Source organism: Segatella oris (genome assembly GCF_900637655.1).
In the GTDB taxonomy this organism is placed as follows: Bacteria; Bacteroidota; Bacteroidia; order Bacteroidales; family Bacteroidaceae; genus Prevotella; species Prevotella oris.
Genome location: NZ_LR134384.1, coordinates 980,418 through 1,095,760 on the forward strand (window position 1 = coordinate 980,418; position 115,343 = coordinate 1,095,760).

Below are 115,343 nucleotides of genomic sequence, written 5' to 3' on the forward strand. Positions count from 1 at the left end.
AGATGGCTGCCGAACATGACATCACAAAATACCTCAAACCGGGTGAAAACCTCATAGCATTCCAGACGTTCAGATGGTGTGACGGGTCTTACAGTGAAGACCAAGATTTCTGGAGATTAAGCGGAGTTGCTCGCGAATGCTACCTTTATTCACGCGACAACAACATCCATATTGATGACATTCGCATCACTCCTGACCTCACCAATAACTATACAGACGGCGATGCCATGATAGCAGTCACGGCGAAAGGTAACCCTATTATCGACTTCGAATTGCTGAATGCTAACGGCGTTGCAATAGTGAAAACCGAGTCAAACTTCAAGAAACGGCAAAGTGGAAACGTGCATTTCGTCATCCGTAACGTGAAGAAATGGACTGCAGAGACACCTTACTTATATACCCTTGTGGCTACGGTGAAAGACCAGAAGCGCCAGGTAAAGGAGGTCATCACACAGAAAGTAGGCTTCCGCAAGATTGAAATCAAGAATTCACAACTGTTGGTCAACGGCCAGCCTATCCTCATCAAAGGAGCTGACCGCCATGAGATGGACCCCGACGGAGGCTATGTTGTGAGCACAGAACGCATGATACAAGACATCAAAATCATGAAACGTCTGAACATCAATGCCGTCAGAACATGCCATTATCCCGATGATCCGCGCTGGTATGACCTATGTGATAAGTATGGACTCTACCTTGTTTCAGAGTCCAATCAGGAGAGTCATGGCTTCGGTTATGATGAGAATTCATTGATGCTTCAGCAGCAGTTTGCTGCTCCGGTGATGCAACGCAACCAGCATAATGTAGCTTCTCACTTCAATCATCCAAGCATTATCGTGTGGAGTTTGGGCAATGAAAGCAAATATTGTGACCATTTCGACAAAGCTTATGATTGGGTTAAGCAACAGGATCCGTCGCGTCCTGTGCAGTATGAACGCGCTGCATGGAGAGGTGGAAGGGCTTCGGATATCTTCTGTCCGATGTATTATCCCGTGAAATACTGCGAGAAATACTGCCTTGATTCCACGAAGACATTGCCACTCATTCAATGCGAATACAATCACACGATGGGTAATTCCGGGGGCAATCTTGCCGAATATTGGCAGCTCGTCCGTAAGTATCCTAAGTTCCAAGGAGGCTTCGATTGGGACTTCGTTGACCAGGGATTGCACAAGAAACCGAATTATAAAGCCAATCGGACATTGGCTGATTATGAGGCAAAAGCAGCCTCGTTGGAACCTGGAACAGGTAACCAAGAGGAATATTGCTATGGTGGTGACTATAACAACTACGACCCGTCAGACAACAACTTCAACTGTAACGGCATCATAGGTCCCGACCGTCAGCTCAATCCTCATGCCTATGAACTGGCTTATCAGTATCAAGATATATGGACAGAGCCTGTGGACTTGGAGGCTGGGAAACTACGTGTGAAGAACGAATACTTCTTCCGTGACCTCAGCAACTACCGCTTGAAGTGGACTGCCTTGGATGAATACGGCTATGAACTTGCATCAGGAAATATCGACAATCTGAATGTTCAGCCACAGCAGACGGCTGAAATTCAGTTGCCATTAGATGAAAAGTCCAGCCGATTCATGTACTTAAATGTGGATTATCTGCTGAAAGAAGCCGAGCCACTCATGGCTAAAGGACAGTCGGTTGCACATCAGCAATTCAAGTCAGATGCCCCTGTTGCACATGCCATGTACGAGCCATCACCCGTGAAAGTGAAGTTCATCGACAAGAAGAATGAACCGGTTATCCGTGTTGCAGGCAACAACTTCACCCTTGGTTTCGACCGAACAACAGGCTGGTTAACCCAATATGAAGTTGGCGGAACCGACATGTTGGGCAATGGAGGCACGTTGAAAGCCAACTTCTGGCGTGCTTTAACAGACAACGATATGGGTGCCGATTTCCAGCATAAGCTTGGTGTTTGGCGCAATCCTGAAATGAAATTGATTTCGTTAACCACCCAAACGGTAGCTAATGGAACCATAAAAGCGCATCCAACTGTCATTGCATGCTATGACATGCCAGCAGTGAAAGCGCAGTTAAAGCTTACCTATACCGTCTTCGAAAAAGGCAAGTTGAATGTCAAGATGCAGATGACGACCGACAAGGATGCCAAAGTCAGCGACATGCTTCGCTTCGGAATGGTGATGCAGATGCCGTATGACATGGATCAAAGTCGCTTCTTCGGACGTGGTCCAATAGAGAACTATAGCGACCGAAAAGCTTCAGAACGCATCGGCATCTATAAGCAAACGGCCGACCAACAGTTCTTCCCTTACATCCGTCCACAGGAGACCGGTACGAAACAAGACATCAAGTGGTGGCTGCAGACCAATGCTTCGGGCACGGGAATTGTAATTCATGGCCTGTCGGGTGACCTCTCCATGTCGGCCCTCCACTATGCCATTGCCGGACTTGACGACGGACTTGACAAGGAACAACGACACAGTTACCAGGTGAAGAAGTCGCCTTTCACCAACCTTTGTATCGACAAAGAGCAGGCCGGAGTGGGCGGAACAGACAGCTGGGGTTCATGGCCTTTGGAGCCTTATCGCCTGCACTATGGCGACCGGAGCTTTGAGTTCTCTATTTCTCCTTGCATGAAATAACGCGTTTTATCCACCTTTTAACTCATAAAATCCACCTCCACGGAGGTGGATTTTCTTATTTTTGCACTCACAACACCACTGAAAGTATAACAAAAACCTAATATGAATACAAAGAAAATCCTATCGACTTTGCTGTTGACTGCACTGACTTCTGTCAGCATCAACGCACAACATCAGTTCACAATCAGCACAAAACCCGGTACAACCATACAGCCGACGATGTATGGTATCTTCTTCGAAGACATCAATTTCGGTGCCGATGGTGGCCTTTATGCCGAGATGGTAGAGAACCGTTCGTTTGAGTTTCCCGACCGATTAATGGGTTGGAACACCTTCGGTGATGTCACCGTGAGCGATGTCAAGCCTGCTTTTGACCGCAATCCCCACTACGTAACATTGGCCAATGCGGGGCATCGTGAGAAACGGACGGGCCTTGAAAACCGCGGTTTCTTCGGCATGGGACTGAAGAAAGGCATGCATTATGACTTTACGGTCTATGCCCGTTTGCACACCTTGCAAGGCAAAGAAGCCAAGTTCCGCATAGAACTTGTCGACGAAGAAGACCGTCCTATCAGCAAGGCTACGGTCACTGTGACGAGCAACAAATGGCAGAAACACACGGCAACGCTCACTTCTGACAAGACCATTGAAAAGGGATTGCTCCGCATTTTCCTTGAAGGCAGCGAGAGTGTTGACATCGACCATGTGAGTCTTTTCCCTGCAGACAGCTGGCAAGGTATGCGTGCTGACCTCGTAAAAGACCTTGCCGACCTGCATCCGGGCATATTCCGTTTCCCCGGCGGTTGTATCGTTGAAGGCACCGATCTGGCTACACGTTATCAGTGGAAGAACACAGTTGGCCCTGCAGAAAACCGTCCGTTGAACGAGAACAGATGGAATTATACGTTCCCACATCGCATGTACCCGAATTATTATCAGACATTGGGTTTAGGCTTCTATGAGTTCTTCCTGCTCTCCGAAAAGATTGGAGCCGAACCGCTTCCTGTGCTGAGTTGCGGATTAGCCTGCCAATATCAGAACGACGACAACGACAAGAATGCGCACGTCTGCACCGCCGACCTGCAGCCTTATATCGATGATGCACTCGACCTCATTGAGTTTGCCAACGGTCCCGTTACGAGCAAATGGGGACGCCTGCGCGCCGATATGGGCCACCCGGCACCGTTCAATCTCAAGCAGATTGGTATTGGAAACGAACAGTGGGGCCCGCTTTATCCCGAACGATTAGCATTGTTTGTGAAGCAAATCCGCGCCAAATATCCTCATATCAAGATATGCGGCTCGTCTGGTCCTTCAGCAAGTGGCAAGGAGTTTGATTATGGTTGGGAGCAGATGCGCAGGCTCGGTGTAGACCTTGTTGACGAACATTATTACATGACTCCCGACTGGTTCCTGAAGAATGCAGGTCGTTATGACAACTATAACCGCACGGGACCGAAGGTGTTTGCAGGCGAATATGCGGCTCATGTGCATGGACTTGACAAGCAACCGACTGTAGCTATGAACAATTTTGAAGCTGCTTTGTCTGAAGCGGCATTCATGACAGGACTTGAACGCAATGCCGACGTGGTTTATCAAGCCACCTATGCGCCCCTCTTCGCACATGTTGAAGGCTGGCAATGGCGTCCCGATCTCATCTGGTTCAACAATCTTGAGAGCGTGCGTTCAGTCAACTGGTATGTCCAAATGCTTTATGCCACGAACCGAGGCACCCATGTTTTGAGTCTCACCGAAGGCGGAAAGCCTGTCGAAGGCCATGAAAATCTCTACGCAAGTGCCGTGTACGACAAGACCGCCAAGGCCTACATCGTGAAGATTGTCAATGCCGGAGACAAGGAACAGCATATCAATCTCACCTTCACGGGCCTCAAAAATCTTGGCAAGGGCAAGCTTATCACACTGCACAGCAACGACCCTCGCGCAACGAACTCGTTGGAAAACAAGACCCATGTGGTGCCCCAGACTTCTGATGTCGAAGCTCATGGCAACATGCTTTCAGTAAAAGTGCCCGCCAAGACCTTTGCAGTATATCGGTTCTGAAAACTTATCCCCTCCTCTTCTCAAGGAAGAGGAGGGCGTTTCGGCTGTCAATTTTCTTCCTTGTTTTTAACACTTTTCTCCACGGGCAAATAGAAACGAAAACCTGTTTTTCATGCAAATGTGAAGTCATTCCATGGCTTCGATGTACTCGTTTCTGTCTCCAAGCTTTGCAATCTCAGTCACTTTACCATGCAAGATGACTGAGATTGTCTCGCTTTTCAAGTCAAAACACGTTGTAATCTGATGCAGATTACAACGCTTTCCAGCATGATTTCAGTCCGTTTTTCAACTTGATTTCTGTAATCATCTGATTGTCAACACATTGCAAACTGTCCGAAAACGGCGCGTATTTGGAAAGAAAAAGACATTCGTTCTGAATTTGCAAAGCATTCAAAAGCAATTGTAAAGAATAATGACGAATATTAACCTATTATTCGCTTCCCATGATTATTCTTCACAGGAGCAGCCGACAAGCAAAACAAACAGAGCGTAACGGAAAAGTATTTACATGGGGATTACACCACCTATCGCAAGGCATAAGAAAATAAAAGCCATTTGGCGACTCGCCACTTTCTGTTTCGAACACGCACGAAACCACAGACCTTACTGACAGCAATATATGAAAAGGGGTGGCCAATCAACATTGGTCACCCCTTTTTCATATCATATTCTATCTTCAAAACTCATCATTAGGATTGACAGTTTCCCCCTTCCAAAAATAAAGAAAAGCTTTTCTTGCGGCGCAGTTCTTTTGACTTTGCACCCTTAAAGCGTGCCGATGCGCCCACATTGTCAATCCCGACTTTGAGCCATGAGGGTTTGAAGCGTGAATTAGCGAAGCTTCTTATAGCCATATTTTGCTACGCCACCAAGCTCTTCCTCAATGCGGATGAGTTGGTTGTACTTCGCCATACGGTCGGTACGGCTCATAGAACCGGTCTTAATCTGGCCTGAGTTTGTAGCTACAGCAATGTCGGCAATCGTTGTATCTTCTGTTTCTCCGGAGCGGTGAGAGGTAACCGTTGTGTAGCCATGACGGTGTGCCATTTCGATAGCTTCAAGGGTTTCGGTGAGCGAACCAATCTGGTTCACCTTGATAAGGATAGCATTTCCTGCACCCATCTTGATGCCCTTTTCGAGGAACTTCACGTTGGTTACGAACAAATCATCGCCTACCAACTGGCAACGATCACCGATTTTAGCGGTCAGTTTCACCCAGTTTTCCCAGTCGTTCTCGTCGAGTCCGTCCTCAATAGAGTCGATAGGATATTTTGTGATGAGTTCTTCGAGATAAGCAATCTGCTCATCTGCGGTGAGCTTCTTACCGTTGGGATCCTTCGGCATGCCGTTCTTCAGCTGGCGATAGTCGTAGAACCACTGTCCGTTCTCCTGCACAGCAAACTCTGAAGCAGCGCAGTCCATGGCAATCTTCACGTCTTTTCCCGGCTCGTAACCAGCGTCCTTGATAGCCTGGATGATAGAGTCGAGGGCGTCTTCAATACCGTCAAACTTAGGTGCAAAGCCTCCTTCGTCACCTACAGCGGTAGAAAGTCCGCGCTTCTTCAAGTTCTTTGCCAGTGCATGGAACACCTCGGCACCCATTCGGATAGCCTCTTTTTCAGAGGGAGCACCTACAGGACGGATCATAAACTCCTGGAAAGCAATCGGTGCATCGCTGTGTGCACCACCGTTGATGATATTCATCATAGGTACCGGGAGCACATAAGTATTAGCGCCACCGATATAGCGATACAATGGTATGTTGAGTGCTTTTGCAGCGGTTTGAGCAACAGCAAGGCTCACACCGAGAATGGCGTTGGCACCGAGTTTGCTCTTGGTTGGTGTGCCGTCAAGCGCTAACATCTTGTAATCAAGGGCGCGCTGATTGAATACACAATCGCCTTTCAAGGCCGGAGCTATCACGTTATTGACGTTCTCCACAGCTTTAAGTACGCCCTTACCACCGAAGCGTTGCTTGTCGCCGTCACGCAATTCGAGGGCTTCATTCTCACCCGTTGATGCACCGGAAGGTACACTTGCGCGGCCCATTACGCCGTTTTCGAGGGTTACTTCTACTTCAACTGTTGGATTACCTCTTGAGTCGAGGATTTCTCTTGCATGGATTTTTTCAATCTTCATAGTTCTTTTTGTTATAGAGTTCCTTATGTTTTCGTGAGGCAAAGATAAAGAAAACCTATCTTTTTTGCAATACCTAAAAATGGTGGTTTACAGGTTTTTTCTGTCCTGTTTAAGCCAAAATAACACATCAGAAAGTTCAAATTCCAATGCACAATGTTCAATATCATCATGCCATTTCCCTCATGGAACGTATCAGTCTGTCGTACATCTCATGCAGATTATAATGCGGTTTCCAACCCAAAGCCTCTAATTTGGCAGAAGAAAGCAACAGCTTTGTTGTCGGCGAATAGCCCACACCTTCCTGCAATTTGACCTCCGTATGAATGGAAGAGCCAAAGTCTCGGCACACCATTTCGGCCATGTCGCGGATTGAAATATAGGTTTCACGGTTGGAAACATTATAGACTTCGCCGTCCTTTCCTTTCAACAGGATATAGAGAATGCCCGTAATGGCATCAAGGGTATAGCAATAACAGCGGCAAAGGTCGCCCTTGGTATGGAGCGTAATGTCGTTATTCTGAATGACACAGCGGGCAAACTGTGCAAACACTCGCGTATCGTCAAAGGCTACTCCTGCGCCAAACACCTGTGCAAGTCGAGCTATTCTGACAGGACACTGATACTCCATAGCATAGCTGTGGCATAGGGTTTCGGCGAGTCTTTTAGCCATGGGATAACTGCTGCGCACCGACATGGGGTCGATATATCCCTGCACTTCTTCCGTAATGGGTACGGCATCATCGGTTATTGTGCCATAGATTTCAAGTGAAGAAGCAAAGACAAGCGACTTCAACGGCTGCTTCATGGCATACGACAACACGGCTTTCGTGCCTTGATATATCGTGTCGATAGTCTCTACCGGCCTGTCAACGAAATACTTGGATGCCGTGGGGCTGGCAAAATGAATGACATAGTCGATGGTCCCAGGGGGCATGAACTCTCTGCTGTCGGCATTCGAAAAATCGTAGAGATAATAACGAAGTCGGTCGTTTTCCGGCCCTAACACACGCTCGGCCTTAGCCTCATCACGAATGACTGCCACGACTTTTGCACCGATACCCAACAGACATTTCACAGCAATACTGCCCAAAAGCCCAGTCGACCCCGTTACACAAACCGTCGTTCCCGCTAAAGATGACTTGAGACTGAACTGCTCTTTGAACGCTCTGATGTCGTTATCTAAAACTGTATTCATGCCTTGTGATCTATAAACCGAATATCTGTTGGTCTTCATGTACTTTCACCATGGCCCGCAAAACGAAGAAATCGGTAGGCGTAGTAATCTTGATATTCTCCACCGGTCCAATGATTGTGCCCATAATCATGCCTTGACTGTTCATCATCGTGCACGAGTCTATATAGTCGTGACGCCCCTCTTTGATAGCCTTCCTGTGGGCCGCGAGGATATCATTCAACTTGAATGACTGCGGTGCGCGCGCTATCAGCGAAGCCGAACGCGTTGGAATTTCAAGACTTCCGTCGGCTTGTTTGACGATGAAAGTCTCTGTGGCAGGCACGCAAGTGATGCAAGAGCCACACTCGGCCACCTTATTTATATTGTCGGTTATCGTTTCTTCGGTAATCAACGGACGCACACCATCGTGGATTAACACCGTGGCATTATCCCCCTTTGCATAGGCTTCGGCTGCACAAAGTCCGTTGTAAATGGAGTCTTGTCCTGTTGCTCCTCCTGGTACAATGCTTACAACCTTGTTGATTTCAAACTTCTTCAGCTGTTTCTTCAGATAGGGAATCCAGCTTTCAATGCAGGCCACGACAATGCCATCTATCATCGGATGATTGTCGAACAGCTCCAAAGTATAGATGATAATGGGCTTCCCGTTGAGGTCAAGAAACTGCTTCGGCTTCGACTTTGTGTGCATACGCAGTCCTGAACCACCGGCAAAAATAACGGCAATATTCATGATTTCGTCTTTTTCAATAGGCTTTTTACATCGCTCAAAGCAATGCGTTTATCGAGATTAAAGAACACTTTCTGATGATGAGATGCCCGCTTTTCTACAGGAGGGAGCATCATATAATCGCCGAAGAAATGGCGAAGATAGGCGTCATAATCATGGGGAAGGTTCACCATGAGACCCTCAAAGGGAAATGATTGCGGTGTTTCAAGCCATGCTTTCGGATAGATTTCCTGCTTATGATACACCCCACTGTAAGTGACAACGCTTGAAGATTGCGCGTAATCATTGGCATAAGCAATGGTATCCATCTGCTTCAAGAGCCACTTCCGAAGCCATGGACGGCAGAAAAAAGCCACGGTCTTCACCGCAAAACGGCCCCATTCACTTCGTTTTTTCAGCAGCGAGACATACTCACCGAAGCTGTTATGCGTGGAAATAGCTTCCAATTTGTTCATCAAACGCTTGAAACGACACTTCTTCTGATAGCAGATTTCAATGTCGTCACAAGCCCCGTCCAATGGGAAAATATCTATATAAAGTCCGAAAATGCAGGGGATATGCTCGTTTTCGAGCAGCGTTGTGCGTGCATTGCACATCTTGGAGAAATACATCGGATAGTCCTTGGTGTTATAAGGGGTCATCACCTCGTAGCCTTCGGGCATCGAATGGGCTGCCAAAGCAAGGAAGCGGTCGTAGTCGGGACGTGGCATGAAGACGTCAATATCATCGTCCCAAGGTATCATTCCCTGATGACGCACGGCACCGATTGCCGTTCCTCCTGCACAGAAATAGCGCAGTCCATACTGCTCGCAAATACGGATGAAAGCCGCAAACACATCAATAATCACGGCATTCCATTTCGGTTGTAGTTCTTTTGTCACCTCTTGCATGGTTGCAAACTTACATATTTTTTTTGATTTTAGACTGCTTCAATGCCTAAAATAATAAGGTAAGACCTAAAAAGAAAACTGCACATGTCTGGCAGGACATATGAGAATGCTGTGATTTTCGGCATTCGTGGATGAACAAAACGAATGGAATGATAAGGTAAGAAAATGAAAGCGAGAATGCCGAAGCCAAAGAATGGCTTCGCATTCACGCTGAAAAAGGGTTTTTATTTCTTTCAAATAACTATTTATTCAATTTCCAAGTGACGCCGTCTTTGGTGTCTTTCACCTCGAAACCTGCAGCTGCAAGGGCATCACGTATCTTGTCACTGGTAGTCCAGTCCTTGTCAGCTTTGGCTTTGGCACGCAGGTCAAGCACCATGTCGACTACTTTTCCATAGGCTTCTTCGCGTGCAACATTGTTGTCGCCCTTTTCGTTTTTCAGTCCGAGGAGGTCGAAAGCAAAGAGTTTCATGGCATCACCAAGCTCTTTCAGGCAATCAGCACAGATCTCCGCTTTATGGTCGAGAAGTGTATTGATGAGATGACAAGCCTCGAAAAGATAGCTGATAACAAGCGGAGTCTGCAGGTCGTCGTTCATTGCTTCATAGCAACGTTGGCGGAAAGTCTTTACGAATTTGTCGGTTTCAGCATCACAGTGGCTGCTCACCGGAACGCGTTCAAGGTCGTCAAAAGCATTCATCAGTCGTTCATACCCTTTCTGGGCAGCTTCCAAAGCCTCATTGGAGAAGTCGACAGTACCGCGATAATGCGCCGAAAGGATGAAGAAACGAATTGTCATCGGCGTATAGGCATGCGTGAGACTCTCATGATTTCCCGTGAAGAACTGCTCCAAAGTAATGAAGTTTCCAAGGCTCTTTCCCATCTTCTGACCATTGATCGTAATCATGTTGTTATGCATCCAATAGTGCACCATCTGGTCACCTTGACTGGCAACAGCCTGGGCAATCTCACATTCATGGTGTGGAAATATAAGATCCATGCCACCACCATGAATATCGAAATGACTGCCGAGATATTTCCTTCCCATAGCCGTACACTCGCAATGCCAACCTGGGAAGCCTACACTCCATGGACTGGGCCAACGCATGATGTGTTCGGGCTGCGCCTTTTTCCATAGGGCAAAATCCACTTGGTTCTTCTTTTCGCCCACACCTTGAAGCTCACGGCTGTTATTAATCATATCCGTGAGGTTGCGACCCGACAGAATTCCATACTTATGTTCCTTGTCGTATTTCTCTACATCAAAGTAGATGCTGCCATTACTCTCATAGGCATAACCGTTCTTAAGGATTTCCTTGACAAGTTCTTCCTGCTCGATGATGTGACCAGTCGCATGCGGTTCAATCGAAGGAGGCAGCACATTGAGGGCATCCATGGCTGCATGATAGCGGTTGGTGTAGTACTGTGCTATCTCCATAGGCTCCAACTGTTCGAGTCGTGCTTTCTTTTCTATCTTGTCATCGCCCTCATCTGCATCGTGCTCCAAATGGCCCACATCAGTGATATTGCGCACATAGCGCACCTTATAGCCAAGATGTTTCAGGTAGCGGAAAAGGATGTCGAAGGTGATTGCAGGGCGTGCGTGCCCCAAATGTGGGTCGCCATAAACGGTCGGGCCACATACATACATGCCCACGTTAGGGGCATGCAGCGGTTTGAACAACTCTTTCTGACGTGTAAGTGTATTGTAAATGATGAGATTCTGCTCCATATTCTGAACGGTTTATAAATATGAATGCAAAGTTAATGGAAAAAAGATGAATGGCAAAAGAAACGCTTTGTTTTCTTCGGAGAAGCTTCCTTGTGCTGGAACTCCGTTCTTCTTTGTCTATGGGCTTATAGGCTTTACGATGAATTTTGCTTTGGGAGGATGCGAATTTTAGATGTAAAGTGTTGCAGTTTTACAGGCTATAAAATCCTTTTCTTATCTCAATTATTTTGTATTCCACCCTTTTTATTGTAATTTTGCAACAGAATTCGAATTATAATATTATTACCGGTATGAATATTGAAAACGCAATATGCAGTTCCGTTATCAGCGTGGTGAAGGGACTCTATGGTCAGGATGTGCCTGAAAAGATGGTGCAACTGCAAAAGACACGTAGCAACTTTGAAGGCAACCTGACGTTGGTGGTCTTCCCATTCTTGAAGATTTCGAAGAAAAATCCAGAGCAGACCGCACAAGAAATCGGTGAGGCTTTGGTGAAAGAATGCAGTGCAGTGGCAGCTTTCAACGTAGTGAAAGGGTTCTTGAACCTCACTGTTGCCAAGGAAGCATGGATTGGATTGCTCAACGATATCAATGCCGACGAGAAGTTTGGTGAGAAGAAAGTAACCGACAACTCACCGTTAGTGATGATTGAATACAGTTCTCCAAACACCAACAAACCACTGCATCTTGGTCATGTGCGCAATAATCTTCTGGGCTGGTCATTGGCTCAAATCATGGAGGCTAATGGCAACAAAGTGGTTAAAACCAATATTGTGAACGACAGAGGTATTCATATCTGCAAGTCGATGTTGGCCTGGTTGAAATGGGGAAACGGTGTGACTCCCGAACAAGCGGGGAAGAAAGGCGATCATCTGATTGGTGATTTCTATGTGGCTTTTGACAAACATTACAGGGCCGAATGTGAGACTTTGAAGGCTCAGTACATACAGGAAGGCATGGATGAAGAGGCTGCCGGCGAAAAGGCTAAAGCCGAAGCACCCCTCATGAAAGAGGCACACGAGATGTTGGTAAAATGGGAACAGGGCGACAAGGAAGTGCGTTCGCTTTGGGAAAAGATGAACAATTGGGTCTATGCAGGCTTTGATGAAACCTATAAAGCATTAGGCGTAGGCTTCGACAAGATTTATTATGAATCGAATACATACCTCGAGGGCAAGAAGAAGGTAGAGGAAGGGCTCGCCAAAGGGCTTTTCTTTCGCAAGGATGACAACAGTGTATGGGCAGATCTTACTAACGAAGGACTGGATCAGAAGCTGTTGCTCCGAAGCGACGGCACTTCGGTTTACATGACACAGGATATCGGAACTGCCGATATGCGCTTTAAGGATTATCCTATAGACAAGATGATTTATGTCGTTGGAAACGAGCAGAACTATCACTTCCAAGTGCTTTCAATCTTGCTTGACCGCCTTGGTTTCAAGTGGGGTAAAGAGCTTGTGCACTTCTCTTATGGTATGGTTGAACTGCCCAATGGCAAGATGAAGAGTCGCGAGGGTACCGTTGTAGACGCTGACGACCTTATTGCTGCAATGATTGATGATGCCCGCAAGACAAGCGATGAACTCGGCAAGTTCAAGGACATGACCGAGGAAGAGAAACAGAATGTGGCTCGCATTGTTGGTTTGGGTGCACTGAAATATTTCATTCTGAAAGTAGATGCCCGCAAGAACATACTTTTCAACCCGGAAGAGAGTATCGACTTCAATGGCAACACGGGGCCGTTTATTCAATACACCTATGCACGTATCCGCTCTATTCTGCGCAAGGCAGAGGCTGAAAACATTGCTGTTCCAACTACATTGAGCACCGATGCTCCGCTCAACGAGAAGGAAATTCAATTGATTCAGAAGCTCAACGAGTTTGGCGCTGCCGTTGAACAGGCCGGCAAGGACTATAGTCCGAGCGGTATTGCCAACTATTGTTACGAGTTGACCAAAGACTTCAACCAGTTCTATCACGATTATAGCATTCTCAATGCCGACACTGAAACCGAGAAGATTACGCGCTTGATGCTGGCCAAGAACGTTGCAAAGGTCATCAAGAACGGCATGGAACTGCTGGGGATTGAAGTACCGGAGCGAATGTAAAAGGCTTTTCCTTTTATGACTAAACACTATATCTATCAAACTACCGACACAGCAATGTATGACAAGCTGAAGCAATATGCCAAGGAAAACAAAATGTTCCTGACAGATGCAGAGCGTGCCCTATGGACTATATTGAAGTCAAAATCGTTAGGATGTAAGTTCCGTCAGCAGCATATTATCGGTGACTATATTGCGGATTTCGTGTCACTTCACTATCATTTAATCATTGAAATAGACGGCAAATACCATTTCAAAGGCGACCAACCGATAAATGACCAACTCCGAACCAACGACTTAAATCGTATGGGCTACCAAGTGTTGAGGGTCACAAACGATGAAGTTTTGCATTCCCCTTATCAGGTTGTCAACAAAATAAAACGAGCAATCATGAATAAAGAAAGCAAACCCCGGCCCCTCAAAAAAGAGGAGAGTACCTCCTTAACGGGCCAAAACAACCCCGAAAAGAATGCTGCGAGTTTGGTCTCCCCTCCTTTCGGAGGGGCCGGGGGAGGCTCCTTTCCCGAAGTGGAACGCAACGCTTGGGCTGTTGATGCAGCCTGTTCTGGAAATCCAGGGCCAATGGAATACCAGGCCATTGACTTGCAGACAGGGGCGAGGGTGTTTCATTTCGGCCCCATGCATGGCACAAACAATATTGGAGAATTCCTTGCTATCGTCCACGCCTTGGCTTTACTCGACAAACAGGGCGATAAAGAAAAAGTGATCTATTCGGACAGCTATAATGCCATTCTGTGGGTGCACAACAAGAAATGCAAAACAAAATTAGAACATACACCACAGACTGAAGCACTCTATCAGATTGTTGCCCGCGCCGAAAACTGGCTACGCACACACAATATCCAAACCCGCATCATCAAATGGGAAACCAAAAAATGGGGAGAGATACCTGCCGACTTCGGTAGGAAATAATGTCTGGTTAGCAAATATACTCCTACATTAGCAACGACAGTACAAGATGTAAAACACCGTTTTGTCATGAATTGACAGTTTGACAATCAAAGCTAAACCAGAACATTTTCTTATACATTATTTTATTTAAGCGTGGGTCTATATGCAAGGCTCACGCCTTTTGAATATACACGATTGCAGAATCTTTGTTTTAAATATACTTGCTTCTATTTTTCACTATTAACTTACATTAAGTTTTTATCAAGCAAGCTATTTGGAGACTTGCTTTTATTAAGTGAGTTTAAATCATACTATTTCATAAAAAACAATTAAAAGAAAATGAAAACAAAAACTATTTTCAAGTCAATGATGATGGCAGTATGCTGCCTTGGTATTGTAACATTAGCATCTTGCAAAGATGATAAGGATGACAACAAGGGGTTGAAGTTTAGTGTTGCTAAAGTGGAGGTTGCTCAAGGTGCTTCTGCCAAAGTCACCATTGGTAACGGAACACAGCCATACACGGCAAAGTCTACAAATGAGAAGCTTGCTACTGTCAAGGTTGATAAAAACATGATGACTGTTACGGGTGTGGCAGTAGGAAAAGCTTCCATTGTCGTTACGGATAAGAACAAAAAGACCGGCACGCTCTCTGTTAATGTGTTTGCTCCTGTGTCGTTTGATAAGCAGACGATAACTGTTCCTGCAGGTAAAGAGGGAGTGGTTGCCATCAAATCAGGCAAAGCTCCGTTTACAGTCAATGTGAAAGACAAGAACATTGCTACTGCCATGGAAAAGGATGGCAAGATTACTGTCAAAGGTGTTAAAGCCGGAACCACAACGATAACAGTTATGGATAAGGACAAAGCATCGGGCACATTCACTGTTACCGTGAAATAAACCGGAATTCTCATGACTCAGGAATAGGGAGGCTTCTCTTGCAGAACAGCTCCCTATCCTTTCATTCATCATTCATATTTATCATCAATATTCACACTGTCGTAATATCATCAAAAATAGGAGGAACTAAGATGAAACGTTTATTTTTCTATGCTTTCAGTTTTATCGTTGCGCTGAGCTCACTGTATTTGTATTCCTGTGATAATGATGATACGGATTATTCTGTTCGTTATCCGAATGCACTTGTTACCATCAAGACCAACAGTTCCACCGGACAAGTCTATTTCCAGTTAGATGATTCTACCACTATTCTTCCTGTCAATATCGATAAGTCGCTCTATGGTAAGAAGGAATTGCGAGCACTCACAAACTTCAAAGTCCAAGAGGGACAGAGCGGACATTATTCAAAAAGCGCGTATGTGAATTGGGTCGACACCATACTTACAAAGAACATAGCGCAAAGTTTTGGAGACAAGAACAACGAAAAATATGGTAATGATGCCATCGAAATCGTCAAGGACTGGACAACGGTTGTGGAAGACGGCTATCTCACACTGAGGTTCCGCACCTATTTCGGCAATCGCACAAAGCACGCTATCAATCTTGTCAAAGGTGATAAACCCTACGAAGTGGTGCTTCACCATAATGCATTCGGCGATACGAGAGGTTTCGTGAGCGACGGACTTGTGGCTTTCAGCCTTAAAGATCTGCCCGATACGCAGGGAAAAACCGTTGATTTAACTTTGAAGTGGCAATCATTCTCGGGCATGAAGAGTGTGAAATTCAAATACACCACCCGTAAATAGTACTAACACAGGTGTCCTTGTCATATCATTAATGAACCTATTCGGGCATAATAAAGAACAACATATTATAGACCTTTTCATGAAGGGCGATGCATTCGCCATGGATGAACTCTATGCCGAATATGCTGATTATCTAACCAAAGTCTGTTCACAATATATTGAAAATCAAGAGAACCTACGTGATGTACTCCAGGAAGCTTTCATAAGAATCTTTACCCGTATCCATACATTTGAGTATCGGGGAAAGGGCTCTTTGAAAGCTTGGCTGACAAAAGTGGTTATCAATGAGTCCCTCTATTTTATCAGAGAGAATGACAGAAGCCTCTTCGTTGATAAAAAAGATATGCTGAGTTTGTCTGACATTGAGGCTGAAGAGCCGGACATTAACAGCCTGTCTATCCATCAAATCACTGACACAATACAGAAGCTACCGCCCGGATACAGAACTGTTTTTAACTTATATGTAATAGAAGGGAAAAGTCATAAGGAGATAGCAAAGCTCCTGAATATCAAACCAGACTCCTCGGCTTCACAATTTCACAAAGCAAAAAACATGCTTGCCAAAATGCTTAAAGAACAAAACATATATAGGGGATACAACAATGAAAGAAAAATGGCTTAATGATTTGCAGGCACGTATTCAGAAGGAATACCATGTAAGTGCTCCGGAAGGTCTCCTTGACGACATCAAGTCAGAGATGCTGCGTCGTGGCATCACCCCGAAGCATTCCCGCCAGCAGAAATCAAGAATTGTCCCATTATGGCTCTACAGTTCGATTTCTATTACAGCCATGGTTGTCATCGGACTATACTTATTTAACGCTTCCACCAACTCTTCTCTCTTATCTGATCAAGCTGTAACAATGCTTGACCATAAGGCAAACACCACTCTAAATCTTACAATTAAAAAAACGCATAGTCAGGACTACACTCCTTCAAACACCTTAAAATCCGGATATTCTATCTCAAAAAACGCTAAACAAGAATTTAACCATAAGCATAAAATCAATGCAGAAGTTCATCTTGACAATAGCTCTTTAATAGCCAACAACACTGCTTATCATACAGACCAAGAAACTGTTAAGAACAATAACCCTTCTGCAAATCATCAAGAAACCGTTGAAAGTTCAGTTAAAGAGAATGCAAACAAATCTCAACAACCCGTAAACCAACGCCCCATAGAAAACCATATAACAGCTTATAATCCACATACAAAGCACAACACTTCATCTTCACGGCTGATTGTCGGGACATCTTACAGTGGCACAATAGGAACTTCTAACACATCTCAGACCCCTTTGCTGGCAGCAGCAAATCCCTATGGTGAATATGCTTCGGAATTCTCCGGAGCCAATATCCAACGCCATATGGACGACACGGAGAAAGCAAAAGTCCGCGCAAAGCACCGACCTGCAGTTAAGTTCGGCATCTCTGTAAGATATAACTTGAATGAGCATTGGAGCCTACAGTCGGGGATTACTTACAGCAAACTCTCATCTACTTTTAAGCATAAGATAGCAGATGAGCACTTCGATGTAGAGCAGAACCTGCACTATGTAGGCCTGCCTGTCAACGTAAGCTATAGCCTCATCCGGACCAAACGGCTCAATGTCTATATGACAGCAGGCGGAGAGGTGGAGAAACTCGTCAAAGGAAACGCTGTACAAAAGAAGAAAAACAGTGCCAAGACTGCCCAAAACAACACCTCTGTCACAGAGCATCAGCCTGTATTCTCCATGAATGCAGCTGTGGGTGGCGAATACTTACTGAGCAATAAGATAAGTGCTTATGTCGAACCAGGAGTGAGTTACTATTTCAAGAACGGCAGTAATGTCGAAAATGTCTATAAGGACAAACCCACAAACTTCAACTTAAACATAGGTCTCAGAGTTGCTTTGAACAATAACTTTTAGTCTCGAACAGAAAGCTTAAACCTGTAATAGCCCCAAAATCACCTTAGTTCGGGATGATCAATTAGGGCCTGTTCAAAGCTAAGATTTATCCCCAATCAGTGTAATCCATATCTGTCTGCATGGTAACTTCACATAGATTACAGCGTAACTTGACTCACTTTACATCATAACTTGACGCTAATTACACTGTAACTTGAGTCACTTTACATCATAAAATGATTCAACTAAGCATGCGATTTATACTATATCGTGTGATAAATCCCTCTCCTATCGTTTCATCATAATGACCATGTAGTAAGGTAACAGTAGCGATATGAAAGGACAATTCGGTATGAGTTGTCCTCTTGAAAGTCTTGTTTTTGTAATATATGTTGTCGTTTTCCATATTTGCAACTCGGTACGAGTTGTGTTTCTGAAAGCCCCACGTTGGCAAACGAAGTGAGCCTACGTGAGGATAAAATGGACGCATGAAATGAACCCGGAACGGGTTCAGCTTTTTCGTATCCGCCATGTAATTGGAAGAAGCAAAACCCGTACCGGGTTTGAAAACCACATGTTATTATTCACCCGAGGTAGGCTCGTTCCTCGCCAACCACGGGCTTTCAAAAGCATAACTGCTACGCAGTTACTACATGAAAGATGCCTCATCGCACGACATAACATTTATTGTCATCCATAGGAACGAAAGTCGGGATAGCCCAGCATGGCACTTATCGCACAACACAGCATTCGTTATCATCGTATAATAATAGATAATCCGTAGAACAATATATACCCAATTATCTGACAATCTCTATTTAATCGTGGGGCAACTTTATGCAAACTGCGATGCAACTTGACGCTAATTACACTGCAACTTGAGTCACTTTACACGCTAAAATGACTCAAGTTGCGTGGTGATTCAAGTCAAGTTACAACGCCATGTAATGAAACCTTATTTATTATCTCCAAAATATGGGAGTAAAATTCAACTTCTTTATTCCCTGCTTCTCTTGCCTGTCGACAACATTCTTATAGGTCCAAAGATAAAGCAATGAGGCATTTCGGCTCGCGAAATCTGTGGCTTCAACCATTGTTTCAACGTGTCTACAGTGAGAATGCCCCCTGTTTTCAATTCTATCTGAGCATGAAGCACCAAGCCAAAACGTTCATCTGGAACAGCAAAGACCAACGCGTCTGCAATCAACGGATGAGACCTTAAACACTTTTCCACATGTTCCGGATAGACGTTTTCCCCTCCGCAAACTACCATTTTGTCGGTTCTTCCACGATGAAAAAACAATCCATTCGCAGCTTTCCACACGCGGTCACCCGTACATTGCCAGCGATTTTGCCGTCCGGTCATAGCCCATCGGCTTCTCACCCACAACGTTCCCACGCCTTCATCGTCGGCATCTCTAATCTCACATTGTAACCCACGGATAGGTCTGCCGATAGAAACTTCATCGCCATAGACCAGTTCTTGTGGTGTGGCAAGCATGAAAAAGCCTGCTTCCGATGTGCCATAAAGGTTATAAAGCACATCTCCCAAGCAAGCAGAAGTCCTCTCTACCAATGGTTTTTCCAAACGATCTCCTCCGCTAATCACGCATTTCAATGATGTCATCCGGCGTTCAGCACCTTCTGTCTGCCACAATCTTGCGAGCATAGCCGGCACTATCGGCATCACTTCCACACGTTCTTCCAAGACGACATGCAACACTTCTTGAACATCGAAATGGCGCAACAGACAAATCTTTTTGCCCATTATCAATGAGATTATCAGCGTTGCCAAACCGAAACCATGATAGAAAGGAAGCCCTATCAACACGCTCTGATACTGTGCAATATGCAGGTCGCGAAGCAATGAAAAGAATGGCGGGAGAAACAGAACGATACCTGTTTGCCGTGCTGCCTCTTTGTAATTACCACTTGAACCACCTGTCATCACGCTGATATTTCCCCCTTTTTTTATTTTTGGTAAGGTCTTCTTTTCATCTGTTCCCTTCTTCCCAACACAGGCATATAGGCTCTCACAGGAGATCATTGGGCACGACTTCGGAAACGATTTCTTTTGCTTCATAGCCTCATCAAAGATAAACAGCGAAAACGGGCGAGTCATTATCCGAGCCAATTGGTCGTTGGAGAGGTCGGTATTCAACAGCCTAACATGTACGCCTAAACGCGAAAGTGCAGGCAAGAGTAAGGCCGAAACAAGATGATTACGGCACAACAGCGCCACATGTTGTCCCCGTTCTAAATGATAATCATGATAGAGTAAAGTGGCTAATGCCTGTGACTGCTGAAAGAATTCACCATAATTCAAGCGTTTTCCCTCGCTCACCACAGCACATTCTGAAGCATGATAATATGCCGCGAAACGCAAAACAGCCATCAACGTGATGCCTTCGTGCCAGAAACATGCTATCAGGCGCATGATACCGCGTGGCGTTATGAGATGCAGATGCCAAAGCGAACGAAACAGAGATACTTTCATCGGAGGAGTTTCTGATAACAAAAGCGAACGATTGGTGCAAACAACGAGGCCATGGGAGCCGTAAACCAAGCCCACCAGGGCTTATAGGAAAACCTGCGGCTCATGGCCAACCGCAACAGAACTCCTGCGGCATCATGGGCCGAATAAGCTGGCAGGGAACGATAATCGGGATTGACTTCCGACATTGCCGTATGCACTAAAGGAAGATAGGCCACATGAACTCCAACTCCAAGTGCTTTCCATTCGCTCTCTGCAGTACGGCACCATACATTGGCTGCCGACTTAGATGCGTGATAAGCCGACCAGCCCGGAGCGGGCGGATAAAGGCAACTGACCGACGAGGTATAAACCAACTGCCCGCCAACTTGCTGCATGGCAGGCAATAAGGCTAAAGTCAAGGCAACCATTGCACGGTAGTTAAGCGCCATCGTACGGTCGAAATCATGCAGTCTGTCGGTAGCATCCACGATTTTCCTACAAATAGATTTACCCGCATTACAAAAGAGATAATCCACTGTCGGCAGCCTCTTTCGCAGGTCATGACATAACAAGTCAAGTGCCGTTTTGTCGCGCAAATCCACTGCACGGCATTCTGCCTGACAGCCCATAGCCCGTGCTTCACAACACAAGGTCTGAAGTTCTGTTTCACTCCGCGCTATGAGATAAAAATTTGCCCCAGCCTGCATGAGTCTTCTTGCCAGTGCAAATCCGATGCCACGTGATGCTCCTGTGATTACCACCCAACGCCCCTTGAAGCATTCCTCCAATCGTTTTTCACGGAGACGAGGCACAGGATAGAGCCATCGGGCACATAGATTAAGTATGCTTGTATTCATCTTTCATTCCTGTTTTCCACTTGCAAACATAGCCTTTATTCTTTTTTCTTGCAAGTTTTCCAATAGAAAAAAATTATACTAACAAAATAAATCAATATCTTCTCTATCTTATTTGCACTGCATCTACCAATCCTTTGAGAAACCATTTAAAATATAATTATTTGCTCTCTAATATCCCTATTCACTTGCACCTTAAATTCAAAAGCTTCTGAAAACCATAAACCATTATTCTTTAATCTAAAGAAACAAGGAAAGCATAGAGTAAAAGTACATATCTTATTTTGTTTATTTTCTTCCTCATTTTTAACACATTTCGAGCTCACCAAATAGAAATAAAAATGCGCTTTCTACGCTTGTGCGAAGCCATTTTATGGCTTCGGTGCCCTTGCTTCTATCATATTGCATTGTAATCTGACGCTAATCACGTTGCTATCTGCATCAGATGGCATCGTAAAATGAAGCAAGTTATGGGGTAATTTGATGCAAATGGCATGGCTTTTCAGCGTGATTTCACTTCACAACTTGCCTTTGTTTTCGTAACGTTTTGATTGTCAATACATTGTAAACTCGCAGAATACGGTATGTATTTTGAACGAGGGCAACGCGCTTTTTGAATTCTTAAAGCATTCAAGAGCAATTGTAAAGTTTCTTGAAGAGATTTAACCTATTTCTTGCCAACGATGAAAATGGATAGTAAGGCAAGCGCAACTATAGTTTAATTCATAATGCACAATGCATAATTCATAATTGGAATGTGGAATGGGGAATGTTGAGTGAGGAGTTATGTTTTATTAGAATGACGAATGAGGAATGTTGAGTGTGGAGTTATGTTTTATTGGAATGACGAATGAGAAATGTTGAGTGTGGAGTTGTGTTTTATTGGAATGTGGAATGAGGAATGTTAAGTGAGTAGTTATATTCTAATGAATAATGGTTTAATTCATAATTATTTTTACTGCAACAGCAATCATTTTAAGGAGTAAGTACACTGCAATAACGACTCCCCTCCCTTGGGGAGGGGTTGGGGGTAGGTCTTTATTAACCGACTTATCCCTTGGGGAAAGGTCGGCGGTAGGTAACAAAAAGGGGCAATTCCCTCACGGAAACCACCCCCTTACAACATTATGTACGAGAAAAAATTAATTATTTTCAGGACGCAGTTTGCGTACAGTTACGCCTGCTCTCCATATTTCTTTATTGCGCATCTCTTCGAGTTCGGCATTCAGTTTCTCCCGATAATCGGACTGAGAGTTGCGATCTATTGAGATTTGGGCTTCGTTTCCAGTCTTCACACTGAGGTATAACCACTCCATAACTGGCTTGATAGCCTCTCTGAAACGAGGCGCCCAATCGAGTGCTCCGCGTTGAGCTGTGGTTGAACAATTGGCATACATCCAGTCCATTCCCTTCTCTCCGAAGAGTGGCATGAGGCTTTGCGTCATCTCTTCTACCGTTTCATTGAAGGCTTCTGAAGGTGAATGTCCATGCTCACGGAGCACTTCATACTGTGCTTCGAACAGTCCTTCCATGGCTCCCATGAGTGAACCGCGCTCACCTGTAAGGTCAGAAGTGGCCTCACGTTGAAACGTTGTCTTGAACAGATAGCCTGCACCGATGCCGATACCAATGGCGAGTGCTTTCTCTTCTGCATGCCCCGAAGCGTCCTGATGAACGGCATACGAGCAGTTGATGCCACGGCCTTCGCGGAACAATGTACGCAGGGATGTGCCCGAACCCTTAGGGGCAACCATGACAACATCAATGTCTTGAGGCGGTACTACGCCCGTGCGATCTTGCCAGTTGATAGCAAATCCGTGTGAATAATAAAGCGTCTTCCCTTTTGTCAGATAGCCCTTGATCTTCGGCCAAACGGCAATTTGCCCGGCATCTGAAAGTAACATGCAGATGAAAGTGCCTTTCTGAATGGCTTCTTCGATAGAAAACAGTGTCTTTCCAGGCTCCCATCCGTCGGCTTTCGCCTTTTCGTAAGTCTTTCCTTCGCGCTGACCTACGATGACATTAAAGCCATTGTCGCGCAGATTGCAAGCCTGTCCAGGCCCTTGAATGCCATAACCAATGACGGCAATTGTTTCGTTTTTCAATACTTCACGAGCTTTCTCAACGGAAAATTCCTTGTTAGTGACAACGGTTTCTATAACGCCACCGAAATTCATTTCTGCCATAATATCTTTTTATATGCGTCCCATGAGTGGGAAACGCGGTTTATATGAATATGTTTTATGCCTGCAAAGGTAACATATTAGAACGAAATTGCAAAATATAATTTCATTCTTTAATGAATTTAACTTTGCTTCTTACAACTTCTGTTTCTTCGGCAGTTGCATTGCTTCTCTTGGTTATCCGCACGCAGAACTCACCTTCGCCGGTCTCTTCCTGATAGAGATTCAGCGTGTCTCCGCAATGGCTTTCAGCCACATAAGCTATCTCGAAACGTTTCAAGAAGTGGTGTCTGTACCATTCAAGTGGCCACAGATTGAGCACGTGTTCAATATATTTCACGCTGTTGATGTGCCCATTCATGTCGACATCGCTATAGTGGGTGGCTATGGACTGCACAAGACTTGCGGTCTCGGTCATCTTCACTCTTGAGCTCTTTTCGATAGGACAGGGCGTCTCGGTATCAACATATTGGGTGATAAGTCCATTGCGAATATTGAGTATATCAACGGGTTGTCGGGTGTCGGTATCTATCATTGCCCAGATGCTTCTGCCGTATCCTATGGTCTTACTGCCTTTGGAAATGCGGAAATTTCGACTGGTGAAATAGCGCATGACGGCATCAACCCAAGTGTCAACTGTAAAGCGATCGTAGGCCTCGGGCATTTCGTTCATCTCTATGGCCAAGCGAGAGAGCACCCAGGTTCTGTGGATTGGGTTCAGAAAAGTCATGCCGTAACCGCGGTCATTGGAGTGAAAATCGGCGGCATTCAGCAGATGATTGCCTAAATGTCCCATGAAAAGATGGTGCGAGAAGTCGCAATGGAAAGGCTCGGCCAATAGTTCATAACTGCCGATTTTACTCAGTTTCTCCATGATTTAATTCTTCTTGACGATTTAAAAACACTGAAACAGGCTCATCGAAACTGCGGGTTACGGCAATACGTCCACTGCGTGTGTATTGCAGAATGCAGCCAAAGGCATCGAGTTGATTGTAGAGACTGATGATATCTTCTGTCAAACCGTTCAGCAAAACCGTAGTGTAAGTGGGGTTAACCTCCAACATCCGTGCGTCATGTTTACGGATAGTACGCGACACCTCGGGGTTCTTCATGAGCACAGGTGTGGCAATTTTATAGATAGCTACCTCGTGAATGAACAGTTGTTCATCAGTGTAGAAGTCGGCTTTCACGACATCTATCTTCTTTTCTATGGCCTTCGTAATCTTTATAATCTGCTCTTCGTCGCTCCAGGCCGTTATCGTATATTTGTGAATATTGGGCAGATTGCTGGCCGAAGCATTGATACTTTCAACGTTTACTTGCCTCCGTGTGAACACCGCGGATATCTGACTGAGCATTCCTGTGACGTTTTCCGAATAGACAAGCAGTGTATATAGTTTCTTTTCCTGTTGCATCTTGTTTTGCTTTATGAGGATTAATAGTGCAGTTCGAGCAGCATTTCGTTGACACTCTTGCCCGGTAATGTCATGGGAACAATGTCTTCATCGGGCTTAATCGCACATTCAAGTAGGTAAGGCCCTGGCGTAGAAAGCATCTTTTCTACCTTCATTTTGAGATCTTTCCTGTCGGTAACGACATCATAGGGAATGCCATATCCGCGTGCTATGTCAGCATAATTAGGGTTCAGCATGTCTGTAAATGAATGGCGATGTCCGAACATCAAGTCCTGCCATTGACGCACATTGCCTAAGAAAGTGTTATTCAAAAGAATCATTTTCACGGGAACTTGATGCTCCATAATCGTGCCGAACTCCTGTATACTCATTTGAATGCCACCGTCACCCATAAAGCAACACACCGTGCGGTGGGGCACTCCGAAGCATGCTCCGACAGCCGCAGGAAGACCAAAACCCATGGTTCCGAAGCCACCGCTCGTCACAATGGAGCGCTTCTGCTTAAAAGTGAAGTAGCGACTTGATATCATTTGGTTCTGTCCTACATCGTTTACGAGCACTGCTTCGCCTCGAGTTGCCTCGGAAACCACATGCGTAACCTCGCCCATGAGCAGTGGACCATCGGTTGGATGAATGTCTTTCTCGATGACACGCAGGCGTTCTTGCTCGGCATAATCCTTGAAAGAGGCTATCCATTCCTTGTGTTCTGCGGGCTGTAACAGCTTCGTAATGGCTGGAAGACTCTGCTTACAATCGCCTAAAACGGCCACATCGGTCTTGATGTTCTTGTCGAATTCCGATGCATCTATATCCAAATGAATCACTTTTGCCTGTTTAGCGTAGGTCTCGGGAGTGCCGGTTACGCGGTCACTGAAACGCATTCCAATGGCAATAAGCACGTCACATTCCTGCGTTTTCATATTCGTTGCATAGCTTCCATGCATACCCAACATACCCATATTCAAGGGATGATGTGAGGCAAGAGCCGACAAACCGAGCAGCGTTCTGCCTGCAGGAATATCGGCTTTCTCAAGGAATGCCAGCAGTTCCTCATGCGCATTGCCGAGTTCTACGCCTTGACCTACGAGCGCAAATGGGCGCTTTGCCCCATTAATAAGCTGTGCAGCGGCTTCAATTGCCTGTGTATCAAGCGTGGGGTAAGGGTCATAAGAGCGGACATTCGTGGTCTTTGCGGGCTTCCACTCGCAGGTATCTATCTGCGTGTTCTTGGGAAGATCGAGCACAACAGGGCCCGGACGACCCGACTTCGCAATATAGAAAGCACGGCTTACTGCCCATGCAATGTCTTCCGGTCTGCGTATCTGATAGGCCCATTTACAAATAGGTTGGGCCACACCTACTAAGTCTACTTCCTGAAAAGCATCAGAACCGAGGGCACCAATACCCACTTGTCCTGCAATGACTACAATCGGGGTAGAGTCCATCATGGCATCGGCCACACCGGTTAATGTATTGGTCGCGCCCGGTCCGCTCGTCACTAAGCAGACTCCAACGCGTCCACTCACACGCGCAAATCCCTCAGCTGCGTGTGCAGCTGCTTGCTCATGACGCACTAAGATGTGGTTAAATGTCTTGTTTTCTCCTCTCGTATAGCCGTAGAGTGCATCAAACACCGGCATAATTGCACCGCCGGGATAGCCGAAGATGGTTTTAACGCCCTCGTCACGCAGTGCACGCATCAGTGCTTCTGAACCCGTAATAACTTCTTTAGTCATGCTGTTGTCTATATATAATAAGGTGGATGATGTGGTTTACTCTATCAGACGAACGCCTCCCTTGTCAGCCGAAGTGACGCTTTGTGCATAGGCTCGCAACGCTTTGCTCACCACTCTGTGGCGTTTCAACGGCTGTTGCGGGCGCGCATCAAGTTCTTCATCCGTGAGTTTTACATTGATACTGCGGTTTGGAATGTCTATTTCGATGATGTCACCATCCTTAATCTTTCCGATATTTCCACCTGCTGCAGCTTCCGGAGAGATATGTCCGATGCTCAATCCCGACGTGCCTCCCGAGAAGCGTCCGTCAGTAATCAAGGCGCATTCCTTGCCCATATGCATGCTCTTGATATAAGAAGTAGGATATAACATCTCCTGCATTCCGGGGCCACCTTTAGGCCCTTCATGCGTGATGACTACGCAATCGCCTTTCTTCACCTTGCCACTGAGAATGCCATTGCAGGCATCTTCCTGACTGTCGAACACCACCGCAGGCCCTGAAAAAGTCCACAATGCAGGGTCAACTCCGGCAGTTTTCACCACACATCCATGCTTGGCGATGTTCCCGAAGAGCACACCGAGCCCGCCATCCTTGGTATATGCGTGGTCAAGGTCGCGGATACAACCTGCCGTTCTGTCGGTATCAAGACTTTCCCAACGCGCATCCTGACTTCCCATTTCGGTGGAAAAGCGACGTCCCGGAGCACTGTGATAGATGCGGTCTGCCTCTGCATCTATCGTGTTCTGCGTGATATCATATTTCTTCATGGCCTCATCGAGCGTCATTCCATCTACGCGAAGCACACTGCCTTGAATGAGTTTGCCTTTGCGAAGCTCGTTCATGATGCCGAGAATACCGCCTGCCCGATTGCATTCCTGCACGCTGTAACGCTGCGTGTTGGGGGCAAGCATGCAGAGACAGGGCACATGTCGGCTCAGTTTGTCAATGTCGTTCATGCTGAACTCCACTTCTCCTTCCTGGGCTATAGCCAACAGATGCAGCACCGTATTCGTGCTTCCGCCCATGGCAATGTCTAAAGTCATGGCATTGAGAAAGGCATCACGCGTGGCAATGCTACGTGGCAAAACACGCTCATCGCCCGCTTCATAGTAGGCCAAAGCATTCTTCACAATCAGCTTTGCAGCATCTTTGAAGAGCTGAATGCGGTTCTTATGCGTGGCAAGAACGGTTCCATTGCCCGGCAAAGCCAATCCAATGGCCTCGGTAAGCGAGTTCATTGAGTTGGCAGTAAACATGCCCGAGCAGCTGCCGCAACCCGGACAAGCACAGTTTTCAAGTGCAGTCATCTCCTCATCTGTAACAGATGGGTCGGCACCTTTAATCATTGCAGTCACCAAGTCGGCATTCTCACCGCGCCATCTGCCTGCTTCCATGGGGCCACCCGAACAGAAAACCGTTGGAATATTCAGTCGCATAGCCGCCATAAGCATGCCCGGCGTCACCTTGTCGCAGTTGGAAATACAGATCATTGCATCCGCCTTGTGTGCATTGACCATGTATTCCACGGAGTCGGCAATAATGTCCCGCGAAGGCAGTGAATAGAGCATACCGTCGTGTCCCATGGCAATTCCGTCGTCAACAGCAATCGTATTGAACTCCGCTGCATAGCAACCAAGTCGTTCTATCTCGTGTTTTACAATCTGACCAATGTCATGTAAGTGCGTATGTCCAGGCACAAACTGCGTGAAACTGTTTACAATGGCGATGATAGGCTTGCCCATTTGCTCGTGTTTCATACCGGCTGCCACCCAAAGGGCCCTGGCACCGGCCATTCTCCTGCCTTCAGTACAGACGGCACTCCTTAACTTATGCTTCATCGTTTTCTTCTCTTTATTCCTTTTGCTCGCTTTACATGAAACGCTTTTCGAAAGGTTCCACGACTTCATACCATGCAAAAAACGGGCAAACAGAGGCCTCAAAAGCAACCAAGATTTGCCGAATGCATGTATATTTTGTGCAAAGATAGTGAGAAAAAGCGTAATACACAATGAATTGTTTCATAAACTTTTCATAATCGAAAGCATCTGTAAGGAAAACCGTTAAAATAATATCAGATTATCACATGACTTACTTCATGGTTTACAGAATTCTTTCTTTTCTGTGGTTTTGTGTTGACACAGCTCATAAGAACATACACGACACCCTGTATATTTCATCTTTCTAATGGACTGTTATTGTCAACTTTCTTTCCCGTTTTTAACATTTCAAAGCTCAACCAAATAGAAATAAAAACGCGTTTTTTGCGTGAGTGTGAAGCCTTTTTATGGCTTTGATGTCTCCATTTTAATCATTTTACATTGTCATCTGACGCTAATCACGTTGCTATTTGCATCAAGTTGCAGTGTAAAATGAAGCAAGTTGCGAGCTGATTTGATGCAAATCGCATGGTTTTTCAGCGTGATTTCGCCTCGCATTTTGCCTTGACTTTCGTAACTTCATGAATGCCAACACATTGTGAACTGCTCCAAAACAGCACGTATTTGAAGTGAGGATGACCCGCGTTTTGAACACATAGAATTTATAAAGAAGATTGTCTGTATTTTTCAAAAATAATGAATTATGCTTCATGATTTGCAAGTAGATGAAGAAAACAGCATGCAAATTGTTAATGATATCTTGGGGAAAGCCGAAGGAAATCGCAGGTGTGGAGTGCTGTAAAGTCTCCGAAAGCCTGATGATACAGCAGATGTATCAAGTCTGGTACCATACAGAAGCACCGCCTTCCGCACCTTTTGCAAAGACAATTCCATTCTAAAAACTTTGAAATCTCAATAAAAGATTGTATCTTCGCAACAAATTATACGAAGGATGCCGACATGTTTCCTGTTGCAATTCTGTGAATATCAGGAGCTGAAACAGGGCTGAAAACATCATTTCGTGCTGTAAATCAATAAGCAAATCTACGGATTTCACAAAACAATATAAATCAAGAAAAAGATGAAAAAGCTATTTCTCGCATTCGCTTTCATGGCAATGACGCTCACTGCCAGCGCACAGACACCATTAAAATATGGTTATTTCAGTTTTTCAGAAGCATTGAAAGCTATGCCCGCATACGCCATTGCAGAGCGCGACATGGCCTCGCTGCGTGCAAAATATGAAGAAGAAGGTAAGCGCGTTGAAGACGAGTTCAATAAGAAATACGAGCAGTTTCTCGATGGACAGCGTGACTTTGCGCCCTCTATTCTGCAAAAACGGCAGGCCGAACTGCAAGAGATGATGGAGAAGAACGTAGCTTTCAAGAATGAATCGAAACGCTTGCTTGCCCAGGCAGATGCCGAAAGTAAGGCTGCTTTGAAAGTGCGCCTGCGTGCAATTGTAGCCCGTATCGGTGCAGACCGTGGCTATGCTTTCATCCTCAACACAGACAATGATGCCGTTCCCTACGTGAATAATGCCGTCGGTGAAGACATCAATGCGCTGGTGAAAGACGCCGTAAAGAAATAAAAGATGCCTATGTTCCCAGAGAAACCAGGCCCTATCGGTGTGTTCGATTCGGGCTATGGAGGCCTCACTATCCTTCATGGTATCCGTCAACTGCTGCCACAATACGATTATATCTACCTTGGCGACAATGCCCGTGCACCTTATGGTACGCGCTCGTTCGATGTGGTCTATCAGTTCACGCGGCAGGCCGTGATGAAGCTTTTCGAATTAGGTTGTCACCTTGTTATCCTTGGTTGCAACACTGCTTCGGCCAAAGCATTGCGCAGTATTCAGCGGAACGACCTGCCCAACCTTGATCCATCGCGCCGCGTGCTGGGTGTAATCCGCCCCACGGCAGAGATTATCGGCACACTGACAAAGAACAACCACGTGGGGCTTCTGGCTACCGAGGGAACCGTGAAAAGCCATAGTTATGACCTTGAAATCAAGAAGTTATGGCCCGAAATCAAGGTCACGGGCGTGGCTTGTCCGTTCTGGGTACCCTTGGTTGAATACAATGAAGCCGACAGTCCGGGCGCCGATTACTTCGTGAAGAAACGTATTGATGAACTCATGTTGCACGACCCTGATATTGATACCATAATCCTTGGCTGCACACACTACCCTATTCTGATGCCGAAAATCGTGAAATATGTGCGTCCGGGTGTGCGTATCGTCCCGCAAGGTGAATACGTAGCAGGAAGTCTGCAGGACTATCTCCGCCGGCATACTGACATGGAACATCAACTCACTCAAGGCGGTTCATGCCGATACCTGACGACCGAGAACCCCGAACGCTTTAAGGAATCGGCTCAGATTTTCCTGCATGAAAAGGTGGAAGTGGAGCATGTGGAGTTGTGAGAAAGCCTCACCCCCGGCCCCTCTCCAAAGAGAGGGGAGCACTCATGGAGTACGCTTAAGAAATTAAAGAAGAGTAAAAACGGTATCACTAATGTGGCAAGGAGCTGCGACATATAATTTCTTTTTCATAAAAATGGAGTAAAATATGATATGCATGACGTGGCAAGAGGTTATAACACATAAATTCCATTTCATAGAAATAGAGTAAAATGCAATATACATAGTCTTTTAAGAAGACTCTGTCTACTACTCCCCTCTCCTTGGAGAGGGGTTGGGGGTGAGGCTTCTCTTCACCGGATACCACACTGCTACCCAGCCCACAACAATCACTGTGAGGAAAATCAGCGCCACATCATCATAATGAACGCTGACAGGGTAGGCGTTAATAACAAAGCTTCCACTGCTACTGCCGAGCGATACAAGCCCATATTGCTGTTGCAACCAACAGAGCAGCAACCCTAATCCAATACCAATAATTGCCCCGAAAGCCGAAATCAAACGGCCTTCGAATAAGAAAATCTGTGAAATCTGACGGTCATTGGCACCGAGATTACGCAGTGTAACCACGTCTTCTTTCTTGTCGATAATCAACATCGAGAGTGAACCGATGATATTGAAGCACGCCACAATAAGAATGAATGTAAGGAAGATATAGGCGATATATTTCTCAATCTGCATGATCTTGAAGGTGTCGGCCTGCTGCTCAAAACGGTCCATCACCTTATATTTTGTACCTCCAATCTCCTGCATTTCCTTCTTCACGGCATCAAGGTCGCTGCCATCTTTGAGTCTGAACCCAAGCGAGGAAAGACGTCCTTGCTGCCCGAAGAGATTGCGGGCAAAGGCTATCGGTGCAATGATATAGTTCTTGTCATACTTGCTTTGATTGACCGAGAACACCACACCAGGCGATAACAGCGAGTCAACAACAAAGGCTTCGCTTGGATTAGTGGCGTCAAACTGCCCTTCTTTCTGTGGAGCATAGATGCGAAGATAGTCTCCAAAGCGTGCACCTGTGCCCAAAGCAGCAGCCAATCTGATGCCCATGATGCCGTATTGCAGGTTGCCTGCGTGCAGACTATACGTGCCGTCGCCAAACAAGATGTCTTTAATGTGGGTCAACTGATCGAAGTTATCGTCGACACCTTTAACGATAACCATCGCCTGATGGTCTTGATAGATAGCCAAAGCCTGGTCTTCCACACTCTCTGTTGCCACATCAACCTCGGGCAAAGCCTTCATCTTCGCTAATAAAGGGTCGTCACTCGGGGCGGTTTTACCCTGCGTAGGCACCACTTCGAGCTGTGGATCGAAGTTTGTGAAGAACGTAGCAACGAGGTCGTGAAAGCCATTGAAGACGCTAAGCACTATCACGAGTGCCATTGTAGCCACGGCAACTCCAATCACCGAGATAACAGATATCACGTTGATAGCATTCGTACTCTTCTTCGAAAAGAGATAGCGTCTGGCAACATATAAAGGGAAATTCATAAAAGAAAAACTCGCTTAACCGCCTCTTATACCCTTAGTTTACTTTCTCAGCAATTCATCTATCCTCTCAATATAATCCAAACTGTCGTCTATGAAGAAGCGAAGTTCAGGAATGATGCGCAGTTGATTGTGGACACGGCGCCCCAGTTCATAGCGTATCGTCTTCATGTTGGCCGTGACATTCCTGACGATTTCTTCGCCCTTCTCACTTGGAAAGACACTTAGGTAAGCCGTACAGATGCTCAAATCGGGACTGATTTTCACACGCGTAACACTCACCATAACGCCATGCATCATACGAGTTTGCTCCTGAAAGATTATTGCCAATTCTTTCTGAAGGAGTCTTGATATACGATTTTGTCTTGTTTCTTGCATAATATCATGTATTTTTTCCTGTTATATGGAAATTGTTGACAGGCCGCTACGACAGTTTGATTTCATACTGACAAAGGCCGTTATATCTTCTGCAAAGATAATTATTTTTCTGTTCACTCCATGTTTATCCCTCAAGTTTTTGCATGTAACGCATGAAATAGAAACTATAAGAACAAAGATTAAAGAGGATTTTAAGGTGAGGAAAAACAATCATGTTGCATTGCTTTTTTGTAAACTTTCATACACATAAAAACAGCCTTTGAAAAATCACCAAATAGAAAATCAAAAGCAAGAAAATGGAGTAAAAAAGAGGATTTCATTGACAATGCGAGCCCATATTCAGCAGATTGCACTGCAATTTGCGTCATTTCACATGCTCAGATGCATCATAATACCGTGCGACATGACGCAAAATAGGCCGTAAAATGCGTCAAAATACAGCGTTTTTCTATGTTGGAATTACAGACGATTACATTCAAATTGTCTTATCTCTTTGATTATCAGAGATATCCTTAAAGGGCTCAAAACTCGGCTATTTGCGTCCTGCTGTTTTTTATTTTCCAGCAAGGCCACTCTTGAAAGGGTATTTGTAATAAAAATAGATGCTTTTAGTCAGTGAGAAACCATAATATTTACATCCTTTGATTCCTACGCCTTTGCGTGCCATTTTCATGGGAAAAACAAAGGCTCGAGCATTGTGTGTTCTCTGTAGAAAAGGATAATAAACAGCTTCTCGAAATAAAACTGAACAGAAAAACACAATGCTGAAGGGTGGATTGCAATATATGATGCAGTTCGATTTGAACCTTATTCTATACCTTTTCCCCAGAAATCATCTTCGGGAAAAATTGTATAGAGGCTGCAAGGATTTGTGGGTAGCCTTACAGTTTCTCTCCATAGCACAAGTCGCCAGCGTCACCAAATCCGGGAACGATGTATTTGTGTTCGTTCATTCCAGGGTCTACGGCTGCACACCAAATCGTGGTCTTATCCTCGGGGAAGGTTTTCTTGATATGGTCAATGCCTTCAGGAGAGGCGATGACACAGCATACATGGATTTGCTTCGGCGTGCCTTTGGTGAGGAAAGCCTTATAGCCTAATTCCATACTTCCACCCGTGGCAAGCATCGGATCGGCAATGATGAGCGTCTTTCCATCGATATTCGGTGTGGCAAGGTATTCGACATGAATGCCAACCTCATGGTGCTCGGCATCCTTATATTCGCGATAAGCGCTCACGAAAGCATTGCCGGCATGGTCGAAAATGTTGAGGAAACCATTGTGAAATGGCAGGCCGGCACGGAAAATTGTGGCAAGAACAATCTTGTCGGTAGGCACGTTAATGCGTGAAACACCTAATGGAGTTGTGACATCCTTGGCTTCATAACTGAGCGTCTTCGATATTTCGAAAGCCTCGAATTCGCCAATACGCATAATGTTGTTTCTGAAGAGAAGACGGTTTTTCTGATAGTCAACATCTCTCATTTCGGCCAGATACTGATTGATGATGCTGTTTTGCTCGGAGAAATTTACAATTTTCATAGATCGTATTAAATGATTTGTGCAAAGTTATGTAATTCTCTCCGCTTTTGCAAAGTGAGTTTTGCAAATGTGTTTTCAGGGCTGCTTTTTTTTATATCTTTAACCTAAAAAGGATACAAAAGCGCTTATTTTTCGAGATTGAATGTTGGCATATATTCTTTTTTTCTTTAACTTTGCGGTGATAAAATTCAAAGATAAAATCATTCACAAACTTAATTTCATAACTTAAATACATTTTAGAAATGGCAAAGTTTGACAAGTCTGTACTTGAAAAGTACGGTATCACAGGTACTACAGAAGTACTTTACAATCCTTCTTATGAAGTGTTGTTCAACGAAGAGACCAAAGAAGGTCTCGAAGGTTTTGAGGTAGGTCAGGAAACAGAGCTTGGCGCAATCAACGTTAAGACAGGTATCTACACAGGTCGTTCTCCTAAGGACAAGTTCATCGTTGATGATGAGACTTCTCACGATACAGTATGGTGGGACTCTGAAGAATACCACAACGACAACCATCGTGCAACTAAAGAAGCATGGGCTGCTGTTAAGGAAATCGCAAAGAAAGAACTTTCTAACAAGCGCTTGTTCGTGGTTGATGGTTTCTGCGGTACACACAAAGACACCCGCATGAAAATCCGTTTCATCGTTGAGGTTGCATGGCAGGCTCACTTCGTTACGAACATGTTTATCCGTCCGAAGAATGAGGCTGACTTCGATCAGGAGCCTGACTTCATCGTTTACAATGCTTCCAAGGCAAAGGTTGAGAACTACAAGGAACTCGGTCTGCACTCTGAGACAGCTGTTGTCTTCAATGTAACTTCAAAGGAACAGGTAATCATCAACACCTGGTATGGCGGCGAAATGAAGAAGGGTATGTTCTCTATGATGAACTACTTCTTGCCATTGAAGGGCATGGCTTCTATGCACTGCTCTGCCAACACCGACATGAACGGTGAGAACACCGCAATCTTCTTCGGTCTCTCCGGTACCGGTAAGACTACGCTTTCAACTGATCCTAAGCGTAAACTCATCGGTGACGACGAGCACGGATGGGATGACAAGGGTGTCTTCAACTTTGAAGGTGGCTGCTATGCAAAGGTTATCAACCTCGACAAGGAGTCAGAACCAGACATCTATGGTGCTATCACCCGCGACGCTCTTCTTGAGAACGTAACCGTTGACAAGAATGGCAAGATAGACTTCTGTGATAAGAGCATCACCGAGAACACTCGTGTTTCTTATCCTATCTACCACATCAAGAACATTCAGCGTCCTGAGTCTCAAGGCCCAGCTGCTAAGCAGGTTATCTTCCTTTCAGCTGATGCTTTCGGCGTATTGCCTCCAGTATCCATCTTGAACGCAGAGCAGACGAAGTACTACTTCCTCTCTGGTTTCACAGCAAAGTTGGCTGGTACAGAGCGTGGTATCACAGAACCTACACCGACATTCTCTGCTTGTTTCGGTCAGGCTTTCCTCGAACTGCATCCAACAAAGTATGCTGAGGAACTGGTGAAGAAGATGGAGAAGAGTGGTGCTAAGGCTTACTTGGTTAATACCGGCTGGAATGGTACGGGCAAACGTATCTCTATCCGCGACACACGTGGTATCATTGATGCCATCTTGAACCACTCAATTGACAACGCTCCTACAAAGACTATTCCTTATTTCAACTTTGTAGTTCCAACGAAGTTGGAGGGTGTAGCAACTGAGATCCTTGATCCTCGCGACACTTACAAGAATGCTTCTGAGTGGGAAGAGAAAGCTAAGGATTTGGCTGCCCGCTTCATCAAGAACTTCAAGAAGTATGAGAGCAATGAGGCTGGTAAGGCACTCGTTGCTGCAGGTCCACAGCTGTAAGATTAAAGTTGAAAGCCTCTTTTGCTCTTCCATAAAAGAAGAAGCAAGAAAGCTGACTATATTTGACCTTGCAATGGTTCATCCATTGCAAGGTCTTTTTCGTATCAAGGGGGATCTCTTTCCTACCTAACCCAATAGAAGGTGATTGGAAATCATTGAATAAAAAAAGTGCCAGACAAGGTTATTGTCTGGCACTATGTATTTTTAGAAAGTAGAGGTTGTGTCCCTACTCCTATTTCATGATGAAGATGAAAGGGAGAATGGGACTGACCTATAAGGATGAAACTTTAGAATACGAACTGCAAACGAGCCTGGACTTCGTGGAAGTTCTTGTCGTGAGGCAGGAAGTCTTTGGTGAGATGATGATAGGTATAGTCGACCATCACCTGTGCAAACTTGTTGAAACTATAGTTCAAGCCAAGGGTATAAGAACGCACTGCGCCACCGCCAACACTGGTAGATTTGTAAGGCCAGTCGGCCATATAGCCGTCCGGATAGTACTGGTTGCGGCCTGCAGAGTAGTATTCTCCCTTCACGATATCGTTCAGACCTGTATAGTTGAAACGGCCGACAATCTCGAGTGAGCGGCCACTCAATCCCCGAAGTACACCCTCGTTCTTGTCGTAGCTGTAAGGATTGCCGAAGACCATATAGCCTGCTTCGATATATCCTCCATGGAAGTTGTTGGCGCGGAGAGGATTGGCTGCAATCCAAGCATCAAGTGTTCCCCAGGTGTCGATGTTGTTGTTGCTCGCATCAAAGAGTGTCTTTGAGTCGCGTTTCTTCGTAACGTGCTTGTACATATACTCACCACGGACGAACATCTTCTGGTTGTGATAGAGTGCTTCCACACCTGCATCAAGTACATTCTCAGCCCAAGGCAGTTCGCAAGAGACAAACTGTTCGTCTTCATCAACAAAAGTTTCCATGGTCTGTCCGAGTTTCAAAGTCTTCTTCAGCACATTGTTTTCAGTGACACCGCCACCCACATGCTGATAGCGAATGTTACCACCTACGGCTAAAGTCTGGTTCTCATCGATGACAGGACGATAGAGATAGCGTCCTGCAAGCACGAGTCCATTGTAGCCTGCGTCAATCTTGTTATATTGGTTTTCGGTAAATACACCCTGATAAGCAAAGAAGTGATCATTGGTATATTTATAGGTGATACCAAGCTCACGGCCTTCACCGAGTGCATTGGCTGCACCGGCACGCGAGATGAAATGATAGCTGCCGAGTGACGTGTTGCGTGCCATTGAACCTGCGGGGTCGTTATAATAGCCACCTTTTATGGCGTGACGCCCACCGTTATTATCGTCCTTTGCATACTGCAGGAAGATGTTTTTCTGGCTGAACTTACCGCCCCCGAAGCCGAAGTCAGCATAGAAATACCAGTTTTGATAGGTCAACGAGGTGCGGATACGTGCGTCGGTGATGGCTGCTCCGCTCTGCATTGGGGTGAAGTCTGTATGATAATAGGCAGCATCGGCCATGAAGCGAGCTCCTACTGTGAAATGAAGGTCTTCGGTCTTATTGTCGATAGTAACGGTCGGTTTAGAGTCGAAGTCCTGTGCGTTTGCTGACAATGCAGTGAAAGCCAGCAAAGGCATCAATATATATTTCTTCATATTCGTTTCTTACTTTGATTGTTTGATGGTATTGTTGTTCCTGTTTAATAGCCTAAAGCATCGAGTACAGCATCGGCATTCGGAACCTTTGAAGGTGCCTGCGAGTTGTCGTAAAGCTGTCCGGGGTGGAAAGGATTGGTGAGTTTCGCATTGCAACGGAAGCCGTTTTCAATCATATAATGGAGTGAAATCTCAGAGCGATTGGTGAAATACCCGTCCATATAGACCGGATGTGTGTCGGGTTCCTTGAATGTTGTATAAGCAGTGGGCTGCACAGTTACATTGAGCAGATCGTCAAATTCTGTTGGGTTCTTTCCCCAGAAGTTTACGTAATAGCCCATGTTGCGCTTCATCTGTGCATCCGAATCAAACGAATAAGGATGGTTGAGCATGCCCGCCTTGCGAATCATATAGGCTTGCCAGGGCTTATTCATTTCGGGATAGTTGTTTGGTGCGCCCGAAATTGCCGGCCCGATGATATGTGCACCATTGTCTTCGGCATACTTGATGAAGTCTGCATAGCCAGTAGGAGTGTCGTAAGCAATATCAGTTGCATAAGGAGGCTTACTTATCCAGAGCAGGAAACACATAGGCACTTTTCCCTTGAACACACCGTAAGCGCGATGCAAGGCATCGAAAGAGAAGGTCTGAAGCACAACCTTTCCATTGGTGTTGCCCACGTTAACCTTACCGCCTACATAGAATTGATTGCCGGCACTCTCAGGTTTAGTGATAATGTTCCAGCCCCACTCATCAAGAATGTTATAAACGCGAATCTCGATATCTTTAGGGTTAAGCCACGACTCCTTGAATTCAGGATAGATGCCAGGACGGTTGCCGTTGTCGGCCGGGTCATTGACATAAGCCGTAGAACCATTCTTGTCACCGAAGCTATATTCAACGAAGTCCATGTATTTGGCAGCCTTACTGCCCACTACACTCGGCTCATCACATTTCACAGCAGCCTTGGCCGCTTTGTATATTTCGCCCAAGGTCATGTTCTGATATTCCGCTTTGACCTTGTACGTAAGTACGCGACGACCATTGGCATCACGTTTGAGTTTCTTACCCATGGCATAGTTAATCTGATCCTGCAAAGCAGAAACATACAGACCATCTGAATACTGGATAGAAGGAACTCCGTTGGCATCGTATACCACTTTGCCGTTATGCTTTGCCGCAAATGAAGCACGTTCCTGTTCAGGTGTAGCGTCATTGAACCACTTACCGGCATCAAGCATCAGCAATTCTGCATAATAATAAGATAAGGTGTAGTTCGAACGGAAGTCCTTCTTGTCGCGCTGATACTGCTCTTCAATATCCTGCTCCGTGAAATGCTGAGTGCCGTCGGCATTGCGGAAGCTGCGATAGAAGTCCTTACGGATAGTCGGAACCTCATCAGAGAACACGTCTTCGATGTTTGTAGTGCGCTTCAAATTCTCATCATGGTTGGCAAGTACCACTCCGTCCTTTGTGGCCTGTAGGTCACTTTCCAAATAGTCTGCGCCCATGTTTCGTGCCCATCGCCACGCAGCTTCGGTCTCTTCTGGAGCCCAATAGGTGGAACCACGGTGTGCCATACAAGCATAAAGAGGCACATAGTCACGAACTTTAGCCATCTCCGGAGAAATCTGCTGCACTGCAATACGCTTTGCATCTGTGTTCTCATTGGTGAACTCCTGCTCATCAGAACAAGAGGACAGGACTGATACGGCTGCTACTCCCAAGAGTCCTAATCTGTAAAGAGTCTTCATCTTTCTTTTGGTTTTAGTTGTTTATTGTTTATGATAATGTCAAATTTACTTGTCTTCTTTCTGTGTTTTCTTTGCTAAATACTGTTCCTCACGATAGGTCAAGCCCATGAAAAGGATAGAGAACAGACAGGCAACTATCAGAAGAATGAATGTCCAATTCCACCCGGCAGCCTCTGCCACATAGCCAATAACGATGTTGGCCAGCAGTGCCGTACCGAGCACATAGCCCATGAAACCCGTCAATCCGGCTGCTGTGCCGGCTGCATTCTTGGGTGCAAGGTCGAGCGCTTGTACGCCAATAAGCATCACGGGGCCGTAAATCAGGAAGCCGATGGCAATCAGACAGCCGATAACTACATTCACATTGTCAATGTTCTGCCAATAGACTACGATTGCAATTGCCACGAGAATCATGAAAAGAATCGTGGGTAAAGCACGGCGACCATGGAACACTTTATCTGAAAGCCAACCGCAAATGATGGTTCCGGGAATAGCTGCCATCTCATAGGCAAAGTAGGCCCAACCTGCACTTTTGATGTCGATGCCGCGCTCGGTAAGGATAGTCGGTGCCCAATCTAAACAGCCATAGCGCACCATATAGACGAAAGCGTTGGCAAAAGCTATGTACCAAAGAAACTTATTGCTCAATACAATCTTGAAGATTTCCTTCGTAGAGAGCACTTCTTCAGCTTTTTCAGAGTAGTTCTTTGAAGCCGAACCACTCCATTTCTCAATGGAAGGCAGACCGCAAGACTGTGGTGTATCGCGTATCATGCTATAGGCTAACAAGGCTATCAGAATAGCCACAGCAGCCGGGAATGCATAAGTTCCGATAAGGAAATAACGCTCTTGGTCAGCACCATAGAAGCAGGAACCGAACCAAAGTGCACCATAAACGGCCATCGGCCCTACCAATGCACCGCCCACATTATGGGCACAGTTCCAGAACGACATCCAAGTGCCGCGCTCTTTAATCGAGAACCAGTGAGTCATCACGCGTCCGCAAGGGGGCCAGCCCATACCATTGAACCAACCGACAAGGAAGTTAAGCACAGCCATCAGCAGGATAGCAAGCGACTTGTGATCGGCACCTATCCATTGAATTGGTACAATCATAAAGAGCATTGAAACTGCTGCCATGATCAAACCCAATGGCAGGAACGTGCGTGCATTACTGCGATCGGAGATGCTCGCCATAATAAATTTCGAGAAACCATAGGCGATAGCATTCATCGAAAGCACGATACCAAGCTCTCCTTTGTCAAATCCAAAGTTGGCAAGCATTGGGATTGCCATTGAAAAGTTCTTGCGAACAACGTAGAATCCGGCATATCCAATGAATATACCTAAAAAGACTTGCCAACGCAGCTTCTTGTATCTGGCGTCAGCTTCCGGGCCTGTCTGCTCTGCTTTATAGGCCGGTGGGGTTAATAGTTTCCACATAATCGATTTTTATTGTTTTTAGTTTTATTGCTTTGTACTCACTGTCAGCCGACAACACCTTCAGGGAGTTTATCATCCCTTAACGGCAAGTCATCTGCACATTAGCTGTTCATGTCAGAGCCGTTTGCTTTATTTGTTTTTGCCAAGTATTATCTAAGTCAGGCAGTTTCTTTTCTCACAGCATGATGGTTTCATTTCGGAATAATCTTAAAGACTTTCGCTTACACAAATAAGTGCATATGTTTCATATGAAAACAAAGATAAAGTATTTATATTAATAACATGTAATTCCTTAACATTTTTTATGAAGTTATTCACTAAAACACGTTCTTTCTTCTTTCAAGATACCATAGGAAAGGGCTGAACAGCAGCTGACAAACCTCTTTGAAGCAATAAACAAACTCTGGATTTCTGCATAAAATATGCTGCGTACACTTATCTTAAGGAAATCAAAATGGTGTTATTGCTCTTCTTATAACACCTATAAACGAAAAATGTGTAAATATTCGTTGCAAATATTTACACATTATCTTTGTGAAGCTTTCAATTCAAAACTAAAGTCATTCTCACTTCAAATCCGTGCTTTCTTTCAGCAAGTAGCAACGTATTGACTAACAATATGTTACAAGAAAAGCGCTTAGTTACAATGTAAGATCACGTAGAACGGCATTGTCATCTGCGTCAAATGACCACGCAACTTGCGTCAGATGAGCCTGCAACTTGCGTCATATTACCGTGCATTTTGAGTCAAATGACCGCGCTTGTCCAGTCATTTCATCTTGGCTTTCCGCGCCATTTCAAACAGGCTTTGAGGCAAATGGCAATAGCCTGTGGGGTTTTTGTCGAGATAATCCTGATGATATTCCTCGGCCGTATAGAAGTTCTTCAACGGCAACACCTCCACTCTGAGCGGCTGCTTGAAATGTTTTTGCTGTTCCTTCATCACTGCTTCGATGGTTGGAAGATCGCTTTTGTCGACATAATAAATCCCCGTTCGGTATTGTGTTCCGCGGTCGTTTCCCTGCTTGTTCAGTGAAGTGGGGTCAATAGCCTTAAAATAAAGGTCGAGCAAGAACGTCAGACTCACTACTGTCGGGTCGTATTCCACATGCACAGCCTCGGCAAACCCCGTTGCATCTGTACACACCTCTTTATATGTAGGATGAGTAGTGTTACCGTTGGCATAGCCTACTTGCGTAGCCTTCACACCCTCTATCTGCTTCAGGAAATGCTCTGTTCCCCAGAAACAACCGCCGGCAAGATAGATGTTTCGCAACGGATGGAGCAACTTCAGATAGGCACCATAGCCTGCTTTTTCCATTTCCTGCTCAGGAATGAAGCGCAAAGCACCGCTGTTGATGCAATAACGTTGACCGCCTTTTTCGCGTGGGCCATCGTTGAACACATGCCCCAAATGGGCATTGCCAAGTTTACTCTTCACCTCCGTACGCGTCATTCCATGCGACAGATCCGTATGCTCGGCTATCAAATCATCGCTGATAGGCCGCGAGAAGGCAGGCCACCCACAGCCTGAATCATATTTATCAGAAGACAGAAACAAGGGTTGCCCCGTGGTGATATCCACATAAATTCCCGGTCTGAACTCGTGATCGTAGGCATTGGTAAAGGGGCGTTCGGTTGCAGCCTCTTGCGTAATGGCATACTGTTCGGCTGTGAGCATCTTGCGAAGCTTTGCTTCATCAGGTCTCACGTATTGGTTGGTGTCATCAATTTTCATAGACTTCGTTTTATGATCTGTTGGGTTCTGCCCATTGCTTTGACAGGAAAAAAGCATCAAGGCGCATACTAAGAAAAAGACATGCACAGGTTGCATGAGTTCTATGTGTTGTAGTTTACATCTTTTCATATTGCAAGTTTTTTGGTTATAATATTAGTTTTGGGAAAGTAATACGTAGTGATTTTTCTTGAATAAGACCTGCTTCGTGTCGTTTCTCCCTGAATTGTCCGGCAAGATAGAAAGCTTTAGGCCTTACGTTCAAATAGTTTCACTCTGGCATTTCCTCACATCCACACCTTTCATTCAATAGCTCATCGAATGAAATACAATTCATAATTCTTTCTTTTTTCTCTTTTTTCATCATACAAGTCCTTTTTACCTTTAAAACATTATTTATCTTATCACTCTGCCATTTTTAGCTCCTTAAATGGCGTTTTCTTTGTTTTCTTCTGAAAACCTTGGAAGAATGCCACAATAGCATCTGTTTTCATACAACAGAACACCCTGTAGATATTCTTTCATATTCTGTACATCTTTCATAAAGATCATCTGGACTTTCCATGTCTTAAAAGAACTTTGAAAGGATAACCTTCATGTTTTCAATCATATATAAAGAATAGATAATCTTATTACGAATGCCTCTCGGCTGTGTAATATGAAATTCCTTGAAATATGATTAATCCAATTTTACACGCTGTATCTTACCTAAGATGTTGATAGCTTATGTGGCAAAGATAAGTAATTAAATCACAAATCCCAAATATTTTCTTATAAATTCACATTTCAAAACAGCATTTTCCTTACAAATTCCCACATCACAATACCCGCTGTAGTGCTGACGTTGAGACTGTGCTTCGTACCGAATTGTGGGATTTCCAGACAGCCGTCGCTCATGTCTATAACCTGTTGTTTGACGCCTTTCACCTCGTTTCCCATGATGACGGCATAGCCCTTGGAAGTCAACGGCTTATCAATTGTAAGTTCTTGCAGCATCGTACTGCCCTCCACTTGCTCTATGCTATAGACAAAGTAGCCGTCATGATGCAATGCTTCCACGGCCTCTTCTGTGCGTTCGAAGTATTTCCAAGCCACACTATCTTCGCCTCCAAGAGCCGTTTTATGAATTTCGGCATTCGGCGGAGTGGCAGTAATTCCACAGAGATAAACAGCCTCTATGCGGAAAGCATCACCCGAACGAAACACACTCCCCACGTTATACAGACTGCGCACATCATCCAGAACAACTACCAACGGCAGCTTTTCGGCCTCTTTAAACTCGTCGATTGAGAGGCGTTTCATCTCTATTGTGCGTAGCTTCCTCATGCGTTTGCGTAAACCAAGGCATAGGCCTTGATGCGTTTTACCATTGCCAAAAGACCGTTACTGCGCGTTGGACTAAGGTGTTCGCGCAAACCAATACGGTCGATGAAATACAGGTCGGCATCGAGGATTTCCTTTGCCGTGTGCCCGCTGAGCACCTGTATCAGCAATGCGATGATACCCTTCACGATGAGTGCATCGCTATCCGCCGTGAAGAAAAGTCGCCCTTCTTTCACGTCACATTGTATCCAAACACGACTCTGGCAGCCGTCTATCAGGTTGCTGTCATTCTTATGTTGCTCATCAAGTGCATCTAATTCGCTGCCCAAGTCAATGAGCATCTGGTATTTATCCATCCAATCGGTGAAGTCATTGAACTCTTCAATCACTTCATCTTGAGCTTCGTTGATTGTCATAATATATATGTCTCTCCTCCGATCCCTTCCCGAAAAGGGAGGGTGTGATATGCTTAGGAAGGAGAAAAACGTTTATTTGTTTATTTAATTGCTTTAATGTTTCCTATTTACAACTTTCATAAGCGTAAGTCAATCTATCCCTTTTTCTCTCTGGAGAGTAGGTAGAGAGAATCCCAACGGGATTGTTATGCTTTCGCAGTTTGTATTAATTTATAAATCTTATCACTCGGTCTGACTTTCCCCGTGACAGGAATTGAAACCCTTGTACCTTGTTCTGCTTTCTCTACAGGCTGCAGATCGTAGCGGATTTCATCGGCCGTGAGATACATTACTCCCGTTGTAGGCCCTGTGATAAGCAGCTTGTCGCCTTTCTTGAAATCGGTAGCTTCAACGGCAACTTCAGCCACACCAAGTTTTGAAAAGTATTTCATGATCTTGCCGATGAGCACTTTCTTCTCAGTAGCTGCACTGCCATAGTTTCGGTTCCACTCTCCAAGTCTCTTCCCTTGATAGTATCCATCCCAGAAGCCTCGATTGAAAACGGTAGCTAACCGCTCATCCCATTCGTCTTTCTTTGCTTCTGTACATGTGCCATTGAGCACTGACTCAATAGCCTCTTTGTAACATCTGACAACGGTATACACGTATTCCGGGCCACGCGCACGCCCCTCTATCTTGAACACTCTGACGCCCGCTTCCATCATTTTATCTATGAATCGCACCGTCTTCAAGTCCTTCGGACTCATGATATACTTATTGTCTATCTCCAATTGATTGCCTGTTTCGTTATCTGTTACGGTGTAGGAGCGACGGCATATCTGTACACATTCTCCGCGATTAGCCGACCGATTGGCGTCAGCAAGACTCAAATAGCACTTCCCGCTCACGGCCATACACAGCGCACCATGACAGAACATCTCTATCCGAACCTGCTTTCCCATTGGCCCACAGATGTTCTCTTGCACGATAGCTTCATGGATTTTCTTCACCTGTTCCATGTTAAGTTCGCGGGCAAGCACACTGACATCAGCAAACTTACTGTAGAACTTCAGCGCCTCGATGTTCGATATATTGAGTTGTGTCGACAGATGAACTTCCTCGCCTACCTCGTTGCAATAGGTCATAACAGCCACGTCACTGGCAATTACAGCGCTGATACCTGCGTCCTTTGCAGCGTCGATAATCTCGCGCATCGTGGTCAGATCATCGTCATAAATCACCGTGTTGACGGTCAGATAAGTCTTGATGCCGTGAGCATTACACGTGGAGGCAATCTCTCTCAAATCGTCTATCGTAAAGTGATTGGCCGAATGGGAGCGCATATTCAACTTGCCGATACCGAAATAAACGGAGTCAGCACCGGCCTGAATTGCTGCAGAAAGGCTCTCACGTGAGCCTACCGGAGCCATTACTTCAAAATCAGTTATTTTCCCTTTCATGCCTGCAAAATTAATCATTTTCTTCGTAACTTTGCAGCATATGAAGAAAATAGTTGGTTATATAATATGTAGCGTGCTGCTGTTCTCGGCCTGTTCGCAACCGAAGAAAACGCAAAAGCGAAATCCATTCGTCACGGAGATATGCCTCAAGACAACGCCCATGAAAGACCAGGGACGCAGCAGCCTGTGCTGGCTGTATGCCATGTTAGCCACCATTGAGACCAATCATCTCATGCAGGGCGACTCGGTCAACCTCAGCACCGATTATGTTGCACGCCAGCTTCTCATGGAAAGTGCACGCCGTTATTACCTCTCACGCGGCACAACTCCAATCAATATGCGTGGCATGGGCACGCGACTTCTCACGCTGATCCAAACCTACGGAGCGGTTCCTTTCGATGCCTATCACGCCTATCATCCTGTGAACTACAACGTCGTTGCACGCAAACTGCAACTCGCTTCGCGCTCAACCACCAATTTTAACCACCTTGACAGCCGCGCGAACAGCATTCTTGACGAGGCCGTCGGCTATCTGCCGGGACCGAAAGTCTACATGCTCGGCGCCGAATATACGCCTTTGGAATTTGCCCACAGCGTATGCCAAGAGGATGAATATCAAGCTATCACGAGTTTCACTCATCATCCTTTCGGCAGTCATTTCGTGCTCGAAGTGCCCGACAATGTGAACAACGACCGCGTACTTAACATGTCCTTAGACGCGATGATGCAGTTCATCGTCACCCGACTGCGCAGTGGAAGGGCCGTGTTTTGGGAGGGTGACGTCTCTTCTCCGGGCTTCGATGAGGCCTCGGGAATAGCAAAAATAGCATTGAGAAACGTCACGCAACAGCAGCGCCAGCGGGCTTTCGAGCATCGACAGACTACCGATGACCACGCACTTGCACTCATCGGAATTGCTCACGACTGCCAAGGTCAGCGCTATTTCATTGCGAAAAACTCCTGGGGTACAGCCAACCGCTTCCATGGTTTCCTTTATCTCAGCGAGGATTATCTTCGAATGAACACGGTACTGATTGTAGGATGAAACCTCCGCAGGCCTTTTCTTGCAAGCGAACAGGAAGCAAAAATGTTTAGATTTTATCAGTAAATATGACAGCTCCCTCGTTTTTTCATAGTTCATTGTAAACTATTTGTCACCAAAGACTGTCGCATTTACTAATTTAAGCTACAATTTGCTGTTATTTTTTGCGTTTGTTGCAAAGTTATATTGTTTTCGTTGAAATTGCAAATAAAAACATACACAAAAACACTTTGCTACAATCTTTTATGCTTATAAAACATAAACGATAAAGAAAACACTATTAATATACTGACATTTTATAGGAAAAAACGCTTAATGTTATGGATTTCCAGGATTATTTAATAACTTTGTAACACATATTATCATACGAAACATATAACAATGGGAAATCGTATAAAAGTAGTTCTTGTCGACAGAAAGAAAACAAACAAATGGTTATCGGAACAACTTGGAGTATCTACAGTAAGTAAATGGTGCACAAATACAAGTCAGCCACTGTTAGAGACGTTTAAATAGCAGAGCTCCTTAAAGCTAATATAAATGAACTACTAAGACTTGAAAAGTGATAATTAAACAAAACCATTTCGGCTTAATTTCTAAAGAATTATGGTAGTAAAAAATAATCAGCAAAAATTAAAAGTTACAAAACCTTTCGTAAAATGGGCTGGAGGAAAAGGCTCACTTGTTAAACACCTTTCAGCTCATTTACCTGATAATTTCCGTGACAAGAGGAATGTTACGTATGTTGAGCCTTTTGTTGGTGGTGGTGCAATGTTATTTTATATGCTTACACATTTTACAAATATCCGTAGAGTTGTTATTAACGATGTAAATGAAGATTTGATTTTTTGCTACAAGCTCATTAAAAATACTCCTCAAACACTTATTGAACAACTGAAGCGAATTGCTAATGAATACTTACAGTTATCAAATATGGACGAAAAATCACGTTATTATTATAAGGTGCGTGACAAATACAATAGCAAGGAAACAATAGATGAAGAAAAAGCGGCATATTTTATGTTCTTAAACAAGACCTGTTTTAATGGCTTGTATAGAGTTAATACCTGCGGTAAATTCAATGTTCCATTTGGAAAATACAAGAATCCGACAATATGTGATGACAAACTTATATTGGCTGACCATGAATTACTTAAAAAAGTGGATATCTATGCAGGGGATTATAGTGAGATTATGAGGTTTTTAGGAAAAGGTTATAACTATATTTACATAGACCCACCATATCGTCCGCTATCAGGGACAGCATACTTTAAAGAATACTCTCATAACGTATTTGATGACAAAGAGCAAGAAAAACTAAAAATTTTCTGCGATATAATGACGGCTCGTGGATGTAAAATCATGCAGAGCAACTCAAACTCTATGGATGATGATGGTGAATCTTATTTTGCGAAACTCTATCAAGGATATCACATAACTCAGATAGAAGCTCATAGATACATAAATGCCCATGTAGGCAAGAGGAATAAAGAAACAGAATTACTCATCATGAACTATAACAATAAATAAGCATAAACATATGGCATTCTTAACACCATCTCAAATCCAGAGCATAAAAGAACATATGACGGAAGACCTATCTGTTCTTACAAAGAAATTCAAAGCCAAGAAAACTCCTTATGAAACAAGGAGTATCTCTTTGAATGAATTAGATGACTACCTTCATGAAGGATGGGAAGAGGTATCTACTTCTAAACATAAAGCTAAGATTCAAAAACTTAAACCAACAGGTATGCGTTTTGAAGATGATATCTGGTGCATGTTCTATAATCTCGGATTCAGAATATTGAATTATGATGAAAATTTGAGTATTCAATGGAACAATAATTCAGAAGATAAGCACCAACTTGATGTCGTAGCAGTTGGTGAAGAAGCTATTTTTGTTGTAGAATGCAAGGCTACTGAAAATATTCGACAAGCTTCTTTCAAGAAAGAGATAGGAGAAATGTGTCTTTACAAAGAAGGAGTTATGCATACTTTAAAGGAAATTTATGGCCGAGGGAAAAAGGTGAAGTTTATCTTCGCCACAAGGAATTATACTTTTTCTGATGGTTGTGACGATGAAAAGCGCTTAAATGAAAATAAGATCTTTCAGTTTACGGATAATACATATGACTATGTTAACAGTTTAATAAAGTCATACAAATCGACTGTGATATATCAGTTCTATGGTCTAATGTTCCAGCATGAAAGAATAAACAACGACAAGTTTCGTATCCCTGCACTTCGTGGTAGTATGGGAGGTCACGAATACTATATGCTGTCCATAGAACCTGCTAAATTGCTCAAAATAGGATTCGTACTACATAGAACAAAAGTAAATACTCAGATCTCAATGCCCACTTATCAGCGACTACTCGTTCCTTCAAGACTTAAAGGAATTGGTGAGTTTATTGATAAGGGTGGTTATTTTCCCAACACTGTTATCGTTAATTTTGACAATTCAAACAAGAAGAACAGAGTACAGTTTGAAGTTGCAAGAGGTACTGATGATACGAAAACGAAATTGGGATACCTAACTATTCCAAATGCGTATTGCATTGCGTATATCATAGACGGCCAACATCGTGTTTATGGTTATGCCAACTCAAAATATAAGGATACCAATACCATACCTGTTGTAGCATTTAACGGTTTACCTTCTGATGAGCAGTTAAAGATATTTATGGATATCAATGAACATCAGAAAGCTGTAAGTCCTGGCTTGCGTCTTGATTTAAATGAGGATCTCAACTGGAACTCACCTCGTCTTGATTCCAGGCTTAAAGCCTTACGTTCATCTATTATCAAACAATTAGCTGCAGGAAATAATAGTGTTCTGGCAAGAAAAATTTCTATTGGTGAGGATACTGCAAAGCTCACTTTCAAGCCTTTTGATACTGCGTTATTGCAGTCTTCCTTACTTCCTAGAACGACCTCAAAAGAGTTTACCAAACATACCGATGTCTGTCTTTATAATACGAAATGTGTAGAGCATAATAAGGCTATGAACGATTCGCAGAAACGTATATCAAACCTTATTAAGGACTGTTATGCCTATGTTTACTACAAAATGAATGATGGGCATGCTGACGAATATGAGAAATTTATAGAATGTAATCGTGGTACATATGCGTTCGTATCCCTTATCTCCTCATTCAATGAACACCTCATTCATCAGAACGCTCTTTCCCAAGAATCCAGCACAAAGGAACAGATCGAGAAAATGTCTCCTTATCTTGATGCTTTGATTGACTACATCTGCGAGATGCCAGCAGAAGACAAAAGTCAGATTCTACTCATAAAGGGAGCAGGAGCAGACACTTTGTGGCTCAGAAAATATCAGAACGCGATTCGTCAACATATACCTTCGTACAATCCGGAAGGTTTGGATGCATGGCTTGAAACCCAGGATAAAGGGCTTCAAGAAGATGGTAAGTCGTGTGGTAAACTTATAGAAAAGAAAGTAAAGTCTATAGTGCTTCACAAATTGGAAGATTTGTATGGAAGTACATGGGAAAATCAAATCAAGTCCATAAAGGGAAGATGTCTCATGCGAATGGATGATAGCGAAGACGAAGTTCAGAATTGGACAGATTATTTGAACTTGCAAGATTTCAAAGAAATCATCGATAATAAATGGCATACTCAAAAAGAAAACGACGAGAATTTTATTACATTTGAAAAGGAGTTTTCTATTCAAGTAACAGAAGCATTTAGAACAAAGTCAGATAGAATTAAATGGCTAAACGACCTTATATCGTTTAGTAAGTCTTGGACAACAACTAAAGGTCGCGCTCTGACTTTAGCTGAAGTTAATGAAATAAGGACAATCCTGCAATCGCTTACTCCAACAGATAGTATATAATATGGATTTCAAAGAGTTTTACCAGCAAGACGTCATATTACGTAATTACCAGCAAAAAGCTAAAAAAGAAATCTTCCGTTGGTGGAATGTTGCCGATAACATTCTATACCAGATACCTACTGATACAAGTAAAATTCGTTTATTCACATCTATTATCCGCGACATTAACGTATGGGGACTTTAATATAACATCTTTTTCTGTATACTCATAATAGCTCACAAAAGTGAACTTATAAAACAATATTCTAATAGTTTGTCACAACATACAGAATCGACCATGGAGTTTTACTGGAACCATGAAAGAGATGCATGAGCTGACAAAACTAATACAGGTTACATCCATACAAACAATAACACACCCTGCTATTTGGTTGCTATTGTTATTGATAGCTATTCTAATACTTTTCCATCAATATGTGAGATATCGTCTCACATATTGATTTATTTAATAAATCCTATTTATCGCAAGTAAGACATTTAACCTTAGAGCTACCATGATACAATCCTGTTGACTATTACTATGTCGAGCTCACAAAGGAGAATACCTTCGGTGATAATCCAGATGAAAGGAATTACTTGAAAACTCTTAGGGTCAAATGCATCCCCTCTGTGTGTTGGGTGATGGCGCTAAAGATCTTATGTTGCAGGATGAACAGCTTTGTCTATACGGTACTGAAATTCTCACAGTTTTTACTAAGATCATCTATCTGTTCTTTGTTATAGTCTTTTATTTCTTGAACAGCAGTATCTATTAGACTAGACTTTACACTGGTTGCTTCCAGAATCTTAATTACTACCAGAATAATAGCTACTGCATACCCTGCTTTCATGCAAGCTGTGACACACTTATCTTAACTACATCCTTGAGTTACCACCATATTTCTGAGTCTTAGTAGTGTCATGTATGAGCTCATACAAAGACTGTGGTATATCAACATGGTAATCGCTGTTCATTTACTTTTTATCGCGGTATAAATATGGAACATAGAACGCAAAATCGAGGAAAACAAGGAATCGATAAGTATCACGAACCGCCTCAAAACGTCAAATCCATGTGACTATTTGAGTTAGATGGATTTGATTTTCGTTAACTATTTTTGTTTATCTTATCCTACTTGATTATTACAAATCAAGAGCGAACAGGAATTGTAGTGAAGAGGAAGAAGATGCAAACCTTGTATGTTTCGATTTCAAAAACAGGTAAAAACAGATACAAGCAAAAAATAAGAGAAGAGAATCGCTAAAATTAAGGTGTTTAATATAAAATATTGCTTAAAAGCTATTCGTTCCTATTATCAATGTTAGAAACAAACAACAAGACTACTTGTATTTATAAGTTTTGCAACTTGCATCAAGTTACCGCATGTTTTGAGTCATATTGCATTGTATTTTGTGTCAAGTTACAACGCAATATGAATGAAGTTACAAATCAAGAAATTTACCATTGAAAAACAATCTCTGTTTCCCTGTTTTTTTCTATATGTTCTATTGTTACTATCCCAAATTAGGGCAAAGCATCAGAATAATCCAAGTTGTCTGTCTTATGCAATGACCCTCGCATAGTATGGCAAATGGGTATCATAGCAGAATCAACGAAAGTAATCCCAGACTTCGCTCAAACGCCTTGGGATCAAGAAAGCACATGGGCAGGAAGGATATTGGACAGGAGCTGCCTACCAATGTCCATACGCTCATTTTTCAACACACGCAGATGTTTTTTTTTACGTGTTGATAAGTTCGAAAGCACGGGATTCAATTTCTCAAACAACACACGGCAGATGTTTTTTTGCGTGTTGATAAGGCTCTGTTAATTACTGCACAGAGAACTTGTATACACAATGGCTGCTATATTTTTTCCCTGTTTCGAGCCATACGTTAGGCCATTCGGGATGGTTAGGACTGTCGGGATAATGCTGTGTTTCCATGCACACGGCCGAATGTTTGGGGTAACGATAGCCATGCTTACCTGCAAAGGATGCGTCGAGAAAGTTACCTGTGTAAACCTGCATGCCCGGTTCGTTGGTAAACACCTGTAACATAATCCCCGTTTTGGGGCTATACAGCGAGGCTGCCACCGTGCTTTCATCAGGTTGTCCGTTGTGCCAAGTGTTCAAACACCAGTTATGATCAAAACCATGTGCATTGCGCGTCATGGCAAAACGTTGGTTATTGATGTCTTTGCTCAATGGTGTAGGCTTGCGGAAATCCATGGGCGTACCAGCAACTTTCAGCATTTGACCTGTAGGCATATAGGTTGTGTCGGCAGGCGTATAGCGGTCGGCATTGATATAAAGCAGTTGGTTTTCGCAGTGTTGTGAGGGATTGCCATTGAGATTGAAATACGAGTGGTTGGTCATGTTGATAACCGTTTTCTTGTCTGTTGTAGCCTCGTATCTAATGTCAATGGCGTTGTCGGCCGTGAGTGTATAACGCACAGTGGCACGCACAGTGCCGGGAAAACCATTGTCGCCATCGGGCGAAACAAGGCTCATCTCTACTGTTGAGTCGTTAAGTTGCTTGCCATCGTACACCTGATACTGCCAACCCGTAAAGCCTCCGTGCAGACAATGCCCATAATTGTTGCGAGGCAGCTGCACTGTTTTGCCGTCTACAATGATGCGTCCCTGGTTAATTCGGTTGGCATAACGCCCGATGGCTGCACCGAAATCCGACCCGAAATGCTGATAATCGGCATATTGAGCAATATTATCATAGCCTAAAACGACATCGCGCAATGTGCCACGCCTGTCGGGAACCATGATTGAAACGATGCGCGCTCCAAAGTTTGTCAGGCATACCTCCATACCCTTACTGTTAGATAGCGTATAGAGATGAGTGCGTTTACCCTCGATGTTGGCCTCAAAATCATTGGGGTACAGTCCTGAACGCGTAGCTACACCACGGTTATCAGACTTTATCACAGGAACTGTTTCATTCTTCTGAGAGTCTTTTTCCATCATCATTGAAGGCCAACCGTCAGCCCAAACTATACGGCTAAGCCATACCACCCGACCTGCATCAGGGTCGGATGCCTTAAAACCATGATAAAGCATGTAGTCGTTGCCAGCGTCATCGGTAATCAGTCCTGCATTATGTCCCGGCCCCAATACACTATCGTCTTTATCCAGCAATATGTTGTAATGGTTGTCAAGCAGACGCAGGCCGGTTTTGTCTACATATGGCCCAAAAAGACTTTTAGAGCGGCCAATGGTTATCCGGTATGTGCTGCGAGCCCCTTCACAACATGTTCCTGTCGACCCGAAGAGATAATAATACCCTCCTCGCCGCCTGATGTAAGTTGCCTCCATAAACGTTCCTGCAACCTCACGTGGCTTAGCGCCCTGCTTTACATGCAAGCCATCGGCAGTCAATTCTACACCGTAAATGCCATGAAACGAACCGAAGAAAAGGTATTTCTTACCTCCGTCTTCAATATAAAAGGGGTCAATGCAGTTTTGAATGCCAATCTGCTTGCTTGTAAACATACATCCGCGGTCGACAAAGGGACCGGCAGGATTATTGCTCACAGCAACGCCAATACCTGCATCCCATTCCCCGCCCCAGACTGATTTGGCATAGTATAGATGGTATTTACCGCCAACGCGCTGAATGTCGGGTGCCCAGATACCGCCTTTCGGCAGCCATTTGGGACGCGAATTGTCGGTAAAGGCCGTGCCCACCAACTTCCAGTCAACAAGGTTCGCCGAGTGGAAAATGGGGACATTACGCATATCCTCTGTAGCATAGAGATAGAATGTCCCATCTTCTGCACGTATCACCGTAGGATCGGGGGCACTCATGTCTATCACCGGCTGTCTGTTAGTTACAGTTTGTGCCAATGAAAACTGGAGGAATTGCGGTACGAATAAAGTCGCTGTAAGGATTGTTTTTGCTAAATGTTTCATTATTCTTTATTAAATTCTTTGGGCAAAATACCAAACTGTTCATAGAAGCATTTGGTGAAATAACTCGGACTGGAAAAGCCCACACTGTAACATACTTCGTTCACCTTCTTGTCGCCTACTTTAAGCATTTCAGCAGCCGCTTTAAGTCTTTCTATACGTATATAGTTGTTGGGCGACTGGTCTAATGTGCCACGTACCTTGCGGTTAAGACTCGTGCGACTCATATTCATCTCGGCCGCCAAGAGGTCTACATTAAAGTCGCTGTTACTTATGTTGCGCATAACGGCCGCCTTTAATCTTTCCAAGAACTCGGCGTCGGCAGGACTGATAGAGGCAGATGATGCCGAAACAAATGGCGAAGTAGCATACATCTTCTTTATTTCCTCGCGTTGCCGTAACAGGTTTTGCACAGTTTGTGAAAGGAAATCCATGGAGAAAGGCTTCACAATATACGCATCTGCACCACTTTCCATTCCCTCCATCTTACCTCGTTCAGAGGTAACGGCCGTTAATATGATTACAGGAATATGTGAAAGGTCGACATTGTACTTGATACGACGACATAGTTCCATACCGTCCATGGGTTCCATCATCACGTCAGTAACCACAAGGTTAACATTGTTATACTCCATTTGCAGTAAAGCACTTTCTCCATCGGTGGCCGTAATAATATTGTATTCTCTTTCTAAACATCGCTTTTCATACTGCAGCATCTGCACATTATCTTCAACCAGCAGCAGCGTATATGGTTTAGCCTGCGCTTCCTGTATAGTTTCAGGTTCAGCTTTCACTGTTGTTACGTCTCCCTTTCCATTAGCATCCAGTCTTACAGGGACCTCTTGTACCAAGGGTAAGGTAAGCACAAACACGTTCGTATCGGTTTCATTTCCCATACGTAGGTGACCATTATGCAGCTCGGCCAGTGAACGAGCGAGGGCCAAGCCAATGCCTGTGCCCGATGTGGAGTGCTCGGCAGTATCAATACGGAAGAAAGGTTCGAAAATCCTTTCACGCAGTTCCATAGGGATAATATTGCCATCGTTAGCCACGATGAAGAATAGTTGCGTATCATCGGTTTTCAATGTCACAGAGACATACGATAGACAGTACTTCACAGCATTATTAATCAGATTGCTTACGATCTTGGTAAACCCTTCATGGTCAACATATCCATGTAGGTTACTTTGCAGAGAGAGCGTGGCATTGATATTCTTCTCACGCATTACCGAGCAAAATCTGTTATAAACATCGGTAACTATCTTCGTAAGGTTGCAATATTCGAAATTCAGACGCAAGCCATCTTTCTCTGTCTTGCGAAAATCTAATAGCTGATTTATCAGATCGGTAAGCCTCCGCGTATTTTCATACATGATATTGAGGTCGTCTTTGACATCATTGTCTTTTACTTTCTGCGTGCTGAGAATATTCTCTAAGGGACCTAAAATCAGTGTAAGCGGTGTCCGTATCTCGTGCGCCACGTTGGTAAAGAAGTGTATCTTGCTCTGGTATAGTTCCTGTTCTTTACGCGTTTCGAAAGCTTCCATAGCCAGCTGGCGACGTGTTTCGGAGCGGTGGTTCCAATAACGCATTAGCAACCATATTAAAATACTGAGCAAAACTACATAAAACAGTTTAGCCCAGAAGGAAAACAGAAAAAACGGACGCACATCAATGTCTAACTTGTACACATTGGGGTAGGTCTTTCCATTCTGGTCTTTCATACGCACTATTAGCTGATAAGAACCGGCAGGCAAATTGGCATAAGTCATGAAGAAGTCTGCCCCCAACGGTTGCCAGTCTTTGTCGAAACCTTCAAGCTTATACTCTAACGAACCCCAATTCTGTCTTGAATAGCTCAAGGGTACAACATGTAATCTAAAAGCATTTTGATTGTAGGCCAATGATAACTTATGGGTAAACACGATGTTCTTTTCCAAAGGTGTATCCTTCGTGAAATTATCCACGTGTTCGTTCCCTATATATAGGTCGGTAGCAACAAGTCGGGGTACGCGCTGTTCTTTTTTAAAAGCCGAGGGTGAAAAACGCACAATACCACTAAGACTTCCAAAATAAATACGCCCACGCTTATCAATGAGAGAAGAGTTATAGTTAAACTGGTTATCGAGTAACATCGTACGGTTATTATAGGTGCGCACGTCGCCATTATGAGGATCGTAGCGTACGAAACCGGCATAACCCGAAAGCCAAAATACTCCATCGCGATCTTCCTCTATGCGGAAGAAAGTAGACGTACTGTTAAGAATTCCTTGCTGCAAGGATTTGAAACGGTGAGTCAGAAAATTAAACTTACACACACCTCCTCCCTGCGTTGTCACCCAAATATTTCCATTACTGTCTTCAAATATACTCAGGGCCTTGTTTGATGTAAGTCCCGATTGGGTTGCTTTAAAGTTTTCCCATCGGCCATTATGCCGCATAAATACGCCATTGGTCTGTGTGGCTAACCACAGATTCCCATGCGAATCAAAACTTACATCATTGATGAGCACAGGAGGAACAGCCCTGTCATAGATAAAGGTCTGGGTACTGGCGTTGTAAGTACACAGACCACGTATGGTACCAAGGCACATTACGCCCTGCGGTGAACGCGCTATACTGAAGATTGTGTTATCGTGAAGCGATCCCTGACGACCGTCAGCCTTGAATGTTTTCACAAGTCGATGGGTATGGGTATCAATGATTCGCAAGCCCGAAGCAAATGTGCCCACCCACAATTCATTATCATTTACACAAAGACCATGTATATTAGGGAATGCATTGCTATCCACAATATAGCTAAACGTTTCATTATCAGGATCCATACAGTTCAGCCCACTATCTTCTGTCCCTATCCATATCTTCCCTTGTTTGTCCATAACCATTTCGCGCACACGACGCCCATGTAATCCATTCTCACTGCCTTGCGGTACGAAACGTTCAAAGATGGGATGTATGGCAGGTAGGTAGTTTAGTCCACCAAAATAAGAACCTGCCCATAAACCACCCTCACGGTCTTTATAGAGACAATAGAGCGGATTGTCGGATATGGAAAATGGATCCATGGGATTATAAGTGAAGTGCTGTGTAGCATGAGTGTCTATATTATAGACCAACATTCCCTGCTCGGTTGCCGCCCATATCTCATGATGGCTTAAAATAAGATTACGTACGAAAAGTTCCTTACCCCCTACACTTGCAACTACAGGTTGAAAACTGTGGTGCGCAGCATCTATGAGCGAAAGTCCCTGCTTATCGGTGCCGATGGCATAACATCCATTACCCAAGGAAAGTATAGCCGACACGATATTGTCAGCAAAGGGAGTCTTCCCATCTTGTGTGCGAAAGGGTGTGAGCGTGCGAAAAGCGTAATTGGTGGTGTATAGTCCACCACCGAAAAGTCCGAGCCACACTGTCCCATCATCGTCAATGGACATGCCTGCAACGTTGGGATAGCCTTTCAATCGAAAGTGTGAAAGACGGTTATGGCGCAGGTCGTAACAGAAAACACCCTGTTCGTTAGCCGTGATATAAATCTTATCGCCATGACCCTTTATCACGTTCACCATGTTAGTAATACTCTCTCCATCGGCACTGCGCTTATCGAAGCGGGAGAAAGAGTCGGTAAATGGATTATAAATCCATACGCCACAATCGGTTCCCACCCATATCCTGCCATTGGCATCCTCGAAAAGCGCATTAATATAACTACTGCCAAGGCTATGTCCGTCGGGATGACTGTAATACCATTTAAATAAAGTGCCATCATAACGATTAAGTCCTGATTTCGTACCTATCCACATCAGGCCTGTCCGATCTTGCAAGATGGCAAGCACAGTACTTTGCGACAATCCTGACTCCACGCCAATATGCCTGAACAGAATGTTGCCCCTGCCTGTCATACCGATAGACAGAAGCAATGTCATAATCATCAATCTTACTATCTTCATCTGCATAAGTTTGTTGTGTAAAGGTACGAATTTATTCAAACAAACCGAAAAACAGTCATGTTATTTCAAGAAATCCGTCGTACGATTGGGCGAATACAGTTCCCAAAGGGAGGCGATTGTCCATCCTGGAGCAAAGATGTCGTTATAAAATCCCTTGCCATTATGCCCGTAATCCCACGTGGTATGCTGTACCACTTCAGGATAGAAGCCACGTTTGCCCACACCACAAAGGTTATCTGAAACAGGTAACAACTGACTGAGTGAAGACGTAATTACATCATACATTCCTTTAAACCGCTGCTCACCTGTCTGCTGAGCCAACCAACTAAGGATGTGGGGTAGTTCGAAAACAAATACATCTATATGGTTGTTTTCTACCGAAACGTTGCCCCACCCGCGTGTTTTCAATCCCAAATCACCCGTCAACTGTCCGGGAGCGAATGGCACATCCCACGTATAATACCATGAAAGGGCAAAGTAAGCTGCTTGCTTACATAGGTCGATATAATGTTTTCGCTCCTCTCCCTTCGTAACCATAGCCATATAATAGGTGGCTGTCACGGCGGCTATAGCAGCCTCTTTATCTTCACAATTGGCATCAAGCGTAGACGAAAAATAATCGCTCTGCGAAATGATGTTCTTCTCTACATAGCTTACTGTTCGGCGAGCAGCTTGCAGATAATTCTTGTTACCGAAATATTTCCACCCCATCACCAATGCAGAAGTTGCCGAAGGGGTACTGCCTCCCGATGCATCGACATCCGTTCCATCAGATTTAAACTTGCGGGCAAAGTGCCCATCGTCTTTTATTAAACCTACGAAATTGTCAAGGAGGGCACGTATACGTTGCTCCCACTCTACATGACGACGACCATGGCGCTTTTCATATTTCAGATAATGAAGCACAGCATAAACAGCTTCGCTTTGCTGACGAATGGAATGGATGCTCTCTCGAGGGAAGCCATCACGGAAGTTTACAAAATCATGCAGATATCCACTATTTCCAAATCCGTTGCTTAGGAAACTGTCAAAGATGGCTTGCCCCATACTAACTAATTCCTTGTCTTTTGTTTCGATACCATATTCTATCTCATTGAAAGCATTGAGCAGTACACGCCCGCAAAAACCTATCTGCATCTCTGCTGCAGGCATACAGTCATTAACACGAAGCGAGAGCCCGGAATTGAATTTTATCGGATAACTGTCTACAAACGAATACCGGAAGTAATCGCTAAGGGCAGCTTTCACCTCTGCACCTGTATAGGAACTTTTCAAAGGCTGAGGCCGCATGTGGTCGTAGCTGTATTGCCACACTTGCGTAACGAAGTTTCCAAAATCCTTGGCCTTATAGCGGTGTATGCGCCAGCACAGAACCTGCTGCTCTCCCTTGTCTAATTCAGCAAAAGTCGTTATGGCATCTGAGAGTGTCAGCTTGCGGATATACCGCTTGGGAGTTTCCTTGTAAGGATAGCCAAACTTTAAGGCTACCGTACTGCCATCACCGTCAAATCCGGCATAGCCTACGGTTGTGCGTCCAGGAAGGATTACCTCACCCGTGGTCAGCTGCACTTGTACATCACGAGACGCATCCAACACGCGCAATACAGATATGCCTTTCTCACTGCGAGGATTGAAAGCGCTGGTTAATGGCGTAGACATGCGGTCTTCTCTAAAATTCCAATGTTTGCTGGTTCTAAAAGAAGGTGCTTCTTGGGGTGAGCGCATATTGCGATGATACCAAAAGCCAGGCATATAAAACTCAGATTCCTTAGATGACAGTTCTGTGTTGAGACTGAGATCGATGTGGAAAAACACCTTTTCACGTGCAGAGAGAGTTACCGTCAGCAATTCGTCGTCACCGTCTTTCGTCATTGAAGACACCACGTTCAACGGTCCGCTGTCCTTCCAACTTTGGCCTTGTTGTTTCAATAGGCTCGTTTCAGACGGATTACCCGGCGTTTTTAAGCTGAGTGATATTGCTAAGTCCTGTGCTTGCAATGGGCATACATACGCTATGAATGCCCATCCCAGCAGAATGACTTTTATTCGTTTCATTGTTAACTTTGTTATTTTATACTGTGAATATCGTCAATAATCCCCTGTTCGGGATAAGATAAATAAAATAAGGTCCATTATATGGCTTTGTCATCTATATTAAATCACCTCTCAATTTGAGTCATTTCACGGCGTGATTTGAGTCAAAACAGAGCGTAATCTCAGTCATTTTGCATCGAAATCTCAGTCATTTCACACGGTAATCTCAGTCAAATTGCCTTGCAGACTGATAGGGGTTACCTCTGTCCGGAACAAATCTTTGCCCGGGATAGTTCCTTTTGGTTATCCCTGACCGGGGAAATAATACTTGACATCATTTATCCTCAGACGATACTGTCGCCCTACACAACAGACGTCAAACAGGCAACCTGCGTGATGTCGCCAGCCTTTTGGCAACGCAACCCAAAGGCCTTGACGACACCATGCATGGTTAAAGATGTATGTTCAACGGCTTATCGTTCTCACAGTTTTATAGTAAGTATCGAAAATGTAGAATGTCTCGGTACGCTCATCGTAGGCAATACCCGTAGGACTCCCGAAGCGCGCAGTCTCTCTCAGGTCGCCATCTTCAGGCCCCCAGGTGTTATTATCTCCCATGGCCGATGTTGCTCCACGTCCCGCAAAGGTGCGGACACGACCTTCGGGTGTAAGATAACGCACGCAATAGTTGTCATAATCACAGAAGTAGAAATCGTAAACGTCTTCCTTTCCTTGTGCCACATAGTCTGGATTTTTCACGAATATGCCTTGATAGGGGAAGTTCATCAATGTACCGTCTCCCTTGCCGTCGGCCCATCCTTTCACACCCTGCTGTCCGGAAACAAGGTAAGGCTGCTTGAAACGTTTGGTGGCCTCATCGTAATCCATGCGATAGATGCAATTTTGGTTCAGTGCTATCACATAAGCATACTTGCCGGTAGGATGTATGGTAATGTTAAAGTTCCAACGACTGGCACCAAGCGTAAGCATTTGCTCATAATTATTGCCCGTGAGATAGGGAACCCACGGAGTTGTTCCCGATGCATTGGCATAATATTTGGTCACATCAAGACGATAAATCGCATTGTTGCCGTAGCTGTTGAAATATAGTTCACCATTGACAGGGTGCACGGCTACAGTGTTGCATTGCTTGTAAGCGGCCAGCACCTCACATTTCGAATCATCGGTGAAGCTTCCATCGGCGTTGCGCTTAACAATCCATACACTGGTAGAACGGTCTCCGCTGTCGTCACGGTCAGTAGCAATCACCATGTCGCCCTTTGCCGTAAAGTCTATTGCACGTAAGCGCTTACCTTCAAAACACTTACTACCGTGCATCACAGTAGTGACAGTCTTAGCTTTCAAGTCAATAAGTTGCACGCCGTAACCACTATAATCGAAGTCTTCGTAAGCAACATACAAATGATCATGGTTCTGTGGATCAAACTTCATAAAGGCAGCCTGCTTACCGAAAGTAGCCGAACCGTCGTCCTTGCCCGTACCAAACGTGCCGTCTTTCCAACCCGGATTGTCATTGCTTATACGGTAGCCAATCAGTGTCTGCACTGTCAGCGGACTGGCATACGCAAACTTTTTAGTGGCCTTGGCAGACTGTTTCGCAACCTTCACCTCTACTTCAAATAGTCCAGACTCTCTCCAATAAGGTACGATACAGCTGAGACTGTCAGACTTTACGTAGTTCAGCTTGGCCTCCTTGCCATCAATCGTTACACTTACCTGTTTAGGATCAATTCCGAAATTTGAACCATAGATAACCATTTCCTGGCTATCGGTACCCCCAGTTGGCGTGTAACGGCTGATGGTTACAGGCACATTAGGATTATAACGTGCAGTATTATCCTCATCTTTATCGCTACAAGCCACCATATTACCACATAAGGTGACGATGAAGAATGCATATATCCAACGCTTCATTATGAGTTTATTCCTTTTCATATTATGGTTTTATCTTAAAGTTAACTTTATACTTTATCTTATACTACGTTTATTTCTTCACCCGAACTTTAAATGTAGTAAGATTTCCCTTATGATCCGTAGGCCAAGTTCCCTTTGGCTCAATAAAGGTATCTTTCGAATCGTTGGCTCCACGCTTGCCAAAATAAATAGAGCCAGATGGCCCGACGAGTTCAGCTTTCAACAGTTCAACGGGTTGCAACTTATTATAATATACAAAGTCGATACGGTCGCGCTCATCGTATTCAGGGCAGAAAGATAATTGGCTTATGCTGGCATTCTTATTATCAGCAGGGAAAGTAAAGCCCGGATGTGTAACAGGATTTGGAAATTTTTCACGATAAGTGTCTACAAAGTCTGCCTTTCTCAACATCACGGAGCAATCCCAGTCGGCTATCACCCCATTATGGCTGTACATATCCTTTGTGTTGGCCTGCCAATCAAGATCAGAAGGCTCATTAAAGTCACCTCCTAAGACAACAATACGTCCCCGATCCATCTCGCTTCGAGCATCATCAAGAAACATTTCCATTGCCTCGTCGCGCGTGCTCAGCCGGTTGTCCTTCATTATACGCTTACTGTCGGTAATAGGATTGGGAAGTTTCGACCAGTCCGGCCCACTGTTATAACCTCTTGGCAGGTAGCAAGCATAGTGTTTGTAGTCAAGATGCACAGAATAGAAAGTCATCTCTTGCCCGCGAACTTCCACCGTTACTTTTATCATATAGTTATCAGTGGGTGCGGGAAGTACCTTGAAGCTCTTTATTTCATACTTCGACAACACACCGACAAACGTGCCATGATTCTTACCATAGTAATCTTTCTGGTACTTTGTTTTTAACGATTGGCACAGACGATGTGTGTACTCGCCGTCGCCGTCAGGAATTTTCTTCAACAAAAGATCGTTACGCAACTCGCACAACAACACAATATCAGGGTTGACTTGGTTGATAACATCTACCAAGCCATTATAAGCATTATTCACTTGTGTTGCTCCAAACCATGTGTTTAGCTGGAAAACTTTCAGGTCTTGATACACTTCTACGGGTTTTGGTGGCTCTGGAGTGGGATTGTCATCTTCATTGCTGCACGCAACAGAGCAACAGCCGAACAACATCAAGAATGCCACATTCAGATAACCATGCTTTAAAAAAAGAAGTTCTCTTTTCATTGTTCTTGGTTTTAATAAATACTATTATTGGTTTTTAGTTATATTCTTAGCCTATATAAAGTATAGCACAATAGGCCGCATGTCGGGCATAAGATACATGTCTCAACACAGAGCAAGGCCTATTTAACTTTTACAATTTTCTGTTTAATGCTACCACTATTTCCTCTTACCTTTACCACATATATACCCACGGGTACATCCGTCAACCATAGATCTTGCGTGTGTATGGCCCTGCCTGCTTTTATCTTTTCGCCGCTTATGGCATAGAGTTCCCATGTGAAGGCGGAGTTATCGGGGGTTGAAATCTGATAATAATTGTCGCCACCACAGACAACGGTGTAGGCATCCGGCGTGGCATCAACATCAGCAATACCATTAGAGGTCTCGTCTTTAAAGAAAGGAACTGCCCCTCCCTTCGACGGATGTTTGCCCTCTATATAGGGCCAGCCTTCGTTATCCCACAACACTTTGTCCATGAAAAGCTTTCTGCCAGCGTCTATATCAGACTTATCGAACCCATGATACAGCATCCAATAATCGCCATTATCGTCGATAATCAGTTGCGAACAATGCCCAGGACCAGCTACAAGTTCATTACCCGACAGCACACTTTCATACGAGCCGCCTACATCCATTATCTTCTTACCACGCTTGTTGACGTATGGGCCGCGCAATTCTTTACTTCGCGACACCACAACTCGGTAGGTGCTATTGGCTCCTTCGCAGCAATTACCCAACGAACCCATAAAATAATAGTAGCCATTACGCTTCACCATCATCGTGGCTTCTGTGCCATGGTGCATCCAATTATGGTTCGGGCCAATCTGGAACTTCTCTGCCCCCGGCTTTAAAGACAACCCATCATCAGACAGCTCTATTCCCCACACGCCACGAAAGCTCCCCCAAAAGAGGTATTTCTTTCCATCATCGTCTTGAAAGAAACAGGGGTCAATGCTGTTTTGCACACCAATCTCAGAACTGGTAAAGAGTTTTCCTCTATCTACAAATCCTCCACGAGGCGAAGAAGATGTAGCTACACCAATACCACAGTTCCACTCCTTTCCCCATTCAGCCATAGAATAGTAAAGAACAAATTGTCCATTGATGTAATTGATATCGGGTGCCCAGATGTTTCCACCCTTTATAAAGGAGGGACGAGTCGAGCTGTTGAAGGCTGAACCCGCAAATCGCCATCGCGTAGCGAGGTTGCGTGACTTGTAAATGGGCACACACTGCCCACCGCCCTCTGTAGCATAAACATAAAACTGGCCATCGGGTGCGCGTACAACGCTTGGATCGGGCATGTTTTTATTTAAGACGGGATTAGTATATTGGCCATAAACAACTATAGTCAATATCTGCATACAAGCAACCAGGAATATTCTTTTTATCATAAATAAGAGGAATAAATATTTAGCGACATTGAAATCTTCATGAGTTTATCAGCTATTTGTCACGGTGATAAAACTCCAGAATTTACTTTACTATCACCTTCTTCACAGTCTTGTCTTTGTATCGGACAACGTTTATTCCCCGCGTCGGAGCAGAAAGCCGTCGCCCGTCTACATCATATCGACCTATCTCTTTCTTGGGAATACAGGAGAGTTGATGAGGATTCTCTATACTTGTTGAAAACTTCTTATTCTTCAAGAAGTTGTCCATCAGCACTTTCATCCAATGTCCGCCAAGTACAGAGCGGCCTTGGAATATCTGATAATCGCCACTGTTCACCCAATACCAATCACTAAATGGCACTCTATTCTTAGTCTTGTCAGCGAATTCCCACACAAAGTCTGACATTCGTGTGAATCCTTCTTGAGTATCGGCCAAACATGCAGTCCACATCTCCCAATCTGATTTCGTATATCTTTCACGATTATCCAATGGAATACCGTATGGTTCTGCCTTTGTAAGATAATAGTTATACTCCTTCTGTTTCATTTGTTTGGAGAAAAGGTTCAGTCCCCACAGTTTGTCCCACACCATATTATATTTCATGCTCCACGTGCCGCTGCGGTCGTAAGCTAATCGGTAATGGTCGCCATCGTTAGCTGTTCGTTCTAATGTAGCAGCCATTTGACGCGCCTTATCCATATAAGTACGGTATGTAGTATCTTCTCCTTGCATTTGTGCCATCAATGCATATCCGGCAATTCCCATAATAGCCTTTACAGAAAGGTTTACGTTGTGTGCTAAATGCCCCGCAAAATCATCAGTACAGAGTTGATTAGCGGGATCTTGTCCATTAGCTACCAAATAGTTTGTCCACATGGTAAGCAAGTCCCAATACTTTTTGGCAAAATCAGCTTTTCCCTCTCTTAGGCAGGTCATTGCTGTGAGAATAACCATATTCCCCGCTTCTTCTACAGGCATATTTTTACCGAAATCTCCATTTCCACCAGGAAAACAGGAGGCATAAGTCTGTTTGTCAGCAATGGGATAGAAACCCAGATCATGTGCCGGGAAATGAAATCCCCAGCGCGAACTGTCAGCGCAATACTTGAATATACCTTCTAAAGCACCTTTTTCTAACTGTATATTATAGGTAAAGAATAGCGGTGCAGCAGGATAGGTCACGTCTACTGTATTGATAAATCCACCCGAGCTGTTCTCTTTCGAGAAGTACATCAGATCGCCATCTTTATCCATAAACAGCTTATGGGCAGCCAAAGTCTGACGATAAGAGGCTGCCAAGGTCTCGGCATACTTCTTATTTCCTGCTGCTAAAGCATCGTCGTAGATTATCTTGTCCCATCGGCGCGCACGTTGCATGTACGACTTATAATTATTGCGGAAGTTCTCGAAGGCATCAGTAAGCTGCTGTCCATCTTTCGACCAATAGGCTTTGTAGCGCGTTCCAAGAAATTGCACATCTTGTATCTCATCATAACCTATCATCATGTAGCTTGAATCGCAATCCGTTAACCCAAAGTTGTGCAAGTACCCCAGCATGGGCATCTCGCTTTCGTTATTACTCTTAATACGCTGTGCATCACGTTGGGCCAACGCCCCCTTGTCAACAAATTGCCTTTCCACAGCATTTTGGTCGGCCATAGTTATATTTCCATTCACATTGGGTATCATCAAGTAGCCCCAATCAATGCAAAGTAAATCACCTGTCTTGCCCAACACGTTCTGCTCTACGCTTCCTGTGCGCACATAGTCAATATTGTTCACATTTTGTATGCGCGAAATCGTGGGTTGGGTGTTCTTTATCACCGCTAATTCTGGTGTCGTTCCGAAGAATATCTGCACATCATGTTTTCGCTTATCATTAGAGCAAACCTGATAAGAGACGTAGTTAATGGGAGTAGAAAGCAAATTCAGGTCGTCGAGAAACATAGGAGCGGTGAAAACCAAACGTAAGTCTATACCTCCACAACGAAATGAATAATAAGTGTTCGTTGCCATAACGTCACAGCTGGTTTGTACTGCATTACGTATGTCTTTATGGTTTTCCTTCACATTGGCAAACAGACCGATATCGGCATTGGCTCCACCGGTAGTGTTATGCACGTGGTATGCGATAACATTATCACCAACATGCAAACTCTCTTTTACATTTGACGGTAATATCAATTCCTCATTTTGCAACCATGTTTCTCCCGTTTGGACTGCCAAAATTCCATTTATGTACACCTCGCACTTATCGTCATGGGAATAAATCAGCCACAAGTCACGAGCTAAATCTTCTTTCGTCAGTGTCACATGGCGACGTATGTAGATATCCGAATTAAGACCTGTCCAGGATGTACGTATGTTAGGATACTCTTGGGGACTACCAAATGCAGCTCGTTGCGTCTGCCACTTACTATCGTCAAAGTCACGTTGTATCCAATTTGTAGCAGGCTTTACATAACTGACTTTTGCTGTCCATGCACCTATGTCAGCCATTGGCGCTACTGGTTTTAGCAGTCTATCCCCCTCTTTTCCCATAAACCGATAGACCACTCCATCAACTCGCAACAAGCCACTAATGCTTTTCCTTTGCCCCGTCCAATGGCATGTAGTGCCGTCGTATAGGTTATTATATGGCGACCATATGGAGAAATAGGGATCATTTACTATTAGAGGAACAGATGGCAGACGAAGGTTTGTACGCCGATAGGGCTCGAAAAACGAACCCTCCTGTGCTTCTGCTGCCAACATACTTGCCATACCAACCAAACAGAGTAATAGCTTTTTCATCTTGAATAAAATACTATGGTATTGATTTAAACAACATTTTCTGATTACGCTACAAAATTACTCGCCCCTTTTAGACTATGATGCGATTATCATTCCAAAAAATAACAAAATCGGGCCAATATGCCGCGTTGGTTCTTTTTTGCTATACTCTTGAATGGATTTTACACATCAGTACTCAAAATAAAGTTTATCTTTGTAGTACAACTATAAATAAATGGTGCAAGCATTCAAAACCGTGCAGAGCCATGTTTCTTTTGATATATGCCTGAAACCTTAACGAACATCGCATAATCATTTAACTAAAAAATAGCTTATGAAAAAACAAGTACTAACCTTAGGTATAGGATTGTTGAGCGCAACTCTGCTCAATGCCCAGACCTCACCTTGGCCAGGACATGCTGTCGGCAATGGAGGCGAATTTTACCTCTACAATGTTGCCACTGGCTTATGGCTTCAAAACAACAACACCGTGAAAGACGGATGGGCTACGGCTGTAAATGTAGGCACACGAGGCCTTCCCATAACATTAGAGAAAACGGGGGCGAAAACATTTAAGCTGCGTTCTACTTTCCGTGGCGGTAACGGTGTGTCGAATAAGATTGGTGATGCAGGCCTGCTTTACTGGGACATGCCCGCCGAGAATGTAGGTGCATGGGACATCTCCCCTGCAGATAATTTCCAATCCATACATGGGTATTGGTTAGAATGCGATGCCATGGTATTAGGGGCAGACAACAACCTTCTCACTACTGATAAAGATAAGAACAGTGTCTGGCAACTCGTTACTCGAGAAGAGCGTATTGCCGACGCAAAAGCTAAAGCCTCTGTTGAACACCCCGTAGATGTTACATGGCTTATTGATGCACCCGACCTCGCAACGAAGAACACTACTTACAAGCTGGATTTTACAGCTGCACCCAACACCGAGCATTCTACTTATCAAGGCGGATGGAACATTGTAAAAGCAAATACTATTCAAGAGTTTTGGAACACACAAACCTTCGACTATCATCAAACCATAAATGGGTTGCCCAATGGCACCTATAAGTTCAGCGTACGCGGATATTATCGTGACGGTTCAAGCGAAACGCGCGATTATACGATGTATGGTTACGGTGCAGATAAGTTTGCCAATGGCACCGAACAGCTTCGTGCCACTTACTATGCCAACGGCACCTCGGCCCCCATCATGTCTCTTTATGCCGGTGCAAAAACAGCTCCGGAAGAAGGATTTAGTTTCCAAGCTGAACGAGAGGGCGGGCAAGGCAGCGGACTTTACGTGCCCAACACACCTCATGAAGCTAACTATGCACTGTGGAAAGGCAATTACCAAAATGCCGAAATAACGGTAACGGTTACAGACGGCACACTGAAATTTGGCGTAAGAAAAGAGGCCGGCGTCGTTGACGACTGGTGTGTTATTTCCGATTTCTCACTGAAATATCTCGGTTCGAAAGTGCTTCAGACTGCAGAAGAAGCGCTGAAAGGACTTAAAGCCATAATCGCCACGACCAAGGCGTTTAAGGGTGCTGTCGCCCCTGCATTGAATAAGCAATACACCGATGCTATTCAAGCAGCAGACAAGGCGCTCACCTCTACCGACCCTGTGGCAATCAACACTGCTACCTCTGCGCTGCAGAAAGCTTATGATGCCGTTGCCGCCTGCGCTGAAAACTATGAAGCCCTGGCAAAGACTGTGGAAATCTGCAAGACTGCCAACAAAAACAATGACACACAATTCAGCACTGCCATTGCAGAAGCTGAAAACGTAGCTAAGACCGCTACTGCCGACACCGACATGAAGCTGGCTCTTGTGAACCTGCGCGTTGCCCGCAAGATTGCTGCTGCCGACAAGCTGCCCGACATCTACAAGGGTGCTGCTGCCGGTGCAGGTGAATTCTATTTCTATAATATTGCTTCACAAAAGTTCCTTATGGGCGGTTCCGACTGGAATACGCACGCTGCCGTAGATGTTCCGGGAGTGCTCTTCACCGTTACAGCCGAAGGAGATGGCTTCACCATCAACCGTTTTGGCGGTAAAGATGGCAACTACTTGGGGTATAACGGCTACACTGACATCCCGGGAAAAGACGTTTGGGCATTCATTCCCGTTGCCGGCAAAAAGAATGTTTATAACATCGTCAAAGGCGACAACCATGCTCAGGGATTAGCCTTTGCACCGCAATCTAACACCGATGCCGATGAAATGATGGATAAGGAATTCTGGAATACCGTTTCCGTTGAAGCTGCTGTCGCCAAGAATGCCAACGCCGAATGGAAGCTTGTTACCAAGGCCGAACGTGACGCGCTGCTTGCAACGGCAACCGAAACACGTCCTGTCGACGCCACTCATCTCCTTGCGAGCCCCGGTTTCAACCGCCCTGCAATGCTCGAAGGCTGGATTACCGACAACAGGAGCGACTTCAAGGATGCCAATCTTGGCGTCATCGACCGAGGCAGACGCACCAACCCTGTCTGTGAGGCATATTACCAGCAGATGTTCGAGGTCAACCAAGTTGTAAGCAACCTGCCTGAAGGCTATTACCAGGTGAACATGACAGGCTATTACCGCGACGGCAGTCGTGAAGACCTACAACAAAAGGTTTCCAACGGAACAACTCCCGCACGCCATGCCATGCTCTATATTGAATATAAAGGTAAAGGCAACGAGGTAGCACTTCCCTCAATTGCAGCGGGCATAAACCAATGCCCGGGTATAGGTTGGAAAGGCGCTGCCGGCGAACAACCCGACAATGTGATGGATGCTGCCGAATATTTCGAAAGCGGACTTTATAAAGTCTACACCCGCATCATAAAGGTAGGCCCTGAAGGCGAACTTACCATCGGTGTAACCAAAGACAAGCAGGTGGACAGCGATTGGGCCGTGTTCGACAACTTCCGCCTCACCTATTTTGGCAAGCACGTTTCGCAGGAAATCATCGATGGCATCAATACTGTTAAAAACAATAGCATTGAGAACGGCAAGATCTACAACCTGCAAGGTATGGAAGTGAAACGTCCGCTCAAGCGTGGCATCTACATCTGTAACGGTAAGAAATTCATCGTGAAATAAGATTTAGGTTAATCGTTTTTGGTGGCCAAGGTTCTCAGACGCATTTGTCTCTAACCTTGGCCATTTTCTTTGACTGCCATGCACTGCAAGCTATATAATCAGCTCACAGGAAATTCACTAAATGCATCATAAAAACAGCTCTCTTCTCTTTCGGAGAAAGGCACCCTGCCTGCTCCAATTGGCTCTGAAAAGTATTTGGAAAATCACATAAAGCAACAACTAAGGTCATTCCTTGGAAAGAAACATGCTATGGAGGTCAAAGAGAGGTGAAAACAATCAATTTCTGAGTGTAAAGAACTGAAAGAAATATCATGCTTCTTTCAGTTTTCTACAATATAGAAAATCTATATAGACCTTCGTTTATATCTATTCTACAATCAAAACCAACAGCCTTACTTGCTCCCTTGAAATACTACAGACAAGGGCATGGCACCCGCAAAGCTAAAAATTCAGTAAAGATTCCCCTCTTGATTTGAAAGAATGCAAAATACTATCAAAGAGAAAAGAAAGAATGAGAAAAGGCCTTTATTCATCACCTCTAAATTCATGCCGTGTAATTCAAGTCAGATTATGCTGTAATTTGATGCAAAATACGAGGTAACCTGACGCTAATTACATCCCAATTCAAGGCACTTTGCACGGTAATATAAGTCACTTTACAAAACCGTTTGCATGATGACATGAAAAAGGGGATAACATGTTGTTTCTCACCTTGTGGCAAAAGGAATGAGTTTCTAAGGCAGAGTCCAATCCGTCTTGAAAGAAGTATTCAGTAAAAGCAGCTTTTAAGCTTTTTTACTTCGACCGATTTGCCTGTTCTGAAAAATATTCGTAAATTTGTAAACTCTACTATAATAACTCGAAACAAGACTAAAACATGGACACATTTTCTCAGAGATTCTCCTTAGAAGGGAAAGTAGCATTAGTTACAGGTGCTGCCTATGGTATCGGATTTGCTATCGCAGAGGCTTATGCCAAAGCTGGAGCTAAGGTGGCATTCAACTGCCGAAGCGAACATCATCTGCAGCAGGCATTGGCCGACTACAAGGCTAAAGGCATTGATGCACGCGGATATATTGCCGACGTGACCGACGAAACACAGGTGAAAGAACTTGTTGAAAAGGTCGAAAAAGAGCTTGGCACGATTGACATTCTCGTCAACAATGCCGGTATCATCAAGCGTATTCCAATGGAAGAGATGAGCGTTGAAGACTTCCGCCAGGTGATTGACATTGACCTCAACGCACCTTTCATCGTGTCAAAAGCCGTAATTCCGGGCATGAAACGAAAAGGACATGGTAAGATTATCAATATCTGTTCAATGATGAGTGAATTAGGTCGCGAGACCGTCAGTGCCTACGCAGCTGCCAAGGGCGGTCTGAAGATGCTGACACGCAACATCTGTTCAGAATTTGGTGAGCACAACATCCAGTGTAACGGCATTGGCCCGGGCTACATTGCAACACCGCAAACCGCTCCTCTTCGTGAGCTTCAGGCTGACGGCAGCCGTCATCCTTTCGACCGTTTCATCATCAGCAAGACTCCAGCTGCACGTTGGGGTACTCCGGAAGACCTTATGGGGCCGGCCGTATTCCTTGCTTCTGATGCCAGTGATTTCGTCAATGGACACATCCTTTATGTTGATGGTGGCATCTTGGCTTATATCGGTAAGCAACCTTAATCGATGCTCGGAAGCCCGGTATTCGACATTCTGAATTTTATTTTGCCTATGCCTTGAGACTCTGCAAGCAGGATTTTAAGGAGGCAAAACAGCATTTGAGCCTTGCCTATTCATATGGTGCAAGGCTCAAACTCTTCATAAAGTTGAATGATGATATAAAGGGTAAGAACGCCTAAAAAATACCTTATGAAACACAAAACAACTTACATTCTTTTCTTTTCAGGATATCATTATTGATTCCCATAAACCATCGGCTATCACCCTTATTCGCTAAAATCTGACAATATGGAGGATAAACAAAACATCTAAGGAAAGCACTCATGAAAGCACGAAACCATGATATTCTGCGCTTTGTAAAACAAACTTAAAAAACGGAAGAATAATCATTATTTTACATAATAATAGCACTTAATAGTGGACTATTTGCAGAATTCTGCTTAAATTTGCAACCAAAAACTTGTGCGGTAATGTGCTGTTGCAGTAAAAACAACATTAAATAAGGTGGAATGAAAACGAAACTTATACTCTTTGTGGCGCTATTCTCGGCCCTGTTTGTCTTTGCATCTTGCTTGAAAGGCGATGATAATGAGACCATCACTTATAGTGATACGGCCATCACAGCGTTTTCTTTGGGAAATCTGAAATACCCTAAACATGGTAAAACTAAGAAAGGTGCAGACACTATCTTCCAAGTAAAACTGACTGGCAGTAACTATAAATTCTATATAGATCAAATCAACAAGGAGATTTACAATGTGGATTCTCTGCCTTATGGCGTTAATGCAAGCAAAATATTATGCACGATTTCGGCCAAGAACGGGGGCGCTATTCTCTATAAGAAACTGACTTCCGACTCGCTGAAATACTTCTCCACAGCCGACTCCATAGACTTTTCTCAAGCACGGGAGTTCCGTGTTTACAGTCGGGATGGAAAGTCCTACCGCAGCTATACAGTAAGAGTGAACGTGCATAAGGTAGACGTAGGCAAGTTCGCATGGGAGCAAACGAATGGTCAGGATGACCGCTTGGGCATACTTTCAGCCATGAAAGCTGTGACATTGAACGGCAAAATCTACATCATGGGGACAGAAGGTAACAACACCAAACTCTATGCAACACCCAACAATGACGTAGGTGGTTGGCAGCAACTCACACCGAATATCCCCCTTGATCTAAAGGCCTACAGTAACTTGACAGTCTCTGATGGCTATCTTTATACGTACAGTGACAGCCGTATTCAGCGTAGCAGAGACGGTGTAACATGGGAAACAAGGGGAGCTGTTGTACTCAAACAACTCGCAGGTGGAGCCAATGGCAATCTCTATGGCATTACCGATGGTGGCATTCTGATGTCAAAAGACGGCGGAACGACATGGCAATCTGAAACCCTGGCCAGCAATTCGACCGAATTGCCAAGCCAGAACATCAGCCTGTTCAGCTTCTCCTCAAAGGTGAACACAGGCACTTACGACCTTGTTCTGATAGGAAATCCTCCGTCAGGGAATGATGTTTACGGCGCGTTGGTATGGGGAAAACAACTTAACTCGAGTCAATCTGCACAGTCATGGATATTCTACGGTCAGGATAACCAGCCTTATATGGCTCCCAGCCTGACCAATCTCCAGGTGGCAAAAATGGGAGAAGACTTGATAGCCTTTGGTGGAAAGGGCATCGGGAAATATAAGGCTAAGGCCTTTGAAAGTTTCTTTATCAGCAAAGGTAAAGGCACCGGATGGAAGAAAGACGCCCGTTTGTCTCTGCCGGCAAACTTCGAAAGCAATGAAACTTCTTTCACAATGACGATAGATGAAAACAATAATCTCTGGCTGATTGCCGGAGGAAGTGGTCGTATTTGGAAGGGGAACCTCGCCGGCTTGCTCTTAAAGAAATAACCTGTAGAAATGCGAAAGGCAACACTTCTGCTGTTGATGCTGGCTGCAATGCTTAACATGAATGCCCAGACCGACGACGAATATCTCATGGAGATAGGCGGAGGTGTGGGTTTCTTAGGTTATCTGGGCGATTATAACAATGTGCTCACACGCGACCTCCAGCCGATGGCAACGTTGCTTGTCCGCCGCAATCTGAACCCATATATGGGACTTAGGTTAGCTGCATCGTTTGGAAAGCTGAAAGGAGATGAACGAGATGTCAAAACTGTTTATCCCTCCACGGGTGTTACCCCCTATAGCTTCAGTCGTACACTGACAGATGTAAGTCTAACGTATGAATACAACTTCTGGCCTTACGGCACAGGACATGACTACTATGGAGCCAAGAGATTGACGCCTTTTGTCTTCTTAGGACTCGGCGGAACATACGCCGGTGGTGACGGTTCAAGCGTCTTCACAGCAAACGTTCCTATTGGCTTGGGCCTTAAATACAAGGTAGGACAGCGTATGAATGTGGGCGTGGAATGGGCTATGCACTTCTCCATGAGCGACAAACTTGATGGAAGAAATGACCCCTACGGCATCACATCCTCGGGGATGTTCAAGAACACTGACTGCTATTCCGTGCTGCAACTGACGCTCAGCTACAGCTTCATGCCGAAGTGTACAACATGTAATAAAGATTAGAAAAGAAGATATGACAGCTTCATTAGATATGACAAGAATCCCTAAACACATTGCTATCATCATGGATGGCAATGGACGATGGGCTTCAGAAAAAGGGAAACCTCGCAGCTACGGGCACCAAGCCGGAGTGGATGCCGTGCGTAGAATCACATCAGAAGCTACGCGCTTGGGAGTGAAGTTCCTTACACTATATACATTCTCTACAGAGAATTGGAACCGCCCTGCTGACGAAATCAGTGCACTCATGGGGTTAGTGCTCACGTCACTTGAGGATGAAATCTTCATGAAGAACAATGTGCGCTTTCGTGTTATCGGTGACAGAAAGCGACTTCCTGCCGAAGTAGAGCAGAAACTTCGTGAGACAGAAAAGCATACCAAGGGCAATACTGCAATGACAATGGTCGTGGCATTAAGCTACAGTGCACGTTGGGAAATTGTGCAAGCCATGAGGAATATCCTCACCGAGAATACGGACAAGTCTCTCCAGCCGACCGACATCACGGAAGAAATGATCAGTCATCATCTGGAAACGAACTTCATGCCCGACCCTGAACTACTGATACGTACGGGCGGAGAACTACGTATCAGCAACTATCTGCTATGGCAGATTGCCTATTCAGAACTGTATTTCTGCGATACCTACTGGCCCGATTTCAGCGAAGACGACCTGCAAAAAGCCATTCAGAGCTACCAGAATCGCCAGCGCAGATTTGGCAAGACAGAAGCACAGGTGGAAGCCGAAGTAACCAAATAGGAATGTAACAGCAACAAGAAACATCTTTTATAATGAACAATATAAAGAAAGCTTTTTTCATATTGGCAGCGGGAATGACCTGCAGTGTCCCTGCCTTTGCACAGGATAAGATACTTCATCCGGACATCTCCTATGCCGGAACACCTCGCTCCTGCATTATCGGAGGTATCAATATCTCTGGCATTGAGGGCTATGAAGACTATATGCTGACAGGTATATCAGGCCTGCAGGTTGGTCAGGAGATTACAGTTCCCGGCACAGAAATCACCAATGCCGTGAAGCGTTACTGGCGTCATGGACTCTTTTCTGACGTTCAGATTTCTGCCGACTCTATCGTTGGACGTAAGATTTACCTACATATTGCACTGAAAACACGCCCACGCGTGTCGGTCATCAACTATGAAGGACTGAAGAAAAGCGAGCGCGAAGACATGGAAAAGAAGTTGGGATTGCTCAAAGGTTCGCAGATTACGCCCAACATGATAGACCGCGCGAAGATCCTTGCCAAGAAGTATTTCGACGACAAAGGCTTCAAGAATGCAGAGATTACGATTAATCAGCGAGACGATGTTGCCAGCAAAGGCAACGTAATTCTTGACGTCATTGTCGATAAGAAAGAGAAGATGAAGGTGCGTAGCATCATCATTGAAGGCAACAAGGCCTTGACTTCATCGAAGATTAAAGGTGGTTTGTTCAAGAAAGGTGCCTTTGCCAAAATCCACGAGGCAGGCAAACTCAGCTCGTTCCTCAAGGCAAAGAAGTTCACGCCTGAACGCTGGGCTACCGACAAGAAGAACCTCATTGAGAAATACAACGAATATGGTTATCGCGATGCTACCCTTCTGAAAGACAGCGTTTGGAATGTAGACCCCAAACATGTTGATATCTATGTGAAGATTGACGAAGGTCAGAAATACTACCTCCGCAACATCACCTGGGTAGGCAACACGGTTTATTCCACCCTGCAACTGAACAGTATCTTGGGAATGAAAAAGGGCGATGTGTACAATCAGAAGCTTCTCGACAAGCGAGTTTCCAAAGACGAAGATGCTGCAGCCAACCTCTATTATAACCATGGTTATGTATTCTCAAGCATCAATCCGACCGAAGTGAATATCGATGGCGACTCTATTGATCTTGAAATGCGTGTCACTGAGGGACCACAGGCCTATCTGAGCCATGTGCGCATCAATGGTAACACGCGTCTCTATGAGAACGTTATCCGTCGCGAGTTGCGTACGAAGCCGGGCGATTTGTTCTCCCGTGAAGCGCTCATGCGTTCGCTTCGAGAAATTCAGTCCATGGGACATTTCGACCCCGAAAAGAGCAGTCAACCCGATGTTAAGCCTAATCCCGAGGACGGAACTGTAGACATTAACTACAACCTCGAGCAGAAGAGCAACGACCAGATTGAGTTCTCTTTGGGCTGGGGACAGACCGGTGTAATCGGTAAGATCGGTTTGAAACTCAACAATTTCTCCATGGCTAACCTCTTCAGAAAGAACAAAGAGCACCGTGGTATCATGCCTATCGGTGACGGAGAGGTGCTGAGTTTGAGTGCACAGACCAACGGTTCCTACTATCAGAGCTATAATGCCAGCTATTCAACCAACTGGCTTGGCGGCAAACGCCCTAATCAGTTCAGTGTTGGTTTGTATTTCAGCAAGATGACCGACGTGTCAAGCAGCTACTACAACGATGCTTATCGCCGAAACTATCTGAACTCCTATTATGGCGGTTATGGCTATGGTTACGGCAATTATAACAACAACTACTACGAAAACTACTATGACCCCGACACCTACATGCGCATGTATGGTATCAGCTTGGGTTGGGGAAAGCGCCTGCGTTGGCCTGATGATTACTTCGTGCTTTCGGCACAATTGGCTTATCAGCGCTATCAACTGAAGAACTGGAAATACTTCTTGATGAACAATGGTGCAGCCAACAACCTCAACCTAAGTATCTCGCTGAGCCGCACTTCTACCGACAATCCACTCTTTCCACGCCGTGGTTCAGAGTTCACAGCCAGTGTAACGCTCACTCCACCATGGAGTGTTTGGAGCCATAAAGACTATAAGAACTTAGCCATGAACCCCTATTCTCCGACATATTCTGCCGAGCAACAGGAGAAATATCGTTGGGTAGAATACCACAAGTGGAAGTTCAAGGCCAAAACTTATACGGCTTTAAGCGGTGGTCAGAAATGCTTCGTGCTGATGACACGCATTGAGATGGGCTTGTTAGGCAGCTACAACAAATACAAGAAGAGCCCATTTGAAACCTACTATATGGGTGGAGATGGCATGAGCGGAACCTCTTCAAGCTATGCTGATGAGACTATCGGACTGCGCGGTTATGAGAATGGTTCACTCGCCTACAATGGCTATGCCTACGACCGTTTCACACTCGAATTGCGCTATCCGTTCCTCTTAGGAAACACGACTATCTATGGATTGGGCTTTGTCGAAGCAGGTAATGCCTGGTCAGACACGAAATATTTCAATCCATTCGACATGAAGCGCAGTGCCGGTCTCGGTGTCCGCATCTACCTTCCAATGGTTGGTTTGATGGGTATTGACTGGGCTTACGGCTTCGATAAGGACAATGTGAACAAGAAGAAAGGTGGCAGTCAGTTCCACTTCATCCTCGGACAAGAATTCTAAGTCTGCGGACAAGTGGACAAGTTAACGCGTTTACGAGTGATGTGTTCGCTGTGTTCCAGACATACTTGATAATGTTTCTCATACTGATTTCAAACTGATTGATAGACAAAACCGACCGGCAACTCGTTTGCTCATCTACTGTCTACTCGTCAACTAAAAACAAACAAACATGGAAAAATCAATATTCAAAAAAGGATTGGGTATCTTTTTACTCCTTTCCCTTCTTACCCTTTTACCTCTATCTGCCGCTGCGCAGAAGTTCGCATTGGTCGACATGGAGTATATCTTCAAGAACATTCCTGCCTATGAGCGTGCCAACGAGCAGTTGAACCAAGTCAGCAAGAAGTGGCAGGCCGAGGTGGAAGCACTCAATACAGAGGCAAGTACAATGTACAAAAACTATCAGAACGAGTCGGTATTCCTCTCTCAAGAGCAGAAAAAGACCAAGCAAGAGCAGATCATGAATAAAGAAAAGGCTGCTGCCGACTTGAAGAAGAAATACTTCGGCCCCGAAGGTGAACTCTTCAAAAAGCGTGAAGCACTGATGACCCCCATTCAGGAAGAGGTCTACAATGCCGTGAAAGAAATCTCCGAACTGCGCGGTTACAGTCTTGTCATCGACCGTTCGAGCGACCAAGGCATTATCTTCGGCAGTCCGAAAATCGACATTTCAAACGAAGTCTTGCTTAAGTTAGGCTACAGCCGATAGGCAAAATCCAACCATTTGAACATTCAAACAGGAATAATTATATAACAACAAATTAAACGAAAACAAAATGAAAAAGATTCTTTTAATGATGTTGATGTTCGCTCCTATAGCAACATTTGCACAGAAATTCGGCCACATCAACGCACAGGAAGTGATGACTCAGATGCCTGAATTCATCAAGGCACGTGGCGAAATGGAGGCAAAGGCTAAGCAGTTTGAGAACGATCTCAAAGCCATGCAGGACGAATTGCAACGCAAGAGTCAGGAGTATGACAAGAACAAGTCTACCATGAACGCCACCAAGCAGCAGGAGACAGAAACAGAACTTAATACTCTCTATCAGAAGTATCAGCAGGCATTGCAGGACAACCAGCAGACACTTTCCAAGGAACAGCAGGAGAAAATGCAGCCTATCACAACCAAATTGGTGAATGCAATCAAGGCTGTTGGCAAGGCTGGTGGCTATGTTTACATCATGGATGTAAGCTCCGGCATTCCTTACATCAGTGATACGCTGAGCAAAGATGTCACTGCCGAAGTGAAAGCACAGCTTAATAAACTGAAGTAAATAAGGCCACACTCCAGCTCCTTTCCCAAGGAATAAGGAGGAAACAAGGCCTCACCCCCAACTCCTCACAAAGGAATAAGGAGGAAAGGAAGCCCCTCCCCCAACCCCTCCCCGAAGAGGGAGGGGAGTAAAATGCCTTGGAAATGGAGCCCAAATAAAATATAATTAGAGAACATATCACTCCCCTCTCCTTGGAGAGGGGTTGGGGGTGAGGCTTTACTTCCATCCCTTTAACTTGCAATCTCAGTCACTTTACCACGCAAAATGCCTTTAGTTACCTTGCTTCTTGACGCAGATTACACTGTAATTTGACGCAAATCGCATGGCTTTTCAATATGATTTTACTTCATCATTTGCCTTGATTTTCGTAATTCCATGAATGCCAACGCATTATAAGTTTCCCCAAAACAGCACGTATTTGGAACGAAGACAATGCACTTTTTGAATACACCAAGCATTCAAGAGCATTTGTAAAATTCGCTGAAAAGATTTAACCTATTTCCCGTTAACTGTGAAATCATGCGGTAAAGTGCATTCTTTCGGCACAAAACACCTTGTGATAAACAGTTTCAGTGGACTTAAAAATAAACGGAGTTAAGGGCCGGTCATTCCCTTATTTTCGTTAACTTTGTCTGCAATATGATCATTATTCGCAATCGGTTTCTGCCTTTCAAGGGTTTTGAAGCCATGAACTTCATGGGCATTATAGTGTGTAGGACGGAGACACGGCTTACTCCCGACCTCATACTTCATGAGCGCATACACACCCGCCAGATGCAGGAGACCTTGTTTGTCGGTTTCTATCTCTGGTATGTCATTGAGTGGTTGACGCGTCTCGTGATGCGAGGCAGAGCCTACAGCAACATCGCTTTTGAGCGCGAGGCCTATGCCCACATGCATGAAACTAACTATCTTCAGCGCCGAAAAGCCTTTGCGTGGTGGGCTTATTTATAACTTGTCACCTTATTATATATAAGTGGTTATAGGGCGAAATATAACGAAAAATTGCACAAAAAGGCAAAAATGTGAAATTTTTGAGATGGCCGTTAAAGCCTCTAAAAAGTTTTTAACGGCAGCGGATGAGGGTGAACGGTTTGTTAATTTATGTAATCATACATTTTCATGAGTGGCATTTTTTTCATAACTTTGTGTCATACCTAAAACCAAGCAAATGTATTTTAAGAAGATATTCGCCCTTTCAATCCTATGGATTACCTCCTTTTCGTTCGCTGTTGCGGGCAACCCTATCACGCCTGAAGACGCTTCTGAAGGCATCGAAGACTATTGTGATCACAGTGAATTCGAGGCACTCTTCAATGTTTCAGGCTTTGATCTCATCACCAGAGCCAAGGACTTCCTCGGCACTCCCTATCGTTATGGCGCATCAAGTCCGTCGGGTTTCGACTGTTCGGGCTTCACAAGCTATGTCTATAAGTGCATGAACATCTCACTTGGGCGGTCAAGTCGCGACCAGTGGAAACAGGGATTATCTATTGATAAGGATGAAATTCAGGTGGGAGACCTCGTATTTTTCGGTTCAAGAAAACACACCATCGGTCATGTCGGCATTGTATGTGAGGTCAGGGATGACGGGAATTTCAAGTTCATTCATTCCAGCTGCAAGTATGGAGTGACCATAAGCAACAGTGAAGAAGGCTATTATGCCCACCGATATAGAGGCGCAAGAAGAATTCTCGAGGGTTAAAACACAAGTTTTTCTCAGCCTTTCCCAAGTAGAGGAAAATAGAATTTACGAAATAAAATAAAAGTGGATTGCTTACGATTTTAAGGGTAGGCAATCCACCTTCTTATTCTATAGCAGTAGAACATGCTTTTGTCGTTTCTTCCACAACAGCACTTTGTTAAACATTACTAACGCGAATATATATTTCCTCATATTCCCTTTGACTTTAGATTCCAATTTCCTATCTTTGTCTTCGAAGACAACAGATTGCAATTCTTCCTCTTCTTCCCCAGAGCAAGACTGTCTTTCAGCCGACAGAGGAGACTTCAAGAAGTTGTTGAGGTTTTCTCTTTTTTGTTCTCATGCCGACTTGATGACAGAATCCAGAAAGACCTCCGGTAACATTATCAACAACAATTAAAAAAAGTTTTAATTATGGGTTCATTCAGAGCAACACTGGAATTGGGCGGCAAGGAATATGACGTCCTGTATTCAAACTACGAGTTCAGCCGCAATACTGACTCTAAAGGCAAGCCGTCGTCAAGCATTTCCGGCGGAAGAGTATCTGTTACGGTAGAATCTACAGAGGATACCACTGCCATTGAGGCCATGCTCAACAGCCAGTTCAAGGCCGTTGACGGAAAAATCATCTACAAGAAGACCGAAGAGGATGCCAAGATGAAGGAAATCGAGTTCAAGAACGCCTACATCGTGCATTACAAGGAAACCCTTGATGCAACCAACGAGGTACCGATGACTATCGCCATGACCTTCTCGGCTGAGACCATTACCGTGGGCAATGCCGAGCTGGATAACCGCTGGCCAAAAGTATAACCACGACTGCAAGTAAGTCGGTAACAGGCCTTCCTGCCTCGGACAAGAAGCCGGAGGAGGAAGGCCTGATTTTCTTTTAAGGAATAGCAACAAAAAAACATGTCAATACTCAACCACAAGATTTCCGTAGGCATAGACGGAAAGCAGTTATTTTCCTTCAAGTCGCTAAAGCTACATCAGTCCATCAACAATCACCACCGTTTCGAGCTGCTTCTTGACCTTGAGGCTGGGGGAAACAGATATGCCCACAACCTCAAGGACAGTGCCAAATGGATTGGAAAGTCCTTCGCCGTGTATGCAGGGGAGAAATCGGAAACCACCTTCATGGGGGTCGTTACGGGCGTGAGCCTGCACAGGAAGAACAGTGATTTCGGACATATTCTGGTGTCGGGATACTCTGAGACCTACCGCCTCGAGACCGACCTGAACTTCAACTCATGGACAGGATGCACCCTGGCTGACATCATCAAGGAGATGACTTCCAAGGCGGGGGTGAGTGCAAGGATAAATCCCGAATACACCGAGAAGCTCGACTACGTTTGCCAGTACAACGAGTCGGACTTCACGTTCATCAAGCGTCTTGCCCTGCAATACAACGAATGGCTCTACTATGACGGAATCGACCTGGTCTTCGGCCGACCCGTACATCTGCCGGATGCTGTGAAGCTCGAGTTCGGGACAAGCCTCTCGTCACTTGACATCGGAGTCAAGGCGCTGGCAAAGCCGGCAAAGGTGTTCTCCTATCATTCGCTCAACGACCAGACCATTGCTGCAGAAACCCCGAACAAGCCCACCGACAAGGACCAGCTGGGCTATGAGGCCTTCCAGGCTTCGCTCGAGATGTACAGGAATCCTGCAAGGCAGTATGCCCTGCCCCGCATCCACTACACCTCAGAGATGACGAGGTATGTCAGGAAGAAGCAGGAGGCAGCCACGGCCGAGTCGCACTATGTACTGGGGCAGAGTGAGACGGCAACCCTCGTCACGGGAAGCGTGGTGGACTTGAAGAGTTCCTTCCTCGAGCGGGCGGGCAGCCTGACGAGCGAGTCATTGGGCGAGTTCTTCATCACCGAGATAACACATACCGTGGGCGAGGATAGCTATTACAGCAATACGTTCAAGGCCATTCCTGCGGTCGTGGACACGCTGCCGGAGCCTGAAGTGGAGATGCCTGTTGCCGAACCGCAGATGGCCAGGGTCACCAGGAATGACGACAAGTTCGGTCACGGACGTGTGCAGGTGCAGATGAACTGGCAGACAGAGAAGATGTCTACGGACTGGCTGCGCGTCATGGCGCCAGACGGAGGAAGCAGCGACCAGGTGAAAAGCAACCGTGGCTTCGTGTTCATTCCCGAAGTGGGTGACCAGGTGCTGGTGGGATTCCGACACGGTGACCCCAACAGACCCTATGTCATGGGAAGCCTGTTCAACGGAACTACGGGCGCAGGAGGCGGAAAGGAAAATATTACTAAGACAATCGTAACGAGAAGTGGACACACGCTGGCTTTCAATGATATGGAGAATGGCAATTGGGGAATAACATTAAAGGATGCCAAAGGTAATGTTTTTCATATGGACACCAAAGGTTCCAGTATCAATATTACTGCTCCCCAGACTATAACCTTGAATGCCGCCAACATCATGCTCAACGCTTCCAATAAGATTGGTCTTCAATCATCCTCCGTGAGCAAAGATGGCACAAAGAACGGAGTAATTGAGATGGCGGCACTCAAGACTGTCAGTCTGAAATCAGATACGGAAGATATCAAAATCAGTGCTGAAAGTAAGGGTATCGGCTTGAAAGCCCAGACGGGAATTTCTTCTGAAAGCGATACACTCTCTTTAAATTCTCGAATTTCGTCATTGGATACGAAAGAACATTTGAAGATACAAGCTGATGGGGTTAATATGGATGGAGGATCGAGTATGAAAATCTCTTCCAGTGATACTGACATCATTTAATAGAGAGTTATGGCAGACCAATTGGAATATGTGGTAAGGAATGCCCTGATGGTGTGCGATAAGGGAGCTGCTCCTGCATTCTTCCTCCCGACCCACAACACGCACATTAAGATACAAGGATGCCTTGTTGCCAACAAGCTTGACAAGCAGCCGCTCGTGAACATTCCCACGTTCGGCATCTGCAGTCTTACGCAAAAGCCTTGTGTGCCTGCTTGTACGGAATGGCAGAAGACCTATAAGCTGCGGGTAAAAGGTCAAGAAACCCTCCTGTTCAGGTCAGAGATGCCCTGTAGCTTGGGCGGAAAGATTAATTTTGTGACCAGCGGCCAGATTCCGTTGCCTGATGATGCAATGGAGGATATCAAAGCCTTGCAGGAACAAGGGGCTAAGGAAGATGAAGATGAGGGTTGGGGCTGGCTTGATACTGTAGAATTGATTCCCGTAGTCGGTTCCATCGTCGGTGCTGTTCGCGAGGGAATGAAAGGCAACTGGGGAATGATGGCCATGAACATCGGTTTCCTAGCCTTGGATGTTGCCGGGCTTGTATCGTTTGGGGCGACTACCGCAGCCTCCTCTGCAGGTAAAGCCGGTATTAAGGCTGGCGTTAAGGTTGCGGCCAAGTCTGCTGCCAAAGCCGTAGCCAAACAGGTCGGCAAGACAGGACTGAAGACCGCAATAAAACTAACGGCCAAGGGAGCAAGGAAAGCTTTCTGCAAATCTATTGACAAGATTGTCGGCAAGGCTTCTGCCGGGCATGTCTGTGTCTTTGCCTGTTTCCCTGCAGGGACTAAAATCAATACGGCTGTCGGATTGAAGAACATTGAGGATATCAAGGCCGGTGACAGGGTCTGGTCGTATGACGAATTGACTGGTGAGACAGGATTGCAGGATATCGTCCGGACGATGGTTCGTGAAAGTGATCATACCGTTGAACTATATACGGAAAAGGAAATCATAGAGACGACTGCTGAGCACCCTTTCCTTACAGGAAACGGTTGGAAAGATGCCGCTAATCTGCAAACAGGCGATAAGATAAGAAGCAGAAATGAAGAAGATATCGAAATAAAAGATGTAAAGTTCTCGTATCGGCCAAGGAAAGTTTATAACTTTGAGGTCTCTAATTGGCATACCTACTTTGTGGGGGCATTGCAGTGGCTGGTGCATAATGCCTGCTTGACAGAATTAGCAAGGAAGGGAATTGAATATGCCCGGCGTATATTACGTGGCATCAAATTCAATAAAGTGATGGTCAAGAAGCTCGGGAAGAAAGAGTTTGCACACGAAGTATGGTTAGAGGGAATGAAACGTCGTGTTGATACAGTGATGAAAAACGGCAAGAAGGTTATCAGCCGGAAGGCCACACAGTTGTCTGATGTGACAGAGGAGACAGCCAAGAAATATATTGACGAGGTCGCGGGGTATAGGGGAAAAGGAGTGCAGAATCCAGGTAGAATGAAAAAAGGCGTTACAAGAATAGATGAAAATGCCAAGGCTGAACTTTCTATTCCTAAACAGGAAAAGCCTATACCACAAACTATTAAGGATCATGCAACAGAAAAAAAAGTTGATATCATACCTGAAGATGAAGTAAGCATGGAAAACTTAAATAACTGGTAAATTATGGAAGAATTGAAGATTACCTATCGCGATTGGAACTATTTGCATTATAAGCTCCAACCAGAGGAAACAACTTGTCGTATTTATACAAATGAATATAAAAGTCGCATTTCCAAACGCGTTCCTAAGGAGATGCAGAACTACACTATGGAACAATGGGCACGCTTTGCTTATGAAAGAAACCGAAGTATGGCTGAAATGGCTTGGGATAAAGGCATCGCTCCTAATGAGTACAATAGGCTCTTAGACAAGATAGGATTTCCTTTCGAAGTCACGGCACTATTGGAATTCAACGAACAGCCATACGCTTTTATTACTTTCTTAGGTGAAGGATGTAATGTTTCTTTTTTGGATGAATTAGGACGTACATTTATGAGTTATCGTTTTGAACCTTCTCCTTATCAAAACGAAAAGGGAAATAGGAAGGGCTATTTGTTTCTGTACCAACTTTCCTTGCGTTATTATCATGAGGAAAAAGACGAATATGGAGACTGGGACTACGACTATACGGACTACGAATTTACTCCAGACGGAAGAGTTCGTAAGATAGAGGAAATCGGTGACGAGCGCACAATTTATGATTCGGAGCAGCGCATCAACGTAGAATCTAATTGGCAGAAGTATCCTGAATTCGGCGACTGGCTTCCCTTGTTTGAGATGAAACGCTGGAAAGATGACGAACTAATGCCATTGACAGATAAAGACAATTCGAATAAATTCCCTTGGGAATAGGATGATGAATAGGTGAGACTTTCTCTACCGTTCTGGTCAGGGATGCCCTTTAGCTTAATCAGGAAGACAACAGTTGTTGATACAAGAAGTCCAAAAGGCATTTAAAAAGAGATAAAGAAAAATGCAAAAGATTTGGAAGTAACATTCAAGATGGAATAAAAAAAATCTTATATTTGTAATCCAAAATTAGTTGCTATGGCAGTAGGAATTTTTGTTGAACCTGATTTTTACACAATTGGTACTGGAAACTTTTTATTTTGTTTCTTCTCAAACATTGCATATCATCTGTAAAATGGACAATGGAGAAATAGATTCCCTTACTTGATGAAACATTTGTACGACGGGCTATTAGAGAAAACAATATGTAAGGAATGCAATAGATGAATTGCATACTGTAAAAAAGAATTTTCTTATATATCTCCTCAAAAAGTAATATGGGATATAGAAGATTTGGCACAGCAACCTCCTTGGGGAAATGACATCTCGGAAGACATTACAGATTTGTCCAATTATTTTGTAACAAGCGAAGGAGAAGACCTTTTTGATGTACTATTTAAGGCTTTTGGGCGCGCGAAAGATGACCATGAGAATGTAGAAATTAAACAATTGTAGATTCATGAATAATGAATATTACTTAATTGTTGAATAGAACTTCTGAATGAAAAAACTTTGTGTATTTATCTGCTTCCCGAAAAGCAGGGACAATAACTCAAAAGAATGTTGTATCGTACCTGAAGATAAAGTAAGAATGGAAGACTTAAATAACTGGTAAATTATGGAAGAATTGAAGATTACTTATCGCGATTGGAACTACACTATATATAAACTCTGGTCGGAAGAAGAAACATGTGAAGTTTATGAAATTGAATATAAAAGTCGCGTTTCCAAGCGCGTTCTTAAGGAGATGCAGAGCTACACTATGGAGCAATGGGCACGTTTTGCCTATGAAAGAAACCGAAGCATGGCTGAAATGGCTTGGGATAAAGGCATCGCTCCTAATGAGTACAATAGACTCTTAGACAAGATAGGATTTCCTTTCGAAGTCACGGCACTATTGGAATTCAACGAACAGCCATATGCCTTCATTATTTTCTTAGGTGAAGGATGTACTGTTTCCTTTCTTGATGAATTAGGACGTACATATATGAGTTATCGTTTTGAACCTGCCCCTTATCAAAACGAAAAGGGAAACAGGAAGGGCTATTTGTTTCTGTACCAACTTACCTTGCGATATTATCATGAGGAAAAAGACGAATATGGGAAATGGGATTACGACTATACGGACTACGAATTTACTCCAGACGGAAGAGTTCACAAGATAGAGGAAATAGGTGACGAGCGCACAATTTATGATTCTGAACAGCGTGTCAACGTAGAATCTAATTGGCAGAAATACCCTGAATTCGGAGACTGGCTTCCCTTGTTTGAGATGAAACGCTGGAAAGATGACGAACTAATGCCATTGACAGATAAAGACAATTCGAATAAATTTCCTAGGAAATTGGATGGTGACGATATAGATAAAAGGGCAAGAGACTCTCCTGTTTAGGTCAGAAAAGCCTTGCAGCTTGGGTGGAAAGATTAATTTTGTGACCAGCGGCCAGATTCCGTTGCCTGATGATGCAATGGAGGATATCAAAGCCTTGCAGGAGCAAGGGGCTAAGGAAGATGAAGATGAGGGTTGGGGCTGGCTTGATACTGTAGAATTGATTCCCGTAGTCGCTTCCATCGTCGGTGCTGTCCGTGAGGGGATGAAAGGCAACTGGGGAATGATGGCCATGAACATCGGTTTCCTAGCCTTGGATGTTGCCGGGCTTGTATCGTTTGGGGCGACTACCGCAGCCTCCTCTGCAGGTAAAGCCGGTATTAAGGCTGGCGTTAAGGTTGCGGCCAAGTCTGCTGCCAAAGCCGTAGCCAAACAGGTCGGCAAGACAGGGCTGAAAACAGCAGTGAAACTAACGGCCAAGGGAGCAAGGAAAGCTTTCTGCAAATCTATTGACAAGATTGTCGGCAAGGCTTCTGCCGGGCATGTCTGTGTCTTTGCCTGTTTCCCTGCAGGGACTAAAATCAATACGGATGGCGGACTGAAGAACATTGAGGATATCAAGGCGGGTGACAGGGTCTGGTCGTATGACGAATTGACTGGTGAGACAGGATTTCAGGAAATCGTCCGGACGATGGTTCGTGAAAGTGATCATACCGTTGAACTATATACGGAAGAGGAAATCATAGAGACGACTGTCGAGCATCCTTTCCTTACAGACAACGGTTGGAAAGATGCCGCTGATCTGCAAACAGGTGATAGGATAAAAAGCAGAAATGAAGAAGATATCGAAATAAAAGATGTAAAGTTCTCGTATAAGCCGAGGAAAGTTTATAACTTTGAAGTCTCTAACTGGCATACTTATTTCGTGGGGGCATTGCAGTGGCTGGTGCATAACGCTAAAAAATGCTTAAGTAAACTACCTCAGCAAATACATCATTTTGCAACGAACAAAAGTAAGAAATATACTAAGCACTTTAAAAGAATTGCTAATAAATTTAAATTAGATTTGAATGGAAGTTGGAATAAAGAAGCGTTGCCACATCGGGGAAGACATCCTTACAAATACCATGATTGGGTTTTAAAACGGATGAGAATTGCTTCAAAGAAAGCAGGTAAAGACCAAGAGAAATTTCTTAATCTGTTTGAAAAGGATATAAAAGCGGAAGTCAGAAAGAATCCTGAATTGTTACGAAAGTCAGGATGGGAAAAATAACTGTATACTACATAATAAAATAACAAAAACAATGAAATATAATATTTTTTCATTCAGAGAAAGCGATGACTATGACAAAAAACGCTATGGTTTCGCCGAATCACCCGACAGCGTTGATCCCATAGATATATACCAAGGCTTGCCTTTAGAAAAGCCTTGGAGTGAGCCAATGTTTGAATTAACCGAAGGGCATTTTTCCGATTACCTAAGTAATGATTGCGATTGGGTTTTATGTTCTGAGAAATTGAAACAGTGCATCGAAACAAATGCTATCAATGCAACAGATATAACCTGGTGTTCGGTTGCCGTTAACGACGGAGATGTAGTGAAGACTTATTATGCACTACTTATGGAAACGCCCATGAAGGAAATCTTGGACACAGAGAAGTCCAGAAAGCTAAGAGACGGGAAAATATATCTTCCGCATTTTGTTTATGACAAGATAAAGGATGTGGACATATTTGCTTTAGAAGAGGAATATCTCGGTGGTTTATATATATCAGAGAGGTTGAAGCTGATTATCGAGGCTGAAAACTTAGCTGGTGTTGGATTTGAGGATTGGTATGCATCATAAAACTTGATAGAGGAATGGAAACAGAAAAAGTATATTTCGTTGAAAGCAGTGAAGATTATGATGATCAACACTATGGCTTTGCCTTTTCTGATGAAGATTTGTCGCCAGCTGATATTCAGAATTGGAAACAAGATATTGCTTGGAAAGAATTAAAGATGGAGTTGAAGGAAGGAGAGTTTGCAGACTATTTGGTTAATGATTTAAATATACCGCTATGCTCTAAGCGCTTAAAAGATTTGATAGTGAAACATGCTGATAATTCCGATGATTTTACTTGGTATCCCATCATAATACAATCTGCCTCATCTTGGGATCAAGAAAGATACTATTACTTAAAAACTAATATCTTATTAGACAATGTAATAGACCTTGAAAAATCAGATATTGAGAAAGGGATAGTGTATGTTCCATACTTTATAAAAGAAAAGACACGGGATATATTCCGCTGTGCCTATGACAAGTCATACTTGTTTGTTTCACAAGCGCTAAAAGACGTTATTACCAATAACAACATAACCGGAATAAGTTTTGAAACTTGGGAGTAGTTTTTGATAAATAAACATTACAGTTATAATCGAAGCACATAAAAAAATAAAACAAATCAAAATCCTCTCCTAATCTATAAATCAATTATGAACATCGAACAATATAAAGACCTATCAGACAAATTTTATGAGCAATTCGATAAACTAAGTGACGAGACTTATGAGTTATTTCAACAAAAGAGATACAATGCATCATTCCAAAAGTATGAGGAATGCTTATATCTTTTTCTTGATCCAAAAGGAGATTATGGTGACTATTCCAATGTTATGGAGTGGATGATAGACAATTATCTGGCAATTAACGATTACTCCAATGCAAAGAAATGGGTAGAGAAACTAGGTCGAGTTTTTAAGAATCAACATATACTTGGTGATTGGAACTTTTTAAGGGGAAAAATCTATTTTCACAACGGAGATCTCGATGTCGCTTGGGAGAGTTTTGATAACGCATATAAGAAAGCTGGTATGGATTGTTTTAGAGAACAAGAGCCCAAGTACTAGATTTTTATAGGAATCCTCAAAAATATACGAATGATGAATCAACTATCCGATGAATTGTATGATTCCATTATGCAGGAAATGAATCAAGGGGACAATGCCTCCGAAAATGAATTCTTCAAGTCTGCACTGAAGCATTACGAAAGTGCACTGAATTTAATCCCCACACCCCAAACAGACTGGGAAATAGCTTTACATGTATATACGGCTTTAGGAGATTGTTGCTTTAATCTTGGAAACTACCCAACGGCAAACTCCTATTACAATAAAGCCTTACTATGTCCTGATGCAGTCGAATATGGATATGTTTGGCTTGGATTAGGTTAGTCGTTCTATGAACTTGGAAATATGGAAAAGGCGAAAGATGCACTGATGAGCGCCTATATGTTAGAAGGAAAGGAAATATTTGAGGATGTAGATGAAAAATATTTCAATATACTCAAAGATCATATTTAACATAAGTTCGACGAATTCAGAACAAAGCAGGCTGGGTAGTGTAATGTCAATCTGTCTCGTTTTTTATTATAAAAAAATGTTCACTTATAACTATAAAGAATTCATTACCTTAAATGTTGAATGTATTTCTCTAAATCTTCATTGTTGAGTCCTAATCGCTTTCTTAGTCTATAACGGAGTTTGTAAAAAACCTGAACCAAATATATTAAGGATAGTCATAATTTTATATCCATCAAGTCCAATCTTTATGGGTATACTAAACTTTTTTCGGCTTTGCTAATAGTTGGATATTTTTTTCTAAGCGTTGGCAAAAATCATTATCCATAAATTAAAACTGTTTGTTAAGGAATTGCATTCTTTTCTTCTCCTTTGGGTCGCTGGGTATTGCTAATTGTAACGACATTGATATATTTTCTTGCTGTTATTTAATTAGCTTCTCTTTTTTAATCTGCATTTTAAGTTTTGGTAGATTTAGGTGGATTCCATACACAATTGCCTAACTTTGCACTTGCGTATGGAATCCGCCCCATTCATTCATTTAGTTAAAAAACACAAAATATATCAGTGAGTTTATGAGATAAGAAGATGTTTCCCGTTTTATATATAATAGGGCATGGCATGGTTTTCGAAACTGTAATGGACTTTGTCTTGCCGATGATTAACCGATAATCCAATCCTAAAAATATGAAAAAGAGTATTATTTTGAGTTTGCTTCTCATGTCGGTCATCACGCTTCATGCACAGCGAGCCGATTATTCTGTGGTTCCTATGCCACAGCAAATTCATCTAACGGGCAAATCTATGTTCAGACTTAGTGCTTCAACTCGCATCGTTTATCCCGAAGCTGACGAAGAAATGGAGCGTAATGCACGTTTCCTTCAGGACTATGTTCGTGAAATTACAGGTATCCGTCCTGTGCTTTCTACAAATGTTTTACAGTCAAGAGGTGATGTTATCCGACTCGTGATTGGGGGTGACATAAAGCATGATGAAGGCTATACGCTTTCTGTGAGTCAGAAAGGTGTTGCCATAAAGGGGCGTACGGCAGCAGGTGTTTTCTATGGAATTCAGACTTTTCGCAAGGCTTTGCCTGTGGGAAAGACGGCTTTTGTAGACCTTCCTGCGGTGGAAATCATCGATGCTCCGCGCTTTACTTATCGAGGAATGATGCTTGATTGCGGTCGTCATTTCTTCCCTGTCAAGTTTATCAAGGAAGTCATTGGCCTTATGGCCATGCACAATATGAACCGCTTTCACTGGCATCTCACGGAAGATCAGGGTTGGCGTATTGAGATTAAGAAGTATCCTTTGCTGACAGCTGTTGGCAGTAATCGCCCGGAAACCGTAATCGGACGCAACAGTTCGGTTTGTGATGGTACGCCTTATGGCGGATATTACACGCAGGATGAGGCACGGGAAATCATGGAATATGCCCGTCAGCGCCATGTGGTTGTCGTCCCAGAGATAGATATGCCGGGCCACCAATTGGCTGCATTGGCTTCTATACCGACTTTAGGTTGCACCGGAGGTCCTTATCAAGTGGGTACAAGGTGGGGTGTATTTGATGATATTCTCTGCCTTGGCAATGAGCAGACCTATCAGTTTTGCGAGGACGTTCTGACTGAATTAATGGATATCTTCCCTTCAGAAATCATTCATATCGGTGGAGATGAGGCACCGACGATACGCATGACAAATTGTGAAAAGTGTCAGAAACTCATGCAACGTGAGCATTTGACGCCTAAAACCATACAGGGATACTTCACGAACAGAATAGAAAAATTCATCAATTCCAAAGGCCGTCGTATCATGGGATGGGACGAAATCCTTGGTGGAAACATTCATCAAAGCGCGATAATCCATTGTTGGCGTGATCCCGTTTATGGCATTAGGGCAGCTCAGAAAGGACATGATGTCATCATGTCACCGTCAAAATACTGTTATTTCAATCGCAATCAAGCCAATCCCAAGACGAGCAATGAACCGTTTTCCAATGACCTTTATCTTCCTTTGGATAGCGTGTATAATATGGTTATAGTGCCCAATGACATCTCATTTGAAAACCGTAAGCATATCATTGGTGTTGAAGCGTGCCTCTGGACGGAATATATTGCAGTGCCAAATCATGCTGAATACATGATGCTTCCACGCATGGCAGCGCTTGCAGAGAATGCCTGGTGTCTGCAAAAAGGCTCCTATTCTGCTTTCATTCCACGTCTTTCTCGCCTGAAATCACTCTATGATGCCTGTCATTTACATTACGGAAAGCATTACTGGGAGAGATGATTGTTTTTCCTTATGCTTGATATCATCTTGTTTGTAGGGATGAATGATATCATGCATGTTCCTCAACTGTGATAAAAGAAAATAGCCCCGGCCAAAGAATTCGGTCGAGGCTATTGTATATTTAGAGAGAAACTATGATGAGTTCCCTATCTGATACGTGTTAAAGGCTTATTCAACAATCTGAACAGTAGCACGGCGATCGTAGCTTGGATACTCCAATATCTTGACACCACCACCTGCTGCTACACTGATGTTAGAGCGATTTACGCCCATCTTGACAAGCTCATCAACAAGTCTCTTCGCACGAGCTTCAGAGAGTCTCTGGTTGATAGCAGGCGTACCTGTTGCCGAGTCAGCATAACCAGTGACAAGCATACGGCTGTTGTTCTCAACTGCATATTTTGCAAGTGCACGTACATTGACGAGGTCTTTGAGTCGGGCAAGTTCGGTTCTGTTAATGTTGAAGAATACAGAAATAGGCATAGCAATGAATTCTTTGATGCTCTTAGTCTGCACATCATCCTTTGGAGCCTGAGCAAGTTCATTGCGGAGTCTGTCTCCTTCGTCGTTTGCATTCTTGATTTTATTATTCAAATCATCAATCTGTGATTGCGACATAGTCTTTAAAGCATCTGTATCCGGGGTTTTGTTCCAGCCTGATTTGCCGAGTTTGAATGTTAAACCAATTTCTGCATAGAGGTTGTTGTCCTTGTCTTCCCAGCCATATCCATGGTGTTTTGCTCTTTGATTATAGCCTTCATAGCCATCGAAATCCTCTTCCATACGGTTCCATCCCACTTCAGCATAGAGGTCGAGAAGGCGGCTTAACTTCCAAGAAGAGTTGATACCTACACTCAATTGCATGGCATAGAGGCTGATGGACTCATTACGAGTGACGCCACCACCAATGAAAGGTGTAACATTCCATACGCGGTCTGGATTGTAACCGCAGAGCAGGTTACTCATGTTGAACAGGAGATGTTCGTTCAAAGTCCAATAGTCCAACTTAGATACGCCTACCATACCGACTTTCTTGGCCTTTCCCAATTGTAATTTTGTACGTAGACCGAAGCCTGGAGAGAACCACTTTCCTACTGCCACAGAGGCTCCAAACGTACGGCGTTGTTTTGCAAATAGACCATAATGGTTGCCATTGTCAAGTCCAAGTCCATGCTCTTGATTGGAATACCAAGCATTGTAATCACCGCCAACCTGAACAAACCAATTGCTCCAAAACGAATTAGTAGCTACGCTATACTTTTTCGTTGAAACGGTTTCCTGTGCCAAAGCGGTTATTGTTAAGCCAGCAAAAGCAAGGATTGTCATCAATCTTTTCATCATTATGAATAATAAATTTATTAATTACCACCTAAATACTTTGTACAAGATAATTCCTAATTTTTGTCATTAGAGGTCAAAATTACTATTATTTTTGTTACAAAAGTGATTTTTCACATTCTTTAAAGTAGACCGTATGCAAATTTTATATATTATCATATAATTTTGCGTTTTGTTAATTATTCAAAAGTAAGTTAAAAGCTATCAGATTACTTTACAATTTGTTTTATTAGATTTAAGAATTTGAACTAAAAGGTTTCCTCATCCCAAATGTATGCTATATTTTGATGATATATAATATATTGATAGTCAACATGTTATTGATTTCAGACCAAATGGTAAGGAAAAATCACATAGGAAAAAGCTGTGATTCGACTCAAATTACTTTATAACTTGCCTTAGATGACGATGCTTTCAGACTCAAATAATCGTGTGTTTTGCATCAAATTACAGCATGTTATGACTGGAGTTGCAGGCAAAGTAGGTAAAAATGGAGGTGTCAGAACAATAGAATGGTTTCGCAAATGCACAGAAATGGTGTTTCCTTTTCTATTTGGTCATGGGTAGAAATGTTAAAAAACAGAAATAAACTTGACAAAAGAAATATCGCTTTCACTTTGTAGATAAAGGCACTCTGTATGCAACAAATATAGGTATTTCATTTAGGAAATCGGCATTACTGACAGAAGATATTCAATGGTTTTTAAGAAAATAATAAAAGAAATGCTTTTTGTGGTGTCACAAATGCTGTAACTTTGCGTAATAGGAGTAAAGATCTGAGACAGCAACGATGACCATCGAAGAATATAAAGAAGAGGTGGAGCGCAACCGACCACGCATGCTTACCATTGCCCGAGGCTATCTGAAGGATGGTGATGAGGCTGAGGATGTCGTGCAGGATGTGCTGCTCAAGCTTTGGCAATTGCTCGATTCGCTGCACTTACCCATGGGACCTCTGGCTTCAGTATTGGTGAAAAATCGTTGTGTTGACCTCATTCGGCGCCGACAGCCAATGGTTGATGTGCCCGAGAATATGGCAGAATGTGAGCCGATGCGCGATGAACGCTATATACAGGTGATGCGGATTATCGACACATTGCCTACATTGCAGCAGACAGTGATGCGTTTACGTCATATCGAAGGAATGGAAATGCGAGATATTGCCTCGCTTACAGGAAGCTCGGAAGTGGCAGTAAGGAAGACGTTGAGCCGTGCCCGACAAGCGATTAAACTACAATTCTTAAAGCAACAGCATGATGAATAACGACGAAATAATCAGGCAATTGGCAGACCGTTTCATGGCGGGCGATACTTCACTTGATGAAGAACAGCAGCTCTATCGCTACTTCACAGGTGAAGAGGTGGCAGAAGATTTACTGCCCTTGCGTGGACTTTTCTGTTCGTTTGCAGCCATGAAACCGGATGAAGAGGTGGTGGCGGAATGTAAACCGAAGGCAGCTCATTTACATTTCTATAAGGTGTTTGTCGGTGTTGCAGCCTCGATAGCGCTGATGATTGCTGTTGGGAGCTTGTTCTGGAGCCCTGAACGACAGGATTACTGTGAGGCATATGTCTACAATCAGCATGTGACTGATCCTGAAAAGGTGATGCAAGAGGTATATGGAACGATGCAGACTATTCATCAGAATGATGGTGCCAATGTTGATCATCAGTTGCATGACATCTTTGGAACAGATTGAAATAAAACGGGAAAATCAATAAAAACAGTGTTATGAAACATCGTATTTTCTTGACGATATGCTTGGCGTTGCTTTCCTTTGTGGCTCGCGCTCAACAGGGATTGAACGTGAATGCGCTCTTCACGGGTAAGGTGGTGCCACGCGAAGAAATGGTGGAGGTTCGTGTAAAAGGGCGTGCCATCAGTAAATATGGACTTCAATTCTATCACAGTGTGCGTTTCAATGCCAATGAACAGCAACGTAAGACCGTTGATGAACTGGTGGAACGCGACCGTAAAATGGCCACGGATATAAAACAGACTAACCGAAAAGGTGCGACAACACTCATCATGGCTTTCCCCAAACAGCATGGTCTTTATCGCTATCTGTGCTATCTCACATTGACGAAAGGCCATTTAACGATGGTTACTGTGGTCTATATGGAGGGAAATGTGGCAAGCATTGCCGAATTAGGAAAATTAGTAAATTAAATTATAGCTTATGAAAACAATCTTCGTTTGCATGGCATTGGCTTTCAGCATGTCGGCCTTTGCTGCATCATCAGACAATGACACCGTGGTTGTGGAGAAGCCGCGAAAGGTCAGAATCATTACAGGCGACTCTGTTCAGCGCGTAGAAGTGTGGGGTAGTGCAACTAATCCGCGCTATCATTATGAAAATAATATCCAAATCGTTGACAGCAACTACGTGAGTACTTCGGCCTTGAACAGCGACACTTGGAACTTCTCTATCGCTGGTTTCAGTAAGCCTCGAAAGGGGAAAAAGACTCAGCGTGAATGCAGCATGCACTTTGTTGCAGGTTTCAATAACGCTGTAGGTATGCCTTCAGGTGCAGATATTCAGCCTTTCAAATCATGGGAATTGTGGTGGATTGTGAGCGACTGGACCTATCGTCCATGGCGTAATGCGCATGCTTTTTCTATCGGTTTCGGACTTGATTGGCGTAATTATCGCATGACGGATGACCTGCGTTTTGTGAAGGATAATCGTGCTGTAGCTCTCGATCACTATCCTGCAGGCAGTACGCCACGCTTCTCTCGTATTAAGGTTTTCAGCATTAATATACCTTTGCGCTATCAGTATGAGGGACGATGGATTGGCTTCAGTCTCGGTCCGGTTATTAATTTCAATACTTACGGCAGTCTGAAAACACGATACAAGCTCGATGGTCACAAGGTGAAAGATATTGATACGAATGTTCGTGTGAGTCCCGTTACCGTTGATTTCATGGGTACACTCTCTGTCAAAGGTGTCCCCGACTTCTATTTCAAGTATAGTCCCTGCAATCTTTTACGCGATGGTTATGGTCCGAAGTTCAGGACTTTGTCATTCGGTCTGATGCTGTAGGAAGGGCAGATGGTAAAGAAATAAGAGGGTAGAAAAGGGTGAAGTTTTTAGGACCCCATATATATAATAAGGTGGAAGCAGAGATTGCTTTCACCTTATTATGTGTTGTTAATATTCAATAATAGTGTTAAAGTTATGTAATTAGAATGGATTTGCAGTCTATTACATTATGCTTCTTTCTTTAAAATATGTACCTTTGCAAACCGATTGCTGGGAAAGCGCTTGGAATTTCCGGCAGTCTGGCAGTGTTAATAGCCTTTTCTTTGGCCGGATAAGGCGGTTAGTGAATTTGTCGGACAACAGGACAAAAGCTGTGGATGGTCTCTTTTAGACTGGAGGCGCCGCGAGGTTTCTGTTATCGAAAAGTAATAAATATTGTTTTTTAGTAGTAAAATTAAGTTTTAAAAATGAACACTTTAAGTTACAAGACTATTTCCGTAAACAAGGAAACAGCTAAGAAAGAGTGGGTGGTAGTAGATGCCAGCGATCAGATTGTAGGTCGTCTTTGCTCTAAAGTAGCTAAGCTGCTTCGCGGAAAGTACAAGCCAAACTTCACTCCCCACGTAGACTGTGGAGACAATGTAATCATTATCAATGCCTCAAAGGTGGTCTTCACAGGTAAAAAGGAGACTGATAAGGTTTACACACGTTATACTGGTTATCCTGGCGGTCAGCGCTTCAATACTCCTGCCGAGCTTCGTACTCGTGCCAATGGTGTTGACAAAATCATTCGTCATGCAGTCAAAGGAATGCTTCCAAAGGGCCGTCTTGGTCGTGCTTTGTTGGATAACCTTTATGTATTCGATGGCGCAGAGCACAACAAGGAGGCTCAGAAGCCAAAGTCAATCGATATTAACCAGTATAAATAATTTAGGATTAAGATGGAAGTATTAAATGCAATTGGTCGCCGCAAGAGCGCTGTCGCTCGTGTTTACCTTTCTGAAGGAACCGGTAAGATCATTATCAATAAGAAAGATTTAACTGAATTCTTCCCGTCAGCTATTCTGCAGTACGTGGTTAAGCAGCCACTGATGTTGCTCGAAGCTGAAGGTAAGTATGACATCAAGGCAAACCTCGACGGTGGTGGTTTCACTGGTCAGAGCCAGGCACTCCGCCTTGCTATCGCCCGTGCTCTCGTCAAGGTGAACGCTGAAGACAAGAAAGCTTTGAAGGATGCAGGCTTCCTTACCCGCGACAGTCGTGCTGTTGAGCGTAAGAAACCAGGTCAGCCTAAGGCTCGTCGTCGCTTCCAGTTCAGTAAGCGTTAATGCTTGTTCTTTGAATTCTGGATATGGAACATTGAACTTTATGATTTGTTTTCTGTGTCATCATGACATGCAATAGGGCTTAGCCCGGCATATTCTAAAGTTCAAAATTCAATCTTAAAGTTTCAAAGGCAATTTAGTTTAGTATCTAAACCAGGCAGACTCTGTGGCTTCTTTGTATTGCGATGCAGTATAAGACCGGATTACTGTCGGGCTGATTCTGAGCAAAAAAGGTTTGTTTATGATAGTAATGCTGTTGTATGCAGACTGTAAGAATTAAAAAAGAAAGTAAACAATTAAAATCAAGAAAAGAAATGTCAAGAACAAATTTCGACCAGTTACTTCAGGCAGGTTGCCACTTTGGTCACCTCAAGCGTAAGTGGAATCCGGCAATGGCTCCTTATATCTTCATGGAGCGCAATGGTATTCACATCATCGATCTCAACAAAACAGTTGCTAAGATAGATGAAGCTGCAGAGGCATTGAAGGCAATTGCAAAGTCAGGAAAGAAGATTCTGTTTGTCGCTACTAAAAAACAAGCTAAGGATATCGTAGCTGATAAGGCCGCATCTGTTAACATGCCATACGTCAACGAGCGTTGGGCAGGTGGTATGTTGACCAACTTCCCTACCATTCGTAAGGCAGTTAAGAAAATGACAAACATCGACAAGCTGATGAACGACGGTACTTTCTCTAACCTTTCTAAGCGCGAGTTGCTGCAGGTTACACGTCAGCGCGCTAAGTTGGAGAAGAACCTTGGTTCTATTGCCGACTTGACTCGTCTGCCAAGTGCACTCTTCGTTATCGACGTAATGAAAGAGCACATCGCAGTGAAAGAGGCTAACCGTCTGGGTATTCCTGTTTTTGGTATTGTAGATACAAATTCAGATCCTAAGAACATCGACTTCGTAATCCCTGCAAACGACGATGCTAAAGACAGCGTAGAGACTATACTTACGGCTGTTTGCGGTGCTATCGCTGAGGGTCTTGAAGAGCGCAAGGCTGAGAAAGCAGACGAAAAGGCTGCTGCTGAACAGGCTGAAGAGGTTGCTGAAACCAAGAAGCGCACTCGCAAGGCACGCAAGGAAGAAGAAGCTCCTACAGCTGAAGCCGAGGCTGAAAAGGCTGAATAATCAAGATATAGGGTCTTACTTGATAGGACAGGAACTTGTAAGAACCTACGCATTATCAATAAGACCCTATCTTTTTTCAAACAAATAAACAAAGAAAAGACTATATTATGGCTATTTCAATAGAAGATATCAAGAAGCTTCGCAGTATGACCGGTGCTGGTTTGGCTGACGTAAAGAAGGCTCTTACAGAGGCTGAAGGCGATTTCGACAAGGCAAAAGACCTGCTCCGTGAGCGTGGTTTGGCTATCGCTGCAAAGCGTTCTGACCGTGAAACTTCTAACGGTTGCGTGCTCGTTAAGTGCGTTCCAGGTTTCGCAGCAATGGTTGCTGTGAAGTGTGAGACCGACTTTGTGGCTGCCGGTAAGGACTTCATACAGCTCACTCAGGATATTCTTGATGCGGCAGTTGCTGCAAAATGCAAGACGCTTGACGAAGTTAAAGCGCTCAAGTTGGCTGATGGTGACGACGCTGCAACAGCAGTTCAGCACCGTTCGGGTATCACCGGAGAGAAGATGGAGATAGATGGTTACAACTTCCTTGAGGGAGACAACATCTCTGTTTACGACCACATGGGCCGCCACACTTTGGCAACAATGGTTCAACTCAGCGCCAACAACGAGGACGCCGGACACAAGATTGCCATGCAGGTGGCTGCAATGAAGCCGGTTGCACTTGATGAAGCTTCGGTTCCACAGTCTGTAAAGGATGAGGAATTCAAGGTAGCTGTCGAGAAGACCAAGGAAGAAATGGTTGAAAAAGCAGTCAATGCAGCGCTCAAGAAGGCTGGCATTAATCCTGCACATGTTGACTCTGAAGACCACATTGAAAGCAACACGAAGAAGGGGTGGCTGACACAAGAGGATGCTGACAGAGCCAGAGAGATCAAGAAGACCGTAGGCGAAGAGAAGGCTGCTACACTCAATGAGCAGATGATTCAGAACATCGCTAAGGGTCGTTTGAACAAGTTCTTCAAGGATAACTGCTTGGTTGACCAGGAGTTCCAGTTCTCTGAAGGCGACAAGTTGAGCGTCAATGAATGGCTGAAGAAGCAGGGCGATGCCAAGATTGTTGCCTACAAGCGCTTCACACTCGTAGCAGAGTAATTGCATTCTCCATATATTTACATATCAGAAAAGGTGGTCTGCATCATGCAGACCACCTTTTTTGATGCTTTGAAAGACGGATTTTCAGAGAAAACTACATTCCAGATAGGCATAAATTTCTTATCCCTTACTTCTCATTCTCTTTTTCCTTCAAGGCTCGATACCCTTTCTTTCAACTGTTATTTTGTAAATATTACATCACGTTTTTTGCTACTTCGCAACACCACCAAATAGAATTTGAAAAGTCGCAAATCATGACCTTTCCAAGGCATTTCATGCTTTTGGTATTGTCTCCCGAAACACTTTGTTCACCAATTTGCATCAAGTTAATGCGTCATTAGCGTCAGATTGTCTGCTCATGAATGCCATTTCACACGCTGATATGCGTCAAAACACCGTGCAATTCAAGTCATTTCACGACTTCTTATGCCATAAAATTGGCTTGCAAAAAGAGTGGAATTGTGTAACCGTTTCATACTCAAAGCCTTACCAAACATGCTTAAAACTCGCGTATTTGCAGGCAGGTGAGCTTTTCATTGGAAATACGCGAGCTGTGAAAGAGCATTTGTAAAAGAAATTACGAAACAGAAAAAACGGCTGTATCTCCATTCGAAGTGCAACCGTCTTATGATGATTTTGCCGACTGATATTACAGTGCAGTCGGCATAATGAACGTGCGGATGATGAAGTAACTCAGTATTCCCGCCAAATAACCCACAAAGGCAATCCAGCTGACACGCTTCATATACCACCCGAAAGTAATCTTTTCCAATCCCATAACAACTACGCCGGCAGCGCTTCCAATGATGAGGATGCTTCCGCCAACTCCCGCACAATAAGCCAGCAACTGCCAGAAAATGCCGTCAATAGCCATGTCGCCCGTCGGTGTGACGGGATACATTCCCATACATCCGGCCACGAGAGGCACGTTGTCAACAATGCTTGAAAGCACGCCGATAATGCCCGTAACGAGATAGTGGTTGCCGTTGAAAGTGTCGTTGAGTGCACCACCCATGACGGTAAGTACGCCGATTTCCTCAAGGCAGGCCACGGCCATCAGAATGCCGAGGAAGAAGAGAATGGTGCTCATGTCGATACGGCTTAGCAGGTTGGAAACGCGCTTCTGGAACGTCATGTCTTTGTGATAATGATGCAGTCGGCGGTAGAATACCTCGGTTACTGTCCATAAAACGCCTAACACAAGCAGGATACCAACAAACGGAGGCAAGTGAGTAATCGACTTGAATACGGGCACAAACATCAGTCCTCCAACGCCCACAGCAAAGATAATCTTGCGTTCCAAGCCTGTAAACTCAAGCACTTCGCCGTCGCGTTTGTCGTAGGATGACGACTCTGTCGTTGTGAGTTCTCCCTTGAGTTGCGTCTGCATGATGAGTGCCGGTATGAGAAGTGAGATGACCGAAGGAATGAAAATCTCACTGATTACGCCTAAAGCTGTGATCACACCCTTGTTCCAAAGCATGATTGTTGTCACGTCTCCAATCGGTGAAAAGGCACCCCCGGAGTTGGCTGCGATAATCACTAACGAGGCATATACAATGCGGTCTTTATGGTCATGCACGAGCTTTCGCAGTATCATTACCATGACAATGGATGTTGTCAAGTTATCCAATATGGCCGAAAGAAAGAAAGTCATGAAGGCAATCTTCCACATCAGGCCCCGCTTGCTCTTGGTACTCATGCGCGTCTGTACCCAGTTAAAGCCTCCGTTTTGGTCGACTATTTCGACGATTGTCATAGCACCCATGAGGAAGAAGAGCGTTGTTGAGGTACTTCCCAAATGGTGTTCGATGGCGCTGCTTACAGCATTTGTGAGCGCATTGCCGGTCAATCCGGGCAGATAACCGGTTGGATCGACCATGAAAAGTGTCCAGCAAGCCACGAACATCAGTAGTGCAATGGCAGCCTTGTTGACTTTCGTGATACTTTCAAGGGCAATGAAGAGGTAGCCCACTACAAATACCACGATGATTGAAACAGTTAAAGTTGTCATTTTTCCTTATAAATTTAATTCAGCATTAAGCACTGCAAAGTTAAGAAAAAAAACATTATGAGCCACGATAATCTCAAATTAAAACACTATCTTTGTAGCATGAATTCACAGGTAGACAGCAACATCAGGATGAGTGAAAACATAATCATTGCTGATGCTGATTATATAGATTTGGTCGCTTTCGACCTCATTGTCAACTTCGAACGCATGATAGGCAGGCCTATTCCAAAGGCAGATTTAAGCCAATGGGCAGTCTGTGTGGCGCTTGACGGAGGTGTGCGTGCGGGAGAAAACGACGTGCAGGTGGTGCTTGTTCATGATGAGAAGCATAAGCAGATGGACAATTTCACGCCGTCAGATTATGCCGGTGAACTTCATGCTAAAGCCTTTACGGATGCACGGTTGGGTGAATTCACGATTACTTCTGTGTCATCAGGCGCGGCCGTCAGCAAGGAAGAATACATCGAAAGCGTGTTGCATACGCTTTTGGAGCACAAGGAAGTGCGTCGTGTAATGATAGTCCCCGACAGTGAACATGGTGACGGTTATGCCCGTTTACGCAATCTCTTGCGGCGTGTTGACGATGAGGATAAGCGCATTACGCTGTTTGCAATGCAGCCCATGGAGGGCGGGAACTTTCGCCAAGAGATATTAGGCTACTCGCTGATGAGTGCATTAGGCATCAAAGCTGAAGAAATAAAATAAACAGATATGAGTAGAATACTGATGATTGGAGCTGGCGGTGTGGCCACCGTTGCAGCCTTTAAGATGGCCCAGAACACCGATGTTTTCACCGAACTGATGATTGCAAGCCATCACAAAGCTAAGTGTGACCGTCTTGTTGAGGCTATTCATGCCAAGGGATACAAGATGAATATCAAGACCGCAGAGGTTGATGCAGACGATGTGGAGCAGCTCAAGGCGCTCTTCAATGACTATAAACCCGAGTTGGTTGTTAATCTTGCACTGCCTTATCAAGACCTCACTATCATGGAAGCTTGCTTAGCTTGTGGTTGCAACTACCTTGATACGGCCAACTATGAGCCTAAGGATGAGGCGCATTTTGAATATTCCTGGCAGTGGGCTTATAAGGAAAAGTTTGAGCAGGCAGGTCTTACTGCAATCTTAGGGTGCGGATTTGACCCCGGTGTTTCAGGCATTTATACGGCTTATGCAGCCAAACATTACTTCGATGAAATACATTATCTCGACATTGTTGATTGCAATGCAGGTAATCATCACAAGGCTTTCGCTACGAATTTCAACCCTGAAATCAATATCAGAGAGATTACCCAGAAGGGCTTATACTATAAAGATGGCGAGTGGATTGAAACCGAACCGCTGGCTGTTCACAAAGACCTTACCTATCCAAATATCGGCCCACGCGACAGCTATTTGATGCATCATGAGGAGCTGGAGTCGTTGGTTAAGAACTATCCTACTATCAAGCAGGCTCGCTTCTGGATGACTTTCGGCCAGCAATATCTTAACTATCTCGATGTAATTCAGAACATTGGAATGGCCCGTATCGATGAAGTGGAGTACGAAGCACCGTTGGCTGACGACCCGACAAAGACTGCCAAGGTGAAGATTGTGCCTTTACAGTTCCTCAAAGCAGTGTTGCCTAATCCCCAGGATCTTGGCGAAAACTACGATGGTGAGACTTCTATCGGCTGCCGAATTCGTGGTATAAAGGACGGAAAAGAGCGCACTTACTACGTTTATAACAATTGTAAACATCAGGAAGCTTATAGGGAAACCGGCATGCAGGGCGTCAGTTATACGACCGGTGTGCCTGCAATGATAGGCGCAATGATGTTTGTCAAGGGCATTTGGAAACGTCCAGGAGTGTGGAATGTAGAGGAGTTCGACCCCGATCCGTTCATGGAACAGCTCAACATTCATGGGCTTCCATGGCATGAAGTGTTTGACGGCGACCTGGAACTCTAAGCAAAGAACGAGGCATTATGTCTCATTTAATCATATAAAACATAGAAGAAATGGCAAAAGAAGCAGTGGCTAACCAGCAAAGCGAGAAGCTGAAAGCTTTGCAGGCAGCAATGTCTAAGATAGAAAAAGACTTTGGTAAAGGCTCTATCATGCGTATGGGTGATGAGCAGATTGAGAATGTAGAAACGATCCCTACAGGCAGTATAGGTCTTGATGTGGCGCTTGGTGTGGGCGGATATCCACGTGGTCGCATCATCGAGATATATGGCCCGGAGTCGTCAGGTAAGACTACTTTGGCCATTCATGCTATTGCAGAAGCACAGAAGAAGGGCGGTATTGCAGCATTCATTGATGCTGAACACGCTTTCGATCGCTTCTATGCAGCAAAGTTGGGCGTTGATGTTGACAACCTTTGGATAAGCCAACCCGACAACGGAGAACAGGCTTTGCAGATTGCCGACGAGCTGATTCGCTCGAGTGCTGTTGATATTCTCGTGGTCGATTCAGTTGCTGCACTGACTCCGAAGAAAGAGATTGAGGGCGATATGGGCGACAACGTTGTCGGTTTGCAGGCCAGATTGATGAGTCAGGCATTGAGAAAACTCACCTCAACTATCAGTAAAACCAACACCTGTTGTATCTTTATCAACCAGTTGCGCGAGAAGATTGGCGTGATGTTTGGTAGTCCAGAGACCACAACCGGTGGTAATGCACTGAAGTTCTACAGTAGTGTTCGTCTTGATATTCGCCGTGTAACAAGTCTCAAAGACGGCGATAACATCATTGGAAATCAAGTGCGCGTGAAGGTTGTGAAGAATAAGGTTGCACCGCCATTCCGCAAGGCAGAGTTCGAAATTATGTTCGGAGAAGGCATCAGCAAGGTAGGGGAAATCCTTGATCTTGGTGTAGAATACGGCATCATTCAGAAGAGTGGAAGCTGGTTTAGCTATAACAGTTCGAAGCTTGCGCAGGGCCGTGACGCCACGAAAGCATTGCTTCGCGACAATCCCGAGCTGTGCGAAGAACTCGAAGGTCTTATCACACAGGCCATTGAAGACAAGAAAGCATAGAACTTTCTATACGATAAAACGAGCGCCCGATTATGGAAATATCCCATGATTGGGCGCTTTTTATTTGTTCATTTCTGTTTAGTTAAATTTCCTTTTTGCGTTACAACCAATCAAATAAATCATTATATTTGTTGCATATTCTATGACTACTAACTTTAATAACGAAAGGGAAACAGCTATGAAAATCGGTATTCCAAAGGAAATTAAGAACAATGAGAACCGTGTTGGCATGACTCCTGCAGGCGTAAACGAACTCTGTAAGCATGGTCATGAAGTCTACGTGCAGCATACCGCGGGCGAGAATAGCGGCTTTAAGGATGCAGATTATGAGGCAGTAGGTGCTAAAATCCTGCCTGATATCACGGATGTCTATGCCCAGGCAGATATGATTGTGAAGGTGAAGGAACCTATAGCGCCCGAGTATGCGCTTGTTCGTAAGGGGCAGGTGGTGTTCACCTATTTCCATTTCGCCTGCGAACGGGCACTCACCGAGGCAATGATCAAGAGCGGAGCTGTGTGTATTGCTTATGAAACAGTGCAGAAAGAAGACGGTTCTTTGCCGTTGCTTGTACCGATGAGTGAGGTTGCAGGGCGTATGGCTGTACTCAATGGAGCACATTATCTACAGACCACGAAGGGAGGAAATGGCAGACTTATCAGTGGTGTTCCGGGCGTTTTACCGGCTCGTGTGCTTGTACTTGGCGGTGGAACTGTGGGCGAAGCCGCTGCAAGAATGGCTTCCGGGCTCGGTGCCGAGGTGACGATTGCCGATGTAAACCTGCCGCGTTTGCGTCAATTGGGCATCAATCTGCCGCCCAATGTCCATACACTTTATTCGTCAGACTATAACATTCGCAAGCAACTTCCCATGACAGATATTGTCATTGGCTCTGTACTTGTGCCGGGTGACAAGGCACCTAAGCTCATCACGCGCGACATGTTGGCCCTCATGCAGCGCGGTTCAGTGCTCGTGGATGTGGCTATCGACCAAGGCGGTTGCTTCGAAACCTCTCGTCCGACGACCCATTCCGAACCTGTTTATGAGGTCGATGGCATCCTCCACTATTGTGTGGCCAACATTCCGGGTGCCGTGCCTAATACGTCAACTTCCGCCTTGACAAATGCCACTTTGCATTATACCGTGGCGCTTGCCGATAAGGGTTGGCAACAGGCTTGCCGTGAAGACGAAGCCCTTTGCAAGGGACTGAACATCGTAAATGGCAAGGTAACCTATAAAGCAGTTGCTGAAGTGTTTGGCTTAGACTATTGTCCTGCGTTTTAAGGTATAATTAATCGTGGATAAAGCATAATCAGATAAGCTTTTTGCGTAGGCTCAGAAAGCCCGCGAACTCACACTGATTAGTTTGCAATCTTGCTCTTCCCCCTTTCCGGTCAGAGGCGGGGGAGAGGATGATTTTGTAAACTTTGTGTCGCTATTTTTAACACTTTTTGACTGCACCAAATAGAAATTGAAAGGCGGTTTTTCGTGGGGTAGCAAGCGCATTCCATACCTTTCGTCTGCTTCATCGCATCAACTTTTCTCGTGATTTGCGTCATAATGCACTGCAACATGGTGCAAAACGCGTGATGAAATGCCATAGATTGCATGCTGATTTGAGGCAAGTCAGGATGTAAAAAGCCTCAAATCAGCGTGTTTTCTCGTGTGTAGGTAGCCTTTAAAAGGCGATATTTTGTGTAACTGTTTGATGCTCAATGGTTTGCTTAAAGGCTTCAAAACTCGCGTATTTGAAGCCGAGTCCCGATTGTTTTTCAGCAGACCCCTTCCTGAAGAAGCATTTGTAAAGATAATTACGAAGTGCTTATGGCCGAGTTTCATCATTCAAACGTGATGATCAAACCTTACTGCCAAGCATGCGTTTTCTTCTTTGGAAAGGGGTGGGAGAGGCTTTCAGAAAGTCCATTTTGCTGCTATTGTCGGCAAAGCATAAAAGCGGTTGTGTTCTCCCCGCTTGTTCCAGACGAAGTTGTTGCTCAGTTCAACCTCGCTGCCGAGGCTCAGATTGACGCCCTGCATGCCTTTCAATGCGTTGAGATTAAACCAGAACTGCGGCTCACTCAACACGATAAGCTTGCCATTTACATTGGGATTGTACCATAAGTCGCAGAAACCGCTGAAGGTGCAAAGTCCATGTGCGAACGTCATCCCCCACACTTCGGTCAGCTGGAAGCCGCTGAAAGGGTGTGCACCATAGTGTCTGTTTTTGAAATAATACTTGTACATGGCCTGCACGGAGAATGTCTTTGAGAAGTCAGTACTATGCCAATTCCATGCACCTCCTAACAACACAGCATGTTGGAAGCGCGTTGCCTGCCAACTGTTTTCGTCAGAAGAGAGTCCGCCATTATATTCAATGTGGGCTGCCCACTGCTTGTTTTTGGTGAGATTGAACTCGCGTGAAACCTCCCAATAGGCTCCCGCAACGCCGTCTCTCTGATAGTCTATGTCGGTAAATAAGTAAGTACTGCCCCATTTGTCAGGCTTGAACATTTCTACAGTGGTAGTAACCGAAGGCCTGTTTGTAAGGTCTTTGTAGAGAGAATGACCGAGGTCGTAGTGCAATTGCACATTCTGTGCCGTCGCTCCCAAGGCAAGGAGCAGGAGCAGTGGCATGAGAACAGATTTTTTCATAGATGTTATTTGTGGTATATAAGATAAATGTCAGAGAAGATTTCCTAATTGTTCCACGGCCGATTTCATGTCGTCAGCGAAAGTCGTATGTGTCAGGAGAAAGCCTTCTTTGCCTTTGGCGAGAGTTTCATAGAGTGCGGGACTCATCTCGTTGACATACTCGCTGATGGCATATTCGATGTCATCTTTCTGGTGTTCACTGTGCGAAAAGGCATAAACTTGCCATTTCTGATGAAAGAAGCAATAGGCTGCTTCGATGCTGTCTTTGGTGAATGAAGGCTTTTCCATAGGCTTAATACCACTGCACGGCATTGCTGTAGCCACTGCGTTTGTCGTATTTCAGTGCGTCGGTGAGTGTGCTTGCATTGCAGCGGAAAGTGAAATTGTAACTTGTGTAAGGTGCAAGAACGACTTGACAGCTCATGTTGAAGCAGTGAAGATCGCGCTGCAGACTGGCTGTTGTCATGCTGAGTGCGTGGTGTTCGAAGTCATAACCCGACGAAAAACTGATGTTCCAACCGTCGCTGATGCGCAGGTTACCGCTGAAGTTCAAGGTTTGTGAGAACGTGTAGGGATAGCGCATCGTCTTGTAGTTGAACCTGTTGATGTCGTTACTCTCACGCATCGTGATGCCATATCCAAAGGTGATAGACCATGGCATGCTGAAACTCATGTAGCCATCATCATCGGTCTTTGCCTTGTGGCCACTACCTTTACGGCGTGCACTGCGCTGTCCTTCGATCATATCATCGTCAACATTCGACTCGATATCAGTGTCAACTCCTTCTGCCTCGGGGTCGTTGCGCTTGCTTTTCGTGTCGTCATCATCTCCGCCTCCACCGAAAAGCTTCTTTATTTTCTCTGGAGTGAGCGTGTAAGAGATGTTCTGCGACATGCCCTGGAAACGGCCGATCTTGCCCATTCCCCAATAGGTGTGGTTGCCGACATAGGGCTCTCCGTTGCTGTTGAGCTCGTAGGCATAGGATGCAAAGACGGCATTGAGGTTGAAAGTATAGTTCTTCCACCACTTCAGACGCAGGTCGACACTGAGGTCACTCCATGGTTTCTCCTTGGCTGCCATGTTGTATGACATTCTGAAACCGAGGTTATCGATGATGCTTATCTTGCGGATGCCGGTTGAATCCTTGTCGGATTTAATCTTCATCTCAATGTTGTTGTCGAACGAAAAACTTACATTTCCCGTCTTTCCCCGGCCGGGAACGCTGTAAAGACCATTGGAATAAGGTGAATAGTCAACGAGTTCGACGCTGCCGTCGGCATTGGTTCGCTGATAAGTGCTGTAGTAACCATAGCGTGAAGAGCCGAAGTCGGGTGCATAGCTGAAGCTGACCGAAGGCGTGATGACATGGCGGATAGCCTGGATTTTGTCGCCGAAAATCTTGCGGTTAGGTATGAACATACCGTAGAGTTTAGTGCTTGCACTGAGGCTAAGGTCCCAATTGTAGATGTTATGGAAGCCATATGTGGTGTCGGAAACCTCCTTTTGAGTGGTTCTGTTCCATGATTTTGTCACCTTGTTGGTATACATTCGGTCGGTGAAATTGAACGAAGGACTCACGTTGATGTAGTTGAACAGCGTGAAGTTTCCACTCACCGGGATGCGATGTTGCATACCGTTGCGCCAGTCTTTGATGAGATTGGAGCGGAGAAGACGGTCTTCTTTCGTGTTGATAGAGTTGCTGATTTGTCCTGTGTAGCTGACGGAAATCTTCTCATACCAGCGTTCTGCGCCTGCGGCATGACGTCGTTTGAAAGGATAGAAACGGCTCAGACTGATGTTCAGATCAGGCAGAGTGAGCGCTATACTCGAGTCGCTCATGTTCTGATTCAGGTTGGCAGTGGCACTCAAGGAAAGGCCGATGCTCGAGAAGTTGGTGCCCCAACTGACCGAAGAAGTACGTGTTGTCTGCGTGAGTGTCTGTGGATTGTAGAGGCTTCCCAAGTTGTTGCGCTCATAACTTGACGTGGCAAAGTTCACACTTGCAGCCAAAGAACTGTACGGACTGGCTTTCTGATCCTGGCGATGACTCCATTGTATCTTGAAACTTTGCTGTCGGGTGTAATCCGGTAAGCCTTTATCTCCGGTCTTGGTATCTTGATATGCGGCGTAGAAAGTGCCGTTGTAACGATAGCGTTTGCGGTAGTTAGTGGCTACACTCAAGCCCCATGAGCCTTTAGTATAAATCTCACCGAGGAGCTTCAAGTCCCATTTGTCGCTCAAAGCAAAGTAATATCCACCGTCGCGGAGATAGAAACCGCGTGTGCTTTCATCGCCATATGAGGGCATGATGAAACCGCTTGAATATTTCTTGGAGAATGGAAAGAAGCCATAGGGGATGGCTAATGGCAACGGAACATCAGCTACAACAAGATATGCCGGGCCGAAAACAACGTCCTTTCCAGGGCGTACTTTGGCACGTGAAAGGGCGATATAGAAGTCCGGACAGTCTTTATCACAAGTGGTATAACGGCCATGTTTCAGGAAAATCTCACCTTTGTCATTGCGCTTGGAAAGCTGACTTGAAAGGAAACCCTCCTGTTGTTGGGTCGTAACATTCTGTATAAGTCCCTTCTTACTCTTGAAGTTGAAGGCCATGGTATCGCTCTCATAGTTGTCTGATCCCATGGAAAAAACAGGTGTTCCCGTTAGTCCTTTGGTAGCCGTATCGCGCACCCCGGTGGCATGAACGAGACTACTGTCCATGTTAAGATAGATACGTTCGCTCTTAAGATCCATGTTCTCGTACTTCACATTCGATGTTCCGTAGAGGAAAGCTGTCTTGTTTTGCGCGTCATAAACCATGGAGTCGTTGGCCGAAAAGGTCACAGGAGCGTCTATTCCGTTCTTTTTTTGGCGGTTTAATGAGTCAAGATAAATGGAATCATCAATCTGTTTGTTGTGTCGGTAAATAGCCAATTGCAGCGAATCCATCTTGGTTGTATCGATGATTTCACGGCCGGCAGAGTCTTTTCTCACGGCTTTGTTGATAGTAATGCTGTCATTAGAAGCACGCTTATGCTTCTTTCGAAATTGGTAGTCGGCATTGGCCATCATGAAAAGGACGGCACACAACAGCAGGGCTATAAACGAATATCTTCTCATTTGAACTGCAAAGATAGTGATAAATCGCTGAAACACCCTTTCTTTCAGCGTTAAAAGATATTTTTATTCAAAGAGTTTCTCCCACCCTTTGAAGCGTTCTAAGCCTTCTTCTCCAAAGCGTTTAAGACTTCGTTCGGCTTGTTCAATGGTCTTTTCTACTTCGGGATGTGTCTTTGAAAAGAACTTGTCGGCATAACAGATGACTTTTTCTTCCATGGTTTCGGGCAGGAAGTCCTGATGAGGCAGAGGCAGATTGAGGCGTATAATCTCTTCTTTCGTGATGCCTGCTCCCGTGTGACGCTCGCATACTCTGGCATGTTTCGGATAGCCTTCTGCCCGTAGAAGTTCTGCACCTATACGTCCGTGAATGAGATAAGGCTCGCTTCCGAAGCAATAAATCCCAGGCGCATTGCATTTGAAAATGCCGATATCGTGGAGCATGGCAGCCTCAATGATGAACTGACGGTCAAGGAGAAGCTCCGGATGAAGGTCACAAATGCGCACAGCACGCTTAGTAACAAGCGTGCTGTGTGTCATAAGTATATACCGAAGTTGATTGTCTTCGGGATAGTATTTATCAATGATTGCCTGATAATCCATGGCTTATTCTGCCTCGGGACGCTGGATATAAGCTATCACATCGCCCTTACTTACCTTGGAACCTTGCTTGGCATTGATCTCAACAAGCTGTCCGCCGAGAGCTGCAGGAATAGCTTCAAACTCGCCCCATGGCGTGCAGATATAGCAGAAAGTGTCGCCTTCTTTGTATTCTTTTCCAATGAATGGCTCGATAGCCGGAGCTGCTTCGCCGTCTCCTTGGAACTCCCAGAAGATCTGACCCTTTACAGGTGCAACGATAGCATCAGCCTTGGCGTGCTTGAATGCGGTTGCTTCTTCGAGGCTAACCTTTGCTCCAAGCTTTGCATCCTTGGCCTTCTGAAGGTCTTCCAAGAAGTTCTTCTTGGCTTGACCACTTTTATAATTACGGTATTGTTCAGGGTGCATAGCCAGTTCAAAGAGTTCTTCGTCGTCCTGACCATAGTCCCATCCGTTCTCATCCATTTCCTTCTTGAAGTCTTCAAGCGCGTTAGTGAGCAGGGTTCTTGGGTCAACATCAGTGAATTCGCGCCCCTGTTTCTTTGCTAATTCAACGAGTTCCGGGTCGATTTTCCCAGGTACTTTACCGCTCTTTCCAAGGATCATACCCCACATAGACTCGTCCATCATGACGAAACGGCCTTTACCTTGCTCCATCGTAAGCAGGTTCATGAGGGCAATGTTCTTAGTGTATTGGCTGAAAGGTGTCACCAATGGAGGATAACCTACACGTGGCCAAACATATTCAACTTCATTGAACAACTTCACAAGCATATCGTCCATAGAGAGTTCTTCCTCGCCTTTCTTCTTGCGAAGGTTATTGATTGTCTGGCGAATTCCACCGAGATCAGCCATCATGGAGCCCATCATTCCACCGGGAAGTCCGCAACCTAACAACAGAGAAGACATGTATTTGTTGGCTGGATTGATGAAATAACCGAGCCATTCATCAATGAATTCCTGTGTCAGTGCACGTGCTTTCATGTAGGCGTTCATATTGATGTCTGGCACTTCGAAGCCCTCATTGCGCAGCATGCTCAATACAGAAATGATGTCAGGATGCACCTTACCCCATGACAAAGGCTCGATAGCTGTGTCGATGATGTCAGCTCCATTGTTGCATACTTCAAGGATAGAAGCCATTGAAAGTCCTGGGCCTGAGTGTCCGTGATATTCGATAATGATGTCCGGATGCTTGGTCTTGATAGCCTTAGTCAGCTTACCCAAGAATGCAGGCTGACCGATTCCGGCCATGTCTTTGAGGCAGATTTCCTCTGCACCTGCCTCAATAAGTTCATCGGCAAGCTTCGTGTAATACTCCAAAGTGTGCACAGGAGAGGTGGTGATACACAGTGCTGTCTGTGCAGTCATACCTGCTTCCTTGGCCCATTTGATAGAAGGTTTGATATTACGAACGTCATTCAGACCGTCAAAGATACGTGTGATGTCGGTGCCTTGTGCATGCTTTACCTTGTACATCAAGGCGCGGACATCGTCAGGAACGGGGTACATGCGGAGGGCATTCAAGCCACGATCCAGCATGTGAGTCTTGATACCGGCCTCATGAAGCGGCTTGCAGAAAGCGCGAACGGCCTCGTTAGGGTTCTCACCGGCAAGGAGATTAACCTGCTCAAAGGCACCACCATTGGTTTCAACACGGGCAAAACATCCCATCTCAACAAATACAGGAGCAATGCGTTCCAACTGATCTTTGCGTGGTTGGAACTTGCCTGAACTCTGCCACATATCCCGATAGACGAGACTGAACTGTATTTTCTTTCCCATTATATGATTATAATATGTATTTGATATCCTTTGAATAAAAAAGGCACTTGCCTGTCGGTGTATTTCAACCACAATGCAACAAGAACCCGTCGGGCTGCAAAATTAGGTAAAAAAATCCAAAAACGGCATGATAACATGTATTTTTTGCAATTATTGCTTTATATTTGCACAAAATTTAGAATCTTATGAAAACGAAGACAT

Annotated in this window: 88 protein-coding genes and 1 pseudogene (2 of these 89 cut by a window edge); 51 read left to right on the forward strand and 38 right to left on the reverse strand. The window is 44.5% G+C overall.

Annotated features, from left to right (window positions below; genetic code table 11):
• Window positions 1-2,627: the 3' portion of a glycoside hydrolase family 2 TIM barrel-domain containing protein gene (locus tag EL210_RS04040; protein WP_025879541.1), read on the forward strand. 559 nt of this gene lie to the left of the window's left edge; 2,627 of the gene's 3,186 nt are visible here — the last part of the coding sequence; its start codon lies beyond the left edge, outside the window; it ends in the stop codon at window positions 2,625-2,627.
• A gap of 102 nt (window positions 2,628-2,729) precedes the next feature.
• The gene (locus EL210_RS04045; RefSeq protein ID WP_026285936.1) at window positions 2,730-4,688 is read left to right on the forward strand and encodes an alpha-L-arabinofuranosidase C-terminal domain-containing protein; all 1,959 of its coding nucleotides are present in this window, start codon (window positions 2,730-2,732) and stop codon (window positions 4,686-4,688) included.
• A 689-nt stretch (window positions 4,689-5,377) separates the two neighbouring features.
• Here the strand turns inward: EL210_RS04045 and EL210_RS13530 are convergent.
• From EL210_RS13530 to cysS, 6 genes are all read right to left on the reverse strand, one after another.
• The gene (locus EL210_RS13530; RefSeq protein WP_168166454.1) at window positions 5,378-5,542 is read right to left on the reverse strand and encodes a hypothetical protein; all 165 of its coding nucleotides are present in this window, start codon (window positions 5,540-5,542) and stop codon (window positions 5,378-5,380) included.
• A complete protein-coding gene (gene eno / locus EL210_RS04050) occupies window positions 5,520-6,827 on the reverse strand; it encodes a phosphopyruvate hydratase (RefSeq protein WP_004375373.1) in 1,308 nt (435 codons plus the stop codon). The genes EL210_RS13530 and eno overlap by 23 nt, the downstream gene beginning before the upstream one ends.
• A 166-nt stretch (window positions 6,828-6,993) precedes the next feature.
• Window positions 6,994-8,022 carry an NAD-dependent epimerase/dehydratase family protein gene (locus EL210_RS04055; RefSeq protein WP_025879536.1) on the reverse strand — a complete coding sequence of 343 codons (1,029 nt, stop codon included), beginning with the start codon at window positions 8,020-8,022 and terminating at the stop codon, window positions 6,994-6,996.
• Between the two features lie 10 nt (window positions 8,023-8,032).
• Window positions 8,033-8,752, reverse strand: a complete 720-nt coding sequence (locus tag EL210_RS04060; RefSeq protein WP_018920260.1) for an IspD/TarI family cytidylyltransferase — start codon at window positions 8,750-8,752, stop codon at window positions 8,033-8,035.
• Window positions 8,749-9,639, reverse strand: a complete 891-nt coding sequence (locus tag EL210_RS04065) for a LicD family protein (protein WP_018920259.1) — start codon at window positions 9,637-9,639, stop codon at window positions 8,749-8,751. The genes EL210_RS04060 and EL210_RS04065 overlap by 4 nt, the downstream gene beginning before the upstream one ends.
• A 241-nt stretch (window positions 9,640-9,880) precedes the next feature.
• Window positions 9,881-11,371, reverse strand: a complete 1,491-nt coding sequence (gene cysS, locus EL210_RS04070) for a cysteine--tRNA ligase (protein ID WP_018920258.1) — start codon at window positions 11,369-11,371, stop codon at window positions 9,881-9,883.
• Window positions 11,372-11,661: 290 nt separating this feature from the next.
• On the opposite strand from cysS, the gene argS reads away from it, so the two are divergent.
• From argS to EL210_RS04100, 7 genes and pseudogenes are all read left to right on the forward strand, one after another.
• Window positions 11,662-13,479 (forward strand): arginine--tRNA ligase, encoded by a 1,818-nt coding sequence (gene argS / locus EL210_RS04075; protein WP_018920257.1) that lies wholly within the window; start codon window positions 11,662-11,664, stop codon window positions 13,477-13,479.
• A gap of 54 nt (window positions 13,480-13,533) precedes the next feature.
• Window positions 13,534-13,854: pseudogene (locus EL210_RS13925) on the forward strand (endonuclease domain-containing protein); the annotation flags it as partial.
• A 12-nt stretch (window positions 13,855-13,866) separates the two neighbouring features.
• Window positions 13,867-14,409 carry an RNase H family protein gene (locus EL210_RS13930; RefSeq protein WP_406675594.1) on the forward strand — a complete coding sequence of 181 codons (543 nt, stop codon included), beginning with the start codon at window positions 13,867-13,869 and terminating at the stop codon, window positions 14,407-14,409.
• A gap of 318 nt (window positions 14,410-14,727) precedes the next feature.
• Window positions 14,728-15,288, forward strand: coding sequence for a pilus assembly protein N-terminal domain-containing protein (locus tag EL210_RS04085; RefSeq protein WP_004378281.1), 561 nt, complete (start codon window positions 14,728-14,730; stop codon window positions 15,286-15,288).
• A 131-nt stretch (window positions 15,289-15,419) separates the two neighbouring features.
• Complete coding sequence (locus tag EL210_RS04090; protein WP_018920255.1) at window positions 15,420-16,094, forward strand: NigD1/NigD2 family lipoprotein; 675 nt, start codon at window positions 15,420-15,422, stop codon at window positions 16,092-16,094.
• A gap of 31 nt (window positions 16,095-16,125) precedes the next feature.
• On the forward strand, window positions 16,126-16,716 hold the full coding sequence (locus tag EL210_RS04095) for an RNA polymerase sigma factor (protein WP_004378279.1): 591 nt from the start codon (window positions 16,126-16,128) through the stop codon (window positions 16,714-16,716).
• A complete protein-coding gene (locus tag EL210_RS04100; RefSeq protein WP_018920254.1) occupies window positions 16,697-18,007 on the forward strand; it encodes a porin family protein in 1,311 nt (436 codons plus the stop codon). Before EL210_RS04095 ends, EL210_RS04100 begins: the two co-directional genes overlap by 20 nt.
• A 976-nt stretch (window positions 18,008-18,983) precedes the next feature.
• Here EL210_RS04100 and EL210_RS04105 read toward each other — a convergent pair.
• The 7 genes from EL210_RS04105 to ilvD form a co-directional block, all read right to left on the reverse strand.
• Entirely contained in the window at window positions 18,984-20,483 is a 1,500-nt protein-coding gene (locus tag EL210_RS04105; RefSeq protein WP_018920252.1) for a class I adenylate-forming enzyme family protein, read from the reverse strand.
• Complete coding sequence (locus EL210_RS04110; RefSeq protein WP_018920251.1) at window positions 20,480-21,319, reverse strand: SDR family NAD(P)-dependent oxidoreductase; 840 nt, start codon at window positions 21,317-21,319, stop codon at window positions 20,480-20,482. The genes EL210_RS04105 and EL210_RS04110 overlap by 4 nt, the downstream gene beginning before the upstream one ends.
• 1,139 nt (window positions 21,320-22,458) lie before the next feature.
• Window positions 22,459-23,502: a ketol-acid reductoisomerase gene (ilvC, locus tag EL210_RS04115; RefSeq protein ID WP_018920250.1), complete on the reverse strand. Its 1,044-nt coding sequence runs from the start codon at window positions 23,500-23,502 to the stop codon at window positions 22,459-22,461.
• A gap of 103 nt (window positions 23,503-23,605) precedes the next feature.
• Window positions 23,606-24,373 carry an acyl-[acyl-carrier-protein] thioesterase gene (locus tag EL210_RS04120; protein WP_018920249.1) on the reverse strand — a complete coding sequence of 256 codons (768 nt, stop codon included), beginning with the start codon at window positions 24,371-24,373 and terminating at the stop codon, window positions 23,606-23,608.
• Entirely contained in the window at window positions 24,357-24,914 is a 558-nt protein-coding gene (gene ilvN, locus EL210_RS04125) for an acetolactate synthase small subunit (protein ID WP_004378273.1), read from the reverse strand. The genes EL210_RS04120 and ilvN overlap by 17 nt, the downstream gene beginning before the upstream one ends.
• A 20-nt stretch (window positions 24,915-24,934) precedes the next feature.
• Window positions 24,935-26,650: a biosynthetic-type acetolactate synthase large subunit gene (gene ilvB / locus EL210_RS04130; RefSeq protein WP_018920248.1), complete on the reverse strand. Its 1,716-nt coding sequence runs from the start codon at window positions 26,648-26,650 to the stop codon at window positions 24,935-24,937.
• A gap of 36 nt (window positions 26,651-26,686) precedes the next feature.
• Entirely contained in the window at window positions 26,687-28,489 is a 1,803-nt protein-coding gene (ilvD, locus tag EL210_RS04135) for a dihydroxy-acid dehydratase (protein WP_025879535.1), read from the reverse strand.
• Window positions 28,490-29,609: 1,120 nt separating this feature from the next.
• Here ilvD and EL210_RS04140 point away from each other — a divergent pair.
• A complete protein-coding gene (locus EL210_RS04140; RefSeq protein ID WP_018920245.1) occupies window positions 29,610-30,119 on the forward strand; it encodes an OmpH/Skp family outer membrane protein in 510 nt (169 codons plus the stop codon).
• 3 nt (window positions 30,120-30,122) lie between these two features.
• A complete protein-coding gene (gene murI, locus EL210_RS04145; protein ID WP_004378269.1) occupies window positions 30,123-30,959 on the forward strand; it encodes a glutamate racemase in 837 nt (278 codons plus the stop codon).
• A gap of 246 nt (window positions 30,960-31,205) precedes the next feature.
• Here murI and EL210_RS04150 read toward each other — a convergent pair whose 3' ends face one another.
• From EL210_RS04150 to upp, 3 genes are all read right to left on the reverse strand, one after another.
• Window positions 31,206-32,450 carry an FtsX-like permease family protein gene (locus EL210_RS04150; protein ID WP_018920244.1) on the reverse strand — a complete coding sequence of 415 codons (1,245 nt, stop codon included), beginning with the start codon at window positions 32,448-32,450 and terminating at the stop codon, window positions 31,206-31,208.
• Between the two features lie 39 nt (window positions 32,451-32,489).
• Window positions 32,490-32,825, reverse strand: coding sequence for a 30S ribosome-binding factor RbfA (rbfA, locus tag EL210_RS04155; protein WP_018920243.1), 336 nt, complete (start codon window positions 32,823-32,825; stop codon window positions 32,490-32,492).
• Between the two features lie 881 nt (window positions 32,826-33,706).
• Complete coding sequence (gene upp, locus EL210_RS04165; RefSeq protein WP_004375342.1) at window positions 33,707-34,366, reverse strand: uracil phosphoribosyltransferase; 660 nt, start codon at window positions 34,364-34,366, stop codon at window positions 33,707-33,709.
• A gap of 242 nt (window positions 34,367-34,608) precedes the next feature.
• On the opposite strand from upp, the gene pckA reads away from it, so the two are divergent.
• Window positions 34,609-36,222: a phosphoenolpyruvate carboxykinase (ATP) gene (pckA, locus tag EL210_RS04170; RefSeq protein WP_004375341.1), complete on the forward strand. Its 1,614-nt coding sequence runs from the start codon at window positions 34,609-34,611 to the stop codon at window positions 36,220-36,222.
• 287 nt (window positions 36,223-36,509) lie between these two features.
• Here pckA and EL210_RS04175 read toward each other — a convergent pair whose 3' ends face one another.
• From EL210_RS04175 to EL210_RS04210, 8 genes are all read right to left on the reverse strand, one after another.
• Entirely contained in the window at window positions 36,510-37,850 is a 1,341-nt protein-coding gene (locus EL210_RS04175; RefSeq protein ID WP_018920240.1) for a hypothetical protein, read from the reverse strand.
• A gap of 44 nt (window positions 37,851-37,894) precedes the next feature.
• Window positions 37,895-39,604 carry a glycerophosphodiester phosphodiesterase family protein gene (locus tag EL210_RS04180; RefSeq protein ID WP_018920239.1) on the reverse strand — a complete coding sequence of 570 codons (1,710 nt, stop codon included), beginning with the start codon at window positions 39,602-39,604 and terminating at the stop codon, window positions 37,895-37,897.
• A 45-nt stretch (window positions 39,605-39,649) separates the two neighbouring features.
• Entirely contained in the window at window positions 39,650-41,047 is a 1,398-nt protein-coding gene (locus EL210_RS04185) for an MFS transporter (protein WP_004375337.1), read from the reverse strand.
• A 769-nt stretch (window positions 41,048-41,816) separates the two neighbouring features.
• Window positions 41,817-42,842, reverse strand: a complete 1,026-nt coding sequence (locus EL210_RS04190; protein ID WP_018920238.1) for a bifunctional methionine sulfoxide reductase B/A protein — start codon at window positions 42,840-42,842, stop codon at window positions 41,817-41,819.
• Between the two features lie 344 nt (window positions 42,843-43,186).
• Window positions 43,187-43,276 carry a hypothetical protein gene (locus EL210_RS14015; protein ID WP_018920237.1) on the reverse strand — a complete coding sequence of 30 codons (90 nt, stop codon included), beginning with the start codon at window positions 43,274-43,276 and terminating at the stop codon, window positions 43,187-43,189.
• Between the two features lie 292 nt (window positions 43,277-43,568).
• Window positions 43,569-44,108, reverse strand: coding sequence for an RNA methyltransferase (locus tag EL210_RS04200; RefSeq protein ID WP_004375333.1), 540 nt, complete (start codon window positions 44,106-44,108; stop codon window positions 43,569-43,571).
• Window positions 44,105-44,521, reverse strand: a complete 417-nt coding sequence (locus EL210_RS04205; protein WP_004375332.1) for a SufE family protein — start codon at window positions 44,519-44,521, stop codon at window positions 44,105-44,107. The genes EL210_RS04200 and EL210_RS04205 overlap by 4 nt, the downstream gene beginning before the upstream one ends.
• Before the next feature lie 185 nt (window positions 44,522-44,706).
• A complete protein-coding gene (locus tag EL210_RS04210) occupies window positions 44,707-45,960 on the reverse strand; it encodes a peptidase U32 family protein (protein ID WP_018920236.1) in 1,254 nt (417 codons plus the stop codon).
• Here EL210_RS04210 and EL210_RS04215 point away from each other — a divergent pair.
• The 4 genes from EL210_RS04215 (at window position 45,959) to EL210_RS04235 (ending at window position 51,054) form a co-directional block, all read left to right on the forward strand.
• On the forward strand, window positions 45,959-47,005 hold the full coding sequence (locus tag EL210_RS04215) for a C1 family peptidase (protein ID WP_018920235.1): 1,047 nt from the start codon (window positions 45,959-45,961) through the stop codon (window positions 47,003-47,005). The two genes, EL210_RS04210 and EL210_RS04215, sit on opposite strands and share 2 nt — an antisense overlap.
• A 603-nt stretch (window positions 47,006-47,608) precedes the next feature.
• The gene (locus EL210_RS04225; protein ID WP_018920234.1) at window positions 47,609-48,532 is read left to right on the forward strand and encodes a DNA adenine methylase; all 924 of its coding nucleotides are present in this window, start codon (window positions 47,609-47,611) and stop codon (window positions 48,530-48,532) included.
• A gap of 10 nt (window positions 48,533-48,542) precedes the next feature.
• The gene (locus tag EL210_RS04230; protein WP_018920233.1) at window positions 48,543-50,870 is read left to right on the forward strand and encodes a DGQHR domain-containing protein; all 2,328 of its coding nucleotides are present in this window, start codon (window positions 48,543-48,545) and stop codon (window positions 50,868-50,870) included.
• A gap of 1 nt (window position 50,871) precedes the next feature.
• Window positions 50,872-51,054: a hypothetical protein gene (locus EL210_RS04235; RefSeq protein WP_004375326.1), complete on the forward strand. Its 183-nt coding sequence runs from the start codon at window positions 50,872-50,874 to the stop codon at window positions 51,052-51,054.
• Window positions 51,055-52,681: 1,627 nt separating this feature from the next.
• Here EL210_RS04235 and EL210_RS04245 read toward each other — a convergent pair.
• The 7 genes from EL210_RS04245 to EL210_RS04275 form a co-directional block, all read right to left on the reverse strand.
• Window positions 52,682-54,775, reverse strand: a complete 2,094-nt coding sequence (locus tag EL210_RS04245) for a galactose-1-epimerase (protein WP_018920232.1) — start codon at window positions 54,773-54,775, stop codon at window positions 52,682-52,684.
• Entirely contained in the window at window positions 54,775-58,728 is a 3,954-nt protein-coding gene (locus EL210_RS04250; RefSeq protein ID WP_018920231.1) for a two-component regulator propeller domain-containing protein, read from the reverse strand. The genes EL210_RS04245 and EL210_RS04250 overlap by 1 nt, the downstream gene beginning before the upstream one ends.
• Window positions 58,729-58,782: 54 nt before the next feature.
• Window positions 58,783-60,777 (reverse strand): hypothetical protein, encoded by a 1,995-nt coding sequence (locus tag EL210_RS04255; RefSeq protein WP_018920230.1) that lies wholly within the window; start codon window positions 60,775-60,777, stop codon window positions 58,783-58,785.
• A gap of 444 nt (window positions 60,778-61,221) precedes the next feature.
• Window positions 61,222-62,712 (reverse strand): IPT/TIG domain-containing protein, encoded by a 1,491-nt coding sequence (locus tag EL210_RS04260; protein WP_018920229.1) that lies wholly within the window; start codon window positions 62,710-62,712, stop codon window positions 61,222-61,224.
• A 49-nt stretch (window positions 62,713-62,761) separates the two neighbouring features.
• Window positions 62,762-63,901 carry an endonuclease/exonuclease/phosphatase family protein gene (locus tag EL210_RS04265; protein ID WP_018920228.1) on the reverse strand — a complete coding sequence of 380 codons (1,140 nt, stop codon included), beginning with the start codon at window positions 63,899-63,901 and terminating at the stop codon, window positions 62,762-62,764.
• A gap of 119 nt (window positions 63,902-64,020) precedes the next feature.
• A complete protein-coding gene (locus EL210_RS04270) occupies window positions 64,021-65,295 on the reverse strand; it encodes a family 43 glycosylhydrolase (RefSeq protein WP_026285935.1) in 1,275 nt (424 codons plus the stop codon).
• Window positions 65,296-65,377: 82 nt separating this feature from the next.
• On the reverse strand, window positions 65,378-68,089 hold the full coding sequence (locus EL210_RS04275) for a glutaminase family protein (protein WP_025879532.1): 2,712 nt from the start codon (window positions 68,087-68,089) through the stop codon (window positions 65,378-65,380).
• A 313-nt stretch (window positions 68,090-68,402) separates the two neighbouring features.
• On the opposite strand from EL210_RS04275, the gene EL210_RS04280 reads away from it, so the two are divergent.
• From EL210_RS04280 to EL210_RS04390, 22 genes are all read left to right on the forward strand, one after another.
• On the forward strand, window positions 68,403-71,162 hold the full coding sequence (locus tag EL210_RS04280; RefSeq protein ID WP_018920225.1) for a hypothetical protein: 2,760 nt from the start codon (window positions 68,403-68,405) through the stop codon (window positions 71,160-71,162).
• A gap of 877 nt (window positions 71,163-72,039) precedes the next feature.
• The gene (locus EL210_RS04285; RefSeq protein WP_018920224.1) at window positions 72,040-72,843 is read left to right on the forward strand and encodes a gluconate 5-dehydrogenase; all 804 of its coding nucleotides are present in this window, start codon (window positions 72,040-72,042) and stop codon (window positions 72,841-72,843) included.
• Window positions 72,844-73,349: 506 nt separating this feature from the next.
• The gene (locus EL210_RS04290) at window positions 73,350-74,735 is read left to right on the forward strand and encodes a DUF6242 domain-containing protein (RefSeq protein WP_018920222.1); all 1,386 of its coding nucleotides are present in this window, start codon (window positions 73,350-73,352) and stop codon (window positions 74,733-74,735) included.
• Between the two features lie 9 nt (window positions 74,736-74,744).
• Entirely contained in the window at window positions 74,745-75,422 is a 678-nt protein-coding gene (gene porG / locus EL210_RS04295) for a type IX secretion system protein PorG (RefSeq protein ID WP_018920221.1), read from the forward strand.
• A 10-nt stretch (window positions 75,423-75,432) separates the two neighbouring features.
• A complete protein-coding gene (locus EL210_RS04300) occupies window positions 75,433-76,176 on the forward strand; it encodes an isoprenyl transferase (RefSeq protein ID WP_025879531.1) in 744 nt (247 codons plus the stop codon).
• A 32-nt stretch (window positions 76,177-76,208) separates the two neighbouring features.
• Window positions 76,209-78,842: a BamA/OMP85 family outer membrane protein gene (locus EL210_RS04305; protein WP_018920219.1), complete on the forward strand. Its 2,634-nt coding sequence runs from the start codon at window positions 76,209-76,211 to the stop codon at window positions 78,840-78,842.
• Window positions 78,843-79,011: 169 nt separating this feature from the next.
• Complete coding sequence (locus tag EL210_RS04310; RefSeq protein WP_025879530.1) at window positions 79,012-79,551, forward strand: OmpH/Skp family outer membrane protein; 540 nt, start codon at window positions 79,012-79,014, stop codon at window positions 79,549-79,551.
• Between the two features lie 67 nt (window positions 79,552-79,618).
• Window positions 79,619-80,119, forward strand: coding sequence for an OmpH/Skp family outer membrane protein (locus tag EL210_RS04315; RefSeq protein WP_004378239.1), 501 nt, complete (start codon window positions 79,619-79,621; stop codon window positions 80,117-80,119).
• 639 nt (window positions 80,120-80,758) lie between these two features.
• On the forward strand, window positions 80,759-81,073 hold the full coding sequence (locus EL210_RS04320) for a hypothetical protein (RefSeq protein ID WP_018920216.1): 315 nt from the start codon (window positions 80,759-80,761) through the stop codon (window positions 81,071-81,073).
• Window positions 81,074-81,290: 217 nt separating this feature from the next.
• On the forward strand, window positions 81,291-81,824 hold the full coding sequence (locus tag EL210_RS04325; RefSeq protein WP_018920215.1) for a C40 family peptidase: 534 nt from the start codon (window positions 81,291-81,293) through the stop codon (window positions 81,822-81,824).
• Window positions 81,825-82,238: 414 nt separating this feature from the next.
• The gene (gene tssD / locus EL210_RS04330) at window positions 82,239-82,637 is read left to right on the forward strand and encodes a type VI secretion system tube protein TssD (protein ID WP_004371075.1); all 399 of its coding nucleotides are present in this window, start codon (window positions 82,239-82,241) and stop codon (window positions 82,635-82,637) included.
• 99 nt (window positions 82,638-82,736) lie between these two features.
• On the forward strand, window positions 82,737-84,599 hold the full coding sequence (locus EL210_RS04335; RefSeq protein ID WP_232000420.1) for a type VI secretion system Vgr family protein: 1,863 nt from the start codon (window positions 82,737-82,739) through the stop codon (window positions 84,597-84,599).
• A 9-nt stretch (window positions 84,600-84,608) separates the two neighbouring features.
• Window positions 84,609-86,216, forward strand: a complete 1,608-nt coding sequence (locus EL210_RS04340) for a polymorphic toxin-type HINT domain-containing protein (RefSeq protein WP_126370206.1) — start codon at window positions 84,609-84,611, stop codon at window positions 86,214-86,216.
• A gap of 3 nt (window positions 86,217-86,219) precedes the next feature.
• The gene (locus tag EL210_RS04345) at window positions 86,220-86,948 is read left to right on the forward strand and encodes a hypothetical protein (RefSeq protein WP_036889768.1); all 729 of its coding nucleotides are present in this window, start codon (window positions 86,220-86,222) and stop codon (window positions 86,946-86,948) included.
• A 384-nt stretch (window positions 86,949-87,332) separates the two neighbouring features.
• On the forward strand, window positions 87,333-87,560 hold the full coding sequence (locus EL210_RS14020; protein WP_081620283.1) for an Imm70 family immunity protein: 228 nt from the start codon (window positions 87,333-87,335) through the stop codon (window positions 87,558-87,560).
• A gap of 163 nt (window positions 87,561-87,723) precedes the next feature.
• Window positions 87,724-88,497, forward strand: coding sequence for a hypothetical protein (locus EL210_RS04355; protein WP_018919940.1), 774 nt, complete (start codon window positions 87,724-87,726; stop codon window positions 88,495-88,497).
• A gap of 19 nt (window positions 88,498-88,516) precedes the next feature.
• Complete coding sequence (locus EL210_RS04360) at window positions 88,517-89,707, forward strand: polymorphic toxin-type HINT domain-containing protein (protein WP_232000431.1); 1,191 nt, start codon at window positions 88,517-88,519, stop codon at window positions 89,705-89,707.
• Window positions 89,708-89,738: 31 nt separating this feature from the next.
• Complete coding sequence (locus EL210_RS04365; protein ID WP_018919938.1) at window positions 89,739-90,281, forward strand: imm11 family protein; 543 nt, start codon at window positions 89,739-89,741, stop codon at window positions 90,279-90,281.
• Window positions 90,282-90,295: 14 nt separating this feature from the next.
• The gene (locus EL210_RS04370; protein WP_018919937.1) at window positions 90,296-90,826 is read left to right on the forward strand and encodes an imm11 family protein; all 531 of its coding nucleotides are present in this window, start codon (window positions 90,296-90,298) and stop codon (window positions 90,824-90,826) included.
• A gap of 87 nt (window positions 90,827-90,913) precedes the next feature.
• Complete coding sequence (locus EL210_RS04375) at window positions 90,914-91,327, forward strand: hypothetical protein (protein ID WP_018919936.1); 414 nt, start codon at window positions 90,914-90,916, stop codon at window positions 91,325-91,327.
• A 30-nt stretch (window positions 91,328-91,357) separates the two neighbouring features.
• The gene (locus tag EL210_RS04380) at window positions 91,358-91,651 is read left to right on the forward strand and encodes a tetratricopeptide repeat protein (RefSeq protein ID WP_018919935.1); all 294 of its coding nucleotides are present in this window, start codon (window positions 91,358-91,360) and stop codon (window positions 91,649-91,651) included.
• An 813-nt stretch (window positions 91,652-92,464) separates the two neighbouring features.
• A complete protein-coding gene (locus tag EL210_RS04390; RefSeq protein ID WP_018919933.1) occupies window positions 92,465-94,066 on the forward strand; it encodes a beta-N-acetylhexosaminidase in 1,602 nt (533 codons plus the stop codon).
• A gap of 168 nt (window positions 94,067-94,234) precedes the next feature.
• Here EL210_RS04390 and EL210_RS04395 read toward each other — a convergent pair whose 3' ends face one another.
• A complete protein-coding gene (locus EL210_RS04395; RefSeq protein ID WP_018919932.1) occupies window positions 94,235-95,407 on the reverse strand; it encodes an OmpA family protein in 1,173 nt (390 codons plus the stop codon).
• 787 nt (window positions 95,408-96,194) lie between these two features.
• Here EL210_RS04395 and EL210_RS04400 point away from each other — a divergent pair.
• The 8 genes from EL210_RS04400 to tsf all read left to right on the forward strand — a co-directional run bounded on the left by EL210_RS04400 (window position 96,195) and on the right by tsf (window position 101,952).
• Window positions 96,195-96,668 (forward strand): RNA polymerase sigma factor, encoded by a 474-nt coding sequence (locus EL210_RS04400; protein WP_018919930.1) that lies wholly within the window; start codon window positions 96,195-96,197, stop codon window positions 96,666-96,668.
• Entirely contained in the window at window positions 96,658-97,104 is a 447-nt protein-coding gene (locus EL210_RS04405) for a hypothetical protein (RefSeq protein ID WP_018919929.1), read from the forward strand. The genes EL210_RS04400 and EL210_RS04405 overlap by 11 nt, the downstream gene beginning before the upstream one ends.
• A 32-nt stretch (window positions 97,105-97,136) precedes the next feature.
• Window positions 97,137-97,574: a DUF6108 family protein gene (locus tag EL210_RS04410; RefSeq protein ID WP_018919928.1), complete on the forward strand. Its 438-nt coding sequence runs from the start codon at window positions 97,137-97,139 to the stop codon at window positions 97,572-97,574.
• Window positions 97,575-97,584: 10 nt separating this feature from the next.
• Entirely contained in the window at window positions 97,585-98,451 is an 867-nt protein-coding gene (locus EL210_RS04415) for a hypothetical protein (protein WP_025879812.1), read from the forward strand.
• A gap of 407 nt (window positions 98,452-98,858) precedes the next feature.
• Window positions 98,859-99,320, forward strand: a complete 462-nt coding sequence (gene rplM, locus EL210_RS04420) for a 50S ribosomal protein L13 (protein WP_004371096.1) — start codon at window positions 98,859-98,861, stop codon at window positions 99,318-99,320.
• Window positions 99,321-99,332: 12 nt separating this feature from the next.
• Window positions 99,333-99,719, forward strand: a complete 387-nt coding sequence (gene rpsI / locus EL210_RS04425) for a 30S ribosomal protein S9 (RefSeq protein ID WP_004371097.1) — start codon at window positions 99,333-99,335, stop codon at window positions 99,717-99,719.
• A 311-nt stretch (window positions 99,720-100,030) separates the two neighbouring features.
• Entirely contained in the window at window positions 100,031-100,849 is an 819-nt protein-coding gene (gene rpsB / locus EL210_RS04430) for a 30S ribosomal protein S2 (protein ID WP_025879814.1), read from the forward strand.
• A 107-nt stretch (window positions 100,850-100,956) separates the two neighbouring features.
• Window positions 100,957-101,952, forward strand: a complete 996-nt coding sequence (tsf, locus tag EL210_RS04435; protein WP_004371099.1) for a translation elongation factor Ts — start codon at window positions 100,957-100,959, stop codon at window positions 101,950-101,952.
• Window positions 101,953-102,601: 649 nt separating this feature from the next.
• On the opposite strand, the gene nhaD is transcribed toward tsf, so the two are convergent.
• Complete coding sequence (gene nhaD, locus EL210_RS04440) at window positions 102,602-103,966, reverse strand: sodium:proton antiporter NhaD (RefSeq protein WP_018919925.1); 1,365 nt, start codon at window positions 103,964-103,966, stop codon at window positions 102,602-102,604.
• 99 nt (window positions 103,967-104,065) lie between these two features.
• Here nhaD and EL210_RS04445 point away from each other — a divergent pair, with 99 nt between their 5' ends.
• The 4 genes from EL210_RS04445 to ald all read left to right on the forward strand — a co-directional run bounded on the left by EL210_RS04445 (window position 104,066) and on the right by ald (window position 108,268).
• Window positions 104,066-104,671 carry a DUF6621 family protein gene (locus EL210_RS04445; protein ID WP_018919924.1) on the forward strand — a complete coding sequence of 202 codons (606 nt, stop codon included), beginning with the start codon at window positions 104,066-104,068 and terminating at the stop codon, window positions 104,669-104,671.
• A 6-nt stretch (window positions 104,672-104,677) separates the two neighbouring features.
• A complete protein-coding gene (locus EL210_RS04450; RefSeq protein ID WP_004378367.1) occupies window positions 104,678-105,916 on the forward strand; it encodes a saccharopine dehydrogenase family protein in 1,239 nt (412 codons plus the stop codon).
• 50 nt (window positions 105,917-105,966) lie between these two features.
• Entirely contained in the window at window positions 105,967-106,986 is a 1,020-nt protein-coding gene (gene recA / locus EL210_RS04455; protein WP_004371104.1) for a recombinase RecA, read from the forward strand.
• A gap of 178 nt (window positions 106,987-107,164) precedes the next feature.
• A complete protein-coding gene (gene ald / locus EL210_RS04460; protein WP_025879815.1) occupies window positions 107,165-108,268 on the forward strand; it encodes an alanine dehydrogenase in 1,104 nt (367 codons plus the stop codon).
• A 627-nt stretch (window positions 108,269-108,895) separates the two neighbouring features.
• Here the strand turns inward: ald and EL210_RS04465 are convergent.
• The 5 genes from EL210_RS04465 to EL210_RS04485 all read right to left on the reverse strand — a co-directional run bounded on the left by EL210_RS04465 (window position 108,896) and on the right by EL210_RS04485 (window position 115,142).
• Window positions 108,896-109,636 carry a nucleoside-specific channel-forming Tsx family protein gene (locus tag EL210_RS04465; protein WP_018919920.1) on the reverse strand — a complete coding sequence of 247 codons (741 nt, stop codon included), beginning with the start codon at window positions 109,634-109,636 and terminating at the stop codon, window positions 108,896-108,898.
• Between the two features lie 30 nt (window positions 109,637-109,666).
• The gene (locus EL210_RS04470; RefSeq protein ID WP_025879817.1) at window positions 109,667-109,948 is read right to left on the reverse strand and encodes a hypothetical protein; all 282 of its coding nucleotides are present in this window, start codon (window positions 109,946-109,948) and stop codon (window positions 109,667-109,669) included.
• On the reverse strand, window positions 109,929-112,760 hold the full coding sequence (locus EL210_RS04475; RefSeq protein ID WP_018919918.1) for a putative LPS assembly protein LptD: 2,832 nt from the start codon (window positions 112,758-112,760) through the stop codon (window positions 109,929-109,931). Before EL210_RS04475 ends, EL210_RS04470 begins: the two co-directional genes overlap by 20 nt.
• A gap of 63 nt (window positions 112,761-112,823) precedes the next feature.
• Window positions 112,824-113,360, reverse strand: coding sequence for an HD domain-containing protein (locus EL210_RS04480; RefSeq protein ID WP_018919917.1), 537 nt, complete (start codon window positions 113,358-113,360; stop codon window positions 112,824-112,826).
• 3 nt (window positions 113,361-113,363) lie between these two features.
• On the reverse strand, window positions 113,364-115,142 hold the full coding sequence (locus EL210_RS04485) for a biotin/lipoyl-binding protein (protein ID WP_018919916.1): 1,779 nt from the start codon (window positions 115,140-115,142) through the stop codon (window positions 113,364-113,366).
• A gap of 185 nt (window positions 115,143-115,327) precedes the next feature.
• On the opposite strand from EL210_RS04485, the gene EL210_RS04490 reads away from it, so the two are divergent.
• Window positions 115,328-115,343, forward strand: partial view of a lipocalin-like domain-containing protein gene (locus EL210_RS04490; protein WP_018919915.1) — the 5' portion only. Its footprint extends 827 nt past the window's final position; the window shows 16 of its 843 coding nt (coding positions 1-16); it begins with the start codon at window positions 115,328-115,330; its stop codon lies beyond the right edge, outside the window.

What these genes read in the sequence shown, in the direction of transcription:
- EL210_RS04045 (WP_026285936.1), top strand. Translation starts at nt 2,730, where the DNA reads ATGAATACAAAGAAAATCCTATCGACTTTGCTGTTGACTGCACTGACT.
- EL210_RS13530 (WP_168166454.1), bottom strand. Translation starts at nt 5,542, where the DNA reads ATGGCTATAAGAAGCTTCGCTAATTCACGCTTCAAACCCTCATGGCTC.
- eno (WP_004375373.1), bottom strand. Translation starts at nt 6,827, where the DNA reads ATGAAGATTGAAAAAATCCATGCAAGAGAAATCCTCGACTCAAGAGGT.
- EL210_RS04055 (WP_025879536.1), bottom strand. Translation starts at nt 8,022, where the DNA reads ATGAATACAGTTTTAGATAACGACATCAGAGCGTTCAAAGAGCAGTTC.
- EL210_RS04060 (WP_018920260.1), bottom strand. Translation starts at nt 8,752, where the DNA reads ATGAATATTGCCGTTATTTTTGCCGGTGGTTCAGGACTGCGTATGCAC.
- EL210_RS04065 (WP_018920259.1), bottom strand. Translation starts at nt 9,639, where the DNA reads ATGCAAGAGGTGACAAAAGAACTACAACCGAAATGGAATGCCGTGATT.
- cysS (WP_018920258.1), bottom strand. Translation starts at nt 11,371, where the DNA reads ATGGAGCAGAATCTCATCATTTACAATACACTTACACGTCAGAAAGAG.
- argS (WP_018920257.1), top strand. Translation starts at nt 11,662, where the DNA reads ATGAATATTGAAAACGCAATATGCAGTTCCGTTATCAGCGTGGTGAAG.
- EL210_RS13930 (WP_406675594.1), top strand. Translation starts at nt 13,867, where the DNA reads ATGAATAAAGAAAGCAAACCCCGGCCCCTCAAAAAAGAGGAGAGTACC.
- EL210_RS04085 (WP_004378281.1), top strand. Translation starts at nt 14,728, where the DNA reads ATGAAAACAAAAACTATTTTCAAGTCAATGATGATGGCAGTATGCTGC.
- EL210_RS04090 (WP_018920255.1), top strand. Translation starts at nt 15,420, where the DNA reads ATGAAACGTTTATTTTTCTATGCTTTCAGTTTTATCGTTGCGCTGAGC.
- EL210_RS04095 (WP_004378279.1), top strand. Translation starts at nt 16,126, where the DNA reads ATGAACCTATTCGGGCATAATAAAGAACAACATATTATAGACCTTTTC.
- EL210_RS04100 (WP_018920254.1), top strand. Translation starts at nt 16,697, where the DNA reads ATGAAAGAAAAATGGCTTAATGATTTGCAGGCACGTATTCAGAAGGAA.
- EL210_RS04105 (WP_018920252.1), bottom strand. Translation starts at nt 20,483, where the DNA reads ATGAAAGTATCTCTGTTTCGTTCGCTTTGGCATCTGCATCTCATAACG.
- EL210_RS04110 (WP_018920251.1), bottom strand. Translation starts at nt 21,319, where the DNA reads ATGAATACAAGCATACTTAATCTATGTGCCCGATGGCTCTATCCTGTG.
- ilvC (WP_018920250.1), bottom strand. Translation starts at nt 23,502, where the DNA reads ATGGCAGAAATGAATTTCGGTGGCGTTATAGAAACCGTTGTCACTAAC.
- EL210_RS04120 (WP_018920249.1), bottom strand. Translation starts at nt 24,373, where the DNA reads ATGGAGAAACTGAGTAAAATCGGCAGTTATGAACTATTGGCCGAGCCT.
- ilvN (WP_004378273.1), bottom strand. Translation starts at nt 24,914, where the DNA reads ATGCAACAGGAAAAGAAACTATATACACTGCTTGTCTATTCGGAAAAC.
- ilvB (WP_018920248.1), bottom strand. Translation starts at nt 26,650, where the DNA reads ATGACTAAAGAAGTTATTACGGGTTCAGAAGCACTGATGCGTGCACTG.
- ilvD (WP_025879535.1), bottom strand. Translation starts at nt 28,489, where the DNA reads ATGAAGCATAAGTTAAGGAGTGCCGTCTGTACTGAAGGCAGGAGAATG.
- EL210_RS04140 (WP_018920245.1), top strand. Translation starts at nt 29,610, where the DNA reads ATGAAAAAGCTATTTCTCGCATTCGCTTTCATGGCAATGACGCTCACT.
- murI (WP_004378269.1), top strand. Translation starts at nt 30,123, where the DNA reads ATGCCTATGTTCCCAGAGAAACCAGGCCCTATCGGTGTGTTCGATTCG.
- EL210_RS04150 (WP_018920244.1), bottom strand. Translation starts at nt 32,450, where the DNA reads ATGAATTTCCCTTTATATGTTGCCAGACGCTATCTCTTTTCGAAGAAG.
- rbfA (WP_018920243.1), bottom strand. Translation starts at nt 32,825, where the DNA reads ATGCAAGAAACAAGACAAAATCGTATATCAAGACTCCTTCAGAAAGAA.
- upp (WP_004375342.1), bottom strand. Translation starts at nt 34,366, where the DNA reads ATGAAAATTGTAAATTTCTCCGAGCAAAACAGCATCATCAATCAGTAT.
- pckA (WP_004375341.1), top strand. Translation starts at nt 34,609, where the DNA reads ATGGCAAAGTTTGACAAGTCTGTACTTGAAAAGTACGGTATCACAGGT.
- EL210_RS04175 (WP_018920240.1), bottom strand. Translation starts at nt 37,850, where the DNA reads ATGAAGAAATATATATTGATGCCTTTGCTGGCTTTCACTGCATTGTCA.
- EL210_RS04180 (WP_018920239.1), bottom strand. Translation starts at nt 39,604, where the DNA reads ATGAAGACTCTTTACAGATTAGGACTCTTGGGAGTAGCAGCCGTATCA.
- EL210_RS04185 (WP_004375337.1), bottom strand. Translation starts at nt 41,047, where the DNA reads ATGTGGAAACTATTAACCCCACCGGCCTATAAAGCAGAGCAGACAGGC.
- EL210_RS04190 (WP_018920238.1), bottom strand. Translation starts at nt 42,842, where the DNA reads ATGCTTTTTTCCTGTCAAAGCAATGGGCAGAACCCAACAGATCATAAA.
- EL210_RS14015 (WP_018920237.1), bottom strand. Translation starts at nt 43,276, where the DNA reads ATGAAAACAGATGCTATTGTGGCATTCTTCCAAGGTTTTCAGAAGAAA.
- EL210_RS04200 (WP_004375333.1), bottom strand. Translation starts at nt 44,108, where the DNA reads ATGAGGAAGCTACGCACAATAGAGATGAAACGCCTCTCAATCGACGAG.
- EL210_RS04205 (WP_004375332.1), bottom strand. Translation starts at nt 44,521, where the DNA reads ATGACAATCAACGAAGCTCAAGATGAAGTGATTGAAGAGTTCAATGAC.
- EL210_RS04215 (WP_018920235.1), top strand. Translation starts at nt 45,959, where the DNA reads ATGCCTGCAAAATTAATCATTTTCTTCGTAACTTTGCAGCATATGAAG.
- EL210_RS04210 (WP_018920236.1), bottom strand. Translation starts at nt 45,960, where the DNA reads ATGAAAGGGAAAATAACTGATTTTGAAGTAATGGCTCCGGTAGGCTCA.
- EL210_RS04225 (WP_018920234.1), top strand. Translation starts at nt 47,609, where the DNA reads ATGGTAGTAAAAAATAATCAGCAAAAATTAAAAGTTACAAAACCTTTC.
- EL210_RS04230 (WP_018920233.1), top strand. Translation starts at nt 48,543, where the DNA reads ATGGCATTCTTAACACCATCTCAAATCCAGAGCATAAAAGAACATATG.
- EL210_RS04235 (WP_004375326.1), top strand. Translation starts at nt 50,872, where the DNA reads ATGGATTTCAAAGAGTTTTACCAGCAAGACGTCATATTACGTAATTAC.
- EL210_RS04245 (WP_018920232.1), bottom strand. Translation starts at nt 54,775, where the DNA reads ATGAAACATTTAGCAAAAACAATCCTTACAGCGACTTTATTCGTACCG.
- EL210_RS04250 (WP_018920231.1), bottom strand. Translation starts at nt 58,728, where the DNA reads ATGCAGATGAAGATAGTAAGATTGATGATTATGACATTGCTTCTGTCT.
- EL210_RS04255 (WP_018920230.1), bottom strand. Translation starts at nt 60,777, where the DNA reads ATGAAACGAATAAAAGTCATTCTGCTGGGATGGGCATTCATAGCGTAT.
- EL210_RS04260 (WP_018920229.1), bottom strand. Translation starts at nt 62,712, where the DNA reads ATGAAAAGGAATAAACTCATAATGAAGCGTTGGATATATGCATTCTTC.
- EL210_RS04265 (WP_018920228.1), bottom strand. Translation starts at nt 63,901, where the DNA reads ATGAAAAGAGAACTTCTTTTTTTAAAGCATGGTTATCTGAATGTGGCA.
- EL210_RS04270 (WP_026285935.1), bottom strand. Translation starts at nt 65,295, where the DNA reads ATGATAAAAAGAATATTCCTGGTTGCTTGTATGCAGATATTGACTATA.
- EL210_RS04275 (WP_025879532.1), bottom strand. Translation starts at nt 68,089, where the DNA reads ATGAAAAAGCTATTACTCTGTTTGGTTGGTATGGCAAGTATGTTGGCA.
- EL210_RS04280 (WP_018920225.1), top strand. Translation starts at nt 68,403, where the DNA reads ATGAAAAAACAAGTACTAACCTTAGGTATAGGATTGTTGAGCGCAACT.
- EL210_RS04285 (WP_018920224.1), top strand. Translation starts at nt 72,040, where the DNA reads ATGGACACATTTTCTCAGAGATTCTCCTTAGAAGGGAAAGTAGCATTA.
- EL210_RS04290 (WP_018920222.1), top strand. Translation starts at nt 73,350, where the DNA reads ATGAAAACGAAACTTATACTCTTTGTGGCGCTATTCTCGGCCCTGTTT.
- porG (WP_018920221.1), top strand. Translation starts at nt 74,745, where the DNA reads ATGCGAAAGGCAACACTTCTGCTGTTGATGCTGGCTGCAATGCTTAAC.
- EL210_RS04300 (WP_025879531.1), top strand. Translation starts at nt 75,433, where the DNA reads ATGACAGCTTCATTAGATATGACAAGAATCCCTAAACACATTGCTATC.
- EL210_RS04305 (WP_018920219.1), top strand. Translation starts at nt 76,209, where the DNA reads ATGAACAATATAAAGAAAGCTTTTTTCATATTGGCAGCGGGAATGACC.
- EL210_RS04310 (WP_025879530.1), top strand. Translation starts at nt 79,012, where the DNA reads ATGGAAAAATCAATATTCAAAAAAGGATTGGGTATCTTTTTACTCCTT.
- EL210_RS04315 (WP_004378239.1), top strand. Translation starts at nt 79,619, where the DNA reads ATGAAAAAGATTCTTTTAATGATGTTGATGTTCGCTCCTATAGCAACA.
- EL210_RS04320 (WP_018920216.1), top strand. Translation starts at nt 80,759, where the DNA reads ATGATCATTATTCGCAATCGGTTTCTGCCTTTCAAGGGTTTTGAAGCC.
- EL210_RS04325 (WP_018920215.1), top strand. Translation starts at nt 81,291, where the DNA reads ATGTATTTTAAGAAGATATTCGCCCTTTCAATCCTATGGATTACCTCC.
- tssD (WP_004371075.1), top strand. Translation starts at nt 82,239, where the DNA reads ATGGGTTCATTCAGAGCAACACTGGAATTGGGCGGCAAGGAATATGAC.
- EL210_RS04335 (WP_232000420.1), top strand. Translation starts at nt 82,737, where the DNA reads ATGTCAATACTCAACCACAAGATTTCCGTAGGCATAGACGGAAAGCAG.
- EL210_RS04340 (WP_126370206.1), top strand. Translation starts at nt 84,609, where the DNA reads ATGGCAGACCAATTGGAATATGTGGTAAGGAATGCCCTGATGGTGTGC.
- EL210_RS04345 (WP_036889768.1), top strand. Translation starts at nt 86,220, where the DNA reads ATGGAAGAATTGAAGATTACCTATCGCGATTGGAACTATTTGCATTAT.
- EL210_RS04355 (WP_018919940.1), top strand. Translation starts at nt 87,724, where the DNA reads ATGGAAGAATTGAAGATTACTTATCGCGATTGGAACTACACTATATAT.
- EL210_RS04365 (WP_018919938.1), top strand. Translation starts at nt 89,739, where the DNA reads ATGAAATATAATATTTTTTCATTCAGAGAAAGCGATGACTATGACAAA.
- EL210_RS04370 (WP_018919937.1), top strand. Translation starts at nt 90,296, where the DNA reads ATGGAAACAGAAAAAGTATATTTCGTTGAAAGCAGTGAAGATTATGAT.
- EL210_RS04375 (WP_018919936.1), top strand. Translation starts at nt 90,914, where the DNA reads ATGAACATCGAACAATATAAAGACCTATCAGACAAATTTTATGAGCAA.
- EL210_RS04380 (WP_018919935.1), top strand. Translation starts at nt 91,358, where the DNA reads ATGATGAATCAACTATCCGATGAATTGTATGATTCCATTATGCAGGAA.
- EL210_RS04390 (WP_018919933.1), top strand. Translation starts at nt 92,465, where the DNA reads ATGAAAAAGAGTATTATTTTGAGTTTGCTTCTCATGTCGGTCATCACG.
- EL210_RS04395 (WP_018919932.1), bottom strand. Translation starts at nt 95,407, where the DNA reads ATGATGAAAAGATTGATGACAATCCTTGCTTTTGCTGGCTTAACAATA.
- EL210_RS04400 (WP_018919930.1), top strand. Translation starts at nt 96,195, where the DNA reads ATGACCATCGAAGAATATAAAGAAGAGGTGGAGCGCAACCGACCACGC.
- EL210_RS04405 (WP_018919929.1), top strand. Translation starts at nt 96,658, where the DNA reads ATGATGAATAACGACGAAATAATCAGGCAATTGGCAGACCGTTTCATG.
- EL210_RS04410 (WP_018919928.1), top strand. Translation starts at nt 97,137, where the DNA reads ATGAAACATCGTATTTTCTTGACGATATGCTTGGCGTTGCTTTCCTTT.
- EL210_RS04415 (WP_025879812.1), top strand. Translation starts at nt 97,585, where the DNA reads ATGAAAACAATCTTCGTTTGCATGGCATTGGCTTTCAGCATGTCGGCC.
- rplM (WP_004371096.1), top strand. Translation starts at nt 98,859, where the DNA reads ATGAACACTTTAAGTTACAAGACTATTTCCGTAAACAAGGAAACAGCT.
- rpsI (WP_004371097.1), top strand. Translation starts at nt 99,333, where the DNA reads ATGGAAGTATTAAATGCAATTGGTCGCCGCAAGAGCGCTGTCGCTCGT.
- rpsB (WP_025879814.1), top strand. Translation starts at nt 100,031, where the DNA reads ATGTCAAGAACAAATTTCGACCAGTTACTTCAGGCAGGTTGCCACTTT.
- tsf (WP_004371099.1), top strand. Translation starts at nt 100,957, where the DNA reads ATGGCTATTTCAATAGAAGATATCAAGAAGCTTCGCAGTATGACCGGT.
- nhaD (WP_018919925.1), bottom strand. Translation starts at nt 103,966, where the DNA reads ATGACAACTTTAACTGTTTCAATCATCGTGGTATTTGTAGTGGGCTAC.
- EL210_RS04445 (WP_018919924.1), top strand. Translation starts at nt 104,066, where the DNA reads ATGAATTCACAGGTAGACAGCAACATCAGGATGAGTGAAAACATAATC.
- EL210_RS04450 (WP_004378367.1), top strand. Translation starts at nt 104,678, where the DNA reads ATGAGTAGAATACTGATGATTGGAGCTGGCGGTGTGGCCACCGTTGCA.
- recA (WP_004371104.1), top strand. Translation starts at nt 105,967, where the DNA reads ATGGCAAAAGAAGCAGTGGCTAACCAGCAAAGCGAGAAGCTGAAAGCT.
- ald (WP_025879815.1), top strand. Translation starts at nt 107,165, where the DNA reads ATGAAAATCGGTATTCCAAAGGAAATTAAGAACAATGAGAACCGTGTT.
- EL210_RS04465 (WP_018919920.1), bottom strand. Translation starts at nt 109,636, where the DNA reads ATGAAAAAATCTGTTCTCATGCCACTGCTCCTGCTCCTTGCCTTGGGA.
- EL210_RS04470 (WP_025879817.1), bottom strand. Translation starts at nt 109,948, where the DNA reads ATGCCGTGCAGTGGTATTAAGCCTATGGAAAAGCCTTCATTCACCAAA.
- EL210_RS04475 (WP_018919918.1), bottom strand. Translation starts at nt 112,760, where the DNA reads ATGAGAAGATATTCGTTTATAGCCCTGCTGTTGTGTGCCGTCCTTTTC.
- EL210_RS04480 (WP_018919917.1), bottom strand. Translation starts at nt 113,360, where the DNA reads ATGGATTATCAGGCAATCATTGATAAATACTATCCCGAAGACAATCAA.
- EL210_RS04485 (WP_018919916.1), bottom strand. Translation starts at nt 115,142, where the DNA reads ATGGGAAAGAAAATACAGTTCAGTCTCGTCTATCGGGATATGTGGCAG.